Genomic DNA, 112,259 nt, shown 5'->3' with positions numbered 1-112,259 from the left:
AACGACTCGCTCAACCCCGTACGGCGCGACGAGGTGATCCTCCCGCGCACGTCGACCCTGACCGTCTACATCCGGGGCGAGGGGAAGCTGAGCAGGCTCGGCATGGCGCAGATCGTCTGCACGGCGCAGCAGGACGCGGCCTTCGAGGAGGTCAGGATCATCCGGGACAACGAGAACCGCCCCCCGCAGGACGAGGGGCGGCACACGTGTCCCGATCTGAAATGATCACATGGTGATGTCCTCGAGCATCTCCGTCACCAGCGCCGCGATCGGGGAGCGCTCGGACCTGGTCAGCGTGACGTGCGCGAACAGCGGATGCCCCTTCAGCTTCTCCACCACCGCGACCACGCCGTCGTGCCTGCCGACCCGCAGGTTGTCGCGCTGGGCGATGTCGTGGGTGAGCACGACCCGCGAGTTGGCGCCGATCCGGCTCAGCACGGTCAGCAGCACCCCGCGCTCGAGCGACTGGGCCTCGTCCACGATCACGAACGCGTCGTGCAGCGACCGGCCGCGGATGTGCGTCAGCGGGAGCACCTCCAGCATGCCCCTGTCGAGCACCTCCTCGATCACCTCGGGCGCGGTGACCGCGCCCAGCGTGTCGTAGACGGCCTGCGCCCACGGGCCCATCTTCTCGCCCTCGGTGCCGGGCAGGTAGCCGAGCTCCTGGCCGCCCACGGCGTACAGCGGGCGGAAGACGACGACCTTGCGGTGCTGGCGGCGCTCCAGGACCGCCTCCAGGCCCGCGCAGAGCGCCAGCGCCGACTTGCCCGTGCCGGCCCGGCCGCCGAGCGAGACGATGCCGATCTCGGGGTCCATCAGCAGGTCCAGTGCGATGCGCTGCTCGGCGGAGCGGCCGTGCAGACCGAACACCTCGCGGTCGCCGCGGACCAGGCGCACCGACTTGTCCGGCAGCACCCGGCCCAGAGCCGAGCCCTTGGCCGACAGCAGCCGCAGCCCGGTGTGCGTCGGCAGATCCCTGGCCTCCTCCAGGTCCGCCGTGCCGTGCTCGAAGAGCGCCTCGACGTCCTCCGTGGTCACCTGCAGCTCGGACATCCCGGTCCAGCCTGACTCGTGTACGAGCTCGGCCCGGTACTCCTCGGCCACCATGCCGATCGAGGCCGCCTTGACCCGCATGGGCAGGTCCTTGGAGACCAGGACGACGTCGCAACCCTCGGCGGCCAGCGAGCGCGCCACGGTCAGGATGCGGGTGTCGTTGTCGCCCAGGCGGAACCCCACGGGCAGGATGGACGGATCGCTGTGATTGAGCTCGACCCTGATCGTGCCGTCCCCCGTGGGCATCGGCTCGTCGAGCCTGCCGTACTGCACACGCAGATCGTCGAGGTAGCGGAGAGCCTTCCTCGCGAAATAGCCGAGCTCGGGGTGGTGCCGCTTACCTTCCAGCTCCGTGATGACCACGATAGGAAGGACGACGTCGTGCTCGGCGAAGCGGGTCATCGCCGCCGGGTCGGCCAGCAGGACCGAGGTGTCCAGCACGTACGTGCGCTTGGTCGGCTTGGTCGAAGGGTTGCTCGAGGACACTGCCACACGTTCTCCCCCGGGCGCCCATACGTGCGGGCACCCTGCAGACGAGGCGGGAATCGGACCGGACCCGCTCCCCCGACCGCGAAATGCCGTCGGTGCCGGGTTCCGGCCCCCTCGGCAAGTGTTGGTGCAAAGGCGGGCCCTCTCCGGAGTGTCCGGCCTGTGGTCGGACACTTCTAACGTTACGTCCTTGATGCCCGATTGTCGTGCTAAGAACCGTAACGTCGGTGTCTCGCAGCGTAGTCGCGCAGCGCCCGCAGGAAATCGACCCTGCGGAAGTCCGGCCAGTAGGCCTCGTGGAAGTAGAACTCGGAATGAGCGCTCTGCCACAACATGAAGCCGGACAAGCGCTGCTCGCCCGACGTCCGGATGAGGAGGTCCGGGTCGGGCTGGCCGCGAGTGTAAAGATGCTCCGCGATGTGCTCGACATCGAGCACCTCGACGAGGTCCTCGATGCTTGCTCCCCTGCTCGCTTGCTCCTGGAGCAGTGAGCGCACCGCATCGGCAATCTCACGTCTTCCTCCATACCCAACTGCAACGTTCACAATCAGGCCCGGACGGTGTGATGACACTTCCTTTGCATTTTTTAGGACATTCGCCGTTCGGTCGGGGAGCAAGTCGAGCGCGCCGACCGGGATGATCCGCCAGCCCTCGTCCACGAGTTCCTGCGTGACGTCCTCGATGATGCCCAGGAGCGGCTCCAGCTCCTCGCGCGGCCGGTTGAGGTTGTCGTTGGAGAGCATCCAGACGGTGACGACCTCGACACCGGTCTCCCGGCACCAGCCGAGCAGCTCAGATATCTTGTCCGCGCCCTTGCGGTGGCCGGTGGCCACGTCCCGCATACCCATGGCGCGCGCCCAGCGGCGGTTGCCGTCGATGATGACCCCGACGTGCCGGGGGATGCTGTCCTTCGACAGCTTGGCCTCCAGCCGGCGCTCATACAGCCGGTAGACCAGGTCACGCAGGCCCACGAAGTGCCTCCCTGGCGATGCAGTGCCTTCGGTCCAATGACCCAACAGGCAATTATCACCGCGTTTCGGCCGTGCCCGGTCCTCGTACTGGATTCCTTACCAGATCTCTTCCTTCCAGACACCCTTCGGCCTCTTCGACGAGGCCGCGGACGAACTCCGACAGCTCGGCCGACGTCAGCACCGCCCGCATGCCCACGCCTGTGCTGCCCCACGCCTCCACGTATGCCCTTCTGGTCAGCCGCCACTCACCGCGCCTGCCCTGCTTCGGGACCCAGAGGGGGATCGTGCGGAGCCGGCAGCTGAGCTCCCCGCCGCCGACCAGGCTCGTTCTGCTGCGGTAGCGGAAGGAGAAGAGCTCGCCGTCCGGCTCCTCGCCGGGGAACCTGTCGTCGGGGTCGGCCCACCGCGTGGCCTTGCCCCGGCCCCGGCGGGCCTCGTCGACGCCGCGCGCCAGGCGGGCGAGCAGCCAGCCGCAGCGCTCTCCCACGCGACCGTACGGAGTGCCGTCGCGGTGCAGCTCCAGGGTGACCTCATACGGCGTCCCCACAGTGTCCGTGCATGCCACGGGCGTGACGCTCAGATAAGATCCATCGACGCAGCGCAGTCCCCCCATCCCCCCAGGATTTCCCCCCAAAAGTCACCTAAACCCGGACGCGCCGCCCCCCGGTGGACATCGCGCCTAGGGCAGGAGGCGGGACCACCAACGGGGCTTGCGACGGGGTGGTTCCGGCATCCGGCCGCGCTCGCGCAGCCAGGCGGCGAAGTCGTCGGCGTCGGTGCGGTAGTTGGGCGGCGGCGCGGTCCGGGAGCGCGCGTAGGCGGCGAACTCCGCCGCCAGATCGGGCCCCGCGGCTATGGCGGTGTCGGGGCGGATCCTGGCCACGATGCCGCGCCGCTTGGCGATCAGGCTCGCCGCCTGCGCCCGTATCCGCTCCCGGTCGAAGCCCTCAGGAATGGCGCCCCCGGCGACCAGGGCCGCGACCACCCGCGCCTGAGCCTCCGCCAGCCGCGCCTGAGTCTCCGCCGTGCTCGGCGGCGTCTCGGCCGCGCCCGCCGACGCCTCTGCCGTGCTCGTGAGCGCCGCGGCCGTGCTCGGCGGCGTCTCGACCGGCTCGGGCGTCACCGGGCCTCCCCCGCCAGGGACATCGCGGTCCTGATCTTGGACAGCTCGTCCCCCAGTACCGCATCGCTCGGGAAGTCGTCGTCCCACTCCAGCAGCACGCCCGGAGGTGTGGCCCGGGCGCACAGCTCGGTGAGGATGTCGAGCACCGGCTGGGGCGCGGTGGTGGTGTGCGTGTCGTGCCAGATGCCCTGGTGCTCGTACCCGCCGGCCACGTGGACGTAGGCGAGGTGCTCCAGGGGGAGCGCGTCGAGCGCGTCCACCGCCGACAGGCCCAGGTTGAAATGGTTGGTGTAGAGATTGGCCACGTCGATCAGCAGCCCGACGCCGGTGCGTTCCACTAACTCGGCGAGGAACTGCCCCTCGGTCAGCTCGTCGTCGGGCCACCCGAAGATCGCCGCGACGTTCTCCAGGGCCAGCGGGACGGGCAACGCGTCCTGGGCCCGGCGCACGTTCTCCGTGATGACCCGCAGCGACTCGCGGGTACGCGGCACGGGCAGCAGATGGCCTGCCTCCAGACCACCGCCCCGTACGAAGGCCAGGTGCTCGCTGACCAGCGGCGCGTCCAGCGCCTCCGCACAGGCGGCCAGGTGGGCGAGCCTGGCCGGGGACGGCGGCTCGGCCGCGCCGATGCCGAGCGACACCCCGTGCGGGATCACCGGCGCGTCCTTTGCCCGCAGCACGAGCAGCGACTCGGGCAGATGGGCGGGTTTGAGGTTCTCGGCGATCACCTCGACGAAGTCGACGCCGTCCATACGCTCGATCGTCAGGTCCAGCTCCGTTCGCCAGCCGATCCCCACACCCAGCTCCGCCATCCTGGCTCCCTCGCCGCGCGCTCCAGCCCCCGACATCACATCCCCTTCGTCCCGCGTACCAGCCCCGGTCATATCAGTGCCCTTGATGGTCAACTCGCCCCCTTTCCCCAATCTTGTGTCATCAGCCCCCGCCGCAACCGCCGCAGCCTCCGCCACCGCAGCCGGACGATCCGCTTCCGCAGCTCGACCCGCTCGACGGTGAGCTGTCGCCGCCACCTCCACCCCAGGAGGCCCCGCCCCCAGCCACGTAGGCGCCGCCGCCCCTGCGACGCCGCCGGCCCGTGCTCATGGCGAGCTCCACCTGAAGGTCGGGATCGCGCACCTCGCCGAGGCCGTACAGCGCGATCGCGAGAGCCCCCTCGGCGGTGCCCCGGGGGTTGTCCCGCCTGGCCGCCTCGAGCGTCTCCTGTCCCGACGGCGTCAGCGTGACCCGCGTGATCCGCCGGTGCCTCCAGACGTCGATCGCCGCCATTACCCCCGTGACGACCAGGAGGGTCAGCGCGAGCCACGACAGCAGGCTCGCGCCCTGGATCAGGATCAGCACCGCGCCGACCACGAAGCCGGCGAACGCCGCCCCCGACAGAGCCTGTAACCGGACGCTCAGCCGGCTGGCCCGGGCGAGGGCGTCGTCGGCCAGGACCAGCCCCAGGCCCTCGAGGTGGCGATCGAGCGCGTCCATGGCCAGCGTCCGTGTGGTCTCGATCCGCAGCGCGCTCACGGGCAGCCCCGAGCGGGAGGCGACCACGCCCAGCACCGCTTCCTCGATGGGCTCGCGCGAGACGACGCTGGAGTGCACCTGATGGACGCGGCCCCCGCGCGACACGCGCAGGTCACCCGCCTCCGCCAGCAGCGCGACGGCGGTGTCCGCCACCCGGTACGCGCCTCCCGCCAGGTAGGCGAGCTCGTAGTGGCCGAGCTCGCGGAGACGGAGGCCCCTGTCGGCCTCACGGGCGGCGGCATGCGCACGTTTGATGGTGGAGGCGATGGTGACGGTGAGCGCCGCCAGCGCCACCGAGACGACCAGCAGGATCAGGTCCATACAGGCCTCCCCTCCGTGCAGCCCGACGGGCTGGGTAACGGGAAGACGTATAAAGCCGAGGTAAAGGTTCCGTCTGCGCGGATACAGTTCTGGGCCCGCTCAATCAGCTGCCACCGCCACCGCAGCCGCCACCGCCGCCTCCCCCACAGCTCGACCCGCCGCCGGACGAGCTGCCACAGCTGGACGAGCCACTACCGCAGCTCGACGAGCCGCCGCCGAAGTCCATGCCGCCGTAGGAGTCACTGCCGAAGGTGGCCCCGTCGCCGCCGCTGTGGGTGCCGCAGGAGCCCGCGCAGTCGCCGCCAGGGGCGTCGGCCGACAACTCGTCGCAGAGCCTCTGGTCGCCGGCGTCGGCCAGGCCGTACAGGGCGACGGGCACCCCCACCGCCAGGGCCAGCGAGCTCTGGTCGCGTACGCCGCGCGGGTGGTGGTCGCGGGCTGAGCGCAGGACCTCCCTGCCCGCCCGGGTGACGACGTTCCGCAGGCCGCGGCCCTGCCTGGCGAGCCCGGCGGCCCCGGTGGAGAGCGCGATCCCGATGAAGATCAGCAAGATCACGAAGGTCAGCGGGCTCATGTCGATGAAGGCGGACACCACGAGCGCGCCCACCGCGAAGCCGGCCGCTCCGATCACGACGATCTGCAGGTGGTCCCTGCGCCGCCATGCCATGGCGAACGCCTGCTCCGGCACGATCAGCCCGCGCCGTTCGAGCCCGGCCGCCAGCTCGGCCAGCGCCGGATGCGCCGCCAGCGCCTGCCGCAGCTCGCTCGCCCGGTAGCCGCCCGGCCTGGCGGCCAGCGTGGCGAGCACGGCCTGTTCGATCGGCTCGAGCGAGGGCGGTGCGCCATGGACGGGGGTGACCTGCGATCCGCGTGACACGCGGACGGCGCCGGCCGTCGCGAGGACGGCCAGCGCCGTGTTGATGGCTCTGCGGGGTCCACCGGACAGGTACGCCAGCTCGTAGTGGGACAGGGCGTGCCCGGCACCGCTGGGCGTGGCCTCGCTGACCCGCCGCCGCTCCTTCTCGACGCGTTTCACGGCGGCGTTGACCAGTAACGCCACACCGATCGCGGCCATGAGCAGCACGAACTCCACAGTGGTCCCCTCTCTCGCGCTACGGCGGCTCGATCAGTTAAAGACCAAGCCGCCGTACCGCACAAGAGGGGCTACCCTCTCCGGCCTATCGCGCCGCTCCGAGGCGGTCGAGGAGCGCGTTGTACTCCTCCCACAGCTCCTTCGGCAGGTGGTCGCCGAACTTCTCGAAGTGGGCCGGGATCAGCGCGGCCTCCTCGCGCCAGACGTCGCGGTCGACCGACAGCAGCGTGTGCAGATCATCGTCGGACAGCTCCAGGCCCTCGGTGTCGAGCTTGGCGGGCAGCAGCCCGATCGGGGTCGGCACGGCCTTGGCCTCGCCGTTGAGCCGGTCCACGATCCACTTGAGCACGCGGCTGTTCTCGCCGTAACCGGGCCAGATGAACTGGCCGTCGGCGTTCTTGCGGAACCAGTTGACGTAGTAGATCCGAGGGAGCACGGCGCCCTCGCGACGGCCGATCTTCAGCCAGTGGCCGAAGTAGTCGCCCATGTTGTAGCCGCAGAACGGCAACATGGCGAAGGGGTCGTGGCGCAGCTCGCCGACCTTGCCCTCGGCCGCGGCGGTCTTCTCGGAGGCGACGTTGGCTCCGAGAAAGACGCCGTGCTCCCAGCTCAGCGACTCTGTTACCAGAGGCACGGCGGTGGCGCGGCGACCGCCGAACAAGATGGCTGAGATGGGGACACCCTTGGGGTCCTGCCATTCGGGTGCGATGGTGGGGCACTGGGAGGCGGGGGTGGTGAAGCGGGCGTTCGGGTGGGCGGCCGGCTCGTCGCTGTCCGGCGTCCAGGAACGGCCCTTCCAGTCAGTCAAGTGCGCAGGCGGCTCGTCGGTCAGGCCCTCCCACCACACGTCGCCGTCGTCGGTGAGCGCGACGTTGGTGAAGATGCTGTTGCCCCAGAGCGTCCTGATCGCGTTGGCGTTGGTCACCTGGCCGGTGCCCGGCGCGACGCCGAAGAAGCCGGCCTCGGGGTTGATCGCGTAGAGGCGGCTGTCCTCGCCGAAGCGCATCCAGGCGATGTCGTCGCCGATCGTCTCGACCTTCCAGCCGGGAATCGTGGGCTGGAGCATGGCGAGGTTGGTCTTGCCGCAGGCGCTCGGGAAGGCGGCGGCGACGTAGCGGGTCTCGCCGGTGGGCGGGGTGAGCTTGAGAATCAGCATGTGCTCGGCCAGCCAGCCCTCGTCGCGGGCCATGACGCTGGCGATGCGCAGCGCGTAGCACTTCTTGCCGAGCAGCGCGTTGCCGCCGTACCCGGAGCCGTAGGACCAGATCTCGCGGGTCTCAGGGAAGTGGCTGATGTACTTGGTGGAGCTGCAGGGCCACGGCACGTCCACCTGACCGTGCTCCAGCGGGGCGCCCACGGAGTGCACGCAGCGGACGAAGTCTCCGCGCTCTTCGATGAGGCGCAGCGCCCGCTTCCCCATGCGGGTCATGATCCGCATCGAGACGGCGACGTACGGCGAGTCGGTGATCTCGACGCCGAGCTGGGAGATCTCGCCGCCCAGCGGGCCCATGCAGAACGGCACGACGTACATGGTCCGGCCGCGCATGGAGCCCTTGAACAGCTGCCCGAACGTCCGGCGCATCTCCGCCGGGTGGATCCAGTTGTTCGTCGGCCCCGCGTCCTCCTCGCGCTCGGAGCAGATGTAGGTGCGGTCCTCGACCCGGGCCACGTCGCTGGGGTCGGACTTGGCGTAGAAGCTGTTGGGACGGGCGGCCAGCCGCGTGAACGTCCCCTGCTCGACGAGGAGGTTGGTCAGGCGCGTCCACTCCTCCTCGGACCCGTCGCACCACTCGATCCGGTCTGGCTGGGTCAGGGCGGCGATCTCCTTGACCCACGCGGCCAATTCTCTATTGCTCGTCGGTGCGGGCACTTCCACGGAAACGGACACGACGGTGACTCCTCCACTCTCTCAGGGCCCAGTCATCATTAACGACGAAGTGGCCGGAAAGCCAATTGGCATAGACCTATTGGCTTGGGCGTCGTCGCAGGCAGCGGCCCTGATGATTGGGGGAGCCTACCCAACCGGAGCGGATTTAAAAGAGAATTAACTCACAGTGGTCCAGTCCAATTCCGCTGGTCTAAACCAATTCGCCGAGTGGTTTAGTCCATTGCGCGGACCGTTTCCGCTGCATGGTCTCAGGAATTGACGTCCGGCCCGGCGGAGCGAACTCTGTCGACATGCTGGAGCGCGTCGCGCAGCTCGGCGAGCCACGTGTCGGTGTGCTTGCCGACAAGGCGCACGCACCAGGCGAGCGCGTCACTACGGCTCCTGGCCACGCCGGCGGCCACGAGCGTGTCCAGGACCTGCCGCTCCGACTGGCGCAGCCGGGTCATCACGGGCACGGAGAGTGTGGTGAACATCACGGTCTCGCCCCCGCAGACCACGCCCCAGGAGACCTTCTGCCGGAACTTGCGCTCGGCCTCCCTGGCGATCTCGATGCGCCGCTCGCGCGTCTCCTCCCTGAACCTTCTGGCCAGCCCTTCGATCAGGGCGGATCGTTCGGACTCGGGCACGTCCTCGGGCGGGTCGGGCAGCGTGCCCAGCACCGCGATCTCCTCACGGTCCCTGACGATCTCGGGAGCACCGGTGAACCAGCCCTCAGGGAGCCGCCCGGTGAACCAGCCGCGGACCTGCGCCGTCACATCATCTGTTGCCATGTAATCAACATTACATCGTTGCGACGCACAGGGACCCGAAGGGAAGGAGGATGTCGCGTCAAGGAATAGGTCAGCGAACCCTGGAAGCGGCGAAGGGGCTGACTCTGACGACGCCGGCAAAGCCGCGCGTGTGTACGGGAGAGATCTTGACCACGTCTCCGGTACGCGGGGCCTGGATCATCTTCCCGTCACCCCAATAAATCGCCACATGCGAGATGTAGCCCGGATTCGTCGGGTCGAGGCGCCAGAAGATGAGGTCGCCCGGCTGCGCCTGTGACAGGGGAACCTGCGGCCCGGTCACCCACTGCTGGTGCGTCACCCGCGGCATCCGCACCCCGGCCTGCGCGAAGGCCCACTGGACCAGCCCGGAGCAGTCGAAGGTCTCGGGCCCTTCGGCCCCCCACACGTACGGCCTGCCCAGCTTGGAGGCGGCCGCCTTCAGCGCGACGGTGATCTGGTCGCCGCTCATGAACGAGCCGACGGGCCAGTTTTGCTTGATGGTCTGAGGCTGGGGCAGGACCGGGTTGACCATGGCGACCTGCGTGCCCTTGGGCAGCTCTTTGAGGATCTTGGTGCGGAGCGTGGCCGAGTTCACATCGGGGGCGCTGACGATGAGCGCGTTGTCATGCGGCAGGCCGAGCTTCCGCCCGACCTCCTTGGACACGACGGCGTCCACCGCGCCGAAGCCGGTGGTGGCGTACGCGCCGATCCGCAGCGGCCCGCCCGGCCCCGCCACCTGACGGTGCAGCGAGAGCCCGCCGTCGTTGCCCAGCACGAACGAGACCGCCACGTCGCCGGCCGCCACGTTCTGCCACAGCGGGTCGGACGAGGCGGTCACCTTGGGCGTGTACGCGCGGAACGTGGACGGGTCCACCCCGAGCGTCTGCACCCGTTTGTCGTCGAGCCTGATCGACGCCGCGTCGGCCAGCTCCATCGCCTGCACGCCACGCAGCTTGGCCACCTTGCGTAACAGCTCGTTGGTGAACGGCTTGCGCGTGAGCACGAACAGGTTGGGCTTGTGCAGCTTTTTCAGCGGCGCCACGGGCTGCGCGGCCTGTGCGGCTGGCTGCTGCGGCCTCCGCTCGGCCATCAGCGTCTGCTTCGGCTGCTTCGCCACGGGCTGCTGGCGCTCGGCCACCGGCTCGGTACGCTCACCCGGCTGGGTGAGCAGCAGCACGTCCGCGGTCAGCACCGCGACCAGCGCCACCACAATGAACGGCACAAGTTTGTACGTGTTGCGCGGCGTACCCGATTTGACCAGAAAACCGAGATCCTGCCGTATTCCGGAGCCATGCGTAAAATCCGCCGGGCCGGCATGGGCCCGGCGGTTGGTCTCCGGGGGGTTCAGTTGCCGATGTACGGCACTGCCTCGAGGATCTCGACGGTGTTCTGGCGACCGTTGGGAAGGGAGTAGGTCGCCTTCTCCCCGATCTTCTTGCCGTTGATCGCCGCCCCGAGGGGGGACTTGGGCGAGTAGACGTCGATCGGCGCTCCGCTCTCCTCACGGGAGGCGAGCAGGAAGGTGACCTCGTCGTCGTCGCCGACGAACCGGATGGTCACGGTCATGCCGGGACCCACCACGCCCTCGGTCTTGGGGGCCTCTCCCACCTGGGCGTTGTCGAGGATCTGCCGGAGGTGGAAGATCCGGGCTTCCATCTTGCCCTGCTCGTCCTTGGCGGCGTGGTATCCGCCGTTCTCCTTAAGGTCGCCCTCTTCACGGGCGGCCTCGATCTTCTTGGCGATGTCGACGCGCCCGGGGCCAGAGAGATATTCGTACTCCGCCTTCAGGCGGTCGTACGCCTCCTGCGTCAGCCATGTGACGTTCTCATCGCGAGAGTCGGCCACGGGTTCTCCTTGCTTGCCTAGGGGGCCCTGAGATCACTTGAGGTTTCCAACGGTTGAATTGCGAAAGGCTAACAACTTAACCGCTCGAACGCTTCCCCAAATGTCTCACTATACGAGATTGCAGTACTGGACGTGGACGGACGTGGCCTGACCACTGGTGTCGAGGCTTTCCTTGAGCTGCTTACTACCCTCACCAGCCGGGATTCTTACTTCCTTGCTGCCCACTTCCGCGTGATTGACGTCCAGAGCCCTGATGCGGCAGACGGCCACCCTATCGTCTGGCTTGTACACCTCAAAGGTGATCTCCGCCCGTGTCGGGCTCTCGACGCTGAACGTCACCACCTGCGCCGGCGCCTCAGAACCACCGGCCGTCATCGACCACATCACCCAGCCCCAGCCGCCGGCGATGATGGCCACCAGCACGCCGATCACGACGTGGACGACGAGCCTGCCGCTACGTCTGGGACGATCGGGCAAGTCGTCGGGCGTGCCGAGAACGGGCCCGTCCCCGACATCTCTGGTGACCATGGCGGAATCTCCCTGCACTCCCTCAGCGTTATCCGAGACAATTGTCGCCCGCGGGGGGCCCGGTACAAGACCTGACCCTCACAACCGCCCCCCAGACAAGCTAAGTGATCGGTCCGACTGAGGAGACATCGCGCCCGTGAGTGCACCGCTGAGGCTGATGGCCGTCCATGCCCACCCCGACGACGAGTCGAGCAAGGGTGCCGCCACGATGGCGCGTTATGTGCGCGAAGGCGTGGAGGTCCTGGTCTGTACGCTCACGGGCGGCGAGCGCGGCTCCGTGCTGAACCCGAAGATGGACCGGCCGGAGATTGTGGCCAACATCGCAGAGGTGCGGAAGGCCGAGATGGACCGGGCGCGCGAGATCCTCGGGGTCGAGCAGCGTTTCATGGGCTTCATCGACTCCGGGCTGCCGGAGAGCGAGGAGGAGGAGCTGCCCGAGGGCTGCTTCGCCCTGCAGAAGCTGGAGGACGCCTCCCGGCCCCTGGTGGCGGCCGTGCGCGAGTTCCGGCCGCACGTCATCATCACGTACGACGACGACGGCGGCTACCCGCACCCCGACCACATCATGACCAACCGGGTGTCCGTCGAGGCGTTCGAGGCGGCCGGCGACCCCGACCGCTACCCGGGCACCGGCGACCCGTGGCAGCCGCTCAAGCTCTACTACCAGATGGGCTTCACCAAGGAGCGTTTCGAGGCGCTGCACGAGGCCATGACCGAGCGCGGCCTCGGCTCCCCCTACGCGGACTGGATCTCGCGCTGGGAGGACCGCCCGGCCAAGTGGCCGGTGACCACGCGCGTGCCGTGCGGCGACTACTTCGAGATCCGCGACGAGGCGCTGAAGGCGCACGCCACCCAGGTCGATCCCGACAGCTGGTGGTTCGTGTGCCCGCGTGAGCTGCAGCAGGAGATCTGGCCGACCGAGGACTACCACCTGGCGCGCTCGCTGGTGGACACCGAGCCGCCCGAGGACGACCTGTTCGCGGGCATCCACGCCGAGGACGCCGCCCCCGCCTGCCACTGACGGACGCGCAGGCGGGACCACCGCCTCCCGGTGGCACACTGGAACTGTGACCGTTCTAGCAGCTGGTGATGTGAGCCCGGGTTTGCTTGGCTTCGTCGTCGTTGCCCTCATTGGGCTGGCCCTGTATATGTTGATCAAGTCGATGAACAAGCAGATGTCGAAGATCCAGGTGCCGCATGAGGGCGACACGGACGACAAGAAAGCCGAGTAGATGCCGATCGAAATAGTCGACAACTCGACGGAGAGCCGCTTCGAGGTTCTCGTGGACGGCAAGGTCGCCGGGTTCGCCGAATATCGGCTGCTGCCCACCAAGATCATCTTTACGCACACCGAGGTCCTGCCCGACTACGAGGGTCAGGGGCTGGCGGGCAAGCTCGTCGGGCACGCGCTCCAGACGAGCGCCGACACCGGCCTGCGCGTCGTGCCGCTCTGCCCTTACGTGCGCAAATACATCGAACGCCACGCGGAGTTCCAGGACCTCGTGGATGCCGGCGCCTGATCAGTCGGGGGTGGGCGACCAGGCCAGCTCCAGCGCCTTCGGCAGCCCCCACCAGCCCAAGGGCGTGAGCACCTCGTCCTCGTCCACGATGCCGAGATAGCCCCACAGCACCACCACCGACTCGAACAACCCCTCCGTGGCGTCGAGATCGTCGTCGTCCTGGATGTCGATGTCGATGTCCTCGGACTCGGCGATGAGCCGCGCGATCCGCTCGGGCGAGGCCAGCACCCCGGGCCCCATCCTGGCCAGCGCGGCCACCCCGGCCAGCCAGTCGGCGTGCTGGATCGCGCACAGGTTGGCCAGCGCCGCGTCCTCGTCGCTGAGCTCCCCGTCGAGATCGGCGAACTCCTCCAGCACGTTCCCGTTCTCCGACAGATCGGAGATCGGCCCCGCGATGCCTGCCGCCACTGCCAGCCACAATGCCTTGTCATCGTCCGGCATCGGCCGCTCGTCGAACCCGGCGCAGGCCCGCAGCACGCTGCCGGGGTAGCCGGGCAACACCAGCAGCGCGCGCAACCGGGCCGCGGCCGTCTCCAGGTCGGCGGCGGGCAGCTCGGGCTTCTTGGGCAGCTCGCCGACGATCCGCCGCAGCTCGGACAGCGCGAACGCCTCCTCCTCGTCCCACGCCGCGAACAGCTCCTCGTCCTGCTCGTCGCTGACCGCGTGGCCGGGCACCCGTCCGTCGGGCAGCGGCGTGCTGAGCCAGTGCTCCTGCAACTCCTCGTACGCCCTGCGGGACCCCGGATCGCCGGCCGCCAGCGCGTCCGGGTCGATCTCCCCCGACTCGACCCGTTCCTCCAGGTACGCGACGAGCTTGGCGTACATCTCCACGGCCACCGGCCCGCGCTCGTCCTCCTCCGGCCAGACGAAGTAGCTGGGGGTCATGAGGATCGGCTCGGTGCCGGTGGACTCGATCCAACGCTGCACGTCACCGACCGTGGCGATGCCCGATTCGATGGAGCTGAGGGTCGCCTTGGCCGAGTCCCAGAACGCGAGCGAGAGCGGGTTGCCCGCCGACATCATCGCGCGCCGCAGGTCCGGCATCGCCACCAGTGCGACGCCCGAGGGCACGGCGAGCAGCGCCCTGGCGACGTCCCTGCGCGTGAGGGCGGTCGCCGGGCGGCCGGCGTGGGCGCACACGAAGTCCATATCCACGCCCCGTAACCTACGCCGTTCCCCCCTGACTAGTCAGCCGCCTTCCTCGCCTTCAGGCGTTCGGGATCTCCGGCGATGCCGGGAGGGGGTGCGGGGCCAGGGACAGGGCGCCGGTCAGGAGGCGGGATGGATGGGCAGTTTAGGGTGAGGCGAGGAGGTCATGATGAACCGCTTGAAAGACGCCACCAGCCCCTACCTGCTGCAGCACGCTGACAACCCGGTGGACTGGCACCCCTGGGGCGAGGAGGCGTTCGCGGAGGCCCGGCGCCGTGACGTGCCGCTGCTCATCAGCGTGGGCTACTCTGCCTGCCACTGGTGCCATGTCATGGCCCATGAGAGCTTCGAGGACGCCGACACCGCGCGCCTCATGAACGAGCACTTCGTCAACATCAAGGTCGACCGCGAGGAACGCCCTGACGTGGACGCCGTCTACATGGGCGCCACGCAGGCCATGACGCAGCAGGGCGGCTGGCCGATGACGGTGTTCGCGACGCCGGAGGGCCACCCGTTCTACTGCGGCACCTACTTCCCGCGCCCCCATTTCCAGCGCCTGCTCACCGAGGTCCGCAACGTGTGGAGGGGCGACAGGGAGTCGGTCTTGACGCAGGGCGCGAAGGTGGTCGAGGCGCTCAACACGAACACCACGCTGCCCAGCGGGGTGGTGCCGGGCGAGGAGACGCTGTCGCTGGCGGCCCGGAACCTGCGGGAGTCGTACGATCCGGTGAACGGCGGATTCGGCCGCGCACCCAAGTTCCCGCCGTCCATGGTGCTGGAGTTCCTGCTGCGCTCCGGCGAGCGCGAGATGAGCGGCAAGACGCTCGAGTCGATGGCCCGCGGCGGCATGTACGACCAGCTCGGCGGCGGCTTCGCCCGCTACAGCGTGGACGCGGAATGGGTCGTGCCGCACTTCGAGAAGATGCTGTACGACAACGCGCTCCTGCTGCGGGTCTACACCCACTGGTGGAAGGCGGGCGGCGGCGCGCTGGCGCGGCGGGTGGCGCTGGAGACGGCCGACTGGCTGCTGCGCGAGATGCACACCCCCGAGGGCGGGTTCGCCTCGGCGCTGGACGCCGACAGCGAGGGCGTGGAGGGCAAGTTCTACGTCTGGACGCCCGAGCAGCTGCGCGAGGTCCTCGGCGAGGACGACGGCCGGTGGGCGGCCGGGCTGTTCGACGTCACCGGCACGTTCGAGCACGGCACGTCCGTGTTGCAGCTGCTGCGCGACCCGGAGGACCCAGAGCGCTACGCGAGCGTCCGTGAGCGGCTATTCGCCGCCAGGGAGCGGCGCGTGCGTCCCGGGCGCGACGACAAGGTCGTGGCCTCGTGGACCGGCCTGGCCATCGCGGCCCTGGCCGAGACCGGCGCGGTGTTCGAGCGGCCCGACCTCGTGGCGGCGGCCTCGGCGGCGGCGGAGCTGCTGGCGGGCACGCACCTGGTGGACGGCAGGCTGCTGCGCACGTCACGGGACGGCCGGCCGGGCCCGAACGCCGGCGTGCTGGAGGACTACGCCAACCTAGCGGAGGGCCTGATCGCGCTGTACGGCGTGACCGGCGAGGCCAGATGGCTGCGGCTGGCGGGATCGCTGCTCGACGTCGTGCTCGACAGGTTCGCCGACGGGGCGGGCGGCTTCTACGACACGGCGGACGACGCCGAGCGGCTGTTCCAGCGGCCGCAGGACCCCACCGACAACGCCACCCCCTCAGGCCAGTACGCCGCCGCGGGCGCCCTGCTCTCCTACGGCGCGCTGACCGGCTCGCCCCGCCACCGCGAGGCCGCCCACAGCGCGCTCGGCACCGTGTCCGTGCTGGCCAGAGCTCACGCCAGGTTCGCGGGCTGGGGGCTGGCCGTGGCGCTGGCGGCGCTGGACGGGCCGGTCGAGGTGGCCGTCGTCGGCGCGCCGGACGACCCGCGTACGGCGGATCTGCATCGCGAGGCGCTGCTGGCGGACGTGCCGGGCCTGGTCGTCGCGCTCGGCGCCGGCGACGCCGCCACCAGGGGCGCTTCGGGCGATCCGCTCGTCCACGGTGACGAGGTGTTCCCTGCGCTGCTCGAAGGCCGTGGAACGGTCGGCGGCGCCCCTGCGGCCTATGTGTGCAGGGGGTTCACCTGCCGGCTGCCGGTGACGACGGTCGACGCCCTCCGGGCGGAGCTCACCGCCGAATGAGGGTCAGCCCGTCGGGCGGCCCCGCCGGATGAAGGTCAGCCCGTCGGGCGGCTTCCGTTGTCGGCCGTGCCGGTGTCGGCGTCCGTGGACGGCTGCTCGGGTTGCTGTGTGACCGGTGGGGCGGTCTGCTCCGGCTGGTTGTCCTGCCGGTCGTCCGGGACCTCGGTGGCCGGCGGGTCGGTCACCGGCGCCTCGCTGAACTCGGGCTCCGGCGGGTTCGACTCGTCGGGGTTCACCGGCGGCGTGGATTCTTGCTGGGGCACGTCCCGATCGGGAACCGAGTAGTCGTAGGAGTAGCCGTAGTCGGACGGCTCGGGGAACGCCTCCACCGGCTTGCCCGCCATGGCCTCGGTCATGAACGCCCGCCAGATCTGCGCGGGCAGCGACCCGCCGAACTGCGTCCCGTACCCGGGGATCGTCACGGTCTCGTTGTCGTCGCGGAACATGTCGACCGCCACCGCCAGCTGAGGCGTGAACCCGTTGAACCACACCGACTTCGAATCGTCCGTGGTGCCCGTCTTGCCGGCCACCGGGCGGTCGTAGAGCCGGGCGGCGGTGCCGGTGCCGTATTTGACGACCTGCTGCATCGCGTACGTCGTGTCCGCCGCGGCCTGCTCGCTGACCACCTGCTTCGAGACCGGATTGACGACCACCTTGTGCCCCGTGCCGTCTGTGACCGACTTGAGCACGTGCGCCTCCATGTGCACGCCCTTGTTGGCGAAGGTGGAGAAGCCGGAGGCGTTCTGGACGGCGCTGACGGAGGACACGCCGAGCGGGAACGAGGCGGCTGCCTTCTGCTGCTCGAGTTGGTCGGCGGGGATTCCCGCCGCCTCCGCCGTCTCGGCCACCTTGTCCAGCCCGACCTTCTGCCCGAGGTCCACGAACGCCGTGTTGACGGAGTTCTGGGTGGCCCGCACGAGGTCGATCTGGCCGTACGAGCGACCGCTGTCGTTCGGGATCGGCTTGTCCGCGGAGGCCACGCGGAGCGGCGAGTTGCCGTTGACCCTGGTGGACAGGTCGAAGCCGTTGTTCAGCGCGGCGGCCAGCGTGTACGGCTTGAACGTCGATCCGGCCATCACCTCGGCGGAGAAGGCGTTGTCGTAGTCGTAGCGTTTGGGGTCGCCGCCGTAGAAGGCCACCACCTCGCCGGTCTTGGGATCGACGGCCGCGAGCCCGGTGCGCACCTTCTTCGGCGTGTTGTCCGGCAGCACGTCCTTGACCGCCCGCTCGGCCGCCGCCATGAGCTTCTTGTCGAACGTGCTGACGATCTTCAGCCCGCCGCCGTTGATGTCCTCGTCGCTGTAGCCACGCCGGTTGAGCTCGTCGGTCACCTGCTTCAGCATGTATCGGGTCTGGCCCTTGAGCTGGAACGGCTTCTTCGGCGCCGCCAGCGCCGGGAACTTCTCCGCGGCCACCTGCTGCGGCGTCAACGCCCCCGTCTGCCCCATGGCGTTGATCACCGACCGCCAGCGCGCTTCGGCCGCGGCCAGGTCGGCGCCCTGGGGATCGGCGAAGCGGCTCGGCTGCTGGATCACCGCCGCCAGGTAGGCCCCTTCGGACACGGTCAGCTCGCCGACGTCCTTGCCGAAGTAGGCGCGGGCGGCCGACTGGACGCCGTTGGCGCCGCGGCCGAAGTAGATCGTGTTGAGGTATTGCTCCAGCACCCAGTCCTTCGACTTGGACTGGTCGACCTTCATCGCGATGAGGATCTCTTTGAACTTGCGGGTGACGGAGCGCTCCTGGCTGAGGCCGCTGTAGTAGTTGCGGACGAGCTGCTGGGTGATCGTCGAGCCGCCCTGGAGCTGCTGCCCCGTGACCGTGGACCAGATGGCCCGGCCGGTGCCCTTGATCGAGACACCCGCGTCCTCGTAGAACGAGCGGTTCTCGGCCGCGATGACGGCCTGACGCACGTGCGGGGGCACCTTGGCGAGCTCGACCACCTTGCGGTCGATGCCCTGCCGGGCCAGCACGGACTTGCCGTCGCGGTAATAGATCACCGACCCCTGCGCGGTGGCCTGCTTTTGCGTGGTGTCGGGAATGGGGGTCATGGCCCACGCGACCGCGAAAAGGCCGAGCAGGAGGAGGATTCCGGTGCCGGATATGATCAGTAGAAGTCGGAGAATCCGCCGCTTTCGCATTCCGTTTCCTCCACCGCCTCGCACCCTCGACCCCCTCGTCAAGCCTCGCCCCACCCCCGCAAGCTGGGCGAATGTCAAGGGTAAACGATCGAAGATGGTGCCCGTCCCCTAGCGATACTACGGCGATCGCCGTTCCCGACGCGGAACATCGGCGACCAAAGGCATAACTCGGTAGGGAACCGGGGTGTCGAGCGCAATGATCGAATTAGTCCTGAGCACGCCCCTGACTTCGACGATCTGGTCGATGACCCGCTGTAAATCGGCATTAGTCCGGGCCACCACGCGGCAGAGCAGGTCGCTGTCGCCGGTGATCGTGTGCACCTCCAGCACCTCGGGAATGCGGGCCAGTTGATGGGCGACCGGGTCGTGGCCGGCGACCTGCCTGATCTCCATGCTGACGAACGCGGTGACGTCGTAACCGAGCGCCGCGGGCGACACCTCGGGACCGAATCCCGTGATCACCCCTCGGGCGGCCAGCCGGTCGAGCCTGGCCTGGACGGTGCCGCGCGCCACACCGAGCCGCCGCGAGCATTCCAGCACGCCCAGGCGCGGCTCGGCGGTCAGCAGGGCGAGCAGCCGGGCGTCGAGATCGTCGATCGTCATACTGCACAGAACTACCCGATATTTCGTGGGATGGCTAGGCAGATTGTGCACTCTTTGAAGTAACCCTTGCGCAACTCGTCCATGAAAATCGAGAGTTGGTGGTATGAGTGATGTATTTCCGGTTAACGGGATGGATGCCGTCGTGTTCGCCGTGGGCAACGCCAAGCAGGCGGCCCACTACTACTCGACCGCGTTCGGCATGAGGCTGGTGGCCTATAGGGGGCCCGAGACGGGCAGCCGCGACCTGGCCGCATACGTGCTGACGTCGGGCAGCGCCACGTTCGAGTTCCGGGCCTCGATCCGGCCCGGCACGGAGGTGGCGCGGCATGTCGCCGAGCACGGTGACGGGGTGATCGACCTGGCGATCCAGGTGCCCGACGTGGAGGGGGCGTACGCGCACGCGGTCGCCCACGGGGCGAAGGGGCTGGCGGAGCCGTACACGATGGAGGACGAGCACGGCAAGGTGCAGCTCGCGGCCATCGCCACGTACGGCGAGACCCGCCACACGCTGGTCGACAGAGCCAACTACGGCGGCCCCTACCTGCCCGGGTACGTCGCCGCCGAGCCGCTGGTCGCGCCGCCCGCCACCAAGAACGGCCGGCTGTTCCAGGCCGTCGACCACTGCGTCGGCAACGTCGAGCTGGGCAAGATGGACGAGTGGGTGGAGTTCTACCGCAACGTGATGGGCTTCACCAACATGGCCGAGTTCATCGGCGACGACATCGCGACGGAGTATTCGGCGCTCATGTCCAAGGTCGTGGCCGACGGCACGCGCAAGGTCAAGTTCCCGCTCAACGAGCCGGCCGTCAGCAAGCGGAAGTCGCAGATCGACGAATACCTCGAGTTCTACCGCGGCCCGGGTGTGCAGCACATCGCGCTGGCCACCAACGACATCCTGACCACGGTCGACCACATGCGGGCGGCCGGCGTGCAGTTCCTGGACACGCCGGACTCGTACTACGACGACCCCGAGCTGCGCGCGCGGATCGGGCAGGTGCGGGCGCCGATCGAGGAGCTGAAGAAGCGGAAGATCCTCGTCGACCGGGACGAGGACGGCTATCTGCTGCAGATCTTCACCAAGCCGGCGCAGGACCGGCCCACGGTCTTCTTCGAGCTGATCGAGCGGCACGGCTCACTCGGGTTCGGCAAGGGCAACTTCAAGGCGCTGTTCGAGGCCATCGAGCGCGAACAGGAACGCAGGGGCAACCTTTAGTTTGTCCCGACTTAGTGGGGGCGATCAGGACATCATGGGATCGCCACCAGGGCTGGCGGGACGCTGGCGACGGTTGTTCGCCGGCGTCCTCGACTGGCTCATCGTCAACATCATCTCGGCCCCTTTCAGCTGGACCAGCTGGAACTACGTCTGGGACGGCGCGAGAGGCGTCGGGGATCGCTATCCCGTGGAACACACCTTCCTGGCCGGGCTCGTCGCCTTCCTGTACTTCTGGCTGCTGCATTCGTTCTGGCACGGCCAGACGCTGGGCAAGAGGGTGTTCGCCATCAGAGTGGTCCCGGACACCGGCGGCAAGCTGGGCGTGGGACAGGTGGCGGTCAGGCAGGGCGTGATGACGGCGTTCGAATGGTTGTGCTGCGTCGGCCTCCTGGTCGACCTCTCCTGGATCCTCTTCGACCCCCGCAAGCAGGCGCTGCACGACAAGGCCGCCAGGACGGTCGTCGTCAATGCCTGACGCAGAGTAACATTCACGTCACGTGGCGAAGGGGGCTCGTTCGTCTATGCATGTCAACCGGCGCGGGATGGCAGTGGTGGCGGCGCTGGTCAGCGCGCTGGCCTGTGCTCCCGCCGACGAGCCGTCATCGGCGAACGACCACCTGCCGGGCGCGCCCGGCATCGGCGACACGGACTTTCCCAAGGACGGCAACGGCGGCTACGACGTCACCCACTACGCCATCGCCATCGACTACACACCCGCGAGCAAGCAGCTGGTCGGCGTGACCACCATCACGGCCGGTGCGACGCACGGCCTGTCCAGCTTCAACCTGGACCTGAGCGGGTTCACCGTGCGAAGTGTCACCGTGAACGACGCGCCGGCCACCTTCAGCCGCCAGGGTGACGAGCTGACTGTGCGGCCGGCCCGCCCGATCGACAACCACGCCACGTTCACCGTGAAGGTGTCCTACGCGGGGGTCCCGAAGCCGGCCGGGGATGGCTCCAACCTGGGCACGTACGGCTTCATGCCGACGCCGGACGGCGCGTTCGTGGCCGCCGAGCCCAACGGCGCCAAGACCTGGTTCCCGGCCAACGACCACCCCGCGGACAAGGCACCCTTCGACTTCTCGATCACCGTGCCGGCGGGGGTGACGGCCCTGGCCAACGGCGAGATGGTCGGGCAGCCCACGACGGTGGGCGGCAGGACGACCTACCGGTGGCGGGAGCGGCATCCGATGGTGACCTATCTCGCCACGGCCACGCTCGGCAAGTTCGAGCTGCGCCAGGGCAGCACGCCCGGCGGCATCCCCAACCTGGCGGCCGCCGACCCGAGGTTCACGACCTCGATCGACCGCCTCTACGCGACCTCCGCCACGATCACCGACTACTGGGCCACGGTCTTCGGGCCCTACCCGTTCGGCTCGACCGGTGGCGTGGTCGACGACTATGCCGCCGGCTACGCGCTGGAAAGCCAGACCAAGCCGCTCTACGGCGGCTTCCACCCGGACGAGACCATCATCGCGCACGAGCTGGCGCACCAGTGGTTCGGCAACAGCGTGAGCATCAAGCGGTGGAGGGACCTCTGGCTCAATGAAGGCTTCGCCACCTACGCGGAATGGCTGTGGGCCGAGCACAAGGGCACCAAGACCGCTGAGGCCACGTTCAAGGACTTCCACCGCCGCCGGGCCGGCGATCCGATCTGGAAATACCCGCCGGGGCGGGCCAGGGCCGAAGACCTGTTCAACCAGGCGGTCTACTCACGCGGCGCGATGACGCTGCATGCCCTGCGCAGGGCCGTCGGCGACCAGACGTTCTTCGCGCTGCTGAAGAGGTGGGCCGCCGACCACCGCTACGGTCATGTCACGACGGACCAGTTCATCGGGCTCGCGGAGCAGATGTCGGGCAAGGAGCTCAGCGCCCTCTTCGACGCCTGGCTCTTCCAGCCGCGCCGGCCCCAATGAGAAATCTGCAAGCGAACCGCCGCTACGGTCCTGACCAGGCACGGTGAGTAGGGCGGCGGTCTGACAAGCAGGTTTCTTATTGGGAGGCCCTCCGCGAAACGCTTTTCGTCGCTCGGTCCAAGTACCGGATGTAAGGCGAACGACGAAAGGGATTTCAGGCGATGCGCCTCAACGAAGACCCTGCGGCCTTTGAGGCCTTTTATCGCCGCCACGTGGATGCCGTGCTGAGGTTCGTGGCCCGGCGGGTGAGTGATCCTCATCTCGCCGCGGACCTGACGGCGGACATCTTCCTGGCGGCCCTGGACTCGGCTCACACCTACGTGCCCGGCCGGGGCAGCGAGATCGCATGGCTGTACGGCGTCGCGCGCAACGTCGTGTCGGCCCAGCATCGCCAAGCGGCCAGGGAGGCACGGGCCACCGGCCGGGTCGCGGGTCGCCGGCTGATGGACGACGACGATCTCGTCAGGATGGAGGAACGGATCGACGCCGAGCGCCAGATGCGCAGCGCTCTGGAGGCCATGGCCAAGCTGCCGGAGGGTGAGCGTGCCGTGCTGGAACTCGTGGCGATCGATCAGCTCACCGTCGCCGAGGTCGCCAAGGCCCTGGGCATCAGGCAGGTGACCGTGCGAGTCCGGTTACACCGGGCCAGAAAAGCCCTGTACGTCGCTTCGCCAGCACCTGTGTACGTGGAGGGACAGGCATGAGCAATTTCGAAGAGCGCCTTCTCAGTGCACTCAAGGAAGAGATCACGACGAGGACGGCGGAGGACAGGATGACGACGACGGTGACACCGGTTCAGCGCGGCTCGCGGCGGCGCTTCGCGGGGCTGTCCGCCGCGGTGGCGGGGCTCGCGGCGGCCACCACCGCGGTGGTGCTCCTGACGGGGATCGCCGGCAGCCCGGCGTACGCCGTCACCAAGGCCACGGACGGCTCGGTCGACGTGCATATCAGCGCGTTCACCGACCCCGAGGGGCTGGAGGCCGAGCTGGCCGACGCCGGCGTCAAGGCGGTCGTCGACTACCTGCCCGAGGGGCAGACCTGCAAGGAGCCCCGCGGCGAGCAGGGCAGCGTCAGCGGCCCGTTCGCAGCGAGCGTGGGTTCCGAGGGCGCCGGGATCTCCTTCAAGATCGAGAAGGGGAAGGTGCCCGCGGGCGAGACGCTCGTGCTGGCGGTGTCCAAGAGCAGGGCCGGCGATGACAAGCCACCCTTCGGCATGTCGGTGACCGTGGCGAAGGGGGCGGTCGCGGACTGCGAGCCGACCTCGATGCCCGTCCCGCCCCCCGGCACCGGGGGCAAGGACGAAGGTCCAAGCCTGCACCAGGAAACCGAGTAGCACCCGGTCCGAGCCAGGCCCGGCGACCCTCCCGAGCAGCGGGGCCGCCGGGCCTTCAGCGTCTCTCCGTCCAGTAACTCTCGCCCGCCAGGAGCAGGGCGGCGGCGCCGATCAGGCCGGCCTCCTGGCCCAGGGAGGCGGGCATGACCTTGACCCGGCGGGCGAACTCCACCCTGGCGTGCTCACGCAGCGCCTCCTCCAGCGGCCCGAACAGCGGCTTCCCCGCCTGCGACAACCCGCCACCGATCGTGACCAGGTCCAGGTCGCACAGGTGCGTGGCGGAGGCGATGGCGATGCCGAGCGCCCGCCCGGCCCTGCGCATGGCCCGCACCGCGACCGGGTCGCCGGCCCGCGCGTCGGCGGCCAGCGCCCGCGCCGTGACCGCCCGGTCCTCGTCGTACGCCCCGGATTCGGGGCTCCGGGGCGCCCAGCCCTGCTCCTGAGCCCAGGCGGTCAGGGCCGGGCCACGGGCGACGGCCTCCAGGCAGCCGTGCCCGCCGCAGCCGCACCGGGGCCCGCCCTCCGGCTCGACCACCACGTGCCCGATATGCCCGGCGTTGCCGGTGCCGCCGTTGATCAGGCGCCCGTTCAGGATCAGCCCGCCGCCCACGCCTGTGGACACCACCATGCCCAGCATGTCCGCGCTGCCCTGCCCCGCGCCCTTCCAGTGCTCGGCCACGGCCAGGCAGATGGCGTCGTTGTGGAGGCGTACCGGGAGACCGGGGAAACGCTCGGCCAGCCGGGCACGCAGGGGAAAGCCGCGCCATCCTGGCATGTTCAGCGGCGAGACCTCCCCGTCCGGCCAGGCCATGGGCCCGCCGCAGCCGACCCCGACGCCCTCGACGCCCGCCGAGAAGGGCTCGATCAGCTCGGCAAGCGTCTTCCACAGGGTCGAGGCGTCCGCGCCCTGCGGCGTGGGCACCCGCGCGGACAGCGTCACCGTCCCGTCGCCGGCCACCAGGCCGGCGGCCATCTTGGTGCCGCCGACGTCGATCGCGAGGATCACGGGCGCCTCATGGAGCACTTGCCGCGCTGGAGAAAACGAGCACGGAAGCGGTGAAGCCGTGCACGTGATTGTGCCCGGCCACGGGACCGACCTCGCCGGCGGCGAAGAACCCCGCCACGCCGATCGGCCCCAGCGTGTCGCGCAACGCGATCGGGTCGTGATCCGCCGTGCCGAACATGGCCGAGCCCCGTCCGTTGCACGAGAACAGCAGCGCCCCGTCCACCTTCCCGAACTGCTCGCGGTGGGCGTCGAGCAGGTCGTACAGGTCCTCGTCGGCGGTGGCCGCGTCACGCACCTGGAAGCGCACGGTCCTGCCGATCTCCACGATGTCCCCGATGGCGACGGCCTCGCGTTCGGGGTCGATGCCGATGACGCCGCGGATGAGGAAGTCGCCGCGTTCGTGGCGCTCGGCGTACTCGTCCATGGCCACGCCGATCTGCAGCCCGGCGGCGACCAGCTCGCGGTCGTCCTCGTCCAGCTCGCTGACGATGTCCTCCAGCCTGGCCAGCGCCGGTTGGCCGGCCAGCTCCAGCAGCAGATTGTCCTCCGACGCCGTCACTACCATGCTCGGGCCGATCGGCCGGCACCCCTGGCTGACCACGGTGCTGACCTGCAGCGGACCGCTGAGCAGCACGCCGATCGCGCCCTCGGTATAGATCCGGCCGTCGGCGAAGAGCCGTACAGAACCCCGTCCCTGCAGCCCGTTGGCCAGCCCGCCGATCAGTGGCAGCTCACCGAGCACATCGACCGAGCGCTCGACGAAGGCGTCGGTCGGGAAGGTGTACGGGTCCGCGAGCAGGATCGCCACATGGTCGTCCTGGCTGCGCTCCGGCAGCCCGACCACGACGAACTTGTCCTCGGCCGCGAGCGTCTCCAGCGCGAACGTGGTCAGCCTCGCCCCGTCCAACGTGCCCGCCCAGGCGCTCACGGCGGGCGTCAGCTCCACACCCTGCCCGTCGCCGATCACTCCTGTGGCGCTGCATCCGATCACGTGTGCTCCGGGCGCGAGCTCCATAGCGGCCTGGCCGGCCCTCGCGACGTCGTCGGGATCGTCACCGCAGATGAAGAAGCAGACCAGGTCGGCTTGGCCGCTGAGCCTCGACAGGGCCTGGCCCACGGCGTTCCGCGCGGCCTCCACCAGGTCGGAACCCACGGCGAGGCCGTCGGCGAAGTGGCTTGTCATCAAGGCCACGCGTCTCGCCTCCCCTCGACATGTCGAACGTCCCTTAGGCCCGATTCTCCCCACTAAAGGGACAAGCACGCGCACGAACCATCACGCAATAGTCAAGATCCGAAATCTCCGCCAGATGCGAAACTCTCTGCCACATTCCACGCAGGGGACGTAGTCTCGATCCCGTGCATCAGCCACAGCCACGAATTCTCCGCGAGCTGCGAGACAGCGGCCACGTCCACCGCACCGTCAAGGCCGAGGTCAGGGCAAACCTGCTGGCCAAGTTGCGGGCGGGCGAGCCGAGATTCCCCGGCATCGTCGGGTTCGACGACACGGTCCTGCCGCATCTGGAGCGGGCGCTCCTCGCCGGGCATGACCTGGTCCTCCTCGGTGAGCGCGGCCAGGGCAAGACCCGGCTCATCCGCACCGTCACCGGGTTGCTGGACGAGTGGACGCCGGTGGTCGAGGGCTGCGAGATCAACGACCATCCGTACGCGCCGGCCTGCACGCGCTGCCAGGCGCTGGCGCGCGAGCTGGGTGACGAGCTCCCGGTCGCGTGGAAGCACCGCGACGAGCGCTACGGCGAGAAGCTCGCCACGCCCGACACCTCCGTCGGAGACCTGATCGGCGACGTCGACCCGATCAAGATCGCGGAGGGGCGCACGCTCGGCGACCCCGAGACCGTCCACTACGGGCTGGTGCCGCGCACCAACCGGGGCGTCTTCTCCGTCAACGAGCTGCCCGACCTGGCCGAGCGCATCCAGGTGTCCCTGCTCAACGTCCTGGAGGAGCGCGACATCCAGGTGCGGGGCTACAACCTGCGCCTGCCCCTCGACATCCTGCTCATCGCCAGCGCCAACCCCGAGGACTACACCAACAGAGGCAGGATCATCACGCCGCTGAAGGACCGCTTCGGCGCCGAGATCCGCACCCACTATCCGCAGACGGTCGAGGACGAGCTCACGCTCATCCGCCAGGAGTCCATGCCGGACATCGGCGCCGACCTCCCCGAGCACCTGGTCGAGGTGATCGCCCGGTTCACCCGGCTGGTTCGCGAGTCCACCGCCGTGGACGCCCGGTCCGGCGTGTCCGCCCGGTTCTCGATCGCGGCCGCCGAGACCGCCTCGGCCTCCGCCGTGCGGCGGGCCGCCCTCGCGGGCGAGGAGCAGGCGGTCACGCGGGTCGTGGACCTGGCCTCCGTGGTGCACAGCCTGCGGGGCAAGGTGGAGTTCGAGGTCAGCGAGGAGGGCAGGGAGACTGAGATCCTGGCCCACTTGCTGCGCCGGGCCACGGCGGAGACGTTCAGGAACCGGTTGGGCGGCATGGACCTGTCCGCGGTGACCGACAAGTTCGCCGAGGGCAACCAGGTGGAGTCCGGCGAGCTGATCCCGGCCGGGGAGCTGCTGCATCGGATGGGTCCCGTGCCCGGCCTGGCGAAGATCATGTCCAGGCTGGGCATGGGCGCGGGCGAGGAGTCGCCCGGCCACGCCGCGGCGGCCTTGGAGTTCGCGCTGGAGGGGCTTTACCTCATGCGGCGCCTGTCCAAGGAAGACCTTGACGGAGTGACCGTCTACCGCACGTGAACTCTGGGGCTTCCTTCCGCGTCATAGTGATTAGCCGATCACTTTGATGGGGGAGACCATCCATGCGCCTGCTGGCCGGTGCCGCCATTCTTGCCCTGGGCTCTGTGGCTCTGCCCGCGGAGGCCGGCGCCACCAAGGTCGTGTACGGCTACGCGTGGGCCGACGGCAAGGGCCTCCTGCGGATCGCGCCCAAGTCGGCCACGTTCGTGAAGGGGCAGGGCGGCTTCGTGGGCTACCGGCTCACATCCGTCTCCGGCGCCAAAGAGGTGCGGATCGACTACACCAAGGCGCCGTTCGGGCGGGTCACGGTCGCGTGCGATCTCAAGGAGACCGAGGGGCGGATCGCCGTGGACGGGAAGGGGCTGGGGCGGACGGCCTGCAAGCCTGGGCATCTGGCCGCTGAATTGCAGCGTGGGGTCAAGCCGCTGCGGATCGAGTATCGGAGCGGCAAAGCCGTCAAGATCAATGAGTTCCTGGTCAGCGACTGGCCGAACGCTCGGACCGGCCGGGGGACGATCAAGCGGGTCAACGACAGCACTGTCCTGTTCGCGACCGGCGGAAGGACCCTCAAGCTGGGTTACTCGTACAGCACGGCCTTATACCGGGTCACGGCCCGCTGCCGGGACGGGTGGCTGGCCGGCGACCCGGTCAACGCCGACAGGAACGGCCTCGGCAAGAAGTCCTGCAGCGCCGCGGACCTGACCAGGGTGCTGAAGTCCCAGAAGCACCCCGTGCTGGTGCAGCTGCGCTACTCGCCCGACGTGGGCGGCATCGATGAGGTCTGGGAGATCTACGGGGACGCGTAGCGCGGCCGAACGCCTGACCCGGCCGCGTCCGGCCGAGTCGGCTGTCCACCCGACTCCGCCGGACCTCGGTCAGGCTGGACGGCTGGTCGAGCCCTGAGCTCTTCGCCTGGGGCGCGCATGGGGACATTCCGGGTTAGCGTGGTCTCGTGATGGCCTTCCGCTACGGCGAGTACCACGACGGCCCCGACCCCCTGGCCCCGCCCTACGACGTACGGGCGGCGCTGGACGAGATGGGCGATGCGATCTTGTCGGGCTCGACCCCGGTCCACGCCCTGCGCGACCTCCTCAAGCGCGGTCTCCCCGGCGCGCAAGACCGCCGCGGCCTCGACGACATGCTCAGGGAGGTCCGTCGACGCCGCCGTGACCTGCGCGAACGCGGCCGGCTCGACGGCACGCTGGAGAAGGCCCGGGCGCTGCTCGACAAGGCCATCGGCCAGGAACGGGCGGAGCTGTTCCCCGATCCCTCCGACGACGCGAGGTTCCGGGAGACCACGCTCGACGCGCTCCCCGACGACACCGCCAGCGCCATCCAGGAGCTGAGCTCGTACGACTGGCGCTCGGCCGCGGCCCGCCAGACCTTCGAAGAGCTGCGCGACCTGCTGCGCCGGGAGGTCCTCGACAGCCAGTTCAGGGGCCTGCGCGACGCGCTCGCGAACCCCGACCCAGAGGCCATGGAACGCGTCCGCCAGATGATGTCGGATTTGAACGACATGCTGGACAAGGACGCCCGCGGTCAGCACACCCAGGCGGACTTCGACGCCTTCATGGAGAAATACGGCGACCTGTTCCCCGAGAAGCCGCGCAACCTGGAGGAGCTCGTCGACATCCTGGCCCGCCGCGCCGCCGCCACGCAGCGCATGCTGGCCTCGATGACCCCGCGCCAGCGCGAGGAGCTCAGCAACCTCATCAACCAGACCCTCGACCAGGCGGGGCTCTCCGACCAGATGCGCAGGCTCGGCGAGGCGCTCTACTCCCGCCGCCCCGACCTGGCCTGGAACGCCCCCGAACGCCTCACCGGCGAGGAACCCCTGGGCATGGGCGACGCGGTCACCGCCCTGGAGGAACTGGCCGACCTCACCCAGCTGGAGACCGCCCTCCGCCAGGACTATCCGGGCGCCAGGCTGGACGACGTCGACGAGGCCGCCGTACGCCGCGCGCTCGGCCGGTCCGCGGTCGACGACCTGGAGGCGCTCAAGCGCATCGAGCGGGAGCTGGAGGAACAGGGCTACCTGCTGCGCCGCCGCGGCAAGCTGGAGCTGACCCCCAAGGCGGTGCGGCGCCTCGGCGAGACGGCGCTGCGCCGGGTGTTCTCGTCCCTGGACGCGGGCCGGCGCGGCGACCACGATCAGCACGACGCGGGTGCGGCCGGCGAGCTCACCGGCTCGTCCCGGGCATGGCGCTTCGGCGACGAGCAGCCGCTCGACGTGGTCCGCACCCTGGTCAACGGCGTGCGCCGGGGCGGCGTGCGGCGTGGAGGCGGCACCCAGACCGGACAGCGCACCGGAAACGGAGCGGCTGTGCGACTCTCCGTCGACGACTTCGAGGTCGCCGAGACCGAGCGCCGCAGCGCCGCGGCCGTCTGCCTGCTGGTCGACCTGTCGTACTCGATGGCTTTGCGCGGCACCTGGGCCGCCGCCAAGCAGACGGCTCTGGCCCTGCAGGCCCTGGTGGCCTCCAAGTTCCCGCAGGACGCGGTGCAGATCATCGGCTTCTCCAACTACGCCCGGGTCCTGCAGCCGGACGAGCTGGCCGGCCTCGACTGGGACATGGTCCAGGGCACCAACCTGCACCACGCCCTCCTGATCGCCGGCCGCCACCTGGACCGCCACCCCGACTTCGAGCCGGTGGTGCTGGTGGTCACGGACGGCGAGCCCACCGCCCACCTCATGCGCAGCGGCCGGTCGGCGTTCGAGTGGCCGCCGTCGCACGAGACGCTGGAGCTGACGCTGGCCGAGGTGGACAAGATGACCCGGCGGCGCGCCACGATCAACGTCTTCATGCTGGCGGCGGACGACCGGCTGAAGGAGTTCGTGGACGAGGTGGCCCGCAGGAACGGCGGCCGCGTGTTCTCCCCGAGCGCCGAACGCCTGGGCGAGTACGTCGTCAGCGACTTCCTCCGGCTGCGCCGCGCCCGCTGAATTGTCGGTGGGGCCCGCCAGACTCACCGGCATGAGCGACGAGGACGTACGGTTGCGAGACGTGGTCGAGACGGACCTGGAGGTGTTCCTGGCGCAGGAGCACGACCCGGAAGCCGTCCGGAGATCGAGGTTCCCGGCGCGCCCGCGGGAGCGGTTCCTGACCCACTGGCGGACCCGGGTCCTCGGCGACCCCACCAACTTCGTGCAGGCGATCCTGGTGGGCGACGAGGTGGCCGGCAACCTCGTGGCCTGGTGGGAAGGGGAGCGGCGCTTCATCGGCTACTGGATGGGCCAGGAGTTCTGGGGCCGCGGCATCGGCACCCGAGCCCTGGGCCTCTTCCTTCGCGCCGAGAAGACCCGCCCCCTCTACGCCGATCCCTTCCATGGCAACACGGCGTCGGTCCGGCTCCTGGAGCGGCACGGCTTCGAGCGCTCGGGAACGGTCTTGCACGGCGAGGACGAACACATCCTGCTCGTCCTGCACGACCCCACTCCATAGCAGCAACTATCAACTCACCCTCATAGTTAGTGATATGCCAGAGGATCACCAGCGACGAGGTTGGCCTGCGACGAACCGTGGGGGTTACGAGTGCCATCGGGTGTGGCCGCACGGCCGCAGAGCGGTGAGCGCTCCAGGTTAGGCGCCGATGAGGCGGGTGTAGAAGGTGAGGGCCACGTCGAAGCCGTCGCGGCAGTTGCGGTGGGAGCGGTAGCAGGGGCGCCAGGCCGAGCTGGCGCCGATCCCGGCGCGGGCGTCCGTCAGCGCCGACGGTACGCGCTCCGGTTTCGGGAGCAGGCCGTGGCCCAGGTAGCGGACGCCGGTCAGCTCGGTGTGGTCGCCGCGGCCGCCCGAGACGAATCCGCCCAGGCGCCAGCCGCTCTCCTCGTCCCACACCAGCGCGCTCCCGTCAGCCAGCTTGAGCGTGGCGTGACGCGGGTCGCAGGGGCCTTCCCACCAGTCCGCGACCTCGGCTCCGAGCTGGTCGACGACCTGGCGCACGTAGCTGATCGGCTGCTGCAGCCACTCGTCGGTATATGGCTCGACGTGCCTGATGGCCACGGACGGCACCCCCTTGTGCCCTAACGGTAAGAAAAACGAGACGGTGACCAACCATACCGGCACCGAACTTATTCCGTTGCCCAGGCGTCTAGTCATTCAGGACGATATTTACGTCCGGCACGGGGAAGGAGGGGAGCCCATGATTGCCACGATTCTCCTCATCGTGCTGATGGTCGTCGCGGTGGCGGCCACGGAGCTCTGCATGCTGTGCTCCGCCGAGCGTAAAGAGAGTGTCGAGCCCCCGGCCGAGATCGTCGGGGACTAGTCTCTCCGGCATGTCGTCCCTGCTTCTGTGGCTCCACATCGCCTTCGCCATCTTCACCATCGGCCCGGTGACCGCCGCGACGATGGCCGCGCCCCGCATCATCCGCAACAAGAACGTGCCCGCGCTGCAGAACATCCAGCGCATGACGAGGGTTTACAGCCTCGGCTCGATCGGCGTGTTCGTGTTCGGGCTGGCGCTCGGCGCGGTCCTCGGCAACGGAGTCCTGGGCCGGTGGTACATGACGGCCTCGATGACGTTGTTCATCGTGGCTGCCGTGATGCTCGTCATCATCGACCGCGACCTGCGCACCGCCGTACGGGTGCTGGGAAGCGAGGACACCGCTGACGACGCCAAGGTCCAGAACGGGCGGATCGCCGCCATCAGCGGACTGCTGTCCGTGATCTGGCTGGTGATCCTCTTCCTGATGCTGGTGCCCGGCCCCACCGGGTGACGGGGCCAGGGATCAGCGTCCTCAGGCCAGCGCCTGGGTGAGGTCGGCGAGCAGGTCGTCGACGGTCTCGATGCCGACCGACAGCCGCACCAGGTCGGCGGGCACCTCCAGCGGCGACCCCGCCGCCGACGCGTGGGTCATCCTGCCGGGGTGCTCGATGAGCGACTCGACACCGCCGAGCGACTCGCCCAGCGTGAACAGCTTCGCCCGGTTGCACACCTCCACGGCCGCCGCCTCACCACCGGCGACGCGGAACGACACCATGCCCCCGAACCGCTTCATCTGCTTGGCCGCCACCTCGTGCCCCGGGTGCTCGGCCAGCCCGGGATAGAGCACCTCGGTCACGCGCGGGTGCGCCAGCAGCAGGTCGACGACGCGTTCGGCGTTGTCGCAGTGGCGGTCCATGCGCACGCCCAGGGTCTTGAGCCCGCGCAGCGTCAGCCAGGCGTCGAACGGCCCGGCCACCGCGCCCATCGCGTTCTGGTGGTAGGCCAGCTCCTCGCCGAGCCCGGCGTCCGCCGCGATCAGCGCACCGCCGACCACGTCGGAGTGCCCGCCCACGTATTTGGTCGTGGAGTGCACGACGACGTCCGCCCCCAACGCGAGGGGCTGCTGGAGATACGGCGACGCGAACGTGTTGTCCACCACCAGCAACGCCCCGTTGTCGTGGGCCATCTGGGCGAGCGCCGCGATGTCGGCGATGCCGAGCAGCGGGTTGGTGGGGGTCTCGACCCAGACCACCTTGGTCTTCTGCGTCATGGCCGTGGCCACGGCGTCGAGGTTGTGCAGCGGGACCGGGTCGTAGTGGAGGTCCCACCGCTCGTGGACCTTGGCGAACAGCCGGTACGTCCCGCCGTACGCGTCGTTCGGGATGATCACGTGGTCCTGCGGCTTGCACACCGTACGCAGGAAGGTGTCCTCGGCGGCCAGCCCCGAGGCGAACGCGAGCCCGCGCGCTCCCCCCTCCACAGCGGCCAGCGCCTGCTCGAGCGCGGTCCTGGTGGGGTTGGCCGAGCGACTGTACTCATATCCCGAACGCAGGCCGCCCACGCCGTCCTGCTTGTAGGTGGACGTGGCGTAGATCGGCGGCACGACCGCACCGGTCAGCGGGTCGGGCTCTTGACCTGCGTGGATGGCCAGGGTCTCAAAACCGTTGCTCATAGAGGCAACGTTAACGGAAGACCACCCGGGCTCCGGTCCCCACCGTACGGCCCGCGGTCCGCTCCCCAACGGACCACGGGCCGCGGGTGCGGGCGCCGTCCCCCAACGACCGCCCGCGAGGCTCGCGCACCATGCCCGCGCGAGCCGGATCCTCAGGCGGCCTTGGGCTCGTGCAGCTCTTCCCCGCTCGACCTGGGCGCCAGCCGTACGAGCGACTCATATGGATCGGCCTTGACGAACCGACCGCGGCCGCCCTCCGCGGGCTCCCCGTTGATGCGGGAGAGCAGCACCGGGTCGGCCAGCGCGAGCAGCACCCCGACGACCAGTCCGACTCCCAGCAGTGCTAACCCCATGGCAACCATCTCTGTCCCCTTTCCGACATATCCAGCATCCGCGATCTCCCTGGCCACCGCCTCCGCTGAAGGGTGGGTCTGCGGACGGCCGACTCGGCCGAACGGTTGATTCGACGTGTCCGACTTCCGGCCTAGGCTCGGGCCGTGCGTGATTCCAAGCGGCTCGTTTACTGGATCCGGAGGCTGAGCGAGATCGCGATGCTCGGCTGGCTGGGCATGATGCTCATGCTCGATCTCGTGCTGGCCGCCGTCATCGGGGGCTTCCAGTGGCTCGTCCCGATCTGCGGCGCGTGCGGCATCGCGGCCGTGGTGCTGCGGCGCAAGCATCGCCTGAACGGGTTCGGCATCATGCTGGCGCTGTCGTTCGGCATCTCCCTCACGATCGGCGGCGGCGGCTTCGACGGCTCGCCCGGCATGGCGGAGACCGGGTCGCTGCTCATCCTGACCATCGGCGTGCTGCGGCACGTGGAGCCGGTACGGCGGGCGGCCGTGCTGGCCTGCGTCGGGCTGGTCGTCCTGATGACCGAGGGGATCGCGCGCGACTACCAGAGCGCAGGGCTGGCGCTGTCGTTCGTGTTGTTCGCGGGATGGTCGATGGCCGCGGGCATCGGCGGCTACCTCCGCTTCCAGCAGGAGCGCCGTGTGGAGGCGGTGCATTCGGTACGGCGGGCGGAGCGGCTGGAACTGGCCAGGGAACTGCACGACCTGGTCGCCCACTACATCACCGGCATCGTGGTCCAGGCCCAGGCCGCGCGTACGGTGGCCGAGACCCGGCCGGACGCGGTGGCGCCCGCGCTCGACGCGATCGCCACGGCCGGGTCCGAGGCGCTGACCTCGATGCGGCGCATGGTGGCGGTGCTGCGTACCGAGGACGACGCGGCCCGCAAGCCCGGCACCACGCTGGGCGATCTACGCCTCCTGACCGACCGGTTCTCGGCCGACGGGCCCAAGGTGGCCTTCGAGATCGGGCAGGGACTGGACGATCGCACGCTGCCGCCCGAGGTCATGACCACCCTGCACCGGGTGCTGCAGGAGTCGCTCACGAACGTCCGCAAGCACGCCTCTCGCTCCGCCTGGGTGGAGGCGGATTTACGGAGGCACGAGAAGGTCGTGGTCCTGCGGGTGCGGAACTTCGGGTCCTCCGCGTCAGATCCCCGGGTTGCCCGCCTTGGTGGCGGGTTCGGTCTCGTCGGCATGGCCGAGCGCGTGGAGGCGCTGGGCGGCCGGCTCTACGCCGGCCCGTCCCGAGAGGGCGCTTGGGAGGTGGTCGCCGAGTTCCCACTCCCCCAAGCCGGGCCCTCGCAGCCCAACCTCTAGTGATTGGCCAGGAAGGCAAGCAGGTCCTGCCGGGTGATCAGCCCGGCGGGCTTGCCCTCTTCCAGCACGACGGCCGCATCGGCCTTCTCCAGCGCTTCGACCGCACGGGAAACAGGCTCGCCACTGCCGATCGTGGGGAGCGGCGCGGACATGTGATCGGCGATCGGGTCGTCGGAGGAGAGCCTGCCGTGGTAGAGCGCCTCGAGCAGGTCGCGCTCGACGATGGAGCCGACGACCTCGGCCGCCATGACCGGCGGCTCCTCCTTCATCACCGGCAGCTGGGACACGGAGTATTCACGCATGATCGCGATGGCCGTGCTCACGGACTCGTGGGGGTGCGCGTGCACGAACTCGGGCATCGTCCGCCCCTTGCGTGCCAGCACGTCGCCGACCAGACCCTCCTCGGAGGATTCGATCAGGAAGCCGTAGTCGGCCATCCAGTCGTCGTTGAAGATCTTCGACAGGTAGCCGCGGCCGCCGTCCGGCAGCAGCACGACGACCACGTCGTCCTTGCCCGCCTTGGCCGCCACCTGCAGCGCCGCCACGACCGCCATCCCGCACGAGCCGCCGACCAGCAGCCCCTCCTCGCGGGCGAGCCGGCGGGTCATGTTGAAGGAGTCCTTGTCGGACACCGCGATGATCTCGTCGCAGATCGTGGTGTCGTACGTGTCCGGCCAGATGTCCTCGCCGACGCCCTCGACCAGGTAGGGCCGCCCCGAGCCGCCGGAGTAGACCGAGCCCACGGGGTCCGCGCCGATGATCTTCACCCGGCCGTCGGAGACGTCCTTGAGGTAACGGCCCGCGCCGCTGATCGTGCCGCCGGTGCCGATGCCCGCCACGAAGTGCGTGACCCGGCCCTCGGTGTCCTGCCAGACCTCGGGACCCGTCGATTGGTAGTGGGAGTCGGGGTTGTTGACGTTGGTGTATTGGTTGGGCTTCCAGGCGTTGGGCACCTCGCGGGCCAGCCGGTCCGAGACCGAGTAGTAGGAGTCAGGGTGGTCGGGGGAGACGGCGGTCGGGCAGACCACGACCTCCGCCCCGTACGCACGCAGCACCGCGATCTTGTCCTGGGCCACCTTGTCCGGCACCACGAACAGGCACCGGTAACCCCTCTGCTGGGCCACGATGGCCAGGCCCACGCCGGTGTTGCCGGACGTCGGCTCGACGATGACGCCGCCGGGGCGCAGCTCGCCCGACTTCTCGGCGGCCTCGATCATGCGGAGGGCGATGCGGTCCTTGACCGAGCCCCCCGGATTGAAGTACTCGACCTTGGCGAGCACCTGGGCGGGCAGTCCCGCGGAAACCTTGTGCAGCCGAACCAGCGGGGTGTTGCCCATGAGATCGACCAGGGAATCGTAAACGCGCACCGAGGTGTTCACCTTCTTTGCCAAAGCTTGATCAGCTTGCCTGTGGCCGAGATCCAGTGGGGGTGGCAGGCCCTCGGCTAGTTTTTCAAGCAAACGCTACCGCTGAGTTCGACCGGGGAGGGCACGCAGGTGGTCTGGCCAGCTGGGATGGCTCGCGCGGCACGCAAGATCGCTACTGCGGCGGCGCTCGGAGGAGGCGGGCTGACGGCGCTCGGCGCCACGGCGTACGCGCTGCTGATCGCCGAAGGACTGCTCGCACGCAAGGCCATCGGTCAGCCACACGGGCTGGACGGCCCGCCGTCGGACGGCGAGTACGGCGACTTTCCCGGAGAGCCGCTCCAACTGGCCATGCTCGGCGACTCCACGGCCGTCGGCCTCGGCATGACCGACCCGGCCGACACTCCCGGCGTGTTGCTCGCGGGCGGCCTGGCCGAGGTCTCCGAGCGCCCGGTGCGCCTGCTCGTCGCCGCCAAGTCGGGCACGCCGTCGGCCGAGCTGGGCGATCAGGTGGACCAGGCCCTGGCCATGGAGCCCGACGTGGCGGTGATCTTCGTGGGGGCCAACGACATCATCACGCAGACGCCGCCCGCGATCGCCGTACGTCATCTGACCAAGGCCGTGCGGCGGCTGCGGGACGCGGGGGTCGAGGTGGTCGTGGGCACCTGCCCGGACCTCGGGACGGTACGGCCGATCTCGCAGCCGCTGCGCTGGGTGGCGCGGCGCTGGAGCCGTCAGCTGGCGGCGGCGCAGACGGTGGCGGTAGTGGATGCGGGCGGGCGTACCGTGGCGTTCGCCGACGTCCTGGGCCCGGAGTTCGCGACAAATCCGACAGAAATGTTCGGACCGGATGGTTTCCATCCATCTGCCCGAGGTTACGCGCAGGCCGCTCACGCGGTGCTACCTTCAGTGTGCGCTGCGTTGGGGCTGTGGCCTGAGCCGCGCCCCGCGCGCGGCGAGGCACTGCAACCGATCTACCTTGCGGCGGCTACGGCCGCGGAGGAGCCCGGCACCGAGGTCACCGCGACCCAGGTCGACGGGCGGACGACGGGCCTGCACGGGAAGTGGGCGTCGTTGTTCCGCCGACGGCCAGGCGAGCGGCTCAACGAGTCCTGACCCCCAAAGAGGATTCGGCGGGCCCGACCTCGGCTCAGGCTTGGCGAGCGGTCGACGACGCCCAGCCACGGTCACCCTCCGCGCCCGGGTCGTCGCTATACGTCCCTTTGGAGGGAATTGCCCGTGCTCCGGCCCCTCTGGAAACCGTCCATCGCCCTCGCCGGAACCCTGGCCGCCGCCGCCTGCTCCGGCAGCGACGCGGCCACCACCGACACGTTCCCGACCTGGCACAACACCCAAGTCAACGCGGTCAGCCGCATGGCGGTGGCCGGCGGGGTCGTCGCCACGACCTCCATGAAGTCCGACGGCACGCTGGAGACCGTCGCGATCGGCCTGCGCGACGGCAGGCGTCTGTGGGCCTACCCCGCCACGATGGCGGGCCGCCTGCCCGGGATGGGTGTCTCCGCCCCCGCCATCGTGGAGACGGCCGCGGACGAGGGCGTGATCGTCGCGCTCGACCCAGGCAAGAAATCCCCTTGGAACGCCACCCTCATCGCCCGCGACGCTCACTCCGGGGTGCAGAAGTGGACCAGGCCGGTGCATTCGACGTTCGGGCCGCAGCGCTGCGGCCCCTACATCTGCCTGTCCGAACACACGGCCCTGGCCAAAGCCCGCATGGTGGTGCTCGACCCGGCCACGGGGAAACAGCTGTGGAAACTGCCCGGGATCTCCGAGGTCGAATGGTCCGACCCGGCCCGGGTGCTGCTGCTCAGGCTGTCCGCCAACCCCATGATCGAGTCGTACGAGCTCAAGACCGGCAAGCTGCGGTGGCAGCAGCCGATCGAGCAGGCCCTCGGGCCCGGCGTCGACCTGTCGGGAGGCTGGGCGTTCGGCGCGGCGGGTGACAACCTGGTCGGCTACGTCGCCCCCTACACCAACCCGCAGACGAAGAAGATCTCCACTTTCGGGTTGTTCTCCGTCAAGATCGCCGACGGGGCGATCAACTGGATCCGGCCCTCGGTCGTCCGCGTCTATCCCAGCGGCAACCCCGGCTACGCCCCGGTCGTGCGCCCCGTCGACCGGCAGGGCGCCTACGGCGGCTTCGCCCGCCTCGACTCCGGGTCCGGCCGGGTGCTCGGGCAGATCACCGCCTCCGACGTGCCGGGCTCGGGCTGGTGGCTGGCCTTCCCCGACCGGATGGACAAGCTGGGCTTCCTCCAGCACAACACCAAGGGGACGGCCTTCGACCTGGTCTCGGGCAAGGCCGTGCCGGCGGAGAAGGAGCACGGCTGGTCCTTCTGCGTCACCGACCCCAAGCCGCTGGCGCTGCGCGGTCAGCCTCCGGGCTTCTACTCGACCGCGGCCCTCTGCGAGTACGACCTCGGCACCGGCAAGCGGATCTCCCCCGCGAGCGCGCCGCCGCCGTGGTTCACCGGCAGTCAGGACGGGTGGCGGCTCTGGCGGGACGAGAAGGGGGCGCTGCATGCCGTGAACGACCAGACGGCGCCCGCGCCGGGCATGTACGGCTGACCACCTGACAGTGCTTTTCCGTAGGACTGGAATATAGTTCTACTATTAGCGCCGACAAAGGAGGGGCCATGCCCGAGGCAGTCATCGTCGCAACCGCGCGTTCCCCCATCGGACGAGCCTTCAAGGGATCGCTGAAGGAGATCAGGCCCGACGATCTGACCGTGCAGATGATCAAGGCGGCGCTGGCCAAGGTGCCCCAGCTCGACCCCCACACGATCGACGACATCATGCTGGGGTGCGGCCTGCCGGGCGGCGAGCAGGGCTTCAACATGGCGCGGGTGGTGTCCGTCATGCTCGGCCTGGACGACGTGCCCGGCACCACCGTGACGCGCTACTGCTCCTCGTCGCTGCAGACCACGCGGATGGCCTTCCACGCGATCAAGGCGGGCGAGGGCGACGTGTTCGTGTCCGCCGGGGTGGAGACCGTCTCGCGCTTCACCAAGGGCAATTCCGACTCGCTGCCCGACACCCACAACCCGATTTTCCTGGACGCGCTGGCCCGTACCAAGAAGTTCGGCGAAGGCGGGCAGACCTGGCATGACCCGCGCGAGGACGGGACCATCCCGGATATCTACATCGCGATGGGGCAGACCGCCGAGAACCTCGCGCAGCTCAAGGGCGTCACCCGTCAGGAGCAGGACGAGTTCGGGGTACGGTCCCAGAACCTGGCCGAGAAGGCGCTGGCCGACGGGTTCTGGGCCAAGGACATCACACCCGCGACCATGCCCGACGGGACCGTGGTCAGCAAGGACGACGGGCCGCGGGCGGGCACCACCTACGAGAAGGTCGCCACCCTGCAGCCGGTCTTCCGGCCTGACGGCACCGTCACGGCCGGCAACTGCTGCCCGCTCAACGACGGGGCGGCCGCCGTGATCGTGATGAGCGACGTCAAGGCCGCCGAGCTGGGGATCACGCCGCTCGCCCGGATCGTGTCCACCGGGGTGTCCGCGCTGTCGCCCGAGATCATGGGATTGGGACCGGTGGAGGCCAGCCGGCAGGCGCTGTCGCGGGCGGGCATGGCCATCGAGGACGTCGATCTGGTCGAGATCAACGAGGCCTTCGCCGCTCAGGTGATCCCGTCGTATCTGGAGCTGGGGATCGACCTGGGTCGGCTCAATGTGAACGGAGGGGCGATCGCCGTGGGGCATCCGTTCGGGATGACCGGGGCGCGCATCACGTCCACACTGGTCAACAGCCTCCAGCACCACGACAAGAGCATCGGGCTCGAGACGATGTGCGTCGGCGGCGGCCAGGGGATGGCGATGCTCCTCGAGCGTCTCTCTTAGATTGCATGCGCGCCCCCGGCACCGGGGGCGCGGCCCCCGGCCGGCAGGGCGCGCCCGGGTCCGGCACCGGTGGGCGTCGGCGTGCCGGCGCCCACCGGGAAGGCGCGTTACCCGTGGTGGTCCGGGCCGGCGTGGATCGGCGTGACGCGGAGGATGACCCGGCGGTCGCGGATCATGGCGGCGCGGTAGTCGTCCCAGTCCGGGTGCTCGCCGGAGATGTTGCGATAGTAGGAAACCAGGTGGTCCATCGCCTCGGGGAGCGAGATGATGTCGGCCGTGCCGTCCACTTGGATCCACTCGCCGTAGAAGGCGTTCGTGAAGACGCACAGCGACACGTGCGGGTCGCGGCGGGCGTTGCGGACCTTGACCGCCGTCTCCCTGGTGCTGATGACGATGCGGCCGTCTTCAACCCCGGCCGTCACTGGCGACATCTGCGGGCGCCCATCGTGATGCCGGGTGAGCAGGACGGCGTTGTGGTTGGCGCGAAGAAAGGCGAGAGCCTTGTCGAGATCCATCCCCTCATGATGACGCGCCCGCGCTTGGGACGCGGGCGCGGGGATGGGTGGGCTTAGATGAAGCCCATGCGGTTACGGCGCTGCCGCTCGTGTTCGAGGACGATCGCGGCGGCGTAGCCGTGGGTCAGCCCGTGCTCGTCGGCAAGCCAGTTGGCCCGCTCGTCGCACCGTAGGAAGCTCGGGCCGTTGTCAAGTGCTTGAAACCACTCTGGGAGTTCGCGTCCCGTGATGGTCGGGACCCTGGCGATGAGCTTCGTCTGCATCTCCGGTGAGTGGTTCAAGGACATGGGCACCTCCGCGGATAAAGGTCCTTTGCTTGACAGTGCAACACGTCCGTCCGAATGGCAAGCCCCAAGCCAGGCATCATTTAGTGACGTCACGTAGATTTTCGGTCGCACAAAGAGAGGGCCCCACCTGAACGGTGGGGCCCTCCGTGGTTACGCTCGCGTTAACGATCAGTCACTGCTGCTGAAATAGCTGACGAAGCGCAGGATCTCGAGGTAGATCCAGACCAGGCTGAGCGTCAGCCCGAACACGCACTGCCAGGCGAACTTCTCCGGAGCGCCCTGCTTGACCCCCTGCTCGATGGAGTCGAAGTCGAGCAGCAGGAAGAAGCAGCCGATGAGGATCATCGCGATGCTGAAGATCCAGCCGAGCGGGCTGTCCGTGCGCAGACCGAGCCCGACGCCGTTGAAGAGGCCGACGAGCAGGTTGACGAGGATCAGCCCGACCGCGGCGATCGCCGCGGCGATGCCGTACTTCACCAGCTTGGGTGTCACGCGGATGACGCGCAGGGTGTAAACGGTCAGCACGGCGCCGAAGGCGAATGCCGTGCCGAGCACCGCCTGCAGCACGATGCTGCCGCTGCCTCCGTAGAAGCTATCGAAGAGGCGGCTGATCGTGCCGAGGAACACGCCCTCGAACGCCGCGTAGGCCAGGATGAGCACCGGGTTGGTGCTCTGCGTGAACGAGGCGATCAACCCGAGGATCATCGCGACGATGGCGGCGCCGATCGCGACCGCCGGCGGGACATTCAGCACCCATGCCGCGGCGGCGGCAGCGACGAGGGTGCCGAGGGTGATGAACCCGCGCACCACGACGTCGTCGAGGGTCATGGTCCGGTATGCGGGCCGGCTCGGTGGTGCGTACGACGGGGAGTCGTACATGTTCTGCAGCTGGTCGGGAGACGGGGTGGGTCCCGCCCAACCCCCCGCCTGCTGACGTGACCTGCTGAATACGGGGTTCTTGCTCTCCATCGCTGCCTCCTGTGTCACCGAGCCTAAGGGGCTCGGTGGCACCTTGGTCAACTCGCGCTCAGATCGATGTCCATTTGGGACGTCGGCAGCGTTGACAACGAACGTGGCCACCAGGGAGTTCCCAAGGTCATGCGGCCTATGGAAAACGGATTTCCAATGGTAGAGGGCAGGTGCCCCCGGCGGGATTCGAACCCGCACTACAACCCTTTTAAGGGGTTTGCCTCTGCCATTGGGCTACGGGGGCGCCGCAATCATACGAAACGGACCATGCTTCCGAGGAGCACAACTTCGTATCAGGCGTCACAACTGTGAAGTCTGCGGTGAAGTGATAGGGCTCGGGGGACTCTGTCCAAGAAGAGTAGACCGTCCAGATGGTCCAGTTGGTGCTGAATGCAACGGGCTTCGAGGGCATCAGCTTCGATGGTGACTGCCTCGCCCGTGCCTGGCAAATGCCCACGTAGGGTGATACGCGTAGCTCGCAGGACGTCGGCCGTGAGCCCCGCGATCGAGGCGCACCCCTCCCGTCCATGATCCCAATGGGACGCTCTGGCGAGGCGTGGATTGGCCACCACGAGCTCTCCAGCCGACGATCGGCCGCGAGGGTGGGCCCGGGTATCAAAGGCGATCAGGCGCAGCCTCAGGCCGATCTGAGGGCCTGCCAGGCCGGTTGTGGACGGCTTGTGGCGGAGGGTGGCCAGCAGATCGGCGGCGGCCGCCACAACGTCGGGGTCCGTCGGGTCCACCGGCTCGGCCACGGCGGACAGGATCGGGTGGGGAGCGCTGAGCACCTCGCGCGGCGTCCCCCGGAGTCTATTCACATCAGGTCCGGTTCCACGGGGCGGAAGGTGATCTCCGAGTCCAGGCTGGCGCCGACGGCCGCCAGCCTGCGCATGAGCGCCGCCACGTCCACCTCCTTCGGCAGCTCGACGTCGGCGATGAGCACGTACAGCCGCCCGGAGAGCCGAGTGCTCATGCCGGTGATGTTCCCGCCGTCCGCGGCCAGCACAGCGCTGATGCCCGAGATGATCCCGGGCCGGTCGGGGCCGTGCACGGTCAGCACGTAGCCGAGCCCGCCCCCGTCCTCGCAGAAGTGGCGCCTGGCCTCGATGGCCGAGGCGGTCACCACCAGATCGGGCGCCCGCAGCCGCTTGAGCAGCTCGGCGGAGTCCAGGTCGCCGGAGACCAGGAGCATCATCGCCACGTGGCCGCCGAGCAGCGTCATGGTCGAGTCCTGGATGTTCGCCCCGCAGTCGGTGAGCGAACCGGTGACTGCGGCGATCACGCCGGGCCTGTCCACGCCGAGCACCGTCACCGCTGAGAGCCCCACCCGTGCAACCCCTTCCGTTTGCTGCAGGGGCGCCGAGACGCCCCGGCGACGATCACCGGGGCGCTGCCGTACCAGGGCTAGCGGCGCATCGTCGCGACGGCGGCCCTGAAGTCCTCGCGCGGGTGCTCCATCTCACCCAGCGAGATCGTCTCTCGCTTGAAGAACAGAGCCAGGGTCCAGTCGACGACGACACGGACCTTGCGATTCAGCGTCGGCACCCGCGACAGATGGTAGGTGCGGTGCATGAACCACGCAGGGAATCCGCGAAGCTTGACTCCATAGACATTGGCGACGCCCTGATGCAGACCCAATCCGGCCACCGATCCGACATACTTGTGCCGGTATTCGACCAGTTGCTGTCCGCGCAGGTGCCGGATGATGTTGTCGGCCAGCACCTTGGCCTGCCGGACCGCGTGCTGGGCGTTGGGCGCGCAGTATTGTCCCGGGTTCGTCACGTCGGGCACCCCCGCCGCGTCGCCGGCGGCGAAGGCGTCCTGCGTTCCCGCCACGGTGAGCATGGTCGTGGTCTTGATGCGGCCGCGCTCGTCGAGGGGCAGGTCGCCTTCCTTGACCACCGGGCTGGGCTTGACGCCCGCGGTCCACACGAGGGTCTCCGCGTCGAACTCCGAGCCGTCGGAGAGCACCACGCGCCCGCCCTCGCACGACTCGAGCCGGGTCTCGAGCTTGACGTCGATGCCGCGCTCGCGCAGCTGCTCCAGCGTCCACTTGCCCATCTCGGGGCCGACCTCGGGCAGCACCCGGTTCGTGGCCTCGACGAGCACCCAGCGGATGTCGGACGGCTCGATGTTGCGGTAGTAACGCACCGAGTCCTTGGCCATGTCCTCGAGCTCGGCGAGCGCCTCCACGCCCGCGAAGCCCGCGCCGACCACCACGAACGTGAGCGCCCTGCGCTTCACCTCGGGGTCGTCGGTGGACTCGGCCACATCGAGCAGGTGCAGGACGCGGTTGCGCAGCGCGATGGCCTCGCCCACGGTCTTGAAGCCGATGCCGATGTCGGTCAGGCCGGGGATGGGCAGCGTACGGGAGATCGACCCGGCGGCCATCACGATCACGTCGTAGGCGATCTGACGCGGTTCGCCCTCGGGCGGCTGGAAGGTGACGACGCGCTCGGCGTGGTCGACCTTGGTGACCATGCCGTTGAGTATGCGCGCCCTCGGCAGGATCCGCCGCAGAGGGGCCACCAGGTGCCGGGGCGACAGGTTACCCGCGGCCGCCTCAGGCAAGAAGGGCTGGTAGGTCATGTAGGACTGGGGGTCGATGATCGTGACGCGCACCTCGCCACCGCGGAGCTCGCGATGGAGCTTGCGCTGCAGCCGGAGCGCTGTGTACAGGCCGACGTATCCGCCACCGACGATCAATATGTGCTTGTTCATCCTGAGGCCCCATCCCTCGTGGAATGCTTGTGAAAGCATTCACAAGCTTACGTCAACCATGCTCGACGAATCCAATCCGGGTGTGGTGCAACGCGTCACACAGCCAGTGACCTGGCCCTGGTGAACACGTCGTCCAGCATCTGGGCGGTGACGCGGCCGGTGAAGGTGTTCTGCTGGCTGGGGTGGTAGCAGCCGATCAGCGTGACGGGGGCGCCGGCGTAGCGGGCCTCGGCCTCGACGCCGTGCCCGAAGGGCGGCCGGCTGCGCGGCAGCTCGTAGCCCGCGTCCTTCAGCGCCGGCCACATGGCCTGCCAGGCGTACGCGCCGAGCGCCACGACCACGCGCACGGTCGGCGCGACCAGCGCCAGCTCCCGGGCCATCCACGGGAAACAGGTGCTCTTCTCCGAAGGCGAGGGCTTGTTGGCAGGCGGCGCGCAGCGCACCGAGGCGAGCACCCGCGCGCCGAGGAGCTTCTGCCCGTCGCCGGCGTGCGTGCTGGTCTCCTGCGCCGCCAGGCCGCTGCGATAGAGCGAGGCGAACAACCAGTCGCCGCTGCGGTCGCCCGTGAAGATCCGCCCGGTCCTGTTTCCCCCGTGCGCGGCCGGGGCGAGGCCGACAATCACGATCCGCGGGTGCTCGTCGCCCCAGCCGGGGACCGGACGGCCCCAGTAGGTCTCGGTCGTGAACGCGCGGCGCTTTTCCTCGGCGACCTTCTCCCGCCATTCCACCAGACGGGGACAGGCGCGGCAGACCGACTGCCTGGCCGTGAGCTCGGCGAGCGTACTGCTGGTGGCGGCGAGGCGGCGCACGTCCGCGGGGTCGAGCGCGACCGGGGTGTCAGCGGTCGCGGGATCGCCGGGCCATCCGGTGCCAGGAGGTACGAAGCTCATGACATCGATGGTGTCACCTGCTCCGGGCAGGGTTGGGCGTGGCCGGCAGGCAGGCCCTGGGCGCCGAGGGCGTCTCCTCAGGCAGTGGCAACGAGAAAACCGGGTGGACGCACCGAGGCGCCACCCGGTTGTTACTCGCTCAAACCCTCATTCACGGCTTCGCCGTGGCGAACGGGTCTTAGGCGGGAGCCGGGACGTCGCACGCAGCGTACTTCTGCGTGATCGTTTCGGCGTTGTTCGGCCCGGTGACCGTCAGTGCGACGTCGCCGCCCTTGATGGCGTCACCGGTCAGCGGGAGTTCGGAGAGCGTGACGGTCTGCGACCCAGCGCTGCCGAACACGGTCTCACCCTTGGCCACGGACGTGCCGTTCACCGACCAGGTCCACTGGACCTTCCCGGCACCGGTCGTGCTGACCGTGGCATGGGCGCCCACCTTGCAGCCGTCGTGGTTGGTGGCGGTCACCAGAGAGGAGGCCGACACCTTCGTGACGGGAGCGGGGGCCGGGTCCTTGCACCAGACCTTGTAGTAGGCCCGGTTCGAGGAGACGTGGTCCGGACGGAGGACCTCCAGCTGCGCCCAGCCGCGGTGGCTGTCACGCGGGGAGAGGCCGAAGCCGACCTTGCGGGCGTGGTAGACCTTCACCTTGCCGTAGTCCACGACGTCACCGTTGAGCACCCAGCGGTACTTGACCCAGCTCGGCTCGTCGACCTTGATCAGGCCGGTGAAGTCGATCTTGTCGCCCGGGGTGCACTCGCCGACGTACGTGTCGGGGTTGGCCCAAGCGCGGGCCGACACCGACGGGGCCGACGGCACGTGAATGTCGACCTTGGGCTCTTCGGCCGGCTTCTCACAGGAGACGGCGAAGTAGCCCTTCTTCGACGTGTACTTCTTCGGACCGAGGACCTGAACGGCCTCCCAGCCCTTGACGTCTTCCTTGAAGGTGATGGACTGCTTGACCGTCACCGTCTTGGTGCCCTTGCCCGTGAGCTTGATCACCTTGACCTTGCTCTTGGACCCGTCCCCGTGCAGCCAGCGGTAGGCCAGCTCGGTCTTGCCCTTGACGGACACCTTGATCTTGGCCGAGAAGTTGACCTTGACCGGGCAGGAACCTTCGTACTTGCCCGGAGTGGCCTTGGGCGCGGAGGCCGAGACCTTCGGCCCGCCCTTGGCCGCGGTCGCCGCCTGCGCGGGGCCGGCGGCCAGGCCCGCGGTCAGGGCGGCCAGCGCGGCGACCGACGCGCCGAACGCCGCCGCCTTGCGCGCTGCTAACCCAGCGAACTTCATCTGAGAGTGCTCCATTCCGTGAGGGAAAAGACGCGCTCGGGAACGGTCGCCACGCAGGCACCATCCGTGCACAGCGATATGGCAAAGCCCCCGTAATGCCCCTTTACCTAAGCACAATAATGATTGCACACTCAACACACGACGTAGATCGGAAATGTCCGGATTAGGCCGCATCTATCGCGTCAGTGACCAGGCAATACCGTCAAGGATGTCGTGTTCGCTCACGACGACCTGCGAAAACGCGAAACGACGCACGATCCGGTCAAGAATTAGCGCACCAGCGCCAATCACGTCAACTCTTCCCGGGTGCATGACCGAAACGGCGGCGCGCTCACCATGGGTCATCGCGAGCAACCGCCGCGTCACGTCGTGAACCTGCCCGGCCGATATGCGGGAGTGGTGGATCCGCGCCGGATCGTAGGCCGGCAGGTCCAGCGCCACGCCCGCGACGGTCGTCACCGAACCGGCCAGGCCCACGAGCGTGTGCGCCCGCTCGACCGGCACCTCCGCCTCGACCTGATCGAGCGCCGCCTCGATGTCGGCCACCACGGCCTCCAGCGCGGGCGCGGACGGCGGGTCGCCGGCGTCCTTGAGATGCCGCTCGGTCAGGCGTACGCAGCCGATGTCCACTGACAGCGCCGCCTCGGCGTGCTCGGTGCCGAGCACGAACTCCGTGGACCCGCCGCCGATGTCCACCACCAGGTAGGGCGGCAGCGGCCCCTGCGGGACCTCGGTCTCCGGCGACAGCCTGAGCAGGCCCTTGGTCGCGCCGACGAAGGACAACTCGGCTTCCTCGGCGCCCGACACGACCTCCGGCTCCACGCCGAAGATCTCCCGCACCCCGTCCACGAACTCCTGCCGGTTGGCCGCGTCCCTGGTGGCGCTCGTGGCCACGACCCGGGTCGCGACGGCGCCCTCCCGCTCGATCAGCTCGCGGTAGGTCCGCATGGCCTTGAACGTGCGCTCCAAGGCGTCAGGGGCGAGCCTGCCGGTCCGGTCGACGCCCTGGCCGAGGCGGACGATCTCCATCCGCCGGTCGACGTCGTCGATCAGCTCGTCGCCGACGTCGGCGATGAGCAGGCGTACGGAGTTGGTACCGCAGTCGACGGCGGCTACACGCATGGTCCGTCACTCCACCAGTCGGGGAGGGCGTCGAGCGCCTCCCTGCCGAACGGGTTGACCCCGGGCGCCGCCAGCTCGTGCGCGACCAGGGCGTGCAGGCACTTGACCCGCTGCGGCATGCCGCCCGTGCTCTGCATGTCGCGCGGGAGCGGCGCCATGCCCTCTTCCTTCGCCGCCGTGTCACGCCTGGCCACGTAGTCGTCGTGCGCGGCCTGGTAGGCGGCGGCCAGATCGGGCTCGGTGGCCAGTCTGGCCTGCATCTCCCGCATCAGGCCGGAACCCTCCAGGGTGCCGATGGCCGAGGCCGCCTTGGGGCAGGTCAGGTAGTAGAGGGTCGGGAAGGGCGAGCCGTCGGGCAACCGCGGCGCGGTCTCCACCACGTCGGGGTTGCCGCACGGGCAGCGGTGCGCCACCCCGCGCAGCCCTCGGGGCGGGCGCCCGAGCTGCTTCTGCACGACCTCGACGTCTTTACTTTCCAACACTGTCCTTCCCGGTGACTGCCCTGCGTCCGGTGCCGTTGTCGGCGGCCTCCACGGACTCCCAGAGCGTCTGGTACCACGGCGGCACCGTCGCGGCCTGCTTGACGGCCGCCTGCTCCTTGCCCTGCTCGGGCTCCATCACCACGAAGCACTTCTCGCCGGGACCGCAGTAATGCAGCCGCTCCTTGGCCGTCTTCTTGATCCAGTTGGGGTCGTTGCTCTGCCGGTCGCGGGCCAGCAGCGCCTGCTTCTCCGCCTCGACCCTGGCCTTGTCCGCCTGCAGTTCGGAAATGCTGCGGCGCAGGCTGATGTATTCCCGCACAGGGTAGGCCAGGCTCATCGCGATCGCGCACACCACCACGGCCAGGATGGCGGCCCGCCCGGTCAGCTGCGGTCTCTTGGCCACTTGCTGCACCCCCCCTTCGAGATACGGCTCGCGGCGGGTTCCAGGGTTGCCGCGAGCCGTATTCGAAACTAGCGCCGGAAACGCGGGAAAGCGGCGCGACCCGCGTAACGGGCGGCGTCGTCGAGGAGCTCCTCGATGCGCAGCAGCTGGTTGTACTTCGCCACGCGGTCCGAGCGGGCCGGCGCGCCGGTCTTGATCTGGCCGCAGTTGACCGCCACGGCGAGGTCGGCGATCGTCGTGTCCTCGGTCTCGCCGGAGCGGTGGCTCATCATGCACTTGTAGCCGCTGCGGTGGGCCAGGTCCACGGCGTCGAGCGTCTCCGACAGCGTGCCGATCTGGTTGACCTTGACCAGCAGGGCATTGGCCGCGCCCTCCTTGATGCCGCGCTCCAGCCGCTCGGGGTTGGTGACGAACAGGTCGTCGCCGACGAGCTGCACCTTGTCGCCGAGGGAGGTGGTGATGGCCTTCCAGCCCTCCCAGTCCTCCTCGTTGAGCGGGTCCTCGATGGAGACCAGCGGGTAGTTGGCGACCAGATCCTCGTAGAAGGCGATGAGCTCGGCGGCCGACAGGCCCTTGCCGTCGATCGTGTAGACGCCGTCGTTGTGGAACTCGGAGGCGGCCACGTCGAGCGCGAGCGCGATGTCCTCGCCCGGCACGTAGCCGGCGCGCTCGATCGCGACGAGGATCAGGTCGAGCGCGTCGCGGTTGGACGGCAGGTTGGGCGCGAAGCCGCCCTCGTCGCCCAGGCCGGTGGCGTAGCCCTTCTCCTTGAGCACGCTCTTGAGCGCGTGGTAGACCTCGGTGCCCATGCGCACGGCCTCGCGGAACGTCTCCGCCCCGATCGGCGCGATCATGAACTCCTGGATGTCGACGTTGGTGTCGGCGTGGGCGCCGCCGTTGAGGATGTTCATCATCGGGACCGGCAGCACATGCGCGTTGGGCCCGCCCACGTAGCGGAAGAGCGGCAGCTCGGCGCTGTCCGCGGCGGCCTTCGCGACCGCCAGCGAGACGCCCAGGATGGCGTTGGCGCCGAGGTTGGCCTTGTTGGGCGTGCGGTCCAGATCGATCATGATCTGGTCGATGATGCGCTGGTCCTCGGCCTCGATGCCGTTGATCTCCTCGAAGATCTGGTCGGTCACGGCGAGCACGGCCTTCTCGACGCCCTTGCCGCCGTAACGCTTGCCGCCGTCACGCAGCTCGACCGCCTCGAACTGGCCGGTGGACGCCCCGCTGGGCACGGCCGCGCGGCCGCTGCTGCCGTCGTCGAGGACCACTTCGACCTCGACGGTCGGGTTGCCGCGGGAGTCGAGGATCTCGCGAGCGTAAACGACCTCGATGGTAGCCACGGGATGCGCTCCTAAATCGAAAGGCAATATGCCTTCAGAGCCTATCGGTCCCCGTCTCCCACACACGTCGCTGGTCGGCCGCTAGTCGGTCGCTGGTCGCGTATCGCGGGGACTTCGTCGGGTGGTAACCCGCCGTACTAGTGCTTTTCCCACGCATGTACGCGGTCTCGGTAGGTGCGGGCGGCGGCGCGTAGCTCGGCCTCGGCGTCGATTCCGGCGTCGCCGGCGCGGCGCACCAGGTCGAACAGCTCTCGCGCCACGCCCTGCCCGACCCCTGCGGACAGCGCCTCGGGCGCGCCCGCCCGCCCGGCCCTGCGCAGCAGCTGCGCGGCCAGCGACAGCGCCGGCTGCCCCATGGGAACGCCGTCGAGCGCCGACTCGCGCCCCTTGGACGCGCGCTCGGCCGCCTTGATCGCCTCCCAGTTGTCGTTGACCTCGTCGGCGCTCTCGGCCCGCACCGAGCCGAACACGTGGGGATGGCGGCGCACCAGCTTCTCCACGATCCCGGCCGCCACGTCGTCCATGTCGAAGCCCTCGGCCACCCGGGCGTGGAAGACCACCTGCAGCAGCAGGTCGCCCAGCTCCTCGCGCAGCGCGGGATAGTCGCCCTGCTCGATGGTCTCCAGCACCTCGTAGGCCTCTTCGAGCAGGTAGGGCACCAGCGACTCGTGGGTCTGCTTACGGTCCCACGGGCATTCCGTACGCAGCCGGTCCATCACCGCGACCAGGTCCAGCACCCGCGCGCCCGGCAGATCGTACGAGCCCGGCACCACCTCGATCAGCGGCGGTTCCTCGAGCGCGACGGCGGCGTGCCCCACGGCGCGCATGAACTCCTCGTCATCCTCGGCCAGCCACACGACGGTCTCGGCGACCGCCCGCGCGGCCAGCCCCCGCGGGTCCGGCTCGACGACCTCGACCTCGATCCCGGCCTCGGCCAGATAGGGCAGCTGAGGGTGCGCGGCGGAGCCGGTCAGCACGGGGCCCGAGCGCAGCGCCTGCCAGGCCTGGTGGCTCAGCAGGCCCGGCGCGACCCTGGGCGAGGAGGTGACGAGGATCAGCGGCATCGGCTATCCCTGCGGTTGCTGCTGCGGTTGCTGCTGCTGTGGCGGAGTGAGCTTGCCGAACCTGCCGGTGTCGACGAACATCGCCGGGTTCTCTTGCGAGCGCTGCGGGTTGAGCACGCCGTAGCGCGGGCTGAAGACCGGCTGGAACGCGCTGAACTCCTGGAGGAGCCGCTGCTGCCCGCTCTCGCCGCCGAACTGCTGCTGCAACTTCGCCACGCCGACCACCACCCGGCCGTATTCGCGCGCGTTTTGGGGCGCGACGCCGCTGAACAGCAGTCTGAGCTCAGCGGAGGGGTATTGGCCGGGATCCTTGAGCGCGTTGTCGATCTCCGTCTGGCTCACCTGCACGTTGTAACGCGCCATGAGCTGCCTGAACGCGCTGACCTCAACCATGTTGCGCAGCACGAGCTGGCTGGCCGACGTGCCTTGCAGCGCGGCCTGTTCCAGAGTGGTGCCGGCGAGGGCGGCCTTCGTCTGCTCGTCCAGCTTGGCGTTCCTCAGCGCAGTGACGTAGACCTGTGTGTTCTCGTTCACCTGGCTTGCGGAGATGCGCTCGTTCCCGACCACGGCCGCGGCACCGGCGTGCATGGGCGAGGAGCAGGCGGTCAGCGTCATGCCCACCGCCGCGGCGGCCACAGCCACTCGTATCGACTTCACGTACGTGTCCCTTTCGACCGAAAAACCGCCGCTAGCTTACCCGTGCGGGCTCGAGGAACATCGCCTCGACCAGGTCGCCGCACCATTTGAGCAGATCGAGATCCCGCAACGGCTGCCCGCCCAGCGGCTTGGTCTTGGGTATCGGCACCAGCAACGTCTCCGCGGCCTGCTTGTAGATGGCCTTCTTGTAGAGCCGGTCCAGGCGCACCTGCTGCGACTCCCTCAACCTGGCCGGGCCGAACTTGATGTTCTGTCCCTGCAGCGTGACGTCCGTGAGCCCGGCCCGGCGGGCCTTGATCCGGAACTTGGCCACCTCCAGCAGGTTGTCCACCTCCACCGGCGGCTTGCCGTAGCGGTCGATGAGCTCCTCGCGCACCTCGTCGATGTCGCTCTCCCCGGCGATGGCCGCGATCCGCTTGTACGCCTCCAGCCGCAGCCGCTCGGAGGTGACGTAGTCGTGCGGGATGTGGGCGTTGATCGGCAGCTCGACCTTGACGTCGGGCACCTCCTCGCGCACTTCCCTGCCGTCGAGCTTGGCCTTCTGCTCCTGCACGGCCTCGGCCATCAGCCGCACGTAGAGGTCGAACCCGACGCCCGCGATGAAACCGGACTGCTCGGCGCCGAGCACGTTGCCCGCGCCGCGGATCTCCAGGTCCTTCATCGCGACGTACATGCCCGCGCCCATCTCGGTGTGCTGCGAGATGGTGGCCAGGCGCTCGTGCGCGGTCTCGGTCAGCGGCTTCTCCGGCGGATAGAGGAAGTAGGCGTACCCGCGCTCCCTGCCGCGCCCGACCCGGCCCCTGAGCTGGTGCAGCTGCGACAGGCCGTAGTTGTCGGCCCGGTCCACGATCAGCGTGTTGGCGTTGGGCACGTCGAGGCCGGACTCGACGATCGTGGTGGAGACCAGCAGGTCGTACTCCCGCTCCCAGAAACCCACCATGATCTTCTCGAGCTGGTGCTCGTTCATCTGTCCGTGCGCCACCGCGATGCGGGCCTCGGGGACCAGCTCACGCAGCCGCGCGGCGACCCTGTTGATCGAGGCCACCCGGTTGTGCACGAAGAAGATCTGGCCGTCGCGCATCAGCTCGCGCCTGATCGCCGCGCCGATCTGCTTCTCCTCGTACGGCCCCACGAACGTGAGGATCGGGTGCCGCTCCTCCGGCGGCGTGAGGATCGTCGACATCTCGCGGATGCCGGTCAGGCCCATCTCCAGCGTGCGCGGGATCGGCGTGGCCGACATGGCCAGCACGTCCACCTGCGTGCGCAGGTGCTTCATGGCCTCCTTGTGCTCGACGCCGAACCGCTGCTCCTCGTCGATGATGATCAGGCCCAGGTCCTTGAAGCGCACCTCGGGGCTGAGCAGCCGGTGCGTGCCGATCACCACGTCCACCGCGCCCGACCTGAGCCCTTCCAGGGTGCCCTTGACCTCACCGTCGGTCTGGAAGCGGGAGACCGGCTTGAGCGTGACGGGGAAGCTGGAGAACCGCTCGGTGAACGTCGACATGTGCTGCTGCACCAGCAGCGTCGTCGGCACCAGCACCGCGACCTGCTTGCCGTCCTGCACGGCCTTGAACGCCGCCCGCACCGCGATCTCGGTCTTGCCGTAGCCCACGTCGCCGCAGATCAGCCGGTCCATCGGCACGCCGCGCTCCATGTCGCGCTTGACCTCGTCGATGGCCGCGAGCTGGTCGCCGGTCTCGGCGTAGGGGAAGGCGTCCTCCATCTCCCGCTGCCACGGCGAGTCGTCGGCGAACGGGTGGCCGGGCGAGGCCATGCGGGCCGAGTAGAGCCTGATCAGCTCGCCGGCGATCTCCTTGACCGCCTTCTTCGCCCGGGACTTGGCCTTGGCCCAGTCGGTGCCGCCCATGCGGTTGAGCGTGGGCGCCTCGCCGCCGACGTAGCGGGTGACCTCGTCGAGCTGGTCGGTGGGCACGTAGAGGCGGTCGCCCTTGGCGTATTCGATGACCAGGTATTCGCGGGTGGCGCCCTGCACCGTGCGCTGCACCATCTCGACGTAGCGGCCCACGCCGTGCTGCTCGTGCACCACGTGGTCGCCGACCTTGAGCTGGAGCGGATCGACCATGTTGCGGCGGCGCGAGGGCAGACGCCGCATGTCCTTGGTGGACGCCTTCTGCCCGACCAGGTCCAGGTGAGTGAGCACGGCCAGGCTGGGCGTGACGAACCCGTGCTCGATCAGGCCGGTCGTCACGTGCACGACCTTGGGCTCGGGCGCCTTGTCCAGGAACTGCTGGAGCCTGGCCGGCACGTCCACGCCCTTGAGCAGCTCCACCATGCGCTCGGCGGGCCCGTGGCCCTCGCTGAGCAGGACGACCGCCTTCTCGTCGGCGAGCCAGCCCTTGATGTCGGCCAGCGCCTTGGCCGTGTCGCCGCGGTAGGCCTCGCAGTCCTGCGCGTCCAGCTCCACCCCGCCGCCGAAGGGCGCCATCGTCCACCACGGCTGCCCGAGCGCGTCGGCGTGGTCGCGGATCTCCTCCAGCGAGCGGAACGCAGCCGCGCCCAGGTCGATCGGCGCCTCGCCGCCGGCCGCCGCGTTGATCCAGGAGGCCTCCAGGAACTCCTGCGAGGTGCGTACGAGCTCCTCGGCCCGTCCCCTGATCCGCTCGGGATCGCAGACGAACACGCCCGACCTGACCGGCAGGTGGTCGAGCAGCAGGTCCATCTCCCCGGCCAGCACGGGCGCGAACGCCTCCATGCCCTCCACGGGCGTGCCGTCGGCGAGCTGGTCGAGCACCTCGGCCAGCGCAGGGTGCTCCTCGGCAAGCTCCCGTGCCTTGGCCCTGACCTCGTCGGTCAGCAGCAGCTCACGGCACGGCGGCGCGAACAGCCCGTCCTCGGCCGCCTCCAGCGAGCGCTGGTCGGCCACCTTGAACCAGCGGATCTCCTCGACCGTGTCGCCCCAGAACTCCAGCCGCAGCGGATGCTCCTCGGTCGGCGGGAACACGTCGAGCAGCCCGCCGCGCACGGCCACCTCGCCGCGCTTCTCCACCATGTCCACCCGGTGGTAACCGTTGGTGACGAGCCGGTCCACGACGCCTTCGAGGTCGGCGTCGTCACCCGCGCGCAACCTGATCGGCTCCAGGTCGCCCAGGCCCTTCACGATCGGCTGCAGCAGCGCCCTGACCGGCGTCACGATCACGCTGAGCGGCCCGGCCGCGGTGTCGCCCTTGACCGGGTGGGCGAGCCTCCTGAGCACGGCCAGCCGCTGCCCCACGGTGTCGCTGCGCGGCGAGAGCCGCTCGTGCGGCAGCGTCTCCCACGCCGGGAACACCGCCACGGAGTTGGGCTCGATCAGGCTGGTCAGCGCCGAGGCGAGGTCTTCGGCCTCACGCCCGGTCGCGGTGATCGCGAGCACGGTCCGCTGGTCGTGCGCGGCCAGCGCCGCCACGCCGAACGGCCGCAGCGCGGACGGCGCGATCAGAGAGACGTCGCCGCCCTCTTCGAGCGCGGCGGTCAGTTTCGGGTCAGCACGAACAAGGTCAAGCAGTCCGGAAAGACTCATCAGATACGCCCACAGCCCCAGAAAGCGGCAACACGACTACCCCCGGCCGTCTCAGGTCGCGGGGGTCCTCTTCAAGGGTACTCGCCGCGGACATCAGCCGACTCTGTAACCAGGCACTGAGGGCCAGCGGACGGTCAGGACGGTGGAAGCCTCCTCCGCCCGCCACGAATGGTCGACGCCCTTACCCCACACCACGTAGTCGCCCGGCTCAGCCAGCAGCACGCTGCGGCCCGGCAGCTCGACCCGGAACCTGCCGCTGATCAACACAAGCAGAGCGGTTCGTTCCTCGCCCATGACCCACTGCACCCGCTCGTCACCCGCCGGATGCACGCCCCACTTGATCTCGACCTCGTCACTGTGCCGGGGATCGCCTGGGGGCTTGAAGTGTCCGAGCAGCCATCCGCGGTCGCCGGCCGCGTCCGAGCCCGCGTTCCCCACATAGATGTGATCGCTCACAGACCAGGACGCTAGCAGGGAAATGCCTTACTGATACCGATCGAGTGACTACTGTAGGTGACATGTCTGAGGTGCGAACTGTCGCCCAGCGGGGCGATCTCTTCGAGCAACGGCTCCGCGAGCACTGGACCAGCCAGCTCTGCAGACGACTCGACGTGCTGGTCGCGGGCTGCGCCCACGACGAGCCGCTGAGGCTGGAGCGGGTCGAGACCAGGGCCACCGGCGTCGACGAGGACCACCCCGCGATCAGGGCCATGCTGGACGAGCGACCCGACCTGGTCACGTGGTCGCTGGGCGACCTGCGCGGCGTGCCGCTGCCGCCCAGGTCCTACGACGTGATCCAGCTGTCGTTCCTGCTGGAGCGGGTCAGGCACGCCGAGCTCGTCTTCGACCGCCTCCTGCGGGCCCTGCGCCCGGGCGGGCTGGTGCTGCTGCGCATGCGCGACCGCAGGTCCGCCTACGGCCTGCTCGACAGGATCACCCCGACGTGGCTGCGCCACCTGCTGTGGCGCCCGCTCGTCATCCCGGGCACGCCGGGGCCGCTGCCGAAGGTGTACGAGCCGCTGGTGTCGAGCGACGGCATGTACGCGTTCTGTCTCAGCCGCGGCCTCATGATCACCGACGACGAGCGGAACGTCAGCGGCCCGGCCCGCGAGAGCCGGTTCGCCGGCGCGGCGGTCAGAGCCGTCTCGAAGTTGACCAGCGGCCGCTACCCTGCCTCTCACGACGAGATCACCATGGTGATCAGGAAGCCGCAGCACCACTTCGCCCGGGTCATCTAGCGACACACCGGCGGCAGTGGGTAGACTCGCTTCCTACAATTCTCTACCAATTCAATCGGAATAGTTGGGATGCAGGAACCGTGGAGTGGACCCCCGAGCCGCACGAGCTGGCCGACCTCGAGCTGCTGCTTTCCGGGGCGTTCGACCCGCTGACCGGGTTCCTGGGCCACGACGATCTCCACGCGGTCCACGAGAGCGGCACGCTCGCCGACGGTACCCCCTGGCCCGCGCCCGTCACACTTCATCTGCCGGTCGAGGTCTCCCCCGGCGACGAGGTCACGCTGCTGGACCCCGAGGGCCTGCCGCTGGCCGTGCTCACGGTGACCGCGCAGGAGCCCGACGGCTTGACCAGCGGGCCCGTCAAGGCTCTCGGTGCACCGGAGCACGGGCCGTTCGCGCGCCTGCGGCGTACCCCGGCGGAGGTGAAGGAAGAGCTCGGCGGACGCCCCGCACTCGCCGTCACCATGCGGGGCCCACTCGACGACCTCTCCGAGATCGTCGACACCGCGAAGGAACTCGACGCGGTGATCATGCTTCTCCCCCTCTCGTACGGCGAGCCCGGCCCCGCGATCGTCCGCGCCGCGCTCCGTGCCAAGGACCAGCTCCCCGACGGCACCATCGTCGTCTCCGTGCCGCTGGCGCCGCGCGCCGAGCCCGAGATCGACCTGGAGCTGCGCGAGCACGTCGCCACCGCCTACGGCGCGACCGAGCACCTCGCCGGGCCCGAGCCGGTGAGCATCCCCGGGCCGCCGCACCGGCGCGGGCTCGTGGTCTTCTTCACCGGCCTGTCGGGCTCGGGCAAGTCCACGATCGCCCGTGGCCTGCGTGACGCGCTGCTGGAGCTCGGCACCCGCACGGTGACCTACCTTGACGGCGACGTGGTCCGGCAGCTGCTGTCCAAGGGCCTGACGTTCTCCAAGAGCGACCGCGACCTCAACATCCGGCGCATCGGCTTCGTGGCCGCCGAAGCCGCGCGGCACGGCGGGCTGGCCATCTGCGCCCCCATTGCCCCCTACGCGGCCACCCGCGCGGAGGTGCGCGAGATGGTGGAGTCGGTCGGCGCCGACTTCCTGCTCGTGCACGTCGCGACGCCGCTGGAGGAATGCGAGCGGCGCGACCGCAAGGGCCTGTACGCCAAGGCCCGCGCGGGCCTCATCCCCGAGTTCACCGGCATCTCCGACCCCTACGAGGAACCGGACGACGCCGACCTGGTGATCGACACCACGCATATGACGATCGACGCGGCGGTCTCCCAGGTGCTGGGGACGCTGCGGTCTGGAGGCTGGATCCGTTGATCGACTTCCCCCTGATCACCGGCTCCTTTCTCGTCGCGATTGTGGTCGGGCTGACCGGCATGGGCGGCGGGGCGCTGATGACCCCGATGATGATGTTGTTCTTCAACGTGCCGCCGCTCGCCGCCGTCTCCAGCGACCTGGTGGCCTCGGCCGTGATGAAGCCGGTGGGCAGCGTCGTGCACCTGCGACGCGGCACGGTCAACCTGCGTCTGGTGGGCTGGCTGTGCGCGGGGTCGGTGCCGGCCGCGTTCTGCGGGGTGTTCCTGGCGCGGGCGTTCGCGGTCAGCGACGCGGTCAAGTACGCCCTGGGCGTGGCGCTCTTGCTGGCCGTCGCGGGGATGGCGATCAAGGCGTGGCTCGGCACGCGGGGCGGGACGTCGAGCGCCCACAACATCGTCGTGCGCCCGATTCCGACCCTACTGGTCGGTATGGTAGGCGGACTGGTGGTCGGTGTCTCCTCCGTCGGCTCGGGATCGCTGATCATCGTGGCCCTGCTCGTGCTCTACCCGGCGCTCAAGGCCAACCAGCTCGTCGGCACCGACCTGGTGCAGGCGGTGCCGCTGGTCACCTCGGCCGCGCTCGGCCACCTGCTGTTCGGTGACTTCCAGATGGACCTCACGGTGTCGCTGCTCATCGGCTCGATCCCGGGTGTCTACCTCGGCGCCAGGATCTCCTCACGCGCCCCGGGCGGGCTGATCAGGGCCTTGCTGGCGATCGTGTTGCTCGCCTCGGCGCTCAAGCTGCTCGACGCGAGCAACACGCTCACTGTCTGGGCGCTCGTGGTGGCCGGCGCGATCATCCTCGCGGGCTGGAGATGGCGGAGCTCCTCCGTTATGGGCGCGGCACGGGAGTCGAGCGGAAGTACCGATCACGCGCGAGCCGGGTGAAGGCCCGGTCGGCTTCACCGTTGGAGTCGAAGCTGGTGTCGCCGCGCGGCGCCCGCGGCGAGTCGAAGTAAAGCAGCGCCTTGATCTGGGGATACCGCTTGACCTGCCGCCGCACCGACTCGAAGAACTGCCGCTTGAACCCGGGGTCCCTGGACCGCTCGAACACCCCCCACTCGGCCACCATGACCGGCTTGCCGGGGAAGCGCATCTGCATCCACCGGTAGAAGCCCGGCCACTGCGCGTATTCCTCGCGGGTCTTGTTGACCAGCCCGTCGAAGCTCTGGACCCGGTCGTCGGCGTAGGGATCCATGGCCACCCAGTCCACCACGTCGTCGCCCGGATAGAGCTCCTCGAACCAGGGCTCGGCCGCCCAGTTGGGCGCCCCCATGTACGTCATGACCATGACGGCGTTCCGAACCCCTTGCTCGCGCAGCCTGAGCACGATGTGCCGGTACATCGCGGCATAGTCGGCGGCCCGCATGCCCGACCCGGACGAGGCGTCCACGTCATTCTCCGGCTCGTGGTGGAGGGTGAGGAAGAACCGCTCGGGGAACGTGCTCCTGAGATGTCCGGCCAGCCGGTCGATCCTGCCGTCCAGCGCCCCGTCGGCGATCTCCGCCCAGGTGTGGTCGAACGACGGCTTCCAGTTGATCATGAGCAGGCGCGGCCGCGCCGGATCGCGGGCCAGCCTGACCTCGGCTTCGGTGGGGAACAACTCGCTGCCCCGGTGGTAGACGTGCAGCACGTCCGCGGCGGCGCCCATGCGGGTCTCGGCGCCGCGCAGCGCCTGCTCGACCGGTGCGCCGGTGAAGACCTCGGGCGCCAGGCCCCACCACGCGCCGCACGACGGGATGAGCCGGGCGGTGGCCGTGCAGGCCGGCGCACCCGCGATCTTGTCCTTGACGGGCGCGGTCGCCGGCGCCCGGGCGTCGGAGCCCTCGGCACCCGAGCAGGCGGCAAGTGCCGCGACCACGACGAGCCCGGTTGTTCTGGTGGTAATTCCCCGTAGCAGCAAAGCCGTTCAACCCCCTTGTCGAAGGACCCCCGCCTTGTCACACCTGAACCTTGCCATGTCATTGCCGCCTGCGGGGAAGTCTTCGCAGTTCACGCTGGGTAATATCGCGCCCGGTTTTTCCGGCTATTTCAATTTATTGCGTCCCTTCTTTCCTGCCGTACAGGAGAAAATCTTGGGGTATTCGACCGGGGTCTGATCGTCCGGCCTATAGTGGGCGCACGCCTCGACATGTGACGCAGAGTCGTCGGCCGACGACAATACGCACACCCTTCCAGGAGACCTCCCCCATGAGCCAGTCGCCGGACGTCCAGGCCCGCCGCCCCGGCGCCGACCTGGACGAGCATCTCTCGCTGCTGCGCAGGCGGTGGCTGCTGCTCGTGGGCTGCGTGGTGTTCGGCGGCACGGCCGGGCTCGCGCTGATGCGCCTCACCCCGCCCGCCTACACCGCCGTCACGCAGGTGCACGTCATGCCGGTCGGGCCGCAGGAGCCGGGCAACCCGGTGACCGCCCGCCAGCGCGAGCCGCTCAACCTCGACACCGAGGCTCAGGTCGCGCAGTCGGCCGTCGTCGCCACCCGCGCCGCGCAGGCGCTGGGGGTCGAGAAGGCCGAGCCCGCCGTGGTCTCGGTGCCGCCGAACTCGGCGGTCCTGTGGATCTCCGTCACCGCCCCCGAGCCCCGCGTCTCCGCCGCCCAGTCCCATGCGTACGCCGAGGCCTACCTCGCGCACCGGCGCGAGAGCACGCTGGACGCGCTCGCCGCGCAGCAGCAGGCGGTGCTGGCCAAGCTCAAGCAGGTCGACGCCGGCATCGACGCGGGCATCAAGGAGCTCGGCCAACTGCCCAAGGGCAGCCCCGAGCGGGCGATCGCGCTGCAGCGGCAGGGCGTGCTCAACCGGCAGGCCGCCAGCCTCGCGCTCAAGCACGACGCGTTGCGCACGGTCGCGGTGACGCCCGGCGCGATCATCAGCCGGGCCGCGCCGCCTGCCGCGCCCAGTTCGCCCAGCCTGCCGCTCTACCTCGGCACCGGACTGATGGCAGGGCTTCTGACCGGCTCCGCCGCCGCATACGCCCGCGACCGCCTCGACACCCGGCTGCGTACGGCCGCCGACGTCGAGCGGCTGACCGGCCTGCCCGTGCTGGGCGACCTCTCCGACCCCCGCGAGCACGGTGTGGCGCACGATCTGGCCTGCGCCGTGGTCGCCGCGTGCCCCGGCAAACGGCTGCTGATCAAGACGCTGCCTGCCGACCTCGGCGCCTCGTTCGCCGCGGAGCCGTTGGAGGTCCGCGCGCCGCTGTCGGTGCTCGACGGCTCCGACGTGCGCGACCTGGCCAGGGCCGACGCGGCCCTGCTGCTCGTGGGGCTCGGCCGGGTCACCGCGCAGCAGGTCACGGCCGCCGCGAGCCGGTTGAGCCGGCACGACGTGCCGATCATCGGCGTGGTGACGGCCGCCGACGCGGTGCCGTCGTTCGTTCCGCTGCTGGAGCCGCGCCCGCACACGCCGCTGGGCAAGCTCGTCGCCACCGGCGAGTTCGGGGTGAGCGTGTCGGCGGAGACCACGCCCATGCAGGCGCTGCGCCAGCCCCGCCCCGGCCAGCCGACGTGAGGGGGCCCGCCTGGCCCATCGCGGCGTTGCTGGTCGGCTACCCGCTCTGGTGGGCGCTCGGGTTCGGCGGCCTGTCGGTGGTCGTCCTGGCCGTGCCGATGGCGGTGCTGTTGTGGCGACGCCGCCCCATCAGGGTGCCGCCCGGGTTCGGGCTGTGGTTGTTGCTGATCGCCGGCTACCTGGTGAGCGCGATCATGCTCGCCGAGACGCCGCCGGGCACGTACGGCGAGCTCGGCCCCGGCCGGATCGTCGGCTACGCCATGCGGCTGGCGCTGTACGCGGCCGTCCTGATCATGGTGCTCTACCTCGGCAACCTGACCGAGCGCGAGCTGCCGCAACTGCGCCTGGTGCGCATGCTCGGCGTGCTGTTCGTCACGACGGTCGCGGGCGGGCTGCTCGGCGTCTTCCTGCCCGGGTTCTCCTACACCTCGCCGGTCGAGTGGCTGCTGCCGCGGTGGCTGGGCGACAACCCGTTCGTCCAGAACCTGATCCATCCCACGGCCGCCCAGACGCAGAAGGTGCTCGGCTACGCCATGCCCAGGCCGGAGGCTCCGTTCGAATGGGCGAACGCGTGGGGCAGCAACGTGTCGGTCCTGCTGATCTGGGCCGTGGTCGGCTGGTGGGTCTACGGCGGGCCGCGGCACAAGCTCTTCGTGGCCGCCGCGATCGCCCTGGCCGCGATCCCCATCGTCTACTCGCTCAACCGCGGCCTGTGGATCGGTCTCGGCCTGGCGGTCGTTTACCTGATCGTCCGGGTCGGCGGACGCACCAGGGTGGCGTTGTGCGGGGCCGTGGCGGCGGCCGCGCTGGCCTTCGCGCTCAGCCCGCTCGCGGCGCTCGTGGCGCAGCGGCTGGACAAACCACACTCGAACGACATCAGGGCCTTCACCGTGACCGCCACCCTCGCCGCCGCCCAGCACTCGCCGGTGATCGGCTACGGCAACACCCGCAACGCGACGGGCAACCACCGCACGATCACCACGGGCCGTACCGAGTGGTGCACGACGTGCGGGCACCCGCCGCTCGGCAGCGACGGGCAACTCTGGCTGCTGATCATTACGCAGGGGTTCACGGGGGCGGCTCTGTACGTCGCGTTCTTCCTCGGCGCGATCCGCCGCCACTGGTCCGACCGCAGCCCCATCGGGCTCGCGGGGGTCCTCGTGATGGGGCTGGTGCTGGTCTACATGTTCGTCTACGACGGCCTGGTCACGCCGCTCGGCCTCTACCTCATCTCCTTCGCCCTTCTTTGGAGGAACGCATGAGTGATGCGACCGCCCGCCTCGGCTACCTCTCCGAGACCGTCCGGCTGCTCTATCCGGGGCCCGGCTCGCCCCGGGCGTACACCCTGCTGCCGCACGCCGCCGTGCCCCGGCGGCTGGCGCCGCGCCGGTGGTGGCACCTGTGGTCCGAGGTCGTGGTTCCGGGCGGGGGATCGATCACGGCGCATCTGAGCAAGGTCTTCGGCCGGCCGGTGGAGACCGTCCTCCACGTACGTCCCGCGCTGCGGGCCAACCGCAAGCCGATCCTGGAGGCCCGCTCCGGCGGCCGGCCGCTCGCGTTCGTGAAGATCGGCGACAGCCCCCGCGCACGCGACCTGATCGCCTCCGAGGCCGCGGCGCTGCGCAGGCTGGCGGGGCTGGGGCTGAGGACCGTGATCCCGCCCGCGGTGCTCCACCACGGCGACTGGCGCGGGCTGGCGGTGCTGGCGCTGTCGCCGCTGCCGGTGCGGCGCCGCCGCGTGCCCCGGCCGCTGCTGCTGGCCGCGATCGAGGAGATCGCACGCACCGGCGGTCCCAGCCCGGCCTGGCACGGGGACTTCGCGCCGTGGAACGTGTGCCCGGCGCCCGGCGGGCGGCTGCTCGTGTGGGACTGGGAACGCTACGAGCTCGGCGTGCCCTACGGGTTCGACGCCGTGCACCACTTCTTCCAGCGGGCGCTGCGCAGGATGGATCCGCCAACCGCCGCCCGGGCGTGCGTGGCGCGGGCGGCACGCGAGCTGGCCCCTCTGGGGCTGTCGGCGGCCACGGCCAGGCAGACCGCGCTGCGTTACCTCATCGCGCTGGCCGACCGGCACGCCGCGGACGGGCACGCGCCGCTCGGGCCGCCGCAGACGTGGCTCAACCCGGCCGTCGACCACGAGGAGCTGCTGACATGAGGACCACCAAGCGGTCCGCGCTGTCGCTGTCGCGGGGCGCGGGCAGGCTCACGTCCAGCGCACGGGTGCTGCCGTCGTTCCTGATCACGGGGGCGCAGCGGTGCGGCACCACGTCCCTGTACCGGGCGCTCGCACAACATCCGCTGCTGCTCAAGCCGGTGCTGCACAAGGGCGTGCACTACTTCGACGTCGCCTACTGGCACGGGCTGTCCTGGTATCAGGCGCACTTTCCGCTGCGGGTGGGGGCGACGCTGGTCGGACGCCGGTACGGCGGCCTGCCCCTCGCGTTCGAGTCGTCGCCCTATTACCTGTTCCATCCGCTGGCCGGGGAGCGGATAGCGGCCGATCTGCCCGACGTGAAGCTGATCGTCCTGGTCCGCGATCCGGTGGAGCGGGCCTGCTCGGCCCACGCCCACGAGCTGGCCAGGGGGTTCGAGACGGAGTCACACCTCGAGTACGCGATCGAGCTGGAGGAAGGACGGCTGGCGGGGGCAGAGGCGCTGCTGCGCGCGTCGCCGTACGCCCTGCACCACTCGCACCGGCACCACGCGTACGTGGCCCGAGGCCGCTACGCCGATCAGCTCGACCGGCTGGAGCCGCTGATCGGGCGGGACCGGATGCTGGTGCTGGACAGCCATCGGTTCTTCCGGCACCCCGAGCAGGTCTACGACCGGGTGCTGGAGTTCCTGGGGGTGCCGCATCTGGGGTATCCGGTGTTCGAGCAGCACAACGGGCGGGCCTTGCCGCGGCCGGTGCCCCATGTGCTCGGGCGGGCGCTGCGGGAGCACTTCGAGCCGTACGACGCGCGGCTGGTGCGGTGGCTGGGCGAGGAGCCGTCGTGGCGGCGCTGACCCAGGGCCCAGTCGAGGGGCAGGTCGAAGGGCCGGGGCGGGCCGGGATCGCGGGGGTCACGGCGGCGGCCTTCTCCGCCTTGGCGCAGTTCGTGCTGGTGATGGTCGTGACCAGGGCGTTCACGGCCGCTGAGGCCGGGGGCTTCTTCGCGGCGACCGCCTTGGTGCTCATGGCGGCGGGGATCGCCAAGCTGGATGCGGGCAACGGGCTCGTGTACTTCATCGCCCGCGCGGAGACGTACGGCTATCTCGGCATTTCCGGATATATCAGGGCGGCGCTCGTGCCCTGTGCGGTGGCGGCGGGCGCCGCGGCGGTGGTGTTGTACCCCCAGGTGGGGGTGGTGGCGGCGGTCGTGCCGGTCGTGGTGCTGGGTGATGTGCTGCTGGCCGCCACCCGCGGCTTCGGGGCCATGCGCCCGACCGTGCTCCTGGACGGGATGGTGCTGCCGGCCGCCCAGCTGGTCCTGGTCGCCGGGGTGGCCGTGGCCGGGGCGGTCGAGTGGTTGCCGGTGGCCTGGGCCCTGCCCTACGTGCCGGTGCTGGTCCTGGCCGCGGCCGGGGTGCGGGGGCGGGCGCCGCGGAGCCCGTACCTGGCGGGGACGGGGCGGGATCTGTGGCGCCACACGGCTCCCCGGTCGGTGGCGGGGGCGGTCCAGGCGGTGTTCCAGCGGGTGGACATCGTGGTCGTCGCGCTGCTCGCGGGGCCTGCGCAGGCTGCCGTCTACACGGCGGCCACACGGTTCAAGGTCGTCGGGCAGCTGGCGAACCAAGGGCTCGCGCAGGCCGTACAGGCTCGGCTGGTCGGCGCGCTCGCGAGCGGGGAGCCTGCGCGGGCCCGGGAGCTCTACCAGGCCGCGACCATCTGGCTGGTCCTGCTGACGTGGCCGGTGTGGCTCGGCTACGCCGCGCTGGCGCCGTGGCTGCTGCGGCTGTTCGGCCCCTCGTACGGGTCGGCTGCGCCGGTGGCGCTGGTGCTGGCCGGGACGATGATGGTGGCCACGGCCTGCGGGATGGTGGACGTCGTGCTCACCGCCGCCGGGCATACCTGGACGAGCCTCCTCAACCTGCTGGCTGCCGTCGCATGCACGCTGGTGCTGGACCTGGCGCTCATCCCCACCCATGGGGCGCTCGGCGCGGTCGCCGGCTGGTCGGGCGGCGTGCTCGTCAAGAACCTGCTCCCGCTGTGGCAGCTCCACCGCCGCTACGGGCTGCACCCGTTCGGCCGTCACACCCTGGCGGCGCTGCGGTCGCGTACATGGGCGGCGGCATGAGCGCGCCCGTCCTGGTTACCGGGCTCCCGCGCAGCGGCACCAGCTGGACGGGCAAGATGCTCACGGCCGGCGGCGACCTCGTCTACGTGAACGAGCCGCTCAACCCGCAACACCCGCCCGGCCGCTGCCCGGGAGTGCTCAGGGCCGAGGTGACCCACCGGTTCCAGTACATCTGCGACGACAACGCCGGTGCTTGGCTTCCGGCCTTCCGGGATACGGTCGCCCTGCGCTACCACTGGCTGGCCGAGCTGCGCGCGAACCGCTCGCCTTACGACCTGGCGCGCCTGCTCCGCTACGGGACCGCTTTCGCGCTGGGCCGCCTGGCGGGGCGGCGCGCGTTGCTCGACGACCCGTTCGCGGTGCTGAGCGCGGGGTGGTTCGCCCGGCGGCTGGGGTGCCGGGTGGTCGCGCTGGTGCGGGATCCGGTCTCGTTCGCGGCCAGCTGGCAGCGGCTGGGGTGGACGATCGACGTCCGTGAGCTGCTGGAGCAGCCGCTGCTGGTCCGCGACCATCCGGAGGTGCTGGAGCTGCGTGCCCTCGTCGGCTCCGACGACCGCATCGCCACGGCCGCCGCGCTGTGGCGGGTCGCCCACGCGATCCTGACCCGGACGCCCGGCGTCCTCGTCACCTCGTACGAGTCGCTGGCCGCCGACCCGATCGCCGGGTTCCGGCGCCTGTACGCCTACGCGGATCTGCCCTGGACGCCTGCCGCCGCGCGTCGCATCGCCAGGGCGTGCATGGGGGGCTCCGGGCGGGTCGCCGGTGCTTTCGCCTGGTCGGGCCTGTCGCGCACGGCGTACCGGCGCATGGACTCGCGCCGTGCGCTCGACGGGGCCGCCCGCGGCCTTGGCGAGGAAGAGGCGGCGCGCGTCCGCGCCCTCACGTCCGGGCTGGATCGGCTCTTCTCCTGAGGCGGGTCGCCAGGCAGCGGCCCAGCAGCCGCGCCGCGAACGGCAGATCCTCGACCAGGTAGCGGCGTGCCAGCCGGCCCGGCTCGCCGGCCAGCCGGAACGCCCACTCCAGCCCGGTCTGCCGCATCCATCCCGGCGCTCTCGACACCGTGCCCGCTGCGAAGGCGATCGCCGCCCCGCATCCGAGGAACCATGCCTCCGGCAGCTCTTTTCGCAGGTCCACGATGAGCCGGTCCTGCCGCGGGAAGCCCAGACCGACGAAGACGAGCCGCGGCTGCGCTGCGACGAGCCTGCGCCGTACGAGCTCGCGTCCCTCCGGGGTGGCGTCGAAGCCGTAGGGCGGCGCGTGCGAGCCGCAGACCCGTAGCCGTGGATAGCGGATCCTGAGCTCGCCGACGGCTCGCTGCGGGACGTCTGGGGGGCCGCCGCCGAGCACGTACACGGGCCAGCCTCGGCGGGCGGCCAGCTCGGTGAGCGCCCAGAGGAGGTCGGCTCCGGTGACGCGCTCGGGCAGCGGCGTGCCCAGCAGCCGGGCCGCCCACACCAACGGCATCCCGTCGGGCACCACCAGCTCGGCCGAGCACACCAGGTCCTTCAGCTCGGGGCAGGCGGCGGCGATCCGGCAAATGTCGACGTTGGGGGTGACGATCCGGCCGCCTCTGCCGGCCTCCAGCTCGCCGGCCACCCGCTGCACCACCTGCTCCTCGGTGAGCGCATCCACCCCGACCCCACCCACCCGCACTCGCCCGCCGACGGTGCCCTTGCCGCGCATGGTGCCGGACCCGGGCACGTCGGGCACGTCGGGCACGTCGGGCATGGTGCCGGACCCGGGCGCACCCTCGCCCGCCACCGCGCCGGATCCCGAAGCCGACGAAGGGGCTGGGGTCGATGGCCCGATCCCTGTGTACGGCGAGGTCAAATCCCGTGTCCCCGGTTGTGCAACATCGACAGCACGGTCGGCGCCGAGACGAGGCCGGCGGCCACCGCCAGGGCGATCGGCGCCCGTGGCTCGGCGGCCCGGGCCGCGAACGTGCGCAGGGCCCAGCGCGCGGCCTCGCGCCGGCGTCCCAAGGCGGCGTGGCTGAAGGCCAGCTGGCCGTAGACCCGTGCCGCGCCGCGCGGGTCCACGGCCAGTTCGGGGTACCGGGCGAGCATCCAGTCGAGCCCGGCAATGCGGTCCGCCCAGCGGGCGACGTAGTGGGACCCGCCCCAGCGCACCTGCACAAGCGGCCGGTCGACGTGCGCGATCGGCCGCCGCTTGGCCGCTCGCAGCGCCAGATCCCAGTCCTCGTTCTGTCCGGCGGGCGCGCTCTCGTCGACCCACAGCGCGCCACGCACGAACAGGAACGTCGATGAGTGGACCATCACCATGCGCGACCGCAGAAGATCCTCTGCGGTGATGGACTCGGCGCCGGCGAGCCGGGCCACGCGGCGGTGGCCGTAGGCGACCTCGATGCCGCAGCTGGCGAACTCACCACCGGCGTCCCGCAGCGCGCGCACTTGGGCCGTGAGCTTGCCCGGCAGCCAGACGTCGTCGTCGTCGCAGAAGGCCACGAGATCGGTGTCACAGGCGGCGATGCCGGTGTTACGGGCACCCGGGAGGCCTGGGGTGCGCGTGTTCGGCAGGACGACAACCGCCGCATCGCCACGCGCCAACCCCAGAGTCGCCGCGTCCACAGACGCCACCCCAGGAGCCGCCCGGCCCGCAGCCGCCACATCAAGTCCCGCCGTACCCACAGCCGCCACACCAAGCCCCGCCGCGCCCGAAGACGCCACATCAGGAGCCGTCGCGTCCGCAGGCGCCACACCTTGTGTCGTCGTGGTGTCCGACACGACGACCAGCGCCAGCTCCCCCTCATAGTCCTGAGCCAGCACGGCCTCAACGGCCTCGCGCAACGGCCCGGGACGGTCGCCGCGCGTGGGGATCACCACGCCCACGGATGGCAGCCGCGTCACCCCGCCGCCCTCCCGTACCCGTATCTGGCCCTGAGCGGCCACGTCAGCGCGTTGACCACCCGCCGGTCACCATCGCCCAGCCCCGTCGCCCAGGAGTCGTCTCGCCGCAGCTCCACCCACCCCACGTGGAACCGCATCGGATTGCCGGACACCGTGTGCGACGGCCCCAGCCAGACGGCGTGGCCGTCGACGAACGGGAGCTCGGGGACGCCGGACAGCCCGAGCTCGCGGACCAGCCCCGTGAGCGTGCGCTCAGGGGCGGCGAGCAGATCCTCGTAGCGGACCGTCGTCACGCGGGCCCCGCGCCGCGCGAGCAGCTCCAGCGCGGCATTCTGCGCGCTCCACTGCAGCGCCGTGCGGGCGGGCCCCCAGCGGGTCATCGGCTGCCCGTCTTCAGGCCGCGCCACGGTCTTGCCCCAGGAGTAGGCGACGGCACGCGGATCCCTGACCACATGGACCACGTGGACGTCCACGCCGCTCGTCACCAGACACCAGGCGAGGGAGGCGTGCTTGCTGGAGTCGATCACGACGCGGGCGCCGGTGGCGGCGTAAACCAGCCGGTAGGCCTGCACGTATTCGGCCAGGTCCCGGTGGGCGATGCGGACGATCCTGCGGGTGCGGTCGACCCGGCGCCTGAGCATCAGGACCCGGTTGGCCGTCACGCTCGCCCAGCCACCGAACGCACGCTCCCCCACCTGGCGCCAGAAGGCGCAGGCGGGGAAGGGCTCGCCACACCCGCAGGGTTCCATCGCCAGGACTCCCCGCTCCCACAGGTGCACTACCTCCCCAAGCGCGACCACGCCGGGCAGCTCGCCAAGGAGCCTCTCGAGCAGAGTGGTGCCACTACGGCCCAAACCGCCCAAGTAGATCACCCGGGTGGTGATAGCGCGGTCGGTCACGGAGAAGGGCTTTCGCGTCGCGAATACGGAACGCGAGAACCCTAACGCGGAGAGTAATCAGCGGGTAAGGGAAGAGCGAAAAGATCTACCGTTCAGCGGCCGTCCATGATCATGCCGGCGCCGACCGTGCTGTTCGTGGCCTCGTCCACCAGGATGAAGCCGCCCGTGAGCCGGTTACGTCCGTAGTCGTCCACGAACAGCGGCTGCGTGACGCGCAACGACACCCGCCCGATCTCGTTGAGGCCGAGCGAGGTCGCCTCCTCGTCCCGGTGCAGGGTGTTGACGTCGAGCCGGTAGTGCAGGTCGCGGACGAGGGCGCGGGCCGTACGGGTGGTGTGCTTGATGGTCAGCTTGGAGCGCGGCGTCAGCTTGACCCCGTCGCCCATCCAGCAGACCATCGCCTCCAGCTCCTGCGCCACGTTCGGCTGGTTGTTGGGCCGGGCGATCATGTCGCCGCGCGAGATGTCGAGGTCGTCCTCGAAACGCAACGTCACCGACATGGGCGGGAACGCCTCCTCCACCGGGCCGTCGAACGTGTCGATCGAGGCGATCCGCGTGGTCAGGCCCGACGGCAGGTGCACCACCTCGTCACCCGGCTTCAGCACGCCGCCCGCCACCTGCCCGGCGTAGCCGCGGTAGTCATGGAAGGCGTGCTCGGTGGCGCGCTGCGGGCGGATGACGTATTGCACGGGGAAGCGCACGTCGGTCAGGTTGCGGTCGGAGGCGATGTGCACGTTCTCCAGGTGGTGCAGCAGCGACGTGCCGAGATACCAGGGCATGTTCTCCGAGCGGGAGACCACGTTGTCGCCGTTGAGCGCGGAGATCGGGATGAACGTCAGGTCGGAGACGTTGAGCTTGGAGGCGAACGCCGTGAACTCCTCCCTGATCTCCTCGAACCGCTCCTGCGAGTAGTCCACCAGGTCCATCTTGTTGACGGCCAGCACCAGGTGCGGGACCCGCAGCAGCGAGGTCAGGAACGCGTGCCGGCGCGACTGCTCCAGCACGCCCTTGCGGGCGTCGATGAGGATGATCGCCAGGTCGGCCGTGGAGGCGCCGGTGACCATGTTGCGGGTGTACTGAATGTGCCCCGGCGTGTCCGCGATGATGAACTTCCGGCGCGGCGTCGCGAAATAGCGGTATGCCACGTCGATCGTGATGCCCTGCTCGCGCTCGGCCCGCAGCCCGTCGGTCAGCAGCGACAGGTCGGTGTATTCGGTGCCGCGGTCACGTGAGGTCCGCTCGACGGCTTCGAGCTGGTCCTCGAAGATCGCCTTGGAGTCGTAGAGCAACCGTCCGATGAGGGTGGACTTGCCGTCGTCGACGCTTCCCGCCGTGGCAAAGCGAAGAATGTCCATTTTAGAAGTAGCCCTTGAAGTAGACACAGCCGGTCCTCCAGGGTGAACCGGAACTGGTACGGACGGTCGGCATTAGAAGTAGCCCTCTCGTTTCCGGTCTTCCATGGCGGCCTCGGACGAGCGGTCGTCGGCCCTGGTGGCCCCGCGCTCGGTGATCCGGGTGACCGCGATCTCCTCGATGATCTCCTCGACCGTGGCGGCCGTGGACTGCACGGCGCCGGTGCAGGTCATGTCACCCACGGTCCGGTAACGGACGACGGCCTCGAACAGCGGCTCGTCGTCCCCGCGCTGCACCACGTCGGAGTCGGGCAGCAGCATGCCGTCACGCTCGAACACCTTGCGGGTGTGGGCGAAGTAGATGGAGGGGATCTCGATGCCCTCGCGCCTGATGTAGTCCCAGACGTCGAGCTCGGTCCAGTTGGACAGCGGGAAGACGCGGATGTGCTCGCCCTTGCGGATGCGCGCGTTGTAAAGGTTCCACAACTCGGGGCGCTGGTTCTTCGGGTCCCACTGACCGAAGTCGTCGCGGAAGGAGAACACGCGCTCCTTGGCGCGGGCCTTCTCCTCGTCGCGGCGCGCGCCGCCGAACACGGCGTCGAACTCGTGCTCCTCGATCGCGTCCAGCAGCGTGGTGGTCTGCAGCCGGTTACGCGAGGCGCGCCGCCCCGTCTCCTCCACGACCCGGCCCTGGTCGATGGAGTCCTGGACACTGGCCACGATCAGGCGCGCGCCCAGCTCCGCCGATCGGCGGTCGCGGAACTCGATGACCTCGTCGAAGTTGTGGCTGGTGTCCACATGCATGAGGGGGAACGGAATCGGCGCGGGCCAGAACGCCTTCTCCGCGATGCGGAGCATGACGATCGAGTCCTTGCCTCCGGAGAAGAGCAGACACGGACGCTCGAACTCGGCCGCCACCTCTCGCATGATGTGGATGGCCTCGGCTTCGAGCACGTCAAGCTGCGACGTGGTGTAGTCGCGCTGGAGCATGGGTGCTTCCTCCGGCGTTTCAGCGGTGCAGGTCCCGAATGCCGGCGAGCAGAGATGCCGCCAGCTCCGGTAGGGAAACCAGAATATCTGGTAGTGACGGGTCGGCTTGGTTATAGGTGAGCTGCGAGCCGTCGATTCGGCTCGCGTGGGCCCCGGCGGCCAGTGCGACGGCGACGGGCGCGGCGGAATCCCACTCATACTGGCCGCCGGCGTGCACGTATGCCTCGACCTCGCCGGTGAGCACCGCGGAGATCTTCGCCCCCGCCGAGCCGATCGGCACGAGGTCGGCGCCCGCAAGGTAGGCCAATTTCTGGACGAACTCGGGCGGCCTGGTGCGGCTGACCGCGATGCGGAAGCGGCCTCCGTCGTAAGCGGGCGGCTTGGGCGGCTCGGCGGTGCTCAGCGTGCGGCCCTGGGCGGGCAACGCCACGGCGCCCGCGGTCAGCTGCCCACGCTCCCACAACGCCACGTGCACGGCCCAGTCCGCCCGGCCCTCCTCCGCGCTTATGGTCGCGCTCCCTACGGCCCCGTCTTGGTTACGCAAGCTGCCGCTTCCGGGGCCTACTCGCCGCTCCGCGAACTCGCGCGTGCCGTCGAGGGGATCCACGATCCACACCCGGTCCGCCGCCAGCCTGCGTGGGTCGAGCCGTTCCTCGCGGGTGGCCTCCTCCGACAACACGCTGTCGGAGGGCCGCAGCCGGGCCAGGGACTCCATCAGAAAGACGTGGGAGGCCCGATCGCCTTCCGCCTTGAGCGCGGGCGCGTCGCCGAACCCCAAGCGCTCCCTTATCCGCAGCAGCCGCTCGCCCGCATCGCTCGCCAGGTCAGCGGCGAGCGCGTGGTCGTCGCGAATCGTCATCAATATGCTCCTTGCCCGCGGGCGACAGCCGACCAAGTCTTCCACAGGATCTGCAAGTCCAGCGTGAGGGACCAGTTCTCCACGTAACGCAGATCGAGACGTACGGATTCCTCCCAAGATAGGTCAGATCTACCACTGACCTGCCACAGCCCGGTCAGCCCAGGACGTACGAGGAGCCGTCTGCGCACGTCGTCACCGTAGCGCGCGACCTCCTCCGGCAACGGCGGCCTGGGCCCTACCAGCGACATGTGGCCGAGCACGACGTTGATGAGCTGGGGCAGCTCGTCGAGCGAGTGGCGGCGCATCCGCATGCCGAGCGGCGTGACGCGTGGATCGTTCCGGATCTTGAACAGCACCCCGTCACGGTCGCTGACCAAGGTGATCTTCTGCTGCTCCGAGCCGCGCCGCATGGTGCGGAACTTCAGGATCGTGAACGGTTTGCCGTCCCTGCCCACCCGGGTCTGCCTGAACAACGCGGGTCCGGGGCTCGTCATGCGCACGGCCGCCGCCAGCCCGGCCAGCACCGGCGCGAGCAGCACCAGCAGCGCGACGGCGACCAGCCGGTCGAAGACGTTCTTGATCAGCTGCCTGGCCCCGGCCAGCTCGGGATGCTCCACATGGAGGAGCGGCAGCCCGGCGGCGGGCCTGATCGTGGTGCGCGGCCCGGCCACGTCCATCAGCGCGGGGGCGACCACGAGCTCGGTGTGCGTGCGTTCCAGCCGCCAGGCCAGCCGCCGCAGCGCCTGCCCGTCCATCTCGGGGCAGGCCAGCACGGCCACGGTGTCGGCGTCGAGCTGTGCCACCGCGAGCGGCACGTCGCCGAGGTCGCCGACCACCGGCACTCCGGCCACCCACTCCCCGGGCGCGGCCACCGGCACGCAGGCCGCCACGACCTCCATGCCGTGGTAACGCTCCCTGCGGAACAACTCGACCAGCTCGGCGATCGAGGCCGCGTGACCCGCCGCGACCACCTTGCGCATGCAGGCGCCGACCGCCCTGCGCCGGTGCAGCGCGCTGCGCAACGCGTGCCTGAAGACCAGCGTGAGCAGCGTCACCAGGGGCAGCGCGAGCACGACGTAGCCGCGGGCGACGTCGGTCTTGGTCAGATAGGACCCGATGGCGGTGCCGGCGGTGAGCGCCACGCCGCACTGCAGGATCCTGCGGAACTCCTCGGAGCCGACGCCGATCAGGCGCGGCTCATAGGCCCGGTTGAGCGCCACCGCGCACGTCCACAGCACCGGCAGCGCCAAGCTGACCAGCAGGTAGGGAAGCGCGTAGGGAGTGAGCCCGCCGAAGCGCACGAAGAAGGCGACGGCGGACCCGATGCCGGCGCCGCACAGGTCGGCCGCGACGGCGCACAGGCGATAGGAGCGAATCCAGGCAGGCGTGCGGGGGCCGACTCGCCATGAGACCACATGGCCGACGGTCATGAGTCCCCCACCGCGCACGCACGCCTCCACTGTGACCATTCATGAGCGGACAGTCACCGATCGTAGCGACACGACAAGCGGAGCACCGGCGAAAGGACCTATGCGGTGATCAGCGAGGAGGGCCGGAAATGTGCAGATCAGCCCGGTGGTACTCGTTCTGCGTGGCTTCGAGGCCGCGGGCCATCAGCGATTCCACGACGTCGGCCGCCCGGTCGACGAGAAAAGGCAGGTCCTTGCGGTCGGCGGTGGCGAAGTCCCTCAGCACGAAGGTGGCGGCGTCCATGCGGCCGGGCGGGCGCCCGATGCCGAACCGGACCCGCAGGTAGTCGCGGGTGCCCAGGACCTTGGTGATCGACTTGAGACCGTTGTGGCCGTTGTCGCCGCCGCCGAGCTTGGCGCGCAATGCCCCATAGGGCACGTCGAGCTCGTCGTGCACGACGATCAGCCGGTCCGGGCCGATCTTGTAGAAGTCGGCGAGCGCCTTGACGGGCCCGCCGGACAGGTTCATGTACGTCAGCGGCTTGGCCAGGATGGCGGCACGGGTCTCGCACACCTCGGCCCGGCTCTTGTGCGCCTTGAACCGCCCGCCCGCCCTGGCGGCCAGCTCGTCGAGCACCATGAATCCGGCGTTGTGCCGGTTGCCGGCGTATTCGGGCCCCGGGTTGCCCAGTCCGGCGATCAGCCAGCGGTCCATGCGCTTCCCTTTAATCGCGAAAACGGGGCGGCCGTGTGCCGGCCGCCCCGTTCACGGTGGTTATTCGGCCGGGGCCTCGGCGGTCTCGCCCTCGGCGGCGGCCACGGCGACCTCGCCCTCGGCGGCCTCCTCCGCAGCCTCGACCGGCTTGGCGATGACCTGGAGGATGACGGTCTCGGGGCCGGCGACCAGCGTGGCGCCCTGCGGGAGCTGGAGCTGGGCGGCGGTGATGGCGGTGCCGACCTCCAGGCCCTCGACGTTGACCTCGACGCCGGTCGGGATGTGGGTGGCCTCGGCCTCCACGGCGACCTGGACGAGCTGCTGGTCGAGCAGGCCGTCGGAGTGCACGTCGCCGACGGTGGTGACCGGGATCTCGACGGTGACCTTCTCGCCGCGCTTGACCAGGAGCAGGTCGACGTGCTCGACGAAGCCCTTGATCGGGTCGCGCTGCACGCCCTTGGGCAGGGCCAGCTCGTCCACGCCGTCACCCTCGAGGCGGATCAGCACGTTGGGCGTGCGGAGCGCGAGCAGCACCTCGTGGCCGGGCAGGCTCAGGTGCTTGGGGTCGATGCCGTGCCCGTAGAGAACGGCAGGCACCTTGTTGGCGCGGCGGATCTTGCGAGCGGCGCCCTTGCCGAACACGGTGCGGGACTCGGCGGCGATACGTACTTCAGACATGCCATCTCCTAGGGATGCATCGGGGATCGGTGTGGTGCGCTCTCCCTCACCCGCCCTAGCGGAAGGCGTTACGAGCGCAACCTGTTCATTCTATAGGCGTCAGGTGTCACCCTCGAACAAGCTCGTCACCGAGCCGTCGTTGAAGATCTCGGTGATGGCCCGGGCGATGAGCGGCGCGATGGACAGGACCGTCAGCTTGTCGAACCTGCTGGCCTGCGCCAACGGCAGCGTGTTGGTGACGATGACCTCGGAGATCCTGGAGTTCTTCAGCCGATCCACGGCCGGGTCGGAGAAGACCGCGTGGGTGGCTGCGGTGATCACGTTGGTGGCGCCCTGCTCGTAGAGGGCGTCGGCGGCCTTGCAGATCGTCCCCGCGGTGTCGATCATGTCGTCGATCACCACGCAGGTGCGCCCGCGTACGTCTCCGACCACCTCGTTGACCTTCACCTGGTTGGCCACGTCGAGGTCGCGGCGCTTGTGGATGAACGCCATCGGCGTGCCAAGCGTGTCCGCCCAGCGCTCCGACAGGCGGACGCGGCCTGTGTCGGGCGAGACGACGGTGGTGTGCTCCAGGTCCAGCTTGTTCTTGAGGTAGCGCTCCAGGACCGGCATGGCGAACAGGTGGTCCACCGGCCCGTCGAAGAAGCCCTGGATCTGCGAGGTGTGCAGGTCGATCGACATGAGCCGGTCGGCCCCCGCGGTCTTGAACATGTCGGCCATCAGCCGGGCCGTGATGGGCTCGCGGCCGCGGCCCTTCTTGTCCTGGCGGGCGTAGCCGAAGAACGGCATGACCACGGTGATGCGCTTGGCGGAGGCCCGCTTCAGCGCGTCGACCATGATGAGCTGTTCCATGATCCACTTGTTGATGGGCCCGGTGTGGCTCTGGATCACGAAGGCGTCGCAGCCGCGTACGGACTCCATGAAGCGGACGTAGATCTCGCCGTTGGCGAAATCGACCAGCTTGGTCGGAGTGAGTGAGACGCCGACGTGCCGGGCGACCTCCTCCGCCAGCTCCGGGTGGGCCCGCCCGGAGAAGAGCATGAGGTTCTTCTCTCCAGGCTGCTTAATGCTGGTCACTGTTCTTTCTCCTGCTGCTCTTGCCGCGCCAGCGCCCGCTCGGCGGCCGCGGCCGACTTCGTGCCCGCGCGCCTGCGCAAGACCCATTTCTCAATGTTGCGCTGCCGTGCCCGCGCCACTCCCATGGCGCCGGGGGGCACCTCGTCCACGATCACCGAGCCCGCCGCCGTGTAGGCGCCGTCGTTGACGGTCACCGGGGCGACGAGCATGGTGTCGCAGCCGACGAATACGCCGTCGCCCACGGTGGTGTGGTGTTTGTTGACCCCGTCGTAGTTGACGAAGACGGTGGCGGCGCCGATGTTGGCGTCCTCGCCGATCGTGGCGTCGCCCGCGTAGGTCAGGTGCGGCACCTTCGAGCGGTCGCCGACCTTCGCGTTCTTCATCTCGACGAACGTGCCGGCCTTGGACTTGCGCCCCAGCACGGTGCCGGGCCGCAGGTAAGCGTACGGGCCGACGTTGGCCTCGGGGCCGATCTCGGCGCTGTCGCAGACGGCGTTGCGCACGACGGCCCGCTCGCCCACCCGGGTGCCGGTCAGCGTGGTGGCCGGGCCGACCTCGGCGCCGGTCTCGATGACGGTGTCGCCGTGCAGCTGCGTGCCGGGGTGGATGACGGCGTCGGGCGCGATCCGCACGCCCACGTCGATCCAGGTGCTGGCCGGGTCGATGATCGTGACGCCGGCCCGCATGTGATCCTCCAGCAGGCGCCGGTTGAGCACCTTGCGGGCGGCGGCGAGCTGCACGCGGTCGTTGACGCCCTCGACCTCGACGTGGTCGCCGGCCACGCAGGCGCCGACCCGGTGACCGTCACCGCGCAGGATGCCCAGGACGTCGGTGAGGTATTCCTCGCCCTGGACGTTGTCGGTGGACACGCGCTTGACGCCGTCGGCGAGCAGTTCGCCGTCGAAGGCGTAGATGCCGGAGTTCATCTCCTTGATGGCACGCTGCTCCGGCGTGGCGTCCTTCTCCTCGACGATCTCCAGGACGGCGCCGTTCCCGTCGCGGATGATCCGCCCATAGCCGGTCGGATCGGGCACCTCGGCAGTCAGCACGGTGACCGCGTTGCCCTCGGCGGCGTGCCGTTCGAGCAGCGCGGCGAGGGTCTGGGTGCGCAGGAGCGGCACGTCGCCGTAGGTGACCAGCACCGTGCCGGAGATCGTGCCGACCTCCTCGAGCACGGTGCGGACCGCGTGGCCGGTGCCGCGCTGCTCCTGCTGGACGACGGCTCGCGCGTCGGGGCTGGTGGCGGCCAGGTGGCCGCCGACCTGCTCGAGCGCATGCCCGATGACGACGATGAGGCGCTCGGGCCCCAGGTCACGGGCGGCGGCGAGCATGTGGTCCACCAGAGCGCGACCGCACAACTCGTGCAGGACTTTCGGGGTCCGGCTCTTCATCCGGGTGCCCTCGCCCGCGGCGAGGACGATGACAGCTGCCGGGCGCGGCACACTCACGGACTGAGGCTCCCTGTGACTGGACGGATCAGGGCATTTGGTACGGCTACCGCACCGCTACCCTCCCGACACCGTGAGGATACCTGGCCGCACCCGGAACATTCTCTCTCGGGGAGGACCTCAAGGCTCCCGGAAGAGGACTCGAACCCCTACAAAGTGGACCAAAACCACTTGTCCTGCCGATTAGACGATCCGGGATAGATCGGACACGTGACGTCCGACACCCCCCTACGATACAGAGCCCGGACCCCGGCGCGCGCCCGTAATTACCTCCGTGCCGGAACTCCGCAGGTGACGGCGGTAACGCCCCTTAACAGACCGTCCCTAAAGCAGCAAGGCACGAACCCGCTCACCTTGCGCGGGCGACCCGTCACATTCCCCACATACTTGCTTAGGTCTTCCTTACTTACGATGGCGTAGGTTACGGTTGCGTAGCCAGGACATTCATTCTCATACATGTCGTTGGAGGTCGCCCATGACCGTTCTCGCCGAGCGCTCCGCACCCACCCCAAAGCCCGACTTCGAACCCGAGCCGAAATCCCGCGCAGAACTGATCATCTTCGGTCTGGTCGTCGGACTGCCCTTGGTCGCGATCGCCGCTGCCGTGCCGCTCGCATGGGGATGGGGTCTCGGCTGGACGGACATCGCGATCGCGTTCGTCTTCTACATGGTTTCGGGACTCGGCGTCACCGTGGGGCTGCACCGCTACTTCACGCACGGCTCCTTCAAGGCCAAGCGGCCGCTGAAGATCGCACTCGGCATCGCCGGCAGCCTGTCGCTGGAGATGTCGGTGCTCGACTGGGTGGCCACGCACCGCAAGCACCACAAGTTCTCCGACAAGGAGGGCGACCCGCACTCGCCGTGGCGTTTCGGCCCTGGTTTCAAGAACATGGCCAAGGGCCTGCTCTACGCCCACATGGGCTGGCTGTTCGAGAGCGAGCGCACCAACAGGGAGAAGTACGCGCCGGACCTGTGCAAGGACCAGGACGTGGTCAAGCTGCACAAGTGGTTCGGCCCGCTCGCCGTTGCCTCGATGGTGCTGCCCGGCGTCCTGGGCGGGCTCATCACCTGGTCCTGGCAGGGCGCGCTGACCGCGCTGTTCTGGGGCACGCTCGTCCGCATCGGCCTGCTGCACCACGTGACCTGGTCGATCAACTCCATCTGCCACGTCTTCGGCGAAGAGGACTTCCAGGTGCGCGACAAGTCCCGCAACGTGTGGTGGCTGGCCATCCCGTCCTTCGGCGAGTCGTGGCACAACCTGCACCACTCCGACCCGACCTGCGCCCGCCACGGCGCGCTCAAGGGCCAGATCGACCTGAGCGCCGGCCTGATCAGGATCTTCGAGAAGCTGGGCTGGGTGTACGACGTCCGCTGGCCGACGCCGGAGCGCCTGGCGGCGAAGCGCATTGCCTGACGACGATAATCCGATGAACGGCCATGGATCCGTGGCCGTCATTATGGAAACCGTGACCGAACCCCGATCTCGCAGGCGTATGTCCGGTAGCGAGCGACGAGAGCAGCTGATCCGCATCAGTCGCACGCTCTTCGCGGAGAAGGGGTTCGACGGGACCTCTATCGAGGAAATCGCCGCTACCGCACAGGTGTCGAAACCAGTGGTATACGAGCATTTCGGTGGCAAGGAGGGCGTCTACGCGGTCGTGGTCGACCGCGAGATGCAAAAACTCCTCACCATGATCACCGAGGCCCTGTCGGCCTCTCACTCCCTCATCAAGCTGGAGCGCGCCGCGCTGGCGTTGCTGCAGTACATCGAGGAAAGCAGCGAGGGCTTCCGCATCCTGGTGCGCGACTCGCACGCCGCGTCGGGCACCGGCACCTTCGCGAGCCTGATCAGCGAGATCGCCAGCCAGGTCGAGGACGTCCTGGCCGACGAGTTCGCGGCCCGCGGATACGATCCCAAGCTCGCGCCGATGTACGCGCAGATGCTGGTGGGCATGGTGGCACTGACCGGCCAGTGGTGGCTGGACGTACGCAAACCGGGCCGCGAGGAGGTCGCCGCCCACCTCGTCAACCTGGCCTGGAACGGCCTGACCGGGCTCAACGCCAACCCCACCATCACCGCGGTCAGCCGCGAGCTCTTCCCCTCGCCGGCCAAGCCCCGCGCGGGCGAGAAGGAGTTGCGCGAGTTCGAGAAGGCCCGCGATAAAGAGGCCAAGGAGGCGGAGAAGATCCGCCAGCGCGAGCTCAAAGAGGCCGAAAAGGCCCGGGTGCGCGAGCTGAAGGAGCGCGAGCGGCTCTTGAAAGAGGCGGAGAAAGCGCACGAGCGCGAGGAGAAGATCCGCCAGCGGGAGGCGCGGCTGGCCGAGCGCGCCGCCCGTCTTGAGCAGGTTGATCAGCCGGAGTGACGGCTTTGCACGCACGCGCCGCCACAATGACCTGAATGGCCGATCGGGAATGACCGGCCGGAGCGCGTCGTTGCTACTCCGTTAACGTTCTGTTCAACCAATAAGGGCAATATAGGTCATATGTCCGCCGAACCGCTGCAATCTGCCAACGACCTGCCGCTGCCACAGGAGCGGTTCCTCAACCGTGAGGAGAGCTGGCTCCAGTTCAACGAGCGGGTGCTGGAACTGGCCGAAGACCCCACACTTCCGCTGCTCGAGCGGGTGCGGTTTCTCGCGATCTTCGCGAGCAACCTGGACGAGTTCTTCCGTGTACGGGTGGCGGGCCTCAAGCGGCGTATGGCGACGGGCCTGCTGCTGCGGACCAAGAGCGGGCTGAAGCCGCGCGAGGAGCTGGTCAGGATCGCGGCGATCGCGGACGAGCTGGCCAGGCGGCATGCGTCGGTCTTCCACGACAAGATCTCCCCGGAGCTGGCGGGCGAGGGCATCGAGATCGTCCGGTGGGACGATCTGGGCCGCGAGGAGCGCACGGAGCTGCGCAAGCTGTTCAGGGAGCGGATCAGGCCGGTCCTGACGCCGCTGGCCGTGGACCCCGCACACCCGTTTCCCTATATTTCCGGGCTCAGCCTGAACCTGGCGGTTCTGGTACGCAACCCGGTGACCGATCACACGGTCTTCGCCCGGGTCAAGGTCCCCTCGCAGCTGCCGCGGTTCGTCCAGGCGTCCAAGGACCGGTTCGTTCCCCTTGAGGACGTGATCGCAGCCCACCTGGGCCAGCTCTTCAAGGGCATGGAGATCCTCCAGCACCACGCCTTCCGCGTCACCAGGAACGAGGACCTCGACGTCGACGAGGACGTCACCGAGAACCTCATGCAGGCCCTGGAGAAGGAGCTGCTCAAGCGGCGCTTCGGCCCGCCGGTGCGGCTGGAGGTCGAGGACACGATCACGCCTGAGGTGCTGGCCCCGCTCGTGGAGGAGCTGGAGCTGGCGCCGCATGAGATCTACCGCCTGTCCGGGCCGCTCGACCTGTCGGGCCTGCACGCCATCGCCGACCTGGAGCGCGGCGAGCTCAGCTACCGCCCCTTCGTGCCGGCGGAGGTGATCAACGCCGAGGACGACCTCTTCGCGGTCCTGCGCGAGCGCGACGTGCTGCTGCACCACCCGTACGACTCCTTCGCCACCAGCGTTCAGCGCTTCATCGAGGTGGCCGCGGACGACCCCAGGGTGCTGGCGATCAAGCAGACCCTCTACCGGACCAGCGGCGACTCCCCCATCGTCAACGCCCTGATCGACGCGGCCGAGGCCGGCAAGCAGGTCGTGGTGGTCGTGGAGATCAAGGCCCGCTTCGACGAGCACGCCAACATCTCCTGGGCCAGGAAGCTGGAGCGCGCCGGCTGCCACGTCGTCTACGGCGTGGTCGGCCTGAAGACCCACTGCAAGCTGGCCCTCGTCGTGCGCCAGGAGGCCTCGGGCGAGCTGCGCCGCTACTGCCACATCGGCACCGGCAACTACAACCCCAAGACCGCCCGCCACTACGAGGACTTCGGCCTGCTCACGGCGGACCCGCTGGTCGGCGAGGACGTCACCGACCTGTTCATCCACCTGACCGGCTACTCCAACCACTCCGCCTACCGCAGGCTGCTGGTCGCGCCGCACTCCATGCGCACCGGGCTGCTGGCCAGGATCGAGCGGGAGATCGCCCACCAGCAGGCCGGCCGCCCCGCCAGGATCCGGATCAAGACCAACTCGCTGGTGGACGAGCAGCTCATCGACGCGCTCTACCGGGCGTCCAGGGCGGGAGTCCCGGTGGACCTGTGGGTGCGCGGCATTTGCATCCTCAGGCCGGGCGTCCCGGACCTGTCCGAAAATATCCGCGTAAGGTCAATTCTGGGGCGCTTCCTCGAGCACTCCCGGGTGTACGAGTTCGGCCTGGGCCGGCGGCCCGAGATCTGGATCGGCAGCGCCGACCTCATGCGCAGGAACATCGATCGCCGCGTCGAAGCCCTGGTCAAGGTGACGTCGCAGCAGCACAAGGCCTACCTCATCGAGCTGATGGACAAGGCCATGGCCGAGACCACGAGCGTGTGGTGGCTCAACTCCGATGGCACGTGGGCCCGCCATCCCGGCGAGGACCTGCAGAGCCATCTCATCAGTACGCGCCGCTGGAGGACCGTTGATGACTGACCTGCTCCGCGCAGCCGGAGCCGTGGTCTGGAGGGGCGCGGAGAGCAGCCCCCAGGTCGCTGTCATTCACCGCCCCGCCTACGACGACTGGACCTTCCCCAAGGGCAAGCTGAAGACCGGGGAACATGTGATCGCCGCCTCCCTCCGCGAAGTACGCGAGGAGACTGGCATGACCGTCGCGCTCGGCCGCGCCCTGCCGCCCGTGCACTACATCAGCAGGGGCCGGCTCAAGCGGGTCGACTACTGGACGGCCCACGCGGTCGCCGACGACGGGTTCGTGCCCGGCGAAGAAGTGGACGAGCTGCGCTGGCTTCCGCTTGAGGAGGCCAAGGCGCTGCTGACGTACGAATGGGACGCCGGGCTGTTGCGGGCTCTGTCGGTCGCGCCGCTCGAGACCGTACCCCTCGTCCTCATCCGGCACGGCTCGGCCGGCTCCAGGAGCGAGTGGACCGGCGACGACGCGCTGCGGCCGCTGGACACCGTCGGCCGCTCCCAGGCAGCCACCCTGGCCACCGCGCTGCCCGCCTACCGGCCCGAGGTCCTGATGAGCTCGCCCAGCGCCCGCTGCGTGCAGACCTTAGAACCCTACGATGACGCCTATGACGGCGAGATCAAGGTCGAGCCGCTGCTCAGCGAGGAGAGCCAGGACCCGCACAAGACGCCGGCCCTGGTCAGGGACATCACGGTGCCCGCCGCCGTGTGCAGTCACGGCAAGGTGCTGCCCGAGCTGATCCAGACGCTGAGCGGCAAGAACGTGCACCTGCGCAAGGGCGCGTTCGCGGTGCTGCACAAGACGGGCGGGCAGGTCGTCAGCGTCGAGCGCTACGCCGCCTGACCGGCCTCACGAGATGGGGGCGACCCTGGCCAGGCGCTGCGCGAGCGAGCCGAGGTCCTCGACGAGGGATTCGCGGAGCCGGGTGGTGAACCGCACGGTGAGCAGGGTCGCGCTGACCGCCACGGGAGTGGGGCGGTCGCCGGGCACGGCGACGCCCACGCAGGTGATGCCTTCGGTGTTTTCCTCGTCGTCGACGGAATAGCCGCGCTCGCGAGTGCTGTCCAGATCACGGCGCAGAGCGTCCATGCTCCGGTGGGAACGGGGCGTGAACGCCGGCAGCTCGTGCACTCGGGCCAGGCGCCGCTCCAGCTCGTCCGCGGGAAGAGAGGCGAGCATGGCCTTGCCGAGCGCGGTCACCACGGCCGGCATGCGCCGCCCGATGTCGCTCGCCAGCCGGACGGGCTGGCTGCCGTCGTGCCGGGCGAGGTAGACGACCTCGAGGTCGTCCAGCGTGGCCAGCAGCAGCGTCTCCTGCGAGGCCGCGGGAAGCGCGGCGGCGCCCGTGCGGAACTCGCCCAGTATGTCGGTGCCGGCGAGGAAGCCTTGGCCGAGCTCGAGCACCTTGTAATCCAGCGCCCAGCGGCCGTCGATGCGGCGGATCATGTGGCTGTCCTCCAGCGCCGCGCAGAGATTCGCGACGGTGGACTTCGCCAGGTCGAGCGCCCTCGCCAGCTCGGTCACGGACAGCGGCCGCCTGCTCTTGGAGAGGATCTCCAGCACCGCGACCGCCCTGGTCACTGCAGGGGAGCGGCTTTCGACCGAGCGCAGCGAACGCTCCTCGGGCTGCTCCGCCAGAGAGGCGCCGACGGCCTGGATCATGAGGGCTCCTCTTGTCATTACGCTGTGCTCCCATACTACGAACGATGAGCCAGGCCGCGGTACCTCTGTACAGTTTTTGGAACGACGTTCCGCCAGCGCGACAGACGAGGTCAGCGACCCGGCCGGTCCTGGGTTCCGGGCAGCGGGGTCGGCGCGGCCTCGCCACCGAGGACGGCCTCGATGTTGCGGGCCGCGAGGTCGGTCATCGCCGCGCGCGTCGCCCCGGTCGCCGAGCCCACGTGCGGCAGCACCACCAGGCGCGGCTCGGCGAACAGCGGGTCGGCCGGATCCGTACGGGGCTCATCGGTCATCACATCGAGTCCCGCCGAGTGCAGCTCGCCTCGGCGCAGGGCCGCCAGCAGGGCATCCTCGTCGACGATCCCGCCCCGGGCGGTGTTGACCAGAGTCGCCGTCGGCTTCATCCTGGCCAGCTCCTCGCGGCCGATCATGCCCGAGGTCTCAGGTGTCAGAGGCGTGTGGATGGAGACCACGTCGCTGGTCGACAGCAGCTCGTCGAAGGGGACCCAGCGAGACAGCGCGTCGTCCTCCTTTCGTCTCGGGTGATGGTGCTGCACCCGCATGCCGAACCCGGCCGCCCGGCGAGCCAGGGCGCGGGCGATCTGGCCGTAGCCGATCAGCCCGAGGGTCGCGCCGTGGACGTCCAGGCCGAAGAACTCGTTCACGGCGGCCGAGCCCCACTCGCCGCGCCGCATGGCGTCCATGCCGGCGACCAGGCGGCGCCGCGCCATCAGGATCAGTGCCATCGCCACATCGGCGGTGGTGTCGGCCAGCACGTCCGGCGTGTGTGTGACGACGACACCGCGCTCGCCGGCCGCCGCCACGTCGACGCTGTCGTACCCCATCGACGCCAGCGCCACGACGCGCAACCGCGGCCCGGCCGCGTCCAGGAACTCGCCTCCGATGCGGTCGTTGCCAACGGCGAGCAGGGCGTCGCACCCGTGGGCCAGGTCGGCGAGCTCGGCGGGGACGGGTGGCGCCATCCCCGCCCACACGGTGACGTCGTAGCGCTCGGCCAGGCGGGCGACGGCGTCTCCCGGGAGGTCGGCGCGGGAGACCGCGACGCGCGGGCGAGATGCGGGCGTGCCAGTCATGTTGTGCTCCGTTTCAGGGAAATCTTCAGACTTACACCAGGCGTACCCGGACCGGCGGGCAGCATGGTCACGCCGCGCCGGGATCGGCGAAGCCGAGCAGGACCTTGCAGGAGCGCGCCGGGTCGGCGGCCAGCTCGAACGCGTCGTTCGCGCGTTCCGCCGGAAGCACGGAGGTGATCACCGGATCGACGGCGAGGCGGCCGTCGGCCAGTGCCTGGAGGACCTCCCCGAGCTCGGTGTCGAAGCGAAAAGAGCCGACGAACCGAAGCTCCCGAGTGATCATCGTGTTGGCGGGAACCGGCGTGTCTCCTGGCGGAAGCAGGCCGAGGCCCACCACGGTGGCGCCCCGGTCCACCCCGTACACGCAGCTGCGCAGGCCCGCGGAGGTGCCGGAGGACTCGATGGCGAGGTCCGCCGCCAGGTCCTCGATCACGCCGGTGTCCAGGGTCCCACCGACGCGGATCACCGAGGTGGCGCCCACTGCCTTCGCGACCGTCAGCGGCTCCTCGAACACGTCGGTCACGACGATCTCGCCGGCGCCGGACGCCCGCAGCGCCGCGACCACCAGGCAGCCGATGGGACCCGCACCGGTCACGAGCACCCGTTTGCCGCGCACATCGCCCGCCTGCCGCACGGCGTGCCAGGCCACCGCCGCCGGCTCGGCCACGGCGGCCGTCCTCAGATCCAGGCCCTCGGGGAGCGGCAGCACCCGCTCGGCGGGCGCCACCAGGACGTCGGCGAAGCCGCCCTGCACGTGGGGGGAGCGGGCGGCGCTCCCGAGGTAGCCGGTGTCCAGGCACGTGTTGCGCCGCCCGGCGCGGCACTGCCGGCATTTCCCGCACGACACCAGCGGGTGCACGGCCACCGGGGTTCCTGGGGACAGCCGCGCGCCGGGGCCGGCCGCACGCACCCGGCCCACGATCTCGTGGCCGAGGATCAGCGGCTCGCGCAAGCGGAACTCGCCGACCGCGCCGTGCCGCCAGTAATGCAGGTCGGAGCCGCAGATGCCGCCGTACCTGATGTCCACCGCCACCTCGCCCGGTCCGGGCACCGGGATGGGGCGTTCTTCCAGGCGCAGGTCTCCCGCGCCGTGCGCCACCACCGCGCGCATGGCCGACCGCGTCGTCGTCGACGTCATGTCTTGACCCACCCTTCCTCAGATGACCGCGGTCAGTCCGCCGTCGACGGCGATGACCTGGCCGTTGACGAAATCCGACGCCGGTGCCGCGAGCCACACCAGCGTTCCGACGAGATCCTCGACGGACGCCCAGCGCCCGGCCGGAGTGCGGCCCCGGATCCAGGCGTCGAAGGGGGGATCGTCGACGAGCGGGCGGGTCAGCTCGGTGATCACGTATCCGGGGGCGAGCCCATTGACCGTCACCCCGGAGCCCGCCCATTCCGCGCACATACCCTTGGTCAGCATCGCCAGGCCGCCCTTGGACGCGGAGTAGGCCGCGATGCCGGGCCGGGCGAGCCAGCTCTGCACGGAGCAGATATTGACGATCTTTCCGTAACCTCGCTCGATCATGCCTGCGGCGACCGCGCGTCCGACGAGGAAGGCACTGGTCAGATTGGTGTGGACGACCCTGTCGAAGGTCTCCGCCGGCACCTGGAGCAGCGGCTCACGGTGCTGGATCCCGGTGTTGTTCACCAGGATGTCCACCGCGCCGACCCGGTGCTCGATCTCCTGGACCGCCCGCTGCACGGCCGCCGGGTCGGTGACGTCGAAGGGCATCGCGTGCGCCTTCGCCCCGGTGCGTTCCACCAGCCTGTCCCGTGCGCGCTCCAGCGCCTCGGGGTCGCGGCCGTTGAGCACGATCTCGGCGCCCGCCTCGGCCAGTCCGGTGGCCAGGGCCTCCCCGATGCCCTTGCTGGACCCCGTCACCAGAGCGCGGCGCCCCGACAGGTCGAACAACGCGGAACCCTTCATGAGCCGGCCTCCGTCGGACCGTAGTAGTGCATCAGTGCGGCGTTGTCGGCCTCGCCGTGACCTGCGGCGGCCAGCCAGCGGTGCAGCTCGGCCACGGCGGAGGTGACCGGCAGCGGCACGCCGGCCGAGCGCGCGTAGTCGCGGGCGGCTTCCAGATCTTTGACCATATTGCTGACTCTCCCGGTCGGCGAGAGATCGAACTCGGCGAACTTCACGAAGAACTCCTGCAACAGCGCGGAGTCCCCCCTACCCCCGGAGAGCGCCGCGAGCACCTGCCGCGCCGGCAGCCCGGCCGCCCGCACCAGCGCGGCGGCCTCGGCGAGGGCGGCGAACCCGCAACCGACCAGCACCTGGTTGATGGACTTCGCCAGTTGCCCGGAGCCCGCCGGGCCGAGGTGAGTCAGCCGGGAGGCCAGGTCTTCCAGCACGGGCAGGGCCCGCTCCACGTGCTCGTCATCACCGCCGAGCATCAGGGTCAGCTCACCACGCGCGGCTCCCGGTGCCCCGCCGGACAGCGGCGCGTCCACCCAGCCAGCGCCGAGCTTCGCGGCGCGCCGGGCGAACTCGCGCGTGCGCTCGGGGTCGATGCTGGACATGTCGATCACCAGTACGCCGTCCGGCGCGCCGGCGAGCACGCCCTCCGGCCCGAAGGCCACGTCCTCGACGATGTCGGCGGTGTTGAGGGAGAGGAGCACCACGGACGACCCGGCGAGATGCCCTGGCGACCGCGCCGCGAGCGCCCCTTCTGAGGAGAGCTCGGCGACGGTGTCGGGCCGGATGTCGTAGACCCGCACCGGCCGCCCCTGCTTCACCAGCCGGCGGGCGATGGCCGCGCCCATGACGCCCAGCCCGGCGATCCCCACCTCTATCTGCTCCTCCATGCGCCCTCCTGGCCCATATTCTGTCCTCGTGTCAGCATATTGAACTCTCCTCCCCCACGCCTGGCAAGCTCCGATCGCGGCCCAGGACCTCCCGGATGACCCGATCGACCAGGTGAGAGCCAGAAACGCACGGCGCTTCCCGGACTCGTAGCGCGCAACAAGATGTGTTCAGAATATTGGCTTGTGTGCTGCTTCCTGTTACGGTCTCAGTCGTCCGCAGATGAACTGCGTGTTACCTCCGCGAGACGGAAGGCGGCATCCCCCCATGCAGGTGCCAACCTCGACAACCCAGACCACCGGCGGCGACAGCACCCCCACGACCCCCGGACTGCGTCGCGCACTCTTGACCAGCTCGGTGGGCAGCGCCCTCGAGTACTACGACTTCGCCATCTACGGCCTCGCCTCGGCCCTGGTGTTCCAGCACTTGTTCTTCCCCGGGCTCGGCTCGGCGGTCGGGCTCGTGGCGATCTTCGCTACCTACGCGGTCGGCTTCGTCGCCCGTCCGCTCGGTGGGCTGTTCTTCGGGTCACTGGGCGACCGGCATGGCCGGAAAACGGTGCTGGTCGTGACGGTCGCGCTGATGGGCGGCTCGTCGTTCGCCATCGGGCTGCTGCCCACCTATGAGACCGCGGGCGTGTGGAGTCCGATCCTGCTGATGATCCTGCGGGTGCTCCAGGGCTTCGGCGCCGGGGCCGAGCAGGCCGGCGCGTCGACGCTGATGGCCGAGTACGCCCCCCGGGCCCGGCGCGGCTACTACGCCGCACTGCCCTTCGTCGGCATCCAGGTCGGCATGCTGGCCGCGACCGTCCTGTTCATCCCGCTCGCCACGCTGGACCAGGACCTGCTGTTCGGATGGGTATGGCGGGTGCCGTTCCTGCTGAGCGCGGTGCTCATCGTGCTCGCGGTCTACATCCGGCGGCAGATGGACGAGAGCCCCACCTTCGAACAGCTGTCGGAGTCCGGGGACGTGAGCAAGCGTCCGCTGCGGGACCTGTTCGCGCACAGTCGCCGCAACCTGTTCATCACCTTCGGGCTGCGGATGGCCGAGAACGGCACGTCTTATCTGTATTCCACGTTCAGCATCAGCTACGTGACCGCCGTCGTCGGAGTGTCCGCCTCGGTCGGCCCGCTGGCGGTGGCCTGCGCCTCGCTCGCCGGCGTGGTCTCCATTCCCCTGTTCGGCATGCTGTCCGACCGGATCGGCCGGGTGCCGCTGTACCGCATGGCGGCACTCTTCCAGGCGCTGTTCGCCGTTCCCGCGTTCGCGCTGCTGAGCACCGGAAACACGGTTCTGATCTGCGTGGTCATCACCCTTGGCATCGGCGTCGGGGTCAACGGCATGCTGGGCGCGCAGTGCGCGCTGCTGTCGGAGTTGTTCGGCGCCCGGCACCGCTACACCGGTGTGGCGATCGGCCGGGAGTTCAGCGCGATCATCGCCGGCGGAGTGGCGCCCATGGTCGGCGCGGCGCTGCTGCTGGCGTTCAGCAACTCGTGGTGGCCGCTGGCCGCGTACGTCGTGGTCCTCTCGCTGATCACCTTCGGGACCACCTTCTTCACGCCGGAGACCCGGGGCCGGGATCTCGCCGACCTCGCCGACGCCCGCTAGCCAGCGAACGCCCGCCCCGAATTCTGAGCCGAACGGAGACGATGATGAAGGTCGCGGGCGAGATCGTGCTCGGCATCGACCTGGGCTCCACCATGACCAAGGTCGTCGCGGTGGACCGAGCCCATCGGCTGATCTCGGCGGTCGAGCGCCCGGCTCCGATGCGCACCGGGCGCGACGGCGAAGCCGTGCACGACCCCGGAGAGGTGCTCGCCGGAGTGTACGACGCGGTGCGCGAGAGCGCCGAAGTCTGCGTGCGGCGCGGCCTGGCGGTGCGTGGGCTGTCCTTCAGCGCCGCCATGCACACGCTCCTCGCACTCGGCCCTTCTGACGACCCGCTTACCCCCGCACTGAGCTGGGCGGACACCCGTTCGGCCGATGTCGCCCGGCGGTTGCGCGCCAACGGCGGCGGCACCGAGCTGCATCGGGCGACCGGCACTCCTGTGCATCCCATGTCGCCGATGGCCAAGCTCGCCTGGTTCTCCGTTCACGAGCCCGAGCTCGTCCGGCGTACGACCCGCTGGTGTGGTCTGAAAGATCTCGTCCTGCTCCGGTTCACCGGCCGGCTGGTGACCGACCTCTCCTGTGCGTCGGGCATGGGGCTCATGGACCTGCGGAACTCCCGATGGCACGGACCCGCGCTGGACGTCGCCGGAGTGTCCGGCGATCGGCTGCCCGAGCTCGTACCGCCCACCGAGGTGTTGACACTGCTTCCTGAGCCGGCCCGCGCATTGGGGTTACCCGCCGGACTGCCCGTGGTCGCCGGCGCGGGGGACGGCCCGCTGGCCAACCTCGCCGTGGGCGCCACCGTCCCGGGAATGGCGGCTCTGTCCCTCGGCACCAGCGGGGCCCTCCGGGTCGTACGCGACCGCCCGGGTGTGGACGAGCAGGGCCGGGTGTTCTGCTATTACCTCGCCGACGGACTGTGGGTGCTCGGTGGCGCGGTCAGCAACGCGGGGGTGGTCGCCCAATGGGCGGCCGAGTCGTTCGGCGGCGCCGACCTCGCCGACCTCCTCAAAGAGGCGGCACAGGTGGAACCCGGCGCTGAAGGTCTGATCGGGCTGCCGCACCTGCTCGGCGAACGCGCCCCATGGTGGGATCCGGACGCTCGGGGCGCCCTGGTCGGGCTACGGCGCGGACACGGCAGGGCGCATCTGACGAGGGCCATGATCGAGGGGGTTGGGCAGCAGCTCGCACTGGTACGCGACTCAGTGCTCGCGGCCGGGTCGGCGATCACCGCGGTGCGGGCCACCGGCGGCGCACTGCGCTCACCGCTGTGGGCCGAGGTGCTCGCCGCCGCGCTCGACATGCCGCTGGAGATCACGGACGACGCCGCCGGCTCCGGCTTCGGCGCCGCGTTGCTGGGCTGGCGTGCTCTCGGCGCCCTCCCCTCGCTGCCCTCCGCGACATCCGAAGCCGGCTTCCGTGCCCATCGCACCGTCATGCCCGACCCCGTGGCCGCGCGGCGGATGGCCGCCACGCGGCACCTCACCGAGCAGTTGTACCGGGTGTTGCGCGAGATGCCCTGGTAGCGCCGGCTGCCGCGGGCACGGCGTGGCCGCCGAACTGCTGGCGCATTCCTGCCTGCATTGATCTCAGTCCGTACCGGGAGTGTTGCGGAGAATGTCCAGGACGACGCTGTTGTCGAGGTGGCCGAGCCCTTCGGCGTCGACCGCCTCGTACAGCCGGGCGACGGCCGTGGAGAGCGGTAGCGCGGTCCGCGCGCCGGCGGCGCTCTCCAGGACGAACCCCAGGTCCTTGCGGAGGTAGCGGGCCGGACCAGAGGGTGTGAAGTCCCCGGTGGCCAGGTGGTGACGCTTCTGCGCGAGCACTTCCGAGGCGGCCAGCCCACCGGCCAGCACGTCGAGCAGCTCTGCCGGTTCGAGTCCGCCGCGTTCGGCGAGGAGCACGGCTTCGGCCAGGGCGACCAGGGTGCCTGCGACGACGAGCTGGTTGCAGGCCTTCGCGAGTGATCCGGCGCCGGTGTCCCCCATGCGGCGGACGGTCGAACCCATGGACTCCAGGTACGGGCGGACGCGCTCGACGGCGTCCACCGGCCCACCCGCCATGATCGATAACGTGGCCGCGCGGGCGCCGGTCACTCCGCCGCTCACAGGGGCATCGATGACCGTGATGCCGTACGGGCGTAGCCGCTCGGCCAGCGCACGCACGCCGGTCGGGGAGACGGTGCCCATCACGAGCAGGATGTTCATGGCCGGGTCCCCGGAGAGCAGCCCGTCCGGGCCGTCCAGCACCTCGGCGACCTGGGGCAGGTCGGGCAGCATCGTCATGACGACGGGTGCGGCGGCGCTCACTTGCGCCGGGCGTCCCGCGGTGCGGCAGCCGGACGATCCGGCGGCCTCCAGCGGCGGGCGCGCGCGGTTCCAGGCCAGGACGTCGTATCCGCTCTTGGCGAGGTTCGCCGCCATCGGCAAGCCCATGGCGCCGAGCCCGACGAAACCGACGGTCTCCTGCACGGGCGTCATGAGCCTTCCTCCCCCAGAGCCGCCGGCGCGCCTGCCCCGGTGTCGAGAACGGTACGGACCTCCGCGCGAGCCGCCAGCGCGCCGAGCCGGTCCGCGAGGGCCGGCCTGCCGACGACGTCGCGATTGACCACGAAACGCGGAACCCGGCCGGCCGCCACGTCGAGCACGGCCTGGACCGCGCTGCCGCCGTTGCCCGCCGACATCTCGTCGGTCCAGGCCAGCGCGTGCGGGCTGAGCACGACGTTGTCCAGGTGCAGGAGGGGATTGCCGGGTTCGGGCGGCTCGGTCTCGAACACGTCCAGCCCTGCAGCACGGATGCGACCCGACCGCAGCGCCTCGATGAGCGCAGCCTCATCGACGATGGGGCCGCGGGCCACGTTGAGCAGCACGGCCGTGGGCCGCATCAGGGCCAGTCGACGCGCGTCGATGAGGTGGCGGGTCTCCTCGGTCAGCACGCACATGACGATCACCGCGTCGGCCTCCGCCATCACCGTGTCGACGTCCGCGAGGCGTACGCCGAGCCTGCGGGCGGTCTCCTGCGTGCAGTACGGATCGGACGCGATGACCTCGACGTCGAACGGCCTCAGCAGCCCCACCAGGTCACCGGCGGTGTTGCCGAGGCCGATCAGGCCGATGCGGCGGCCGGTGAGCCCGCGGCCCATCCACCGGTCCTTCTCGGCCCAGCGTCCCTCCCGTACCAGCCGGTCCTTGGCGGTGAGGTTGTGCAAAGTGGCCAGCAGCAGAGTGAGGGCGGCCGTCGCCACCGGCCGGCGCGCGCCGTCCGGGGTGATCGTCACCAGGGCGTCGTGCCGGGTGCAGGCGTCGAGGTCCACCGCGTCGTAGCCGACACCGAAGCGGGCGAACAGCAGCGGGGGGCGGTCGAGGCCCGCGAAGGTGCGCTCGGTGACGGCGGGCGCGGCGAACAGGACGGCATCCAGGCCGGCCACGTCCGCCGCGAGCAGTTCGCCGGTGTCGCGCGGCAGGTAATGCCAGGCGATCCCGGCGACGTCCAGCTCTCCGAGCCGGATGTCGCCCCACACGTTGCGGCCGTGGTCGTCCAGGAAGTCCCGGCTGACGCCTACCGTGATCCGCGGACCGGCCGTCATAGGACCGCTACCGGGTTCACGGGCGACCCCGTCCCGCCGGGGATGTTCAGCGGTGCCACGGCGAGCAGGAACTCGTAGCGGTCCGCGTCGGCGCAGGCGGCGGAGAGCGGCTCCAGGTCCAGGTTGTCGAGCAGCGGCACGCCCATGGCGGTGATGGCCAGTGCGTGCACCGGGGAATGCAACCCTTCGACCGGGGACGGGCGAACGTCGCTGTCGCCGTCGGCGCCGAGCAGGGCGATCCCGCGTTCGGCCAGCAGCGGTATCGCGTCGACGTGGAAACCGGCGCTGGCGTTGTCCGGGTCCCAGGCGCCGAGCTCGGCGCGGCGGCGGACGTGTCCGGAGCGCAACAGCACCGCGTCGCCTTCGCCGATGGTCACGCCGAGCGCCTTCTCGGCGGCGAGGACGTCTTCCGCGTGCACGGCCCGGCCGGGCTCCAGCCAGCTGATGCCGAGCACGGCGGGCAGGTCGAGGAGTACGCCCTTGGTGACGAGCGGCCCGAGCTGGGCGACCGCTCCGAACCGGGCTCCCCCGGCGTCGACCACCTCGCGGGCGGTACGGCCGTCGTAGAGCTGCCCCCGGTAGGCAATGTGGGAGAGGGCGTCGAGGTGACTGACGCCCTTGCCGTGGTAGTCGACGGCGATGAAGTCCTTGTGCGTGGCCGGCTCGGGGGCCTCCACGTCGCCGAGGTCGGACATGTAGTGCAGAGCGGGCTTGCCATTGTCCGGGCCGGGCACGGTGTTCCACGGCAATGCCATCGGGACGGTGACGCCGATGCGGACGAGTGCGGCGGCGCGCTGGACGTGCTCCGGGGTGACGCGGTTCCAGGCGCCGCGGTCGGCGCAGGTCCATCGGCCCCAGGTGCGTACGGCCGCGAACAGCTCGTCGAACTCCTGGCGGGAGACCGTAGGCCCGTTGCCGGGGGTCGGCGGCGGGGATTCTTCCGGGCTGGTCATCTGTTGCTCAGCGCTCCAAGGCTCGGAGGGGGTGGGGATCGGCACGCCCGCATCGGCGCTACGGTCGGAGGGTCCCGGCGGACGAAGCGAGTGCAACGACGTTGTCGTTCAGGGACGCAAGACGGACAATAACAGTATGCTGAACGATGAACAGAATGATGGGTGGAGTTGCTGGTGAGCGCAAGCGATCCGGGAAGCCTCGTCCCCGCGATCACGCGGGCCGTGGCCATCCTCGACACGCTCGGCGAAGCGGAGGGGCGCCCGCTGTCGGTCAGCGAGATAGCCCGCGCTCTCGGTCTGCCGAAATCCTCGACGGCGAACCTGTGCGCCTCACTGGAGGCGGCGGGCATGGTCGCCCGCATCGGCCAAGGCTTCGGCCTCGGGCGCAAACTCGTCGAGCTCGGCGGCCGCTACCTCGCCACCGTCGACCAGTTGCGCGACTTCTACGAGCTGTGCCGGCGCAGCGGGCACATCTCCAGGGAGACCGCGCGGGTCGCCGTGCTGGACGGCATGGACGTGCTCTACCTGGGCCGATATGACGGCACGCAGCCACTGCGACTGACGGCCAACATCGGCGACCGCTTCCCCGCCAACTGCACGGCGACAGGGAAGGCCATCCTGTCGACCCTGGACCGGGCGGTGGCCGAGGACCGGCTTCGCACTCGTCCCCTGGTCGCGCTGAGCGAGCGGTCGATCACCTCCGTGCCCGCGCTGCTGGCGGACCTGGAGGCGACCCGCCGGCGCGGCTACGCGATCGACGACGAGGAGACCACCGCGGGCATTGTCTGCCTCGCGGTGCCGGTCAACGGGTTCCGCACGGACTCGGCACCGTTCGCGATCAGCGTCACCGTGCTCAAGGCCCGTCTCGACGAGGAGTTCCGCGAGGCGCTGCTCGGCGACCTGCGCGCGATCGCGGCGGGCATGGAGAACCCACTGCTGCCCAAGGGAAGCGCTGACGGCGGCTGAGCGGGCCACCGACCCTTACGGCGGCCGTACGGACATCGCTCCGTGCGGCCGCCTTAACTTTGCGGCAACAAATACCGCCTCAACTATTGACCAGCATACTGGTCGATGTACAGGATTCTGTTCGTGCCGGTGAATGGTCATCGGCCGGAAGATCCCTTCGGAGCAATCCGTGCATGACGCTACCGACGACGCGGCATCCAGTCCGCTGGTGACCATCCGGGGCCTGCGCAAGCGGTTCGGCGGCACCCTGGCACTGGCCGATCTCGACCTCGACATCCACAAGGGCAGCGTGCTGGCGCTCCTGGGTCACAACGGCGCGGGGAAGTCGACGCTCATCAAGATCCTCGCCGGCGTCTACCGCGCCGACGAGGGCCGGGTCACCGTGGCGGGACACTCCCTCGGCACGGGCGCCGCCTCCGCCGAGATGTCGTTCATCCATCAGGACCTCGGCCTGGTGGAATGGATGACGGTGGCCGAGAACATCGCCCTCGGCACCGGCTACCCGCGCAGCGCCGGGCTCGTCTCCTGGCGGAGGGTCCGCGAACGCTGCGCCGAGGCCCTCGGGATCGTCGCCGGTCACCTGCATCCGGACACGCCGGTGGCCGACCTCACCCGCGCCGAACGCTCCCTCGTCGCCATCGCCCGCGCGCTGTCCACCCGGGCCGGGCTCATCGTCCTCGACGAGCCCACGGCCAGCCTGCCCGCCACGGACTGCGCGCGGCTGTTCGACGTCCTGCACACGCTGCGCGACCGCGGGCACGGCATCGTCTACGTCAGCCACCGGCTCGACGAGGTCTATCAGGTGGCCGACCGCTTCGCGGTCCTGCGCGACGGCCGCCTCATCAGCCAGGGCCACCTCGCCGACCACGGTCCCGACCGGCTCGTGCGCGACATCGTGGGACATGAGCCGGAGAGCCACCGGCCCCAAGCCTCCCGGACCCCCGGCGACACCGTGCTCCGGCTCACCGGCGTCACCACGCGCGGCGCCGGGCCGGTCGATCTGGATCTGCGTGCCGGGGAGGTCCTCGGCATGGTGGGCCTCACCGGCGCTGGCCACATGGAGCTCGGCCGGGCCCTCGCCGGAGCGCGGCCGCTCCTGGGCGGTGAGGCGCTGCTCGACGGCAGGCCGTACCGGCCCGGGTCGGTAGCCTCCGCCGTCGACGCGGGCATCGGATTCGTCACCAGCGACCGCCATGAGGAGGGTTGCGCGCTCGAACTCACCGTGCGGGAGAACTTCCTGGCCAACCCCCGCGCCGGCGGCCTGTCCGCACTGCGCTGGATCAGCCCGCGGCGCGAGCGCGCAGACGCGACGTCCCTGGTCGAGCGGTTCGGCGTGCGGCCCGCCGATTCCGAGGCGCCGATCGCCACCCTGTCGGGCGGGAACCAACAGAAGATCATGATCGGACGCTGGCTGCGCATCAGCAGGCGCGTGGTGATCCTCGAAGAGCCGACCGCCGGTGTGGACGTGGGCGCCAAGGCCGAGATCTATCGCCTGCTCGACGGCGCACTCGCAGAAGGACTCGCCGTCCTGCTCATTTCCACCGACTTCGAGGAGATAGCCAACGTGTGCCACCGCGCCCTGGTGTTCGTACGCGGCACCGTGACCGCCGAGCTGAGCGGCGACGACCTCACCGTCACCAAGCTCACCCACGCCGCCTCGGCCATGCCCGCTTTGACTGGGCCCGCTTTGACCGAAACGGTGGGCGAGTGATGGCGACCGGCACCGCACGGTCCGCGGCCGGCCGCCTGCGTGGTCACCTGATCGGCACGTACGGCCTGCTGGTCCTGGCCGTGCTGCTGTTCATCGGGTTCTCCCTGGCACTGCCGGGCACCTTCCCGACCCTGGCCAACGCCTCGTCGATCCTGTCCAACCAGTCGATCCCGGCCATCCTCGCGCTAGGCGCGATGATCCCCATCGTCATCGGCAAGTTCGACCTGTCGATCGGCTACGGCCTGGGGCTCGCCCATGTCATGACGATGCAGCTCATCGTGGGCAACGGGTGGTCCTGGCCGCTGGCCTGCGCCGCCGTCATCCTCGGCGGGGGGATCGTCGGCGTGCTCAACGGCCTGCTCGTGGAGTTCGCCCAGATCGACTCCTTCATCGCCACCCTGGGCACCGGCAGCGTCCTGTACGCCCTCACCCTCTGGAGCACCGACGGCGCCAGGATCGTCCCGGGCCCGCAGGGCCTGCCTCCGGCCTTCACGGACCTGTACGACTCCAAGCTTCTCGGCCTCCCCGTGCCCGCCTTCTACGTGCTGGCCCTCGCCGCCGCGCTCTGGCTGCTGCTCGAGCGGCTGCCGCTCGGCCGCTACCTGTACGTCATCGGCTCCAATGCCCGCGCCGCCGAACTCGTCGGCATCCCCACCCGCCGCTACGGCATCCTCGCCTTCACCGGCTCAGGGTTGGTGGTCGGCTTCGCCGGTGTCCTGCTGGCCTCGCAGCAGCAGATCGGCAACCCGAGTGTCGGCATGGACTACCTGCTGCCCGCGTTCGTGGGCGCCCTGCTGGGCTCCACCGCGATCAAGCCGGGCCGTGCCAACGCCGCCGGCACCGTGGTCGCCGTCGCCATCCTGGCCATCGGTCTGGCCGGCATCGGACAGTTCGGCGCCGCTTTCTGGGCGACACCACTGTTCAACGGCAGCACCCTGCTGCTGGCGGTCGGCCTGGCCGGCCTCTCCGCCCGCCGCAGGCTCCGCGCAGGCGCCACCGCCACCCGCCGGCCGGCGCCCGACAGGGCGGACGACACCGCGGGTGCGCCGTCATCGGCCGCTGGATCGACGCAGAGCCTCACGTAGCCCGCGCCCTCACCCCAGGCCCCCTGTTCCGCATGCCGTCAAGGAGTTCCCCATGCCGCACCTCACTCGTAAGGAAACCCTGCGAGCCCTGGCCGCCCTGGCCGTGGTCACCACGTCGGTCACCGGCTGCACCCGCGGGTCGGAGACCGCCGCCGCCACCGCCGCCACCACGTCCTCGCAAGCCGGCTGCCCCACCGTCCTCGCGGCCGCGAAGACGGCGGTCGAGCAGGCCGAAGACGTGAACGCCCCCTGGGTTGGCCCGGACGGCGGCCCGAAAGCGGTTGCGGGCAAGAACATCGTCTATGTCGCCCAAAGCATGACCAACCCTGGCGTCGCCGGCACGGCCGAAGGCGTCAAGGAAGCCGCGCAGGCCATCGGCTGGCAGGTGCGGATCATCGACGGACAGGGCACCCCTGCGGGTATCCAGGCGGCGCTCAGCCAGGCCGTCGCCGTCAAACCGGCCGGCATCGTCCTGTCCGGCTTCGACCCCAAGTCGACCGCCCAGCAGGTGGCGCAGGCCGAAGCCGCGGGCATCCCCCTCATCGGCTGGCACGCCGTCGCCATGCCCGGCCCGAGTAAGGACCCCAAGCTCTTCACCAACATCACCACGAAGGTCGAGGACGTCGCGAAGATCAGCGCGGACTGGATCATCAGTCAATCGAACGGCCGGGCAGGCGTGGTCGTCTTCACCGACGCCTCCATCCCCTTCGCCAAGGGAAAGTCGGACCTGATCAAGAAAGAGCTCGCGACCTGCTCCGGCGTCGAGCTCCTCTCGGAGTCGAACATTCCCATCCCCGACGCCAGCACCCGCACCCCGCAGGAGGTCTCCTCCCTGCTGTCCCGCTTCGGCGACAAGTGGACGCACTCCGTGGCCATCAACGACCTCTATTTCGCCGACGCCGCCCCCGCCCTGCGTGCTGCGGGCAAGCAGGGCGTGGACGCTCCGTTCAACATCGGCGCGGGCGACGGCGACCCGTCCGCCTTCCAGCGCATCAACAGCAAGGCGTTCCAGGCCGCCACGGTGCCGGAACCGCTGGCCGCGCAGGGCTGGCAGATCATCGACGAGTTCAACCGGGCCTTCTCCGGCGAGCCCGCCAGCGGCATCGTCGCACCTGTCCACATCACCACGGCCGCCAACAGCGACGCCGGCTCCTCCTGGGATCCGAAGGGCTACCGTGAGGCGTACCGGAAGCTCTGGGGCAAGTAGTCACCAGGTGACGGGCAGTTTCGCGAACCCGTCGGCGATCCTGCCCACCGTGCGCGGCAACTCCGCGGCGGGGACGGTCAGCCGCAGCTCTGGGAAGCGCTCGAACAGCCTGCTGAACACGGCGATCAGCTCGACTCTGGCCAGGCTGGCGCCGATGCAGAAGCGCGGCCCGTAGCCGAAGCTCAGATGCGGGTCCGTTTGCGGACGACTGATGTCGAACACGTCAGGATCCGGATAGACCCGCTCGTCCCGGTTGGCCACGCCTGGAAGGATCACCACCGCCTCGCCCCTGCGGATGGTCCGGCCGTCGACCTCGACCTCCTCGTGGGCGTACCTGGGCAGGCCGTGCAAACTCGTCACGACCATGCGCAGGATCTCCTCGACCGCCCCCGGCGCCAGCCCGGGATCGGCCTTGAGGAGCTCGAGCTGATCAGGGTTGGACAGCAGGAGCAGCACGCCGAAGTCGATGCGGTTGACCGTCGTCTCGTGCCCGGCGAACAGCAGCCCGCCGGCCAGCTCAGCGATCTTGCCGTCGTCGTCCAGCTCGCCCGCCAGGTCGGACAGCACGTCCTCGCCCGGCGCATGCCGCTTGCGCTCGATCAGGCCCGCCATGTACGCGCCCAGCTCCTCGCGGGCGGCCTGGCTCTTCTCGGGGTCCAGCATGTCGCCCATGCGGCTCGACACGCCGCCGAAGTAGTCCCTGTCCTCGTACGGCACGCCGAGCAGCTGGCAGATCACCAGCACCGGCAGCGGGAAGGACAGCTCGGCGTGCAGGTCCACCGGCGGCGTCAGCTTGGCGATGTGGTCGAGCCGCTCGTCGACCAGTGCGCCCACGTGCTCGGTGAGCGCCTTCATGCGGCGGGCCGAGAACGACGGCATGAAGAGCTTGCGCATGCGGTCGTGCTCGGCCTTCTCCGTGGTGATGTCGCCCTGCGGCCCGCCCAGCAGGGCCGAGGCCGACAACCGCGCGGCCTTGTCCGGCTCCGGATGCGAGCGTCCCAGCCTGCTGTCGTTGAACAGCTTGCGGGCGTCCTCGTAGCCGCTGACGAGCCAGACCTCGTCCCCCATGCGGGTGCGTACTTTGGCGATGCCCTCCTTGACCCGAAGCTCCCGGTAGGCCGGGGGCACCTCGAGGAGGTTGCTGCGTTCGAAGGGAATGACCGGAAGATCGCTCATAGAAGCATCCCGACTGCTTTGACAGTTTCCGCCCATACCCTGGGGAAGTCGGCGTGTGCCCGGTCTGCGATGTTGCGTTCTATCCCGACCAGCAGCCCGTATGTGAAGGTGTCCTCACCTGCCTGACGGGCGCTTTCCGCCTCCTTCGCCAACGTTTCCTGTGCGACCACGCCGTCCTGGTGCGTCCCCAGTACTTCCTGGATGTCCTCGGACAGCTTAGCCAGCTTGGCCATGTTCCTGCCGAGAGTGGGTTGCAGCGCTTCGGCGGTGTAACGGGCGCGTTTGGCCGCTTTGCGCACGTCGTGCATGGCGATCTCGCGGCGTTCGGGGTCCTCGATGGCCTGGGCGAAGTCGTACGCTCTGGTCACCCTGTTCCAGCCGTCCGCGGCGATGGCGCTGAGCCGCTCCTGTGCCGGCTTGGCCGCCGCCTTGCCCAGGTTCGGCTCGGCGATGAGCTCGTCGAGCGCGTTGAGGAGCGCGTAGTAGCGCTCGCCGCTGAGCGCGTCCTTGATCCGCAGGTACGACTCCTCCTCGCGTTTGAGGAGGTCCGAGCCGAGCCTGGTGTGGATGGGGCCGATGATCAGCTCGGGGGCCACGCGGGCGAGCAGCTTGGCGAACCTGGCCCTGGTCACCTCCAGGTCGCGAGCCTCGCCGAGCACGTTGCCGAGCCACTGCAGCTCCTCCTGGAGCTGCCCGGTGTCGACGACCACGGACTTGAACGCCTTCAGCGCGCTCCGCAGCCGGCGGCACGCCACGCGCATCTGGTGCACGGCGTCGTCCTCGGCCCGGCGTACCCGGGGATCCTGCGAGAGCAGGGCGGACACCTGGCTCGCCAGGTAGTCGACGACGGTCTCGCCGGCCGACCCGGGTACGGTGCGGGCTCGGGCGGGTGGGGCGGGTTCGAGCAGCTTGGCGAGTTTGCTGGTGGCATCAGAGGGAGTGGCGCCGGCCTTCCTGAGCCGTTTGCCGACCTTGGCCAGCAGCGCCTGCCTGGTGTCGTCGAGCAGCTCCGCCTCGACCTCGCGCCACCGCACGACCTTGACACCGGCGTCACCGTCTCCCGCGGCTCCATCCTCGGCTGGTTCGGCGGTTTTGTCTTCGGCCGAATCGCGCGCGTAGATGGTGCCCTTGACGCGGTCGTCCGCGATCTCGACCAACATGGTCCCACCGTCATGCAGGACCGTGACGCTTCTGCGGGTGTCCAGCTCGGCGACCACCTGGAGATCGGCGCCCCGGGTGTAGGCGCGGACGAGTTCGGCGAGTTCAGGAGGCACGATCTTGGTGCTGCGGGTGAGCGGATGAGTGATCTCCTGCCGCACGCCCTTCGCCTTGGGCAGCTTCAGGTGCCAGCCGGCGTCGTTGCCACCTCGTCGCCGCCTGAGCGTGACGCCTCGGGCGGCCAGCCGCAGGTCGGGCGTGTCATAGTAAAGGGCCACGAGCTGGTAGCTCTTCGGGCCTGCGACATCGGCCAGGCGGCTCAGGTCCGGAATCACATAATCCTGCGGAACGTCGAACTTGTCCTCGATCTCGATGCCCACTACGCCTCACAAGTGTCCGATTTCGGACAATGATGCCACCGTTAGGTAAACATCACACTAATTGCAGGAGCTCGATTCTGTTCCCGACCGGATCGGAGACATAGATCCGCCGATGACCTGGGAAACGGTCATCAGGGACCGCGTCAGGAAGCTTGGCGACGTACGCGTCGAGGTCGTCCACCAGGAAGGCCGGATGGGCCTTGCGTGCGGGCCTGAAGTCGTCCTCGATGCCGAGGTGGATCTCCACGCCGTCGCCCCTGAACCAGGCGCCGCCACGTTCGGCGAGTTTCGGCGGCTTTGACACCTCACGCAGACCGAGCACCCCCGCGTAGAAATCTCTGAGGAGTGGCTCGCTGCCTTTGGGCGCGGCGAGCTGGACGTGATGCAGCGCTTTGATCATTTCTGGGCCACTACGAAGATCCTCCTGAAGGGGAAGGGCGTGCCGTAGCGCCTGGCCGGATACGCCTGCGCGAGTGGCCCCGCCAGATCGGCCTTGAACCGCCGCTGCTCGTCCGGGTCCAGCCGATCGAGCAGCGGGCGCAGGGCGGTGCCGGAGACCCAGTCCAGCACCGGGTTCTCACCCTGGAGCACGTGCACGTACGTCGTCTCCCAGGCGTCCACCTGAGTGCCGCCCTGGTTGAGCAGGTCGAGGTATTCGGCGGGGTCGTCGACCGGGTTGCCTCTGATGACGTCGCTGAGCTTGTCGGACCAGGTCGGCGAGGCACACAGCTCGCGGATGGCGACGTGGCTCGGCGCGTCGAAGTTGCCCGGCACCTGAAAAGCCAGCCAGCCGCCCGGAGCCAGCTCCTCCATCCAGTGCTCCAGCACGTCGCGATGGGCGGGCACCCACTGGAGGACGGCGTTGGAGACGATCACGTCCATCGGCCGGTCCGGCCGCCAGGTGGCCACGTCGGCGACGGCGAACCTGGCGGAGGTCTCGAGCTGACGCGCCTTGGTGATCATCGCGGGCGAGGAGTCGAAGCCCTCGATCGTCGCGTTGGGCCAGCGATTGCCCAGCTCGACGGTGAGCTCCCCGCTGCCGCAGCCGGCGTCCACGACATAGTCGGGCTCGACCGCCCCCACTCTGGAGATCAGCTCGATGAACGGCCGCGACCGCTCGTCAGCGTAGACCGCGTAGGTTACCGGGTCCCAGATATCTCTTGACATGAAGATAATTGATATCGAGAGATATATCTCGATGTCAAGACAGTACACTTCTGTGTCATGACGGAGGATGCGAGAGACGAGGTCGACCGCCTCGTGGCGGCTTGGCGAGCGGAACGCCCCGACCTCGATGTCGAGCCGCTCCAGGTGCTCTCTAGAGTGTCACGACTCGCCAAGCATCTCGACAGGGCCCGCCGTGCCGCGTTCGCCGAGCACGATCTGGAGCCCTGGGAGTTCGACGTGCTGACGGCGCTGCGGCGCGCCGGAAAGCCGTACGAGCTCAGCCCCGGGGCGCTGCTCCGTGCCACATTGGTCACCTCGGGGACCATGACCAACCGTATCGACCGCCTCGCCCAGGCGGGGCTCGTCCGCCGGCGGCCCGATCCCGAGGATCGGCGCGGCGTGCTGGTGTCCCTGACGGACACGGGGCTGGCCCGCGTCGACGCCGCCTTCGCCGACCTGCTGCGGCGGGAACATGATCTGTTGTCCGGGCTGGAGCTGGGCGATCAGCGCGCCCTTGCCTCTCTCCTCCGCACGCTCCTCGCCCCCTTCGACTCTCCCCGCTGATCTGCGCCGTTATCCCGGCCAACGATGCGCTCGTAACGGCGAGGACTCCGTGAGCCTTCACGGCTGGCCACGCCATACGGAAACCAGCGTTGGCGCGACCGTAGGGGAGCACGACGCACGGCGCACGGACGACGCACGGACGCAGGGCTCACGGCTCACAGCTCATGGACGACGCAGGGCTCACGGCTCACGGCTCACGGCTCACGAGGACGCACGGCTCACGGGCGCAGGGGCGCACGGAACCAGGGGCGCACGGACACAGGGGACGCGACCGCACGGACGCAGGGGACGCGACCGTCACAGGAAGAGATGGGCGAGCGTCTGCGATTCCCTGTATCTGCCTGAGCATTTCCGGCAAATCGGGCGGGCGTGGCCGTGGCGGGCCGTCTGCGTACTGTCCCAGGGGGAGTACGGGGGTGGCCGCGACGCGGTGGAAGCCGGTCCGCTGGTGAGGATCGCGTGCAAGCCCTGCACGTCCCGCGGGTGGGCGGGTCGTCTGGGGTGCTTGGCCCGCCGGACGCTGTCCACCCCTGTTGGGGGGTGGGGCGGGCACCGTGCGCCGGTCGGGCACACGGCTGGAGGTCATCGAACTGTTCTTCGGGGTGCGGGTGGGGCGTTTCGGGGTGGGCCGGTTCTTGGCTCTGTCCCGGGCGGCTGGTCGGGGGTGCAGGTCGGTTCGGGTACGGTGGGCTCGGTGGGCGGCCCGGGTCGCCTTACGAGGGCGGCGGGCGCGGGCCACGTTCCCCTCCACCACCGCGGCGATACTGCGGGTCCCGGTGGTGCGGTCGGTGCGGGTAGCCTCCTGGCCGAGCAGGCCGCGCGCGAGGATGCGTTCGGCCGCCGCCCAGTCCCGATCACACGACAGCCCGCAGGCCGGGCACCAGGCCCACGCCCAGCCTCGCTCGGCGAGCCGGTCCGGGGCCGGGCAATGCCGCAGCATCGACGTGCCGTCGCCGCAGCGGGGGCAGTATTTGGAGGTGCCGCGCGCGGGGACGGTGACCACGGCGATGCTGTGCTTGGCCGCCAGGTGCTGGATCGCGTCCACGATCTGCCCGCGCACCTGCCCCGACAGCCGCGCGTTCGCCCGTCCCCGCCGCCCGCGTGCTTCCAGGGTGGCCAGGTTCTCCAGATAGATGACCGTCGCCCCGGCGGCGAGGGCCTGGTCGACTGCCCAGCGGGCCGCCGACCAGGCCAGCGCCTTGTTCAGGTGCCGGATGCGCGCGCACACCCGCTCATGCTCGACGCTGATGACCTCATACGCTGCGGCCAGCGCGGGGAAGCGGGGATCGGCGGGAGTGATACCGGCCAGCAGCCGCTCCTGGTGTTTGCGTTTGGCGGCCAGGTGCTCGCGCTCGGCCCGCAGCCGGTGCAGCTTGGCCGACACGCCGCTCGCGTCGTAGGCCAGCGGCCGCCCATCGGTGACCACCCGGCCCTCGGCCGTCAGATACCCGACCGCGCCGGTCAGCAGCGTATGGATGCCCCAGTCGAAGCCGCACCCGATCACATGACCGGTGGCCGGCGCGAAGCCGATCGGGATCTGGAACGGCAGATCCACACGCACCCGCCCCTTGACCACCCGCAGGGTAGGGGCGCACAACTTCGCCTCCGCAGGCACCGTCGGCGGCAGGGCGATCGGCAACACATGCCAAGCCCAATCCCTGGCCGAGGCCGGGGACGCGGTCAGGGGCAGCTTCACCCGCAACCGGGCGCCGTGCTCACCGGTGCGCTCCAAGGTGGCCAGTTGCCGGTCGGCCGCGGCCAGCACGATCTGCGCCGCACACGCAGGAGGCCCCTCCAACTCGGTCAGATCAGCCGGCAGCACACCGTCGTGCGCGTCACGGTAGGCGCGAACCTGACGCGTGCGATTACGGATCTCCGCCGCGCCTGCCCCATCCGGCAGCACCGCCCGCAACGCCGCCCATTCCGCCTCGGTGCGCCTGCCCGGCTCGCGCGGCCAGGTCGCCACGATCGCCGCCACCAGCTCGCGGCGGTGCAACGCCAGCCGCAACAAACGGGCCGCCTGCTCCTGCGCACACCGCAGCACCCGATCACACACATGCACGCCCGCAGCCGGACTCACGCCCCAGCCCAGCCTACGCACAGCCATCCAGCCCTTGGCCGGCAACACCCGCCCGTCCAACCCCACCCCAGACGCCAGGGCATCCAGATCCGCCGCACTCCACCGGCCGGCCACGATATCGGCGGTCAGCTCCCCCGCCAGGCCGGTCAACCAGGCCACCCGCTCGGCCAGCAGCGGCTGCGGGACGACCTGACCGGTCTGCTCCACGATCGCCCGATGGGCGGTACAGGTCGCCGTCGCGGTGAGCCTGCTCATGCACCCACCACCGCCCCCGCCTCGCTCAGGCCGAGTCTGACCAGTCGCACCGGGATCGGCCGGCATTCGGCCATGCTCGACGACCGGCACGCCCGCATACCCGGCACCCCCAGCCCGCTCCGGCCTTCACCGTCAGTGACCGTAAGACTACCAACATTTGGCCCTGGCGGGTAGAACAAGTGAACGACTTCATGCCCACCTCACCCTCACCTGCCTGGCCAGAACCGGGCACTGCCCGCCGCATCGCGGGCGTAAGGGCTCACCTCAGCGGCGTCGCCAGACGACCAGATCGGCGGGCACCTCACCAACGCCTACCGGCCGGGCTAGATGATCACGCACGGGGTCTGACTGTCGCCTCCAAACCGAAGAGCGCCACCACGAGATCACGGCAGACGCTTAGGCTTTCATAGCGAATATGACAAGCAGTCCATACCCTGGGGGGAGATCGCGCCAGAAGGCGCCGGTGAGGTCAGTCGCCGAGGCGGTCGGCCAGGTCGAGCCACTCCGATTCGACAGTGTCCTTCTGGGCCGTGATCTCGCGTAGTTCGGCGTCCAGGGCGCCCAGCTTGGCGTAGTCGCTGGCCGCCTCGGCCATGGCGGTGTGGAGGCGGGCCTCCTGGTCGGTCAGCCTGTCGAGCTGACGTTCCAGGCGGTTGAGCTCCTTGCGGAGCTCCCGCTCCTCCTTGGTCGACAGCCCGGACGGCAGCTGGCCGGACGCCGGCCCTGCGGTCGGACTCGGCCTTGGCCCGCCACTGACATCGGCAGAAACGGACACGCCGCCCGTCGCGGTCGCGGAGGCCAGGCGGGCGGTCATGGCGGTGCCCGCCGCGCGTCGTTCCAGGTATTCGTCCACCCCGCCGGGCAGCAGCGACAGCCTGCCATCGCCCAGCAGCGCGACGGAGCGGTCGGTCACCCGCTCCAGGAAGTAGCGGTCGTGGCTCACCAGGATCAGCGTGCCGGGCCAGCCGTCCAGCAGGTCTTCCAGCTCGTTGAGCGTCTCGATGTCGAGGTCGTTGGTCGGCTCGTCGAGCAGCAGGACGTTGGGGTCGTCCATGAGCAATCTGAGCAGCTGGAGCCGGCGGCGTTCGCCACCGGACAGGTCGCCGATGACCTTCCACTGCGCGTCACCGCGGAAGCCCAGGCGTTCGAGGAGCTGGGAGGCGGTCCATTCCCTCTTGCCGAGCTGGAGGTATTTGCGCACTTCCTCGACCGACTCCAGCACCCGCCGCGTCGGATCGAGCTCGGCCAGCTCCTGGGACAGGTGCGCGAGACGTACGGTCTTGCCCCTGACCACGCGGCCGGAGTCGGGCTTGATCGTGTCGGCGAGCAGCCGCAACACCGACGACTTACCTGACCCGTTGACCCCGATCAGCCCGATGCGGTCGCCCGGCCCGAACTGCCACGTGCAGCGGTCGAGCACCAGCGGCCCGGTGCCCGGCCCGCCCGCGTGCAGGGTGATGTCCTCGAGGTCGTACACGGTCTTGCCCAGCCGTGCCGCGGCGAACCGCATCAGCTCGACGGCCTCTCGCGGCGGCGGCTCGTTCGCGATCAGCGCCTGGGCGGCCTCGATGCGGAACTTCGGCTTGGATGTGCGGGCGGGCGGACCGCGGCGCAGCCAGGCGATCTCCTTGCGCATGAGGTTTTGGCGGCGGTCCTCGGCGGCCTGGGCGATGCGCGCCCGCTCGGCCTTGGCGAGCACGTAGGCGGCGTAGCCTCCTTCGTAGCGCTCGACGCGCCCGTCCACGACCTCCCACGTGCGGGTGGAGACGGCGTCGAGGAACCATCGGTCGTGCGTCACCACGAGCAGCGCGCTCTTCATGGCCGCCACATGCCCGGCCAGCCACGCGATGGCCTCGATGTCGAGGTGGTTGGTGGGCTCGTCCAGCATGATCAGGTCGTGCTCGTCGATGAGCAGCTTCGCCAGCGCCGTACGCCTGCGCTCGCCACCCGACAGGTCGCCGGTCTTGGCGTCGAGGTCGAGGTCGCCGATGAGGTTGGCCAGGATCTCCCGAACCCGCTGATCCCCGGCCCACTCGTGCTCGGCCATCCCGCCCATGACGGTCTCTCGTATGGTGGCGGCCGGATCGAGGGTGTCCTGCTGGGAGAGGAAACCGACCCGCAGTCCACGGGTGTGCGTGACACGACCGCTGTCGGGGCGCACATCTCCCGCGATGACGGACATCAGGGTCGTCTTGCCGCCCCCGTTGCGCCCGACGACGCCGATCCGCTCCCCGGCCTCAACGCCGAGGGACACGTCGCTGAGGAGCGGCTTAGGCCCGTAGGCATGGGAAACCGACTCAAGATTGACCAGATTCATGACTTGTCCAGGGTATAGGCTCCCCGGCCACACCCCGTCCGCCCTCGATGCGGCCCAACACAGCCCCGAGGCACCGCATGGCAGGCAAGGGTCGCTGGGCCGGCCCAGCAGGCACCCCCCGAAAAGGGCCTGGCGCGGCAGACACCCCCGACAAGGCCTGGCGCGACAGGCACCCCGACAAGCAGACAGGGTCGACGTGCGCACGAACCACGGCGGATTGCTCGCCTCAGGAGCTGATCCGTCGCCTGGGATGGCGGAGCCGGCCGGAGGCCACCGGATCGCGGTGGTGGGGCGAGTCCTGCGTTGATGTGGTGCGGTGGGGCTCGTGCGTTCTTCCGGGCGGTTGGTGGAGCACCGATCAGATGAGGGTGGCGCCGCGGACGGGGCCGTGGGCGGAGACGGCGGTGTGGGTGGCGCCCGTGGTTGTCAGGCTGAGGGCCAGATCCCGGGCGTGGAGGGCGTCGATGGCCAGGAAAGCGCAGGTGGGGCCGGAGCCGGAGACGATCGCACCCAGGGCTCCGTGCTGGCGGCCGGCGTCCAAGGTCGGCGCCAGCTCTGGGCGGAGGTTGAGTGCGGCGGGCTGGAGGTCGTTGCTCAGGTGAGCGCCCAGAGCGTAGGCGTCGCCGGTGCCCAAGGCCTCCAGGAGCGAGTCGTTCAGTTGGGGCCAGGGCACTTCGGCCGCCTCGGCGGCACGGAGCCGGTCACATTCGGCGTAAACACTGGGCGTGGACAGACCTCCGTCGGCCAGGGCGAACACCCAGTGGAACGTGCCGCCGGTGGGGAGCTCGCTCAGCTGCTCGCCCCGGCCGGTGCCGACCGCGGTGCCGCCGAGCAGGGAGAACGGCACATCACTGCCAAGATCTCCGGCGATCTCCATGAGGTCGTCGAAGGGCAGGCCCAGCCCCCAGAGCTCGTTGCAGGCGACGAGAGCTCCAGCGGCGTCCGCGCTGCCGCCGGCCATCCCGCCCGCGACCGGGATGGACTTGTGGATGATCAGGTCGGCGCCGTAGGTGCGTCCCGCGTGCTTGGCGAGCGCGCGGGCGGCCCGGATCGCCAGGTTGCTGTCGTCGACCGGCACCTGGTCGGACCATTTCCCGGTAACCGACACCGAGATGGACTCGGACTCCTTCGCCACCACCTCATCGAAGATCGACACTGCGTGGAAGACGTTGACCAGGTCGTGGTAGCCGTCGTCCCGGAGCGGGCCGACAGAAAGCTGCACGTTGACCTTGGCTGGCACACGCACGGTCACCGAACTCATCGATCTTGCGCCACTCTCATCACTTGCCGGGGTCAAGGACACTAGATGCTATCGGGGCACGCCGCCCTGACATGCGGTTCTCGCAATATGCCCCAGGGAACGGCCCATTCGCCAACACACAGAGTCAGTAGATGGGTGTTTGCCCCATGACTGACTGGTGACGAAGAGTAGCCTCACCGCCTTTGGTGGAGTCCGGGCTTCTTTCCTTCCGTTCGGTGCGGTACGGCAAGCTTGAGCGTGACATGGATGGGTTGGTGCTTGGAGGGCGCATTGTCGGAGGTCACGGTTGTCGAGGTGGCTCAGTCGTCAGGGTCCGGATCGCGGACGAGGGAGCGACTTCGGGAAGGGGCGCGGCTGGTCGCCGACATGGTGGAGGCCGATCGGCGGGTGCGGGTCGAGGTTGACGATGACAGCCTTGTGGTGACGGCTTCCCGGGTTCGAGCGGCGATTGCGGATGGGCGCGGGCTGGTGGTCGCTGTCGGTGGGGACTGTGGGGTTGAGCTCGAGCCAGTGGCGGCGGCCAGGAAGCGGTATGGGGATCGGCTGGTCGTGGTCTGGTTTGATGCGCATGCGGATTTGAACACGCCGAACTCCTCACCTTCTGGCGCTTATCACGGGATGGTTCTGCGGGCGTTGACCGGGGAGGGGCCTGAGGGGCTGGTGCCGGACACGCCCCTGGATCCGGGGCGGATCGTGCTGGCGGGCGTGCGGGATCTCGATCCTGCGGAGGCGGACTTCATTGCTGCCATGGGCATTCCCCTGGTGGATGCGGAGGCGGGAGGCGATGCTGCAGCCGTCGCGCTCGTGGAAGCGATAGAAGGTGCTGTCGCGTCCGCTTCCGCCGGTCCCGGTGACGCCGTCGTCTATGTGCATGTCGACTTCGACGTGCTCGATCCGGAGGTCTTCCGGAGTGTGGGGAGTCCTGCGCCAGGAGGGCTGCATCCTGAGCGGCTCCTGTCCTTGGTGACCGCCATTGCCGAGCGGTTCGAGGTGGTTGGGCTTGGACTCATGGAGTATGAGCCCGCCCGGCATGAAGATCGGGAGTTGCTGTCCGGACTCGTGGCCGGGTTGGTGAATGCCTGTGCCGGTCGGCGGGCTCAGCCTGGGCGTACGGCGCCTCGGTAGGCGGCGCGGTAGTAGGGCGATCTGAGAAAGTCGGTCTTCTTGACCACGTCGCCGGTCTTGGGGGCGTGGATCATTCGTCCTCCGCCCAAGTAGAGGGCGACATGGGTGGGGTCACCTGTGCCACCGCCGAAGAAGAGCAGGTCACCAACCCGGCGGGCGTGGGGTGCGATCCTGCGGCCCTGGCGGAACTGGGCGCCCGTGTAGTGGGTCAGGGTCACCCCCGCTCTGGACCAGGCGTAGAGGGTCAGGCCGCTGCAGTCGAAGCCTCTGGTGTTCGCTCCTCGGCCTATGCCGAGGGTGGGCCCTTTCGCTGACCCTCCTCCCCAGGAGAAGGAGACGCCTAGTTGGTCGAGCGCAGCGGAGGCCGCGATGGCGCCAAGGGTGGTCTTGTCCTTCCTTTCCCTCTTCGGTTTCTTCTGTCTTTTCGGCTTCGGTTCCTGCTCCTGCGGGAGCGAGATTTGGGTTGCCGTGTCGGGGCCGGCGGTGGGGACCGCTGTGCCGGGGAGGGGGGTGAACGTGGCGAAGAAGCCGCTCGTGAACGTGAGCGAGAGGAGGGCGAAGGGGTGCGTCATGGGAGGCCTTCCGGGGTCCGTCCGTGGTGGGTGGATGAGGAAGGCCAGCATCGTGCGGGGAGGCTGAGTGTCGAGGGGCAGAACGTGGTTCTGTGGAGGACGTTGGGTTTTCCACAATCAGGGGGTTGACCTGGGGTTTTAGGGCTAGGCTGCCCCGTGTTCGCCCGCTTGGCCCGCGAGTGGCCCGTCGTTTCCGTTTTCGCAGGTCAGGGCACGATCGATGATCGTTCCGCCGGACAGGGCCGCCTCGATCTTCGCGTTCGCGGCGTCTTCGCCGCCCTTGATCCAATGGGCGTAGGTACTCAGCAGGTTCGGATGGAGTGGCCCAGCCGCCGTGCGACCTCTGCAGGGTCCACGCCCGCCGCGATCAGCATGCTGGCGTTCGCGTGCCGCAGGTCATAGGGCCGTCTGGCGACGGCGGAAGCGTGCTCAGCGGGGCTCAGCGCGGCTTTGCGGGCACGTCGCCAGACCGATTGATACACCTGACCGGGCACTTTGCCCTGGTCGGGGCCGTCGTAGAACAGCCGTCCATCGGGAGCTGGGGGGTAGGTCAGCAGGTGAAGGCGCAGGATCACGACCAGTTCCGTGGGGATGGGAACGGGGCGGACCGTCTTGGTACTGCGGTGTTTGAGCCCGCGCGTGTCGTGTCGTTCGCCGTCGTCGGTCCACAGTTCGCCGACATCGGGGGAGGCACCTTCCAGGGTGATGCTGCCCAGCCGCCGCCCATGGGCAGGTGGCACTGTTGGACCTTCAGGTCCAAGACCCGAGCAATGATCGAAACCTGTGGATCTGACGGGAAGGGTGTACCTTCCCGAATCATCTGATCATGGTTTCGAGATAGGCCGACGCGCCAACGTCGGTCGGGAAGGCACACCCGTGCCGCTTACCGTAGTGC

General features: G+C 69.7%; 107 protein-coding genes and 2 tRNA genes (1 of these 109 running past the window's edge). 41 read left to right on the top strand and 68 right to left on the bottom strand.

What is annotated here, in order from left to right:
• A protein-coding gene (locus ACTWQA_RS20090) for a hypothetical protein (RefSeq protein ID WP_443160698.1) crosses the window boundary here: on the top strand, positions 1 to 225 show its final stretch. The gene continues 252 nt to the left of window position 1, outside the view; the window shows 225 of its 477 coding nt (coding positions 253-477); its start codon lies beyond the left edge, outside the window; it ends in the stop codon at positions 223 to 225.
• Here ACTWQA_RS20090 and ACTWQA_RS20085 read toward each other — a convergent pair whose 3' ends face one another.
• The 12 genes from ACTWQA_RS20085 to ACTWQA_RS20030 all read right to left on the bottom strand — a co-directional run bounded on the left by ACTWQA_RS20085 (position 226) and on the right by ACTWQA_RS20030 (position 11,611).
• Positions 226 to 1,545, bottom strand: coding sequence for a PhoH family protein (locus ACTWQA_RS20085; protein WP_305920995.1), 1,320 nt, complete (start codon positions 1,543 to 1,545; stop codon positions 226 to 228).
• 206 nt (positions 1,546 to 1,751) lie between these two features.
• Entirely contained in the window at positions 1,752 to 2,513 is a 762-nt protein-coding gene (locus tag ACTWQA_RS20080) for an isoprenyl transferase (RefSeq protein WP_443160697.1), read from the bottom strand.
• 55 nt (positions 2,514 to 2,568) lie between these two features.
• A complete protein-coding gene (locus tag ACTWQA_RS20075; RefSeq protein ID WP_443160696.1) occupies positions 2,569 to 3,078 on the bottom strand; it encodes a hypothetical protein in 510 nt (169 codons plus the stop codon).
• A 114-nt stretch (positions 3,079 to 3,192) separates the two neighbouring features.
• Positions 3,193 to 3,636 carry a hypothetical protein gene (locus ACTWQA_RS20070; RefSeq protein ID WP_443160695.1) on the bottom strand — a complete coding sequence of 148 codons (444 nt, stop codon included), beginning with the start codon at positions 3,634 to 3,636 and terminating at the stop codon, positions 3,193 to 3,195.
• The gene (locus ACTWQA_RS20065; RefSeq protein ID WP_443160694.1) at positions 3,633 to 4,448 is read right to left on the bottom strand and encodes a DUF692 domain-containing protein; all 816 of its coding nucleotides are present in this window, start codon (positions 4,446 to 4,448) and stop codon (positions 3,633 to 3,635) included. The genes ACTWQA_RS20070 and ACTWQA_RS20065 overlap by 4 nt, the downstream gene beginning before the upstream one ends.
• Before the next feature lie 121 nt (positions 4,449 to 4,569).
• Complete coding sequence (locus tag ACTWQA_RS20060) at positions 4,570 to 5,487, bottom strand: TIGR04222 domain-containing membrane protein (RefSeq protein WP_443160693.1); 918 nt, start codon at positions 5,485 to 5,487, stop codon at positions 4,570 to 4,572.
• 103 nt (positions 5,488 to 5,590) lie between these two features.
• Positions 5,591 to 6,580, bottom strand: a complete 990-nt coding sequence (locus ACTWQA_RS20055) for a TIGR04222 domain-containing membrane protein (RefSeq protein ID WP_443160692.1) — start codon at positions 6,578 to 6,580, stop codon at positions 5,591 to 5,593.
• 85 nt (positions 6,581 to 6,665) lie between these two features.
• Positions 6,666 to 8,468 (bottom strand): phosphoenolpyruvate carboxykinase (GTP), encoded by a 1,803-nt coding sequence (locus ACTWQA_RS20050; RefSeq protein ID WP_443160691.1) that lies wholly within the window; start codon positions 8,466 to 8,468, stop codon positions 6,666 to 6,668.
• Positions 8,469 to 8,716: 248 nt separating this feature from the next.
• A complete protein-coding gene (locus ACTWQA_RS20045; protein ID WP_443160690.1) occupies positions 8,717 to 9,238 on the bottom strand; it encodes a hypothetical protein in 522 nt (173 codons plus the stop codon).
• A 70-nt stretch (positions 9,239 to 9,308) separates the two neighbouring features.
• Positions 9,309 to 10,460, bottom strand: coding sequence for a C40 family peptidase (locus tag ACTWQA_RS20040; protein WP_443160689.1), 1,152 nt, complete (start codon positions 10,458 to 10,460; stop codon positions 9,309 to 9,311).
• A 122-nt stretch (positions 10,461 to 10,582) separates the two neighbouring features.
• Positions 10,583 to 11,083 carry a transcription elongation factor GreA gene (gene greA, locus ACTWQA_RS20035; protein ID WP_305921005.1) on the bottom strand — a complete coding sequence of 167 codons (501 nt, stop codon included), beginning with the start codon at positions 11,081 to 11,083 and terminating at the stop codon, positions 10,583 to 10,585.
• Positions 11,084 to 11,191: 108 nt separating this feature from the next.
• Positions 11,192 to 11,611: a DUF4307 domain-containing protein gene (locus ACTWQA_RS20030; protein WP_305921006.1), complete on the bottom strand. Its 420-nt coding sequence runs from the start codon at positions 11,609 to 11,611 to the stop codon at positions 11,192 to 11,194.
• Positions 11,612 to 11,747: 136 nt separating this feature from the next.
• Between ACTWQA_RS20030 and mca the strand changes: the two genes are divergently transcribed.
• Genes mca through ACTWQA_RS20015 form a run of 3 tightly spaced genes read left to right on the top strand, consistent with a single transcriptional unit; the run spans position 11,748 to position 13,131 of the window.
• Positions 11,748 to 12,632, top strand: coding sequence for a mycothiol conjugate amidase Mca (gene mca, locus ACTWQA_RS20025; protein WP_305921007.1), 885 nt, complete (start codon positions 11,748 to 11,750; stop codon positions 12,630 to 12,632).
• Positions 12,633 to 12,678: 46 nt separating this feature from the next.
• A complete protein-coding gene (locus tag ACTWQA_RS20020; protein ID WP_443160688.1) occupies positions 12,679 to 12,843 on the top strand; it encodes a hypothetical protein in 165 nt (54 codons plus the stop codon).
• Positions 12,844 to 13,131, top strand: a complete 288-nt coding sequence (locus tag ACTWQA_RS20015) for a GNAT family N-acetyltransferase (RefSeq protein ID WP_305921009.1) — start codon at positions 12,844 to 12,846, stop codon at positions 13,129 to 13,131.
• Here ACTWQA_RS20015 and ACTWQA_RS20010 read toward each other — a convergent pair whose 3' ends face one another.
• Positions 13,132 to 14,280, bottom strand: a complete 1,149-nt coding sequence (locus ACTWQA_RS20010) for a hypothetical protein (RefSeq protein ID WP_443160833.1) — start codon at positions 14,278 to 14,280, stop codon at positions 13,132 to 13,134.
• Between the two features lie 166 nt (positions 14,281 to 14,446).
• Here ACTWQA_RS20010 and ACTWQA_RS20005 point away from each other — a divergent pair, with 166 nt between their 5' ends.
• Positions 14,447 to 16,450, top strand: a complete 2,004-nt coding sequence (locus ACTWQA_RS20005; protein ID WP_443160687.1) for a thioredoxin domain-containing protein — start codon at positions 14,447 to 14,449, stop codon at positions 16,448 to 16,450.
• Between the two features lie 35 nt (positions 16,451 to 16,485).
• Here ACTWQA_RS20005 and ACTWQA_RS20000 read toward each other — a convergent pair whose 3' ends face one another.
• Together ACTWQA_RS20000 and ACTWQA_RS19995 are read right to left on the bottom strand one after the other, a co-directional pair.
• Positions 16,486 to 18,498 (bottom strand): transglycosylase domain-containing protein, encoded by a 2,013-nt coding sequence (locus ACTWQA_RS20000; protein ID WP_443160686.1) that lies wholly within the window; start codon positions 18,496 to 18,498, stop codon positions 16,486 to 16,488.
• A 207-nt stretch (positions 18,499 to 18,705) separates the two neighbouring features.
• Entirely contained in the window at positions 18,706 to 19,191 is a 486-nt protein-coding gene (locus tag ACTWQA_RS19995; protein WP_443160685.1) for an Lrp/AsnC family transcriptional regulator, read from the bottom strand.
• Between the two features lie 130 nt (positions 19,192 to 19,321).
• On the opposite strand from ACTWQA_RS19995, the gene hppD reads away from it, so the two are divergent.
• From hppD to ACTWQA_RS19970, 5 genes are all read left to right on the top strand, one after another.
• Complete coding sequence (hppD, locus tag ACTWQA_RS19990) at positions 19,322 to 20,404, top strand: 4-hydroxyphenylpyruvate dioxygenase (RefSeq protein ID WP_443160684.1); 1,083 nt, start codon at positions 19,322 to 19,324, stop codon at positions 20,402 to 20,404.
• A 34-nt stretch (positions 20,405 to 20,438) separates the two neighbouring features.
• On the top strand, positions 20,439 to 20,879 hold the full coding sequence (locus tag ACTWQA_RS19985) for an RDD family protein (protein WP_443160683.1): 441 nt from the start codon (positions 20,439 to 20,441) through the stop codon (positions 20,877 to 20,879).
• Positions 20,880 to 20,925: 46 nt separating this feature from the next.
• Positions 20,926 to 22,320, top strand: coding sequence for a M1 family metallopeptidase (locus ACTWQA_RS19980; protein WP_443160682.1), 1,395 nt, complete (start codon positions 20,926 to 20,928; stop codon positions 22,318 to 22,320).
• A gap of 161 nt (positions 22,321 to 22,481) precedes the next feature.
• Positions 22,482 to 23,024 carry an RNA polymerase sigma factor gene (locus ACTWQA_RS19975; protein ID WP_443160681.1) on the top strand — a complete coding sequence of 181 codons (543 nt, stop codon included), beginning with the start codon at positions 22,482 to 22,484 and terminating at the stop codon, positions 23,022 to 23,024.
• Complete coding sequence (locus ACTWQA_RS19970; RefSeq protein WP_443160680.1) at positions 23,021 to 23,653, top strand: hypothetical protein; 633 nt, start codon at positions 23,021 to 23,023, stop codon at positions 23,651 to 23,653. Before ACTWQA_RS19975 ends, ACTWQA_RS19970 begins: the two co-directional genes overlap by 4 nt.
• Positions 23,654 to 23,708: 55 nt before the next feature.
• Here the strand turns inward: ACTWQA_RS19970 and ACTWQA_RS19965 are convergent, their stop codons facing one another.
• Positions 23,709 to 24,659 carry an ROK family protein gene (locus ACTWQA_RS19965; RefSeq protein ID WP_443160679.1) on the bottom strand — a complete coding sequence of 317 codons (951 nt, stop codon included), beginning with the start codon at positions 24,657 to 24,659 and terminating at the stop codon, positions 23,709 to 23,711.
• 7 nt (positions 24,660 to 24,666) lie between these two features.
• The gene (locus tag ACTWQA_RS19960) at positions 24,667 to 25,842 is read right to left on the bottom strand and encodes an FIST signal transduction protein (RefSeq protein ID WP_443160832.1); all 1,176 of its coding nucleotides are present in this window, start codon (positions 25,840 to 25,842) and stop codon (positions 24,667 to 24,669) included.
• A gap of 173 nt (positions 25,843 to 26,015) precedes the next feature.
• Between ACTWQA_RS19960 and ACTWQA_RS19955 the strand changes: the two genes are divergently transcribed.
• The 4 genes from ACTWQA_RS19955 to ACTWQA_RS19940 all read left to right on the top strand — a co-directional run bounded on the left by ACTWQA_RS19955 (position 26,016) and on the right by ACTWQA_RS19940 (position 30,856).
• Positions 26,016 to 27,413, top strand: a complete 1,398-nt coding sequence (locus ACTWQA_RS19955) for a sigma 54-interacting transcriptional regulator (RefSeq protein WP_327588767.1) — start codon at positions 26,016 to 26,018, stop codon at positions 27,411 to 27,413.
• Between the two features lie 62 nt (positions 27,414 to 27,475).
• Entirely contained in the window at positions 27,476 to 28,219 is a 744-nt protein-coding gene (locus ACTWQA_RS19950) for a hypothetical protein (RefSeq protein WP_443160678.1), read from the top strand.
• A 149-nt stretch (positions 28,220 to 28,368) separates the two neighbouring features.
• Positions 28,369 to 30,357: a vWA domain-containing protein gene (locus ACTWQA_RS19945; RefSeq protein WP_443160831.1), complete on the top strand. Its 1,989-nt coding sequence runs from the start codon at positions 28,369 to 28,371 to the stop codon at positions 30,355 to 30,357.
• A 31-nt stretch (positions 30,358 to 30,388) separates the two neighbouring features.
• Positions 30,389 to 30,856: a GNAT family N-acetyltransferase gene (locus ACTWQA_RS19940; RefSeq protein ID WP_443160677.1), complete on the top strand. Its 468-nt coding sequence runs from the start codon at positions 30,389 to 30,391 to the stop codon at positions 30,854 to 30,856.
• 138 nt (positions 30,857 to 30,994) lie between these two features.
• Here the strand turns inward: ACTWQA_RS19940 and ACTWQA_RS19935 are convergent, their stop codons facing one another.
• Positions 30,995 to 31,417, bottom strand: coding sequence for a DUF6292 family protein (locus tag ACTWQA_RS19935; RefSeq protein ID WP_305921022.1), 423 nt, complete (start codon positions 31,415 to 31,417; stop codon positions 30,995 to 30,997).
• A gap of 139 nt (positions 31,418 to 31,556) precedes the next feature.
• Here ACTWQA_RS19935 and ACTWQA_RS19930 point away from each other — a divergent pair, with 139 nt between their 5' ends.
• Together ACTWQA_RS19930 and ACTWQA_RS19925 are read left to right on the top strand one after the other, a co-directional pair.
• Positions 31,557 to 31,682: a hypothetical protein gene (locus ACTWQA_RS19930; RefSeq protein ID WP_305921023.1), complete on the top strand. Its 126-nt coding sequence runs from the start codon at positions 31,557 to 31,559 to the stop codon at positions 31,680 to 31,682.
• A gap of 10 nt (positions 31,683 to 31,692) precedes the next feature.
• A complete protein-coding gene (locus ACTWQA_RS19925; RefSeq protein WP_443160676.1) occupies positions 31,693 to 32,133 on the top strand; it encodes a hypothetical protein in 441 nt (146 codons plus the stop codon).
• A gap of 21 nt (positions 32,134 to 32,154) precedes the next feature.
• Here the strand turns inward: ACTWQA_RS19925 and ACTWQA_RS19920 are convergent, their stop codons facing one another.
• Together ACTWQA_RS19920 and ACTWQA_RS19915 are read right to left on the bottom strand one after the other, a co-directional pair.
• The gene (locus tag ACTWQA_RS19920) at positions 32,155 to 33,294 is read right to left on the bottom strand and encodes a cystathionine gamma-synthase (protein ID WP_443160675.1); all 1,140 of its coding nucleotides are present in this window, start codon (positions 33,292 to 33,294) and stop codon (positions 32,155 to 32,157) included.
• 152 nt (positions 33,295 to 33,446) lie between these two features.
• Positions 33,447 to 33,647, bottom strand: coding sequence for a hypothetical protein (locus tag ACTWQA_RS19915; RefSeq protein ID WP_443160674.1), 201 nt, complete (start codon positions 33,645 to 33,647; stop codon positions 33,447 to 33,449).
• Positions 33,648 to 33,791: 144 nt separating this feature from the next.
• Between ACTWQA_RS19915 and ACTWQA_RS19910 the strand changes: the two genes are divergently transcribed.
• Complete coding sequence (locus ACTWQA_RS19910) at positions 33,792 to 34,964, top strand: sensor histidine kinase (RefSeq protein ID WP_443160673.1); 1,173 nt, start codon at positions 33,792 to 33,794, stop codon at positions 34,962 to 34,964.
• On the opposite strand, the gene ACTWQA_RS19905 is transcribed toward ACTWQA_RS19910, so the two are convergent.
• On the bottom strand, positions 34,961 to 36,331 hold the full coding sequence (locus ACTWQA_RS19905; protein ID WP_443160672.1) for a cystathionine beta-synthase: 1,371 nt from the start codon (positions 36,329 to 36,331) through the stop codon (positions 34,961 to 34,963). The two genes, ACTWQA_RS19910 and ACTWQA_RS19905, sit on opposite strands and share 4 nt — an antisense overlap.
• 129 nt (positions 36,332 to 36,460) lie before the next feature.
• On the opposite strand from ACTWQA_RS19905, the gene ACTWQA_RS19900 reads away from it, so the two are divergent.
• From ACTWQA_RS19900 to ACTWQA_RS19890, 3 genes are all read left to right on the top strand, one after another.
• Complete coding sequence (locus ACTWQA_RS19900; RefSeq protein WP_443160671.1) at positions 36,461 to 37,444, top strand: SGNH/GDSL hydrolase family protein; 984 nt, start codon at positions 36,461 to 36,463, stop codon at positions 37,442 to 37,444.
• Between the two features lie 123 nt (positions 37,445 to 37,567).
• Complete coding sequence (locus tag ACTWQA_RS19895) at positions 37,568 to 38,914, top strand: PQQ-binding-like beta-propeller repeat protein (protein ID WP_443160670.1); 1,347 nt, start codon at positions 37,568 to 37,570, stop codon at positions 38,912 to 38,914.
• Positions 38,915 to 38,982: 68 nt separating this feature from the next.
• Positions 38,983 to 40,200 (top strand): acetyl-CoA C-acetyltransferase, encoded by a 1,218-nt coding sequence (locus ACTWQA_RS19890; protein WP_443160669.1) that lies wholly within the window; start codon positions 38,983 to 38,985, stop codon positions 40,198 to 40,200.
• A 107-nt stretch (positions 40,201 to 40,307) separates the two neighbouring features.
• Here the strand turns inward: ACTWQA_RS19890 and ACTWQA_RS19885 are convergent, their stop codons facing one another.
• From ACTWQA_RS19885 to ACTWQA_RS19805, 17 genes are all read right to left on the bottom strand, one after another.
• Positions 40,308 to 40,715: a PPOX class F420-dependent oxidoreductase gene (locus ACTWQA_RS19885; RefSeq protein ID WP_327588757.1), complete on the bottom strand. Its 408-nt coding sequence runs from the start codon at positions 40,713 to 40,715 to the stop codon at positions 40,308 to 40,310.
• 53 nt (positions 40,716 to 40,768) lie between these two features.
• A complete protein-coding gene (locus ACTWQA_RS19880; protein ID WP_305921033.1) occupies positions 40,769 to 41,002 on the bottom strand; it encodes a DUF4287 domain-containing protein in 234 nt (77 codons plus the stop codon).
• Between the two features lie 168 nt (positions 41,003 to 41,170).
• The gene (locus ACTWQA_RS19875; RefSeq protein WP_443160668.1) at positions 41,171 to 41,971 is read right to left on the bottom strand and encodes a Bax inhibitor-1/YccA family protein; all 801 of its coding nucleotides are present in this window, start codon (positions 41,969 to 41,971) and stop codon (positions 41,171 to 41,173) included.
• 171 nt (positions 41,972 to 42,142) lie between these two features.
• A tRNA-Leu gene (locus tag ACTWQA_RS19870) sits at positions 42,143 to 42,215 on the bottom strand.
• A gap of 49 nt (positions 42,216 to 42,264) precedes the next feature.
• Positions 42,265 to 42,759, bottom strand: a complete 495-nt coding sequence (locus ACTWQA_RS19865; protein ID WP_443160667.1) for a peptide deformylase — start codon at positions 42,757 to 42,759, stop codon at positions 42,265 to 42,267.
• Positions 42,760 to 42,785: 26 nt separating this feature from the next.
• A complete protein-coding gene (locus tag ACTWQA_RS19860) occupies positions 42,786 to 43,298 on the bottom strand; it encodes a glycine cleavage system protein R (RefSeq protein WP_305921035.1) in 513 nt (170 codons plus the stop codon).
• A gap of 77 nt (positions 43,299 to 43,375) precedes the next feature.
• Positions 43,376 to 44,692, bottom strand: coding sequence for an NAD(P)/FAD-dependent oxidoreductase (locus ACTWQA_RS19855; RefSeq protein ID WP_443160666.1), 1,317 nt, complete (start codon positions 44,690 to 44,692; stop codon positions 43,376 to 43,378).
• Positions 44,693 to 44,787: 95 nt separating this feature from the next.
• Positions 44,788 to 45,582, bottom strand: coding sequence for a uracil-DNA glycosylase (locus ACTWQA_RS19850; protein ID WP_443160665.1), 795 nt, complete (start codon positions 45,580 to 45,582; stop codon positions 44,788 to 44,790).
• 178 nt (positions 45,583 to 45,760) lie between these two features.
• Positions 45,761 to 46,867 (bottom strand): hypothetical protein, encoded by a 1,107-nt coding sequence (locus ACTWQA_RS19845; RefSeq protein ID WP_443160664.1) that lies wholly within the window; start codon positions 46,865 to 46,867, stop codon positions 45,761 to 45,763.
• A gap of 174 nt (positions 46,868 to 47,041) precedes the next feature.
• The gene (locus tag ACTWQA_RS19840) at positions 47,042 to 47,989 is read right to left on the bottom strand and encodes a Ppx/GppA phosphatase family protein (RefSeq protein WP_327588753.1); all 948 of its coding nucleotides are present in this window, start codon (positions 47,987 to 47,989) and stop codon (positions 47,042 to 47,044) included.
• The gene (locus ACTWQA_RS19835) at positions 47,980 to 48,468 is read right to left on the bottom strand and encodes a DUF501 domain-containing protein (RefSeq protein ID WP_327588752.1); all 489 of its coding nucleotides are present in this window, start codon (positions 48,466 to 48,468) and stop codon (positions 47,980 to 47,982) included. Before ACTWQA_RS19835 ends, ACTWQA_RS19840 begins: the two co-directional genes overlap by 10 nt.
• Entirely contained in the window at positions 48,458 to 48,874 is a 417-nt protein-coding gene (locus ACTWQA_RS19830; RefSeq protein WP_443160663.1) for an FtsB family cell division protein, read from the bottom strand. Before ACTWQA_RS19830 ends, ACTWQA_RS19835 begins: the two co-directional genes overlap by 11 nt.
• A gap of 68 nt (positions 48,875 to 48,942) precedes the next feature.
• A complete protein-coding gene (gene eno / locus ACTWQA_RS19825; protein WP_443160662.1) occupies positions 48,943 to 50,220 on the bottom strand; it encodes a phosphopyruvate hydratase in 1,278 nt (425 codons plus the stop codon).
• 137 nt (positions 50,221 to 50,357) lie between these two features.
• Positions 50,358 to 51,284, bottom strand: coding sequence for a MazG family protein (locus ACTWQA_RS19820; RefSeq protein WP_443160661.1), 927 nt, complete (start codon positions 51,282 to 51,284; stop codon positions 50,358 to 50,360).
• Positions 51,285 to 51,287: 3 nt separating this feature from the next.
• Positions 51,288 to 51,941 (bottom strand): hypothetical protein, encoded by a 654-nt coding sequence (locus ACTWQA_RS19815; protein WP_443160660.1) that lies wholly within the window; start codon positions 51,939 to 51,941, stop codon positions 51,288 to 51,290.
• 31 nt (positions 51,942 to 51,972) lie between these two features.
• Positions 51,973 to 55,461 (bottom strand): transcription-repair coupling factor, encoded by a 3,489-nt coding sequence (gene mfd / locus ACTWQA_RS19810; RefSeq protein WP_443160659.1) that lies wholly within the window; start codon positions 55,459 to 55,461, stop codon positions 51,973 to 51,975.
• Positions 55,462 to 55,554: 93 nt separating this feature from the next.
• Positions 55,555 to 55,917 (bottom strand): signal peptidase I, encoded by a 363-nt coding sequence (locus ACTWQA_RS19805; protein WP_443160658.1) that lies wholly within the window; start codon positions 55,915 to 55,917, stop codon positions 55,555 to 55,557.
• Positions 55,918 to 55,979: 62 nt separating this feature from the next.
• On the opposite strand from ACTWQA_RS19805, the gene ACTWQA_RS19800 reads away from it, so the two are divergent.
• The 3 genes from ACTWQA_RS19800 to ACTWQA_RS19790 all read left to right on the top strand — a co-directional run bounded on the left by ACTWQA_RS19800 (position 55,980) and on the right by ACTWQA_RS19790 (position 58,881).
• Positions 55,980 to 56,699 (top strand): class I SAM-dependent methyltransferase, encoded by a 720-nt coding sequence (locus tag ACTWQA_RS19800; protein WP_443160657.1) that lies wholly within the window; start codon positions 55,980 to 55,982, stop codon positions 56,697 to 56,699.
• 80 nt (positions 56,700 to 56,779) lie between these two features.
• Positions 56,780 to 57,994 (top strand): adenylyl-sulfate kinase, encoded by a 1,215-nt coding sequence (cysC, locus tag ACTWQA_RS19795; RefSeq protein WP_443160656.1) that lies wholly within the window; start codon positions 56,780 to 56,782, stop codon positions 57,992 to 57,994.
• A complete protein-coding gene (locus ACTWQA_RS19790; RefSeq protein ID WP_443160655.1) occupies positions 57,991 to 58,881 on the top strand; it encodes a sulfite exporter TauE/SafE family protein in 891 nt (296 codons plus the stop codon). The genes cysC and ACTWQA_RS19790 overlap by 4 nt, the downstream gene beginning before the upstream one ends.
• On the opposite strand, the gene ACTWQA_RS19785 is transcribed toward ACTWQA_RS19790, so the two are convergent.
• Positions 58,826 to 59,854 (bottom strand): glycoside hydrolase family 26 protein, encoded by a 1,029-nt coding sequence (locus ACTWQA_RS19785; protein WP_443160654.1) that lies wholly within the window; start codon positions 59,852 to 59,854, stop codon positions 58,826 to 58,828. The genes ACTWQA_RS19790 and ACTWQA_RS19785 overlap by 56 nt on opposite strands.
• A 329-nt stretch (positions 59,855 to 60,183) precedes the next feature.
• Between ACTWQA_RS19785 and ACTWQA_RS19780 the strand changes: the two genes are divergently transcribed.
• From ACTWQA_RS19780 to ACTWQA_RS19755, 6 genes are read left to right on the top strand one after another with little or no spacing between them, the layout of a single operon-like run.
• Positions 60,184 to 61,500, top strand: a complete 1,317-nt coding sequence (locus tag ACTWQA_RS19780; RefSeq protein ID WP_443160653.1) for a Wzz/FepE/Etk N-terminal domain-containing protein — start codon at positions 60,184 to 60,186, stop codon at positions 61,498 to 61,500.
• On the top strand, positions 61,497 to 62,762 hold the full coding sequence (locus ACTWQA_RS19775) for an O-antigen ligase family protein (RefSeq protein WP_443160652.1): 1,266 nt from the start codon (positions 61,497 to 61,499) through the stop codon (positions 62,760 to 62,762). The genes ACTWQA_RS19780 and ACTWQA_RS19775 overlap by 4 nt, the downstream gene beginning before the upstream one ends.
• On the top strand, positions 62,759 to 63,655 hold the full coding sequence (locus ACTWQA_RS19770) for a hypothetical protein (protein WP_443160651.1): 897 nt from the start codon (positions 62,759 to 62,761) through the stop codon (positions 63,653 to 63,655). The genes ACTWQA_RS19775 and ACTWQA_RS19770 overlap by 4 nt, the downstream gene beginning before the upstream one ends.
• The gene (locus ACTWQA_RS19765) at positions 63,652 to 64,506 is read left to right on the top strand and encodes a sulfotransferase domain-containing protein (protein WP_443160650.1); all 855 of its coding nucleotides are present in this window, start codon (positions 63,652 to 63,654) and stop codon (positions 64,504 to 64,506) included. The genes ACTWQA_RS19770 and ACTWQA_RS19765 overlap by 4 nt, the downstream gene beginning before the upstream one ends.
• The gene (locus ACTWQA_RS19760) at positions 64,494 to 65,777 is read left to right on the top strand and encodes a lipopolysaccharide biosynthesis protein (protein ID WP_443160649.1); all 1,284 of its coding nucleotides are present in this window, start codon (positions 64,494 to 64,496) and stop codon (positions 65,775 to 65,777) included. The genes ACTWQA_RS19765 and ACTWQA_RS19760 overlap by 13 nt, the downstream gene beginning before the upstream one ends.
• Positions 65,774 to 66,688, top strand: coding sequence for a sulfotransferase (locus ACTWQA_RS19755; protein ID WP_443160648.1), 915 nt, complete (start codon positions 65,774 to 65,776; stop codon positions 66,686 to 66,688). Before ACTWQA_RS19760 ends, ACTWQA_RS19755 begins: the two co-directional genes overlap by 4 nt.
• Here the strand turns inward: ACTWQA_RS19755 and ACTWQA_RS19750 are convergent.
• The 12 genes from ACTWQA_RS19750 to ACTWQA_RS19695 all read right to left on the bottom strand — a co-directional run bounded on the left by ACTWQA_RS19750 (position 66,657) and on the right by ACTWQA_RS19695 (position 78,269).
• The gene (locus tag ACTWQA_RS19750; protein ID WP_443160647.1) at positions 66,657 to 67,538 is read right to left on the bottom strand and encodes a WecB/TagA/CpsF family glycosyltransferase; all 882 of its coding nucleotides are present in this window, start codon (positions 67,536 to 67,538) and stop codon (positions 66,657 to 66,659) included. The two genes, ACTWQA_RS19755 and ACTWQA_RS19750, sit on opposite strands and share 32 nt — an antisense overlap.
• Positions 67,539 to 67,603: 65 nt before the next feature.
• Positions 67,604 to 68,644 carry a glycosyltransferase family 2 protein gene (locus ACTWQA_RS19745; RefSeq protein ID WP_443160646.1) on the bottom strand — a complete coding sequence of 347 codons (1,041 nt, stop codon included), beginning with the start codon at positions 68,642 to 68,644 and terminating at the stop codon, positions 67,604 to 67,606.
• A complete protein-coding gene (locus ACTWQA_RS19740) occupies positions 68,641 to 69,543 on the bottom strand; it encodes a sulfotransferase (protein WP_443160645.1) in 903 nt (300 codons plus the stop codon). Before ACTWQA_RS19740 ends, ACTWQA_RS19745 begins: the two co-directional genes overlap by 4 nt.
• A gap of 92 nt (positions 69,544 to 69,635) precedes the next feature.
• Positions 69,636 to 70,925: a sulfate adenylyltransferase subunit CysN gene (cysN, locus tag ACTWQA_RS19735; RefSeq protein ID WP_327588733.1), complete on the bottom strand. Its 1,290-nt coding sequence runs from the start codon at positions 70,923 to 70,925 to the stop codon at positions 69,636 to 69,638.
• Between the two features lie 45 nt (positions 70,926 to 70,970).
• Positions 70,971 to 71,885, bottom strand: coding sequence for a sulfate adenylyltransferase subunit CysD (cysD, locus tag ACTWQA_RS19730; protein ID WP_327588732.1), 915 nt, complete (start codon positions 71,883 to 71,885; stop codon positions 70,971 to 70,973).
• Positions 71,886 to 71,904: 19 nt separating this feature from the next.
• Positions 71,905 to 72,744, bottom strand: a complete 840-nt coding sequence (locus tag ACTWQA_RS19725; RefSeq protein WP_443160644.1) for a 3'(2'),5'-bisphosphate nucleotidase CysQ — start codon at positions 72,742 to 72,744, stop codon at positions 71,905 to 71,907.
• Positions 72,744 to 74,174 (bottom strand): sugar transferase, encoded by a 1,431-nt coding sequence (locus ACTWQA_RS19720; protein WP_443160643.1) that lies wholly within the window; start codon positions 74,172 to 74,174, stop codon positions 72,744 to 72,746. Before ACTWQA_RS19720 ends, ACTWQA_RS19725 begins: the two co-directional genes overlap by 1 nt.
• Before the next feature lie 109 nt (positions 74,175 to 74,283).
• Positions 74,284 to 74,868: an aminoacyl-tRNA hydrolase gene (gene pth / locus ACTWQA_RS19715; RefSeq protein ID WP_443160642.1), complete on the bottom strand. Its 585-nt coding sequence runs from the start codon at positions 74,866 to 74,868 to the stop codon at positions 74,284 to 74,286.
• 60 nt (positions 74,869 to 74,928) lie between these two features.
• On the bottom strand, positions 74,929 to 75,546 hold the full coding sequence (locus ACTWQA_RS19710; protein ID WP_443160641.1) for a 50S ribosomal protein L25/general stress protein Ctc: 618 nt from the start codon (positions 75,544 to 75,546) through the stop codon (positions 74,929 to 74,931).
• A 99-nt stretch (positions 75,547 to 75,645) separates the two neighbouring features.
• Positions 75,646 to 76,623: a ribose-phosphate diphosphokinase gene (locus tag ACTWQA_RS19705; RefSeq protein WP_305921066.1), complete on the bottom strand. Its 978-nt coding sequence runs from the start codon at positions 76,621 to 76,623 to the stop codon at positions 75,646 to 75,648.
• Entirely contained in the window at positions 76,620 to 78,071 is a 1,452-nt protein-coding gene (glmU, locus tag ACTWQA_RS19700; protein WP_443160640.1) for a bifunctional UDP-N-acetylglucosamine diphosphorylase/glucosamine-1-phosphate N-acetyltransferase GlmU, read from the bottom strand. The genes ACTWQA_RS19705 and glmU overlap by 4 nt, the downstream gene beginning before the upstream one ends.
• Before the next feature lie 126 nt (positions 78,072 to 78,197).
• Positions 78,198 to 78,269: transfer RNA gene (locus ACTWQA_RS19695), tRNA-Gln, on the bottom strand.
• A 277-nt stretch (positions 78,270 to 78,546) separates the two neighbouring features.
• Here ACTWQA_RS19695 and ACTWQA_RS19690 point away from each other — a divergent pair.
• From ACTWQA_RS19690 to ACTWQA_RS19675, 4 genes are all read left to right on the top strand, one after another.
• Positions 78,547 to 79,485, top strand: a complete 939-nt coding sequence (locus tag ACTWQA_RS19690; RefSeq protein WP_443160639.1) for an acyl-CoA desaturase — start codon at positions 78,547 to 78,549, stop codon at positions 79,483 to 79,485.
• Positions 79,486 to 79,528: 43 nt separating this feature from the next.
• The gene (locus ACTWQA_RS19685) at positions 79,529 to 80,434 is read left to right on the top strand and encodes a TetR family transcriptional regulator (protein WP_443160830.1); all 906 of its coding nucleotides are present in this window, start codon (positions 79,529 to 79,531) and stop codon (positions 80,432 to 80,434) included.
• A gap of 120 nt (positions 80,435 to 80,554) precedes the next feature.
• A complete protein-coding gene (locus tag ACTWQA_RS19680; RefSeq protein ID WP_443160638.1) occupies positions 80,555 to 82,615 on the top strand; it encodes an RNA degradosome polyphosphate kinase in 2,061 nt (686 codons plus the stop codon).
• Positions 82,608 to 83,450, top strand: coding sequence for an NUDIX hydrolase (locus ACTWQA_RS19675; protein WP_443160637.1), 843 nt, complete (start codon positions 82,608 to 82,610; stop codon positions 83,448 to 83,450). Before ACTWQA_RS19680 ends, ACTWQA_RS19675 begins: the two co-directional genes overlap by 8 nt.
• 6 nt (positions 83,451 to 83,456) lie before the next feature.
• On the opposite strand, the gene ACTWQA_RS19670 is transcribed toward ACTWQA_RS19675, so the two are convergent.
• The 5 genes from ACTWQA_RS19670 to ACTWQA_RS19650 form a co-directional block, all read right to left on the bottom strand.
• The gene (locus ACTWQA_RS19670; protein WP_327588722.1) at positions 83,457 to 84,269 is read right to left on the bottom strand and encodes an IclR family transcriptional regulator; all 813 of its coding nucleotides are present in this window, start codon (positions 84,267 to 84,269) and stop codon (positions 83,457 to 83,459) included.
• A gap of 110 nt (positions 84,270 to 84,379) precedes the next feature.
• A complete protein-coding gene (locus ACTWQA_RS19665) occupies positions 84,380 to 85,381 on the bottom strand; it encodes a 2-hydroxyacid dehydrogenase (RefSeq protein WP_443160636.1) in 1,002 nt (333 codons plus the stop codon).
• A 67-nt stretch (positions 85,382 to 85,448) separates the two neighbouring features.
• A complete protein-coding gene (locus ACTWQA_RS19660; protein ID WP_443160635.1) occupies positions 85,449 to 86,519 on the bottom strand; it encodes an L-idonate 5-dehydrogenase in 1,071 nt (356 codons plus the stop codon).
• An 18-nt stretch (positions 86,520 to 86,537) separates the two neighbouring features.
• Entirely contained in the window at positions 86,538 to 87,311 is a 774-nt protein-coding gene (locus tag ACTWQA_RS19655; protein WP_443160634.1) for an SDR family oxidoreductase, read from the bottom strand.
• Positions 87,308 to 88,192 (bottom strand): NAD(P)-dependent oxidoreductase, encoded by an 885-nt coding sequence (locus tag ACTWQA_RS19650; protein ID WP_443160633.1) that lies wholly within the window; start codon positions 88,190 to 88,192, stop codon positions 87,308 to 87,310. The genes ACTWQA_RS19655 and ACTWQA_RS19650 overlap by 4 nt, the downstream gene beginning before the upstream one ends.
• 265 nt (positions 88,193 to 88,457) lie before the next feature.
• Here ACTWQA_RS19650 and ACTWQA_RS19645 point away from each other — a divergent pair, with 265 nt between their 5' ends.
• Together ACTWQA_RS19645 and ACTWQA_RS19640 are read left to right on the top strand one after the other, a co-directional pair.
• Complete coding sequence (locus tag ACTWQA_RS19645) at positions 88,458 to 89,798, top strand: MFS transporter (protein WP_443160632.1); 1,341 nt, start codon at positions 88,458 to 88,460, stop codon at positions 89,796 to 89,798.
• A 41-nt stretch (positions 89,799 to 89,839) separates the two neighbouring features.
• Complete coding sequence (locus ACTWQA_RS19640) at positions 89,840 to 91,327, top strand: gluconokinase (RefSeq protein ID WP_443160631.1); 1,488 nt, start codon at positions 89,840 to 89,842, stop codon at positions 91,325 to 91,327.
• Positions 91,328 to 91,390: 63 nt separating this feature from the next.
• Here ACTWQA_RS19640 and ACTWQA_RS19635 read toward each other — a convergent pair whose 3' ends face one another.
• From ACTWQA_RS19635 to ACTWQA_RS19625, 3 genes are read right to left on the bottom strand one after another with little or no spacing between them, the layout of a single operon-like run.
• A complete protein-coding gene (locus ACTWQA_RS19635) occupies positions 91,391 to 92,281 on the bottom strand; it encodes an NAD(P)-dependent oxidoreductase (RefSeq protein WP_443160630.1) in 891 nt (296 codons plus the stop codon).
• A complete protein-coding gene (locus ACTWQA_RS19630; protein WP_443160629.1) occupies positions 92,278 to 93,387 on the bottom strand; it encodes an NAD(P)-dependent oxidoreductase in 1,110 nt (369 codons plus the stop codon). Before ACTWQA_RS19630 ends, ACTWQA_RS19635 begins: the two co-directional genes overlap by 4 nt.
• Positions 93,384 to 94,340 carry a cyclase family protein gene (locus ACTWQA_RS19625; protein ID WP_443160628.1) on the bottom strand — a complete coding sequence of 319 codons (957 nt, stop codon included), beginning with the start codon at positions 94,338 to 94,340 and terminating at the stop codon, positions 93,384 to 93,386. Before ACTWQA_RS19625 ends, ACTWQA_RS19630 begins: the two co-directional genes overlap by 4 nt.
• 174 nt (positions 94,341 to 94,514) lie before the next feature.
• Here ACTWQA_RS19625 and ACTWQA_RS19620 point away from each other — a divergent pair, with 174 nt between their 5' ends.
• From ACTWQA_RS19620 to ACTWQA_RS19605, 4 genes are all read left to right on the top strand, one after another.
• Positions 94,515 to 95,306 (top strand): IclR family transcriptional regulator, encoded by a 792-nt coding sequence (locus ACTWQA_RS19620; RefSeq protein WP_443160627.1) that lies wholly within the window; start codon positions 94,515 to 94,517, stop codon positions 95,304 to 95,306.
• A 169-nt stretch (positions 95,307 to 95,475) separates the two neighbouring features.
• Positions 95,476 to 97,017, top strand: coding sequence for a sugar ABC transporter ATP-binding protein (locus tag ACTWQA_RS19615; protein WP_443160626.1), 1,542 nt, complete (start codon positions 95,476 to 95,478; stop codon positions 97,015 to 97,017).
• Positions 97,017 to 98,102 carry an ABC transporter permease gene (locus ACTWQA_RS19610; RefSeq protein WP_443160625.1) on the top strand — a complete coding sequence of 362 codons (1,086 nt, stop codon included), beginning with the start codon at positions 97,017 to 97,019 and terminating at the stop codon, positions 98,100 to 98,102. Before ACTWQA_RS19615 ends, ACTWQA_RS19610 begins: the two co-directional genes overlap by 1 nt.
• A gap of 52 nt (positions 98,103 to 98,154) precedes the next feature.
• Entirely contained in the window at positions 98,155 to 99,309 is a 1,155-nt protein-coding gene (locus ACTWQA_RS19605) for a substrate-binding domain-containing protein (RefSeq protein ID WP_443160624.1), read from the top strand.
• Here the strand turns inward: ACTWQA_RS19605 and ACTWQA_RS19600 are convergent, their stop codons facing one another.
• From ACTWQA_RS19600 to ACTWQA_RS19585, 4 genes are read right to left on the bottom strand one after another with little or no spacing between them, the layout of a single operon-like run.
• Entirely contained in the window at positions 99,310 to 100,485 is a 1,176-nt protein-coding gene (locus ACTWQA_RS19600) for a cytochrome P450 (RefSeq protein ID WP_443160623.1), read from the bottom strand.
• A complete protein-coding gene (locus ACTWQA_RS19595) occupies positions 100,482 to 102,023 on the bottom strand; it encodes a CYTH and CHAD domain-containing protein (RefSeq protein WP_443160622.1) in 1,542 nt (513 codons plus the stop codon). The genes ACTWQA_RS19600 and ACTWQA_RS19595 overlap by 4 nt, the downstream gene beginning before the upstream one ends.
• A gap of 52 nt (positions 102,024 to 102,075) precedes the next feature.
• Entirely contained in the window at positions 102,076 to 102,423 is a 348-nt protein-coding gene (locus ACTWQA_RS19590; protein ID WP_443160621.1) for a VOC family protein, read from the bottom strand.
• Entirely contained in the window at positions 102,420 to 103,190 is a 771-nt protein-coding gene (locus ACTWQA_RS19585) for a trans-aconitate 2-methyltransferase (protein WP_443160620.1), read from the bottom strand. The genes ACTWQA_RS19590 and ACTWQA_RS19585 overlap by 4 nt, the downstream gene beginning before the upstream one ends.
• Before the next feature lie 57 nt (positions 103,191 to 103,247).
• Between ACTWQA_RS19585 and ACTWQA_RS19580 the strand changes: the two genes are divergently transcribed.
• Positions 103,248 to 103,754, top strand: a complete 507-nt coding sequence (locus ACTWQA_RS19580; protein ID WP_305921089.1) for a MarR family winged helix-turn-helix transcriptional regulator — start codon at positions 103,248 to 103,250, stop codon at positions 103,752 to 103,754.
• A gap of 187 nt (positions 103,755 to 103,941) precedes the next feature.
• Here the strand turns inward: ACTWQA_RS19580 and ACTWQA_RS19575 are convergent, their stop codons facing one another.
• From ACTWQA_RS19575 to ACTWQA_RS19565, 3 genes are all read right to left on the bottom strand, one after another.
• Entirely contained in the window at positions 103,942 to 106,089 is a 2,148-nt protein-coding gene (locus tag ACTWQA_RS19575; protein WP_443160619.1) for a zinc ribbon domain-containing protein, read from the bottom strand.
• A gap of 469 nt (positions 106,090 to 106,558) precedes the next feature.
• Positions 106,559 to 108,406 carry an ABC-F family ATP-binding cassette domain-containing protein gene (locus ACTWQA_RS19570; RefSeq protein ID WP_443160618.1) on the bottom strand — a complete coding sequence of 616 codons (1,848 nt, stop codon included), beginning with the start codon at positions 108,404 to 108,406 and terminating at the stop codon, positions 106,559 to 106,561.
• Positions 108,407 to 108,764: 358 nt separating this feature from the next.
• A complete protein-coding gene (locus tag ACTWQA_RS19565; protein WP_305921091.1) occupies positions 108,765 to 109,667 on the bottom strand; it encodes a 4-(cytidine 5'-diphospho)-2-C-methyl-D-erythritol kinase in 903 nt (300 codons plus the stop codon).
• Positions 109,668 to 110,033: 366 nt separating this feature from the next.
• Between ACTWQA_RS19565 and ACTWQA_RS19560 the strand changes: the two genes are divergently transcribed.
• Positions 110,034 to 110,792: an arginase family protein gene (locus tag ACTWQA_RS19560; protein WP_443160617.1), complete on the top strand. Its 759-nt coding sequence runs from the start codon at positions 110,034 to 110,036 to the stop codon at positions 110,790 to 110,792.
• Here the strand turns inward: ACTWQA_RS19560 and ACTWQA_RS19555 are convergent.
• Together ACTWQA_RS19555 and ACTWQA_RS19550 are read right to left on the bottom strand one after the other, a co-directional pair.
• Complete coding sequence (locus ACTWQA_RS19555) at positions 110,765 to 111,364, bottom strand: NlpC/P60 family protein (RefSeq protein WP_443160616.1); 600 nt, start codon at positions 111,362 to 111,364, stop codon at positions 110,765 to 110,767. The genes ACTWQA_RS19560 and ACTWQA_RS19555 overlap by 28 nt on opposite strands.
• A gap of 302 nt (positions 111,365 to 111,666) precedes the next feature.
• The gene (locus ACTWQA_RS19550) at positions 111,667 to 112,104 is read right to left on the bottom strand and encodes a hypothetical protein (RefSeq protein WP_443160615.1); all 438 of its coding nucleotides are present in this window, start codon (positions 112,102 to 112,104) and stop codon (positions 111,667 to 111,669) included.
• Between the last annotated feature and the right edge of the window lie 155 nt (positions 112,105 to 112,259).

The organism is Nonomuraea sp. 10N515B (assembly GCF_052245915.1).
Taxonomy (GTDB): domain Bacteria; phylum Actinomycetota; class Actinomycetes; order Streptosporangiales; family Streptosporangiaceae; genus Nonomuraea.
The sequence above is the reverse complement of the archived record's forward strand: the minus strand, read 5'-3'. Positions and strand labels throughout refer to the sequence as shown.

What these genes read in the sequence shown, in the direction of transcription:
- ACTWQA_RS20065 (WP_443160694.1), bottom strand. Translation starts at nt 4,448, where the DNA reads ATGGCGGAGCTGGGTGTGGGGATCGGCTGGCGAACGGAGCTGGACCTG.
- ACTWQA_RS20060 (WP_443160693.1), bottom strand. Translation starts at nt 5,487, where the DNA reads ATGGACCTGATCCTGCTGGTCGTCTCGGTGGCGCTGGCGGCGCTCACC.
- ACTWQA_RS20045 (WP_443160690.1), bottom strand. Translation starts at nt 9,238, where the DNA reads ATGGCAACAGATGATGTGACGGCGCAGGTCCGCGGCTGGTTCACCGGG.
- ACTWQA_RS20030 (WP_305921006.1), bottom strand. Translation starts at nt 11,611, where the DNA reads ATGGTCACCAGAGATGTCGGGGACGGGCCCGTTCTCGGCACGCCCGAC.
- ACTWQA_RS20015 (WP_305921009.1), top strand. Translation starts at nt 12,844, where the DNA reads ATGCCGATCGAAATAGTCGACAACTCGACGGAGAGCCGCTTCGAGGTT.
- ACTWQA_RS20010 (WP_443160833.1), bottom strand. Translation starts at nt 14,280, where the DNA reads ATGGACTTCGTGTGCGCCCACGCCGGCCGCCCGGCGACCGCCCTCACG.
- ACTWQA_RS20005 (WP_443160687.1), top strand. Translation starts at nt 14,447, where the DNA reads ATGATGAACCGCTTGAAAGACGCCACCAGCCCCTACCTGCTGCAGCAC.
- ACTWQA_RS20000 (WP_443160686.1), bottom strand. Translation starts at nt 18,498, where the DNA reads ATGACCCCCATTCCCGACACCACGCAAAAGCAGGCCACCGCGCAGGGG.
- ACTWQA_RS19995 (WP_443160685.1), bottom strand. Translation starts at nt 19,191, where the DNA reads ATGACGATCGACGATCTCGACGCCCGGCTGCTCGCCCTGCTGACCGCC.
- hppD (WP_443160684.1), top strand. Translation starts at nt 19,322, where the DNA reads ATGGATGCCGTCGTGTTCGCCGTGGGCAACGCCAAGCAGGCGGCCCAC.
- ACTWQA_RS19985 (WP_443160683.1), top strand. Translation starts at nt 20,439, where the DNA reads ATGGGATCGCCACCAGGGCTGGCGGGACGCTGGCGACGGTTGTTCGCC.
- ACTWQA_RS19980 (WP_443160682.1), top strand. Translation starts at nt 20,926, where the DNA reads ATGCATGTCAACCGGCGCGGGATGGCAGTGGTGGCGGCGCTGGTCAGC.
- ACTWQA_RS19975 (WP_443160681.1), top strand. Translation starts at nt 22,482, where the DNA reads ATGCGCCTCAACGAAGACCCTGCGGCCTTTGAGGCCTTTTATCGCCGC.
- ACTWQA_RS19970 (WP_443160680.1), top strand. Translation starts at nt 23,021, where the DNA reads ATGAGCAATTTCGAAGAGCGCCTTCTCAGTGCACTCAAGGAAGAGATC.
- ACTWQA_RS19960 (WP_443160832.1), bottom strand. Translation starts at nt 25,842, where the DNA reads ATGACAAGCCACTTCGCCGACGGCCTCGCCGTGGGTTCCGACCTGGTG.
- ACTWQA_RS19950 (WP_443160678.1), top strand. Translation starts at nt 27,476, where the DNA reads ATGCGCCTGCTGGCCGGTGCCGCCATTCTTGCCCTGGGCTCTGTGGCT.
- ACTWQA_RS19945 (WP_443160831.1), top strand. Translation starts at nt 28,369, where the DNA reads ATGGCCTTCCGCTACGGCGAGTACCACGACGGCCCCGACCCCCTGGCC.
- ACTWQA_RS19940 (WP_443160677.1), top strand. Translation starts at nt 30,389, where the DNA reads ATGAGCGACGAGGACGTACGGTTGCGAGACGTGGTCGAGACGGACCTG.
- ACTWQA_RS19930 (WP_305921023.1), top strand. Translation starts at nt 31,557, where the DNA reads ATGATTGCCACGATTCTCCTCATCGTGCTGATGGTCGTCGCGGTGGCG.
- ACTWQA_RS19925 (WP_443160676.1), top strand. Translation starts at nt 31,693, where the DNA reads ATGTCGTCCCTGCTTCTGTGGCTCCACATCGCCTTCGCCATCTTCACC.
- ACTWQA_RS19920 (WP_443160675.1), bottom strand. Translation starts at nt 33,294, where the DNA reads ATGAGCAACGGTTTTGAGACCCTGGCCATCCACGCAGGTCAAGAGCCC.
- ACTWQA_RS19915 (WP_443160674.1), bottom strand. Translation starts at nt 33,647, where the DNA reads ATGGGGTTAGCACTGCTGGGAGTCGGACTGGTCGTCGGGGTGCTGCTC.
- ACTWQA_RS19890 (WP_443160669.1), top strand. Translation starts at nt 38,983, where the DNA reads ATGCCCGAGGCAGTCATCGTCGCAACCGCGCGTTCCCCCATCGGACGA.
- ACTWQA_RS19885 (WP_327588757.1), bottom strand. Translation starts at nt 40,715, where the DNA reads ATGGATCTCGACAAGGCTCTCGCCTTTCTTCGCGCCAACCACAACGCC.
- ACTWQA_RS19880 (WP_305921033.1), bottom strand. Translation starts at nt 41,002, where the DNA reads ATGTCCTTGAACCACTCACCGGAGATGCAGACGAAGCTCATCGCCAGG.
- ACTWQA_RS19875 (WP_443160668.1), bottom strand. Translation starts at nt 41,971, where the DNA reads ATGGAGAGCAAGAACCCCGTATTCAGCAGGTCACGTCAGCAGGCGGGG.
- ACTWQA_RS19855 (WP_443160666.1), bottom strand. Translation starts at nt 44,692, where the DNA reads ATGAACAAGCACATATTGATCGTCGGTGGCGGATACGTCGGCCTGTAC.
- ACTWQA_RS19850 (WP_443160665.1), bottom strand. Translation starts at nt 45,582, where the DNA reads ATGAGCTTCGTACCTCCTGGCACCGGATGGCCCGGCGATCCCGCGACC.
- ACTWQA_RS19845 (WP_443160664.1), bottom strand. Translation starts at nt 46,867, where the DNA reads ATGAAGTTCGCTGGGTTAGCAGCGCGCAAGGCGGCGGCGTTCGGCGCG.
- ACTWQA_RS19840 (WP_327588753.1), bottom strand. Translation starts at nt 47,989, where the DNA reads ATGCGTGTAGCCGCCGTCGACTGCGGTACCAACTCCGTACGCCTGCTC.
- ACTWQA_RS19820 (WP_443160661.1), bottom strand. Translation starts at nt 51,284, where the DNA reads ATGCCGCTGATCCTCGTCACCTCCTCGCCCAGGGTCGCGCCGGGCCTG.
- mfd (WP_443160659.1), bottom strand. Translation starts at nt 55,461, where the DNA reads ATGAGTCTTTCCGGACTGCTTGACCTTGTTCGTGCTGACCCGAAACTG.
- ACTWQA_RS19800 (WP_443160657.1), top strand. Translation starts at nt 55,980, where the DNA reads ATGTCTGAGGTGCGAACTGTCGCCCAGCGGGGCGATCTCTTCGAGCAA.
- ACTWQA_RS19780 (WP_443160653.1), top strand. Translation starts at nt 60,184, where the DNA reads ATGAGCCAGTCGCCGGACGTCCAGGCCCGCCGCCCCGGCGCCGACCTG.
- ACTWQA_RS19770 (WP_443160651.1), top strand. Translation starts at nt 62,759, where the DNA reads ATGAGTGATGCGACCGCCCGCCTCGGCTACCTCTCCGAGACCGTCCGG.
- ACTWQA_RS19765 (WP_443160650.1), top strand. Translation starts at nt 63,652, where the DNA reads ATGAGGACCACCAAGCGGTCCGCGCTGTCGCTGTCGCGGGGCGCGGGC.
- ACTWQA_RS19755 (WP_443160648.1), top strand. Translation starts at nt 65,774, where the DNA reads ATGAGCGCGCCCGTCCTGGTTACCGGGCTCCCGCGCAGCGGCACCAGC.
- cysD (WP_327588732.1), bottom strand. Translation starts at nt 71,885, where the DNA reads ATGCTCCAGCGCGACTACACCACGTCGCAGCTTGACGTGCTCGAAGCC.
- ACTWQA_RS19725 (WP_443160644.1), bottom strand. Translation starts at nt 72,744, where the DNA reads ATGACGATTCGCGACGACCACGCGCTCGCCGCTGACCTGGCGAGCGAT.
- ACTWQA_RS19720 (WP_443160643.1), bottom strand. Translation starts at nt 74,174, where the DNA reads ATGACCGTCGGCCATGTGGTCTCATGGCGAGTCGGCCCCCGCACGCCT.
- pth (WP_443160642.1), bottom strand. Translation starts at nt 74,868, where the DNA reads ATGGACCGCTGGCTGATCGCCGGACTGGGCAACCCGGGGCCCGAATAC.
- ACTWQA_RS19710 (WP_443160641.1), bottom strand. Translation starts at nt 75,546, where the DNA reads ATGTCTGAAGTACGTATCGCCGCCGAGTCCCGCACCGTGTTCGGCAAG.
- ACTWQA_RS19690 (WP_443160639.1), top strand. Translation starts at nt 78,547, where the DNA reads ATGACCGTTCTCGCCGAGCGCTCCGCACCCACCCCAAAGCCCGACTTC.
- ACTWQA_RS19685 (WP_443160830.1), top strand. Translation starts at nt 79,529, where the DNA reads ATGGAAACCGTGACCGAACCCCGATCTCGCAGGCGTATGTCCGGTAGC.
- ACTWQA_RS19680 (WP_443160638.1), top strand. Translation starts at nt 80,555, where the DNA reads ATGTCCGCCGAACCGCTGCAATCTGCCAACGACCTGCCGCTGCCACAG.
- ACTWQA_RS19675 (WP_443160637.1), top strand. Translation starts at nt 82,608, where the DNA reads ATGACTGACCTGCTCCGCGCAGCCGGAGCCGTGGTCTGGAGGGGCGCG.
- ACTWQA_RS19670 (WP_327588722.1), bottom strand. Translation starts at nt 84,269, where the DNA reads ATGATCCAGGCCGTCGGCGCCTCTCTGGCGGAGCAGCCCGAGGAGCGT.
- ACTWQA_RS19665 (WP_443160636.1), bottom strand. Translation starts at nt 85,381, where the DNA reads ATGACTGGCACGCCCGCATCTCGCCCGCGCGTCGCGGTCTCCCGCGCC.
- ACTWQA_RS19660 (WP_443160635.1), bottom strand. Translation starts at nt 86,519, where the DNA reads ATGACGTCGACGACGACGCGGTCGGCCATGCGCGCGGTGGTGGCGCAC.
- ACTWQA_RS19655 (WP_443160634.1), bottom strand. Translation starts at nt 87,311, where the DNA reads ATGAAGGGTTCCGCGTTGTTCGACCTGTCGGGGCGCCGCGCTCTGGTG.
- ACTWQA_RS19650 (WP_443160633.1), bottom strand. Translation starts at nt 88,192, where the DNA reads ATGGAGGAGCAGATAGAGGTGGGGATCGCCGGGCTGGGCGTCATGGGC.
- ACTWQA_RS19645 (WP_443160632.1), top strand. Translation starts at nt 88,458, where the DNA reads ATGCAGGTGCCAACCTCGACAACCCAGACCACCGGCGGCGACAGCACC.
- ACTWQA_RS19640 (WP_443160631.1), top strand. Translation starts at nt 89,840, where the DNA reads ATGATGAAGGTCGCGGGCGAGATCGTGCTCGGCATCGACCTGGGCTCC.
- ACTWQA_RS19635 (WP_443160630.1), bottom strand. Translation starts at nt 92,281, where the DNA reads ATGACGCCCGTGCAGGAGACCGTCGGTTTCGTCGGGCTCGGCGCCATG.
- ACTWQA_RS19630 (WP_443160629.1), bottom strand. Translation starts at nt 93,387, where the DNA reads ATGACGGCCGGTCCGCGGATCACGGTAGGCGTCAGCCGGGACTTCCTG.
- ACTWQA_RS19625 (WP_443160628.1), bottom strand. Translation starts at nt 94,340, where the DNA reads ATGACCAGCCCGGAAGAATCCCCGCCGCCGACCCCCGGCAACGGGCCT.
- ACTWQA_RS19610 (WP_443160625.1), top strand. Translation starts at nt 97,017, where the DNA reads ATGGCGACCGGCACCGCACGGTCCGCGGCCGGCCGCCTGCGTGGTCAC.
- ACTWQA_RS19605 (WP_443160624.1), top strand. Translation starts at nt 98,155, where the DNA reads ATGCCGCACCTCACTCGTAAGGAAACCCTGCGAGCCCTGGCCGCCCTG.
- ACTWQA_RS19600 (WP_443160623.1), bottom strand. Translation starts at nt 100,485, where the DNA reads ATGAGCGATCTTCCGGTCATTCCCTTCGAACGCAGCAACCTCCTCGAG.
- ACTWQA_RS19590 (WP_443160621.1), bottom strand. Translation starts at nt 102,423, where the DNA reads ATGATCAAAGCGCTGCATCACGTCCAGCTCGCCGCGCCCAAAGGCAGC.
- ACTWQA_RS19585 (WP_443160620.1), bottom strand. Translation starts at nt 103,190, where the DNA reads ATGTCAAGAGATATCTGGGACCCGGTAACCTACGCGGTCTACGCTGAC.
- ACTWQA_RS19580 (WP_305921089.1), top strand. Translation starts at nt 103,248, where the DNA reads ATGACGGAGGATGCGAGAGACGAGGTCGACCGCCTCGTGGCGGCTTGG.
- ACTWQA_RS19575 (WP_443160619.1), bottom strand. Translation starts at nt 106,089, where the DNA reads ATGAGCAGGCTCACCGCGACGGCGACCTGTACCGCCCATCGGGCGATC.
- ACTWQA_RS19570 (WP_443160618.1), bottom strand. Translation starts at nt 108,406, where the DNA reads ATGAATCTGGTCAATCTTGAGTCGGTTTCCCATGCCTACGGGCCTAAG.
- ACTWQA_RS19565 (WP_305921091.1), bottom strand. Translation starts at nt 109,667, where the DNA reads ATGAGTTCGGTGACCGTGCGTGTGCCAGCCAAGGTCAACGTGCAGCTT.
- ACTWQA_RS19560 (WP_443160617.1), top strand. Translation starts at nt 110,034, where the DNA reads ATGGTGGAGGCCGATCGGCGGGTGCGGGTCGAGGTTGACGATGACAGC.
- ACTWQA_RS19555 (WP_443160616.1), bottom strand. Translation starts at nt 111,364, where the DNA reads ATGACGCACCCCTTCGCCCTCCTCTCGCTCACGTTCACGAGCGGCTTC.